This window comes from Ktedonospora formicarum (genome assembly GCF_016587355.1).
Taxonomy (GTDB): Bacteria; Chloroflexota; Ktedonobacteria; order Ktedonobacterales; family Ktedonobacteraceae; genus Ktedonobacter; species Ktedonobacter formicarum.
This window is the reverse complement of record NZ_BNJF01000002.1, coordinates 115,343-230,685: the sequence shown is the minus strand read 5'-3', so window position 1 is coordinate 230,685 and position 115,343 is coordinate 115,343. Positions and strand designations below refer to the sequence as shown.

At 50.8% G+C, this 115,343-nt stretch carries 106 protein-coding genes and 1 pseudogene (2 of these 107 running past the window's edge); 54 read left to right on the top strand and 53 right to left on the bottom strand.

Annotated features, from left to right (window positions below):
- Nucleotides 1-411, bottom strand: partial view of a hypothetical protein gene (locus tag K3T82_RS20085; protein WP_220195333.1) — the 5' portion only. It extends 369 nt beyond the left edge of the window; only the first 411 of its 780 coding nucleotides appear in the window; its start codon is at nt 409-411; the stop codon falls past the left edge of the window.
- A complete protein-coding gene (locus K3T82_RS20080) occupies nt 408-1,262 on the bottom strand; it encodes a hypothetical protein (protein WP_220195332.1) in 855 nt (284 codons plus the stop codon). Before K3T82_RS20080 ends, K3T82_RS20085 begins: the two co-directional genes overlap by 4 nt.
- A gap of 189 nt (nt 1,263-1,451) precedes the next feature.
- On the opposite strand from K3T82_RS20080, the gene K3T82_RS20075 reads away from it, so the two are divergent.
- From K3T82_RS20075 to K3T82_RS20065, 3 genes are all read left to right on the top strand, one after another.
- The gene (locus tag K3T82_RS20075) at nt 1,452-2,144 is read left to right on the top strand and encodes a response regulator transcription factor (protein ID WP_236031417.1); all 693 of its coding nucleotides are present in this window, start codon (nt 1,452-1,454) and stop codon (nt 2,142-2,144) included.
- Nucleotides 2,141-3,244: a sensor histidine kinase gene (locus K3T82_RS20070; RefSeq protein ID WP_220195331.1), complete on the top strand. Its 1,104-nt coding sequence runs from the start codon at nt 2,141-2,143 to the stop codon at nt 3,242-3,244. Before K3T82_RS20075 ends, K3T82_RS20070 begins: the two co-directional genes overlap by 4 nt.
- A 298-nt stretch (nt 3,245-3,542) precedes the next feature.
- A complete protein-coding gene (locus K3T82_RS20065; RefSeq protein ID WP_220195330.1) occupies nt 3,543-4,070 on the top strand; it encodes a hypothetical protein in 528 nt (175 codons plus the stop codon).
- A 440-nt stretch (nt 4,071-4,510) separates the two neighbouring features.
- Here the strand turns inward: K3T82_RS20065 and K3T82_RS49695 are convergent.
- A pseudogene (locus K3T82_RS49695) lies at nt 4,511-5,031 on the bottom strand (DUF488 domain-containing protein).
- Nucleotides 5,032-5,633: 602 nt separating this feature from the next.
- Between K3T82_RS49695 and K3T82_RS20050 the strand changes: the two are divergent.
- The 4 genes from K3T82_RS20050 to K3T82_RS20035 all read left to right on the top strand — a co-directional run bounded on the left by K3T82_RS20050 (nt 5,634) and on the right by K3T82_RS20035 (nt 9,620).
- Nucleotides 5,634-6,212, top strand: coding sequence for a hypothetical protein (locus K3T82_RS20050; RefSeq protein ID WP_220195328.1), 579 nt, complete (start codon nt 5,634-5,636; stop codon nt 6,210-6,212).
- Nucleotides 6,213-6,246: 34 nt separating this feature from the next.
- Nucleotides 6,247-6,387, top strand: coding sequence for a hypothetical protein (locus K3T82_RS20045; protein ID WP_220195327.1), 141 nt, complete (start codon nt 6,247-6,249; stop codon nt 6,385-6,387).
- Between the two features lie 61 nt (nt 6,388-6,448).
- Nucleotides 6,449-7,015 (top strand): hypothetical protein, encoded by a 567-nt coding sequence (locus K3T82_RS20040; protein WP_220195326.1) that lies wholly within the window; start codon nt 6,449-6,451, stop codon nt 7,013-7,015.
- Between the two features lie 712 nt (nt 7,016-7,727).
- Nucleotides 7,728-9,620 carry an ATP-binding protein gene (locus K3T82_RS20035; protein ID WP_220195325.1) on the top strand — a complete coding sequence of 631 codons (1,893 nt, stop codon included), beginning with the start codon at nt 7,728-7,730 and terminating at the stop codon, nt 9,618-9,620.
- A gap of 101 nt (nt 9,621-9,721) precedes the next feature.
- Here the strand turns inward: K3T82_RS20035 and K3T82_RS20030 are convergent, their stop codons facing one another.
- The gene (locus tag K3T82_RS20030; RefSeq protein ID WP_220195324.1) at nt 9,722-10,513 is read right to left on the bottom strand and encodes an SDR family NAD(P)-dependent oxidoreductase; all 792 of its coding nucleotides are present in this window, start codon (nt 10,511-10,513) and stop codon (nt 9,722-9,724) included.
- Between the two features lie 243 nt (nt 10,514-10,756).
- On the opposite strand from K3T82_RS20030, the gene K3T82_RS20025 reads away from it, so the two are divergent.
- From K3T82_RS20025 to K3T82_RS20010, 4 genes are all read left to right on the top strand, one after another.
- Nucleotides 10,757-11,887 carry an RNA polymerase subunit sigma-70 gene (locus K3T82_RS20025; protein WP_236031415.1) on the top strand — a complete coding sequence of 377 codons (1,131 nt, stop codon included), beginning with the start codon at nt 10,757-10,759 and terminating at the stop codon, nt 11,885-11,887.
- A 316-nt stretch (nt 11,888-12,203) separates the two neighbouring features.
- Nucleotides 12,204-12,446, top strand: a complete 243-nt coding sequence (locus K3T82_RS20020) for a hypothetical protein (RefSeq protein ID WP_220195323.1) — start codon at nt 12,204-12,206, stop codon at nt 12,444-12,446.
- Between the two features lie 457 nt (nt 12,447-12,903).
- Nucleotides 12,904-13,494 (top strand): hypothetical protein, encoded by a 591-nt coding sequence (locus K3T82_RS20015; RefSeq protein WP_220195322.1) that lies wholly within the window; start codon nt 12,904-12,906, stop codon nt 13,492-13,494.
- 592 nt (nt 13,495-14,086) lie between these two features.
- Nucleotides 14,087-14,713 (top strand): hypothetical protein, encoded by a 627-nt coding sequence (locus tag K3T82_RS20010; RefSeq protein ID WP_220195321.1) that lies wholly within the window; start codon nt 14,087-14,089, stop codon nt 14,711-14,713.
- 52 nt (nt 14,714-14,765) lie between these two features.
- Here K3T82_RS20010 and K3T82_RS49155 read toward each other — a convergent pair whose 3' ends face one another.
- Nucleotides 14,766-15,074: a pentapeptide repeat-containing protein gene (locus K3T82_RS49155; protein ID WP_220196491.1), complete on the bottom strand. Its 309-nt coding sequence runs from the start codon at nt 15,072-15,074 to the stop codon at nt 14,766-14,768.
- 6 nt (nt 15,075-15,080) lie between these two features.
- Nucleotides 15,081-15,734 carry a pentapeptide repeat-containing protein gene (locus K3T82_RS20000; RefSeq protein ID WP_220195320.1) on the bottom strand — a complete coding sequence of 218 codons (654 nt, stop codon included), beginning with the start codon at nt 15,732-15,734 and terminating at the stop codon, nt 15,081-15,083.
- 314 nt (nt 15,735-16,048) lie between these two features.
- Between K3T82_RS20000 and K3T82_RS19995 the strand changes: the two genes are divergently transcribed.
- Nucleotides 16,049-16,354 carry an antibiotic biosynthesis monooxygenase family protein gene (locus K3T82_RS19995; RefSeq protein ID WP_220195319.1) on the top strand — a complete coding sequence of 102 codons (306 nt, stop codon included), beginning with the start codon at nt 16,049-16,051 and terminating at the stop codon, nt 16,352-16,354.
- Nucleotides 16,355-16,826: 472 nt separating this feature from the next.
- On the opposite strand, the gene K3T82_RS19990 is transcribed toward K3T82_RS19995, so the two are convergent.
- Nucleotides 16,827-17,555: a ClbS/DfsB family four-helix bundle protein gene (locus K3T82_RS19990; protein WP_220195318.1), complete on the bottom strand. Its 729-nt coding sequence runs from the start codon at nt 17,553-17,555 to the stop codon at nt 16,827-16,829.
- A 218-nt stretch (nt 17,556-17,773) separates the two neighbouring features.
- On the opposite strand from K3T82_RS19990, the gene K3T82_RS19985 reads away from it, so the two are divergent.
- Nucleotides 17,774-20,989: a winged helix-turn-helix domain-containing protein gene (locus K3T82_RS19985; protein WP_220195317.1), complete on the top strand. Its 3,216-nt coding sequence runs from the start codon at nt 17,774-17,776 to the stop codon at nt 20,987-20,989.
- A gap of 129 nt (nt 20,990-21,118) precedes the next feature.
- Nucleotides 21,119-22,402, top strand: a complete 1,284-nt coding sequence (locus K3T82_RS19980; protein WP_220195316.1) for an MFS transporter — start codon at nt 21,119-21,121, stop codon at nt 22,400-22,402.
- A gap of 441 nt (nt 22,403-22,843) precedes the next feature.
- On the opposite strand, the gene K3T82_RS19975 is transcribed toward K3T82_RS19980, so the two are convergent.
- Nucleotides 22,844-23,827, bottom strand: coding sequence for a 2-deoxy-5-keto-D-gluconate 6-phosphate aldolase domain-containing protein (locus K3T82_RS19975; RefSeq protein WP_236031409.1), 984 nt, complete (start codon nt 23,825-23,827; stop codon nt 22,844-22,846).
- Between the two features lie 938 nt (nt 23,828-24,765).
- Here K3T82_RS19975 and K3T82_RS19970 point away from each other — a divergent pair.
- Genes K3T82_RS19970 through K3T82_RS19960 form a run of 3 tightly spaced genes read left to right on the top strand, consistent with a single transcriptional unit; the run spans nt 24,766 to nt 27,510 of the window.
- On the top strand, nt 24,766-26,019 hold the full coding sequence (locus K3T82_RS19970; protein ID WP_220195315.1) for an RNA-guided endonuclease InsQ/TnpB family protein: 1,254 nt from the start codon (nt 24,766-24,768) through the stop codon (nt 26,017-26,019).
- A gap of 39 nt (nt 26,020-26,058) precedes the next feature.
- Complete coding sequence (locus K3T82_RS19965) at nt 26,059-26,676, top strand: ECF transporter S component (RefSeq protein WP_220195314.1); 618 nt, start codon at nt 26,059-26,061, stop codon at nt 26,674-26,676.
- 15 nt (nt 26,677-26,691) lie between these two features.
- Nucleotides 26,692-27,510 carry an energy-coupling factor transporter transmembrane component T family protein gene (locus K3T82_RS19960; protein ID WP_220195313.1) on the top strand — a complete coding sequence of 273 codons (819 nt, stop codon included), beginning with the start codon at nt 26,692-26,694 and terminating at the stop codon, nt 27,508-27,510.
- A 264-nt stretch (nt 27,511-27,774) separates the two neighbouring features.
- On the opposite strand, the gene K3T82_RS19955 is transcribed toward K3T82_RS19960, so the two are convergent.
- Entirely contained in the window at nt 27,775-28,983 is a 1,209-nt protein-coding gene (locus K3T82_RS19955) for a serine hydrolase domain-containing protein (RefSeq protein ID WP_220195312.1), read from the bottom strand.
- Nucleotides 28,984-29,245: 262 nt separating this feature from the next.
- Here K3T82_RS19955 and K3T82_RS19950 point away from each other — a divergent pair, with 262 nt between their 5' ends.
- Complete coding sequence (locus K3T82_RS19950) at nt 29,246-30,133, top strand: sigma-70 family RNA polymerase sigma factor (protein WP_220195311.1); 888 nt, start codon at nt 29,246-29,248, stop codon at nt 30,131-30,133.
- A 284-nt stretch (nt 30,134-30,417) separates the two neighbouring features.
- Here the strand turns inward: K3T82_RS19950 and K3T82_RS19945 are convergent, their stop codons facing one another.
- The 3 genes from K3T82_RS19945 to K3T82_RS19935 all read right to left on the bottom strand — a co-directional run bounded on the left by K3T82_RS19945 (nt 30,418) and on the right by K3T82_RS19935 (nt 32,657).
- Complete coding sequence (locus K3T82_RS19945; RefSeq protein WP_220195310.1) at nt 30,418-30,654, bottom strand: hypothetical protein; 237 nt, start codon at nt 30,652-30,654, stop codon at nt 30,418-30,420.
- A gap of 58 nt (nt 30,655-30,712) precedes the next feature.
- Nucleotides 30,713-31,306 carry a TetR/AcrR family transcriptional regulator gene (locus K3T82_RS19940; protein ID WP_220195309.1) on the bottom strand — a complete coding sequence of 198 codons (594 nt, stop codon included), beginning with the start codon at nt 31,304-31,306 and terminating at the stop codon, nt 30,713-30,715.
- A gap of 454 nt (nt 31,307-31,760) precedes the next feature.
- Entirely contained in the window at nt 31,761-32,657 is an 897-nt protein-coding gene (locus tag K3T82_RS19935) for an aldo/keto reductase family oxidoreductase (protein ID WP_220195308.1), read from the bottom strand.
- Between the two features lie 138 nt (nt 32,658-32,795).
- Between K3T82_RS19935 and K3T82_RS19930 the strand changes: the two genes are divergently transcribed.
- A complete protein-coding gene (locus tag K3T82_RS19930) occupies nt 32,796-33,653 on the top strand; it encodes a helix-turn-helix transcriptional regulator (RefSeq protein ID WP_220195307.1) in 858 nt (285 codons plus the stop codon).
- An 83-nt stretch (nt 33,654-33,736) separates the two neighbouring features.
- Here the strand turns inward: K3T82_RS19930 and pabB are convergent, their stop codons facing one another.
- Both pabB and K3T82_RS19920 read right to left on the bottom strand, forming a co-directional pair.
- Nucleotides 33,737-35,617 carry an aminodeoxychorismate synthase component I gene (gene pabB, locus K3T82_RS19925; protein ID WP_220195306.1) on the bottom strand — a complete coding sequence of 627 codons (1,881 nt, stop codon included), beginning with the start codon at nt 35,615-35,617 and terminating at the stop codon, nt 33,737-33,739.
- A 306-nt stretch (nt 35,618-35,923) separates the two neighbouring features.
- On the bottom strand, nt 35,924-36,628 hold the full coding sequence (locus K3T82_RS19920) for a hypothetical protein (protein WP_220195305.1): 705 nt from the start codon (nt 36,626-36,628) through the stop codon (nt 35,924-35,926).
- A gap of 557 nt (nt 36,629-37,185) precedes the next feature.
- On the opposite strand from K3T82_RS19920, the gene K3T82_RS19915 reads away from it, so the two are divergent.
- The 5 genes from K3T82_RS19915 (at nt 37,186) to K3T82_RS19895 (ending at nt 43,618) form a co-directional block, all read left to right on the top strand.
- Nucleotides 37,186-38,178 carry an AAA family ATPase gene (locus K3T82_RS19915; protein ID WP_220195304.1) on the top strand — a complete coding sequence of 331 codons (993 nt, stop codon included), beginning with the start codon at nt 37,186-37,188 and terminating at the stop codon, nt 38,176-38,178.
- A 7-nt stretch (nt 38,179-38,185) separates the two neighbouring features.
- A complete protein-coding gene (locus tag K3T82_RS19910; RefSeq protein ID WP_220195303.1) occupies nt 38,186-39,556 on the top strand; it encodes a DUF58 domain-containing protein in 1,371 nt (456 codons plus the stop codon).
- Complete coding sequence (locus K3T82_RS19905) at nt 39,525-40,967, top strand: DUF4129 domain-containing protein (protein ID WP_220195302.1); 1,443 nt, start codon at nt 39,525-39,527, stop codon at nt 40,965-40,967. The genes K3T82_RS19910 and K3T82_RS19905 overlap by 32 nt, the downstream gene beginning before the upstream one ends.
- A 515-nt stretch (nt 40,968-41,482) precedes the next feature.
- Nucleotides 41,483-42,058, top strand: a complete 576-nt coding sequence (locus K3T82_RS19900) for a hypothetical protein (protein WP_220195301.1) — start codon at nt 41,483-41,485, stop codon at nt 42,056-42,058.
- A 516-nt stretch (nt 42,059-42,574) separates the two neighbouring features.
- The gene (locus K3T82_RS19895) at nt 42,575-43,618 is read left to right on the top strand and encodes an aldo/keto reductase (RefSeq protein WP_220195300.1); all 1,044 of its coding nucleotides are present in this window, start codon (nt 42,575-42,577) and stop codon (nt 43,616-43,618) included.
- A gap of 547 nt (nt 43,619-44,165) precedes the next feature.
- Here the strand turns inward: K3T82_RS19895 and K3T82_RS19890 are convergent.
- Nucleotides 44,166-44,675 carry a mycothiol transferase gene (locus K3T82_RS19890; RefSeq protein ID WP_220195299.1) on the bottom strand — a complete coding sequence of 170 codons (510 nt, stop codon included), beginning with the start codon at nt 44,673-44,675 and terminating at the stop codon, nt 44,166-44,168.
- Nucleotides 44,676-45,104: 429 nt separating this feature from the next.
- Between K3T82_RS19890 and gabT the strand changes: the two genes are divergently transcribed.
- Nucleotides 45,105-46,397, top strand: a complete 1,293-nt coding sequence (gene gabT / locus K3T82_RS19885; RefSeq protein WP_220195298.1) for a 4-aminobutyrate--2-oxoglutarate transaminase — start codon at nt 45,105-45,107, stop codon at nt 46,395-46,397.
- Nucleotides 46,398-46,880: 483 nt separating this feature from the next.
- On the opposite strand, the gene K3T82_RS19880 is transcribed toward gabT, so the two are convergent.
- From K3T82_RS19880 to K3T82_RS19850, 7 genes are all read right to left on the bottom strand, one after another.
- Nucleotides 46,881-48,083 (bottom strand): cytochrome P450, encoded by a 1,203-nt coding sequence (locus K3T82_RS19880; RefSeq protein ID WP_220195297.1) that lies wholly within the window; start codon nt 48,081-48,083, stop codon nt 46,881-46,883.
- Nucleotides 48,084-48,127: 44 nt separating this feature from the next.
- The gene (locus K3T82_RS19875) at nt 48,128-49,594 is read right to left on the bottom strand and encodes an NAD(P)/FAD-dependent oxidoreductase (RefSeq protein ID WP_236031406.1); all 1,467 of its coding nucleotides are present in this window, start codon (nt 49,592-49,594) and stop codon (nt 48,128-48,130) included.
- Nucleotides 49,591-49,836 carry a ferredoxin gene (locus tag K3T82_RS19870; protein WP_220195296.1) on the bottom strand — a complete coding sequence of 82 codons (246 nt, stop codon included), beginning with the start codon at nt 49,834-49,836 and terminating at the stop codon, nt 49,591-49,593. The genes K3T82_RS19875 and K3T82_RS19870 overlap by 4 nt, the downstream gene beginning before the upstream one ends.
- A gap of 728 nt (nt 49,837-50,564) precedes the next feature.
- Nucleotides 50,565-51,320, bottom strand: a complete 756-nt coding sequence (locus K3T82_RS19865; protein WP_220195295.1) for a hypothetical protein — start codon at nt 51,318-51,320, stop codon at nt 50,565-50,567.
- Between the two features lie 17 nt (nt 51,321-51,337).
- Nucleotides 51,338-51,820, bottom strand: a complete 483-nt coding sequence (locus K3T82_RS19860) for a hypothetical protein (protein WP_220195294.1) — start codon at nt 51,818-51,820, stop codon at nt 51,338-51,340.
- Nucleotides 51,807-52,394: an RNA polymerase sigma factor gene (locus K3T82_RS19855; RefSeq protein WP_236031404.1), complete on the bottom strand. Its 588-nt coding sequence runs from the start codon at nt 52,392-52,394 to the stop codon at nt 51,807-51,809. Before K3T82_RS19855 ends, K3T82_RS19860 begins: the two co-directional genes overlap by 14 nt.
- Nucleotides 52,395-52,902: 508 nt before the next feature.
- On the bottom strand, nt 52,903-54,435 hold the full coding sequence (locus tag K3T82_RS19850) for a serine/threonine protein kinase (protein WP_220195292.1): 1,533 nt from the start codon (nt 54,433-54,435) through the stop codon (nt 52,903-52,905).
- A gap of 479 nt (nt 54,436-54,914) precedes the next feature.
- Between K3T82_RS19850 and K3T82_RS19845 the strand changes: the two genes are divergently transcribed.
- Nucleotides 54,915-55,151, top strand: coding sequence for a hypothetical protein (locus tag K3T82_RS19845; RefSeq protein ID WP_220195291.1), 237 nt, complete (start codon nt 54,915-54,917; stop codon nt 55,149-55,151).
- A gap of 532 nt (nt 55,152-55,683) precedes the next feature.
- Here K3T82_RS19845 and K3T82_RS19840 read toward each other — a convergent pair.
- Both K3T82_RS19840 and K3T82_RS19835 read right to left on the bottom strand, forming a co-directional pair.
- On the bottom strand, nt 55,684-56,412 hold the full coding sequence (locus tag K3T82_RS19840) for a DinB family protein (protein WP_236031402.1): 729 nt from the start codon (nt 56,410-56,412) through the stop codon (nt 55,684-55,686).
- Nucleotides 56,413-56,665: 253 nt separating this feature from the next.
- Entirely contained in the window at nt 56,666-57,253 is a 588-nt protein-coding gene (locus K3T82_RS19835; protein ID WP_220195290.1) for a TetR/AcrR family transcriptional regulator, read from the bottom strand.
- A gap of 262 nt (nt 57,254-57,515) precedes the next feature.
- Here K3T82_RS19835 and K3T82_RS19830 point away from each other — a divergent pair, with 262 nt between their 5' ends.
- Nucleotides 57,516-57,956: a response regulator gene (locus tag K3T82_RS19830; protein ID WP_220195289.1), complete on the top strand. Its 441-nt coding sequence runs from the start codon at nt 57,516-57,518 to the stop codon at nt 57,954-57,956.
- Between the two features lie 440 nt (nt 57,957-58,396).
- On the opposite strand, the gene K3T82_RS19825 is transcribed toward K3T82_RS19830, so the two are convergent.
- The 6 genes from K3T82_RS19825 to K3T82_RS19800 all read right to left on the bottom strand — a co-directional run bounded on the left by K3T82_RS19825 (nt 58,397) and on the right by K3T82_RS19800 (nt 64,637).
- Complete coding sequence (locus K3T82_RS19825; RefSeq protein ID WP_220195288.1) at nt 58,397-59,158, bottom strand: type 1 glutamine amidotransferase domain-containing protein; 762 nt, start codon at nt 59,156-59,158, stop codon at nt 58,397-58,399.
- Between the two features lie 592 nt (nt 59,159-59,750).
- Nucleotides 59,751-60,146: a transposase gene (locus tag K3T82_RS19820; RefSeq protein WP_220195287.1), complete on the bottom strand. Its 396-nt coding sequence runs from the start codon at nt 60,144-60,146 to the stop codon at nt 59,751-59,753.
- A gap of 67 nt (nt 60,147-60,213) precedes the next feature.
- Complete coding sequence (locus K3T82_RS19815) at nt 60,214-61,227, bottom strand: hydroxyacid dehydrogenase (protein WP_220195286.1); 1,014 nt, start codon at nt 61,225-61,227, stop codon at nt 60,214-60,216.
- Between the two features lie 39 nt (nt 61,228-61,266).
- Entirely contained in the window at nt 61,267-61,896 is a 630-nt protein-coding gene (locus K3T82_RS19810; RefSeq protein WP_236031560.1) for a carbohydrate ABC transporter permease, read from the bottom strand.
- Nucleotides 61,897-62,162: 266 nt separating this feature from the next.
- The gene (locus K3T82_RS19805; RefSeq protein WP_220195284.1) at nt 62,163-63,131 is read right to left on the bottom strand and encodes a carbohydrate ABC transporter permease; all 969 of its coding nucleotides are present in this window, start codon (nt 63,129-63,131) and stop codon (nt 62,163-62,165) included.
- A gap of 207 nt (nt 63,132-63,338) precedes the next feature.
- Nucleotides 63,339-64,637, bottom strand: coding sequence for an ABC transporter substrate-binding protein (locus tag K3T82_RS19800; protein WP_220195283.1), 1,299 nt, complete (start codon nt 64,635-64,637; stop codon nt 63,339-63,341).
- 315 nt (nt 64,638-64,952) lie between these two features.
- Between K3T82_RS19800 and K3T82_RS19795 the strand changes: the two genes are divergently transcribed.
- Nucleotides 64,953-66,014 carry a LacI family DNA-binding transcriptional regulator gene (locus K3T82_RS19795; protein WP_220195282.1) on the top strand — a complete coding sequence of 354 codons (1,062 nt, stop codon included), beginning with the start codon at nt 64,953-64,955 and terminating at the stop codon, nt 66,012-66,014.
- Nucleotides 66,015-66,523: 509 nt separating this feature from the next.
- Here K3T82_RS19795 and K3T82_RS19790 read toward each other — a convergent pair.
- From K3T82_RS19790 to K3T82_RS19770, 5 genes are all read right to left on the bottom strand, one after another.
- Complete coding sequence (locus tag K3T82_RS19790) at nt 66,524-67,261, bottom strand: hypothetical protein (RefSeq protein ID WP_220195281.1); 738 nt, start codon at nt 67,259-67,261, stop codon at nt 66,524-66,526.
- Between the two features lie 344 nt (nt 67,262-67,605).
- Nucleotides 67,606-69,084 carry a sensor histidine kinase gene (locus K3T82_RS19785; RefSeq protein ID WP_220195280.1) on the bottom strand — a complete coding sequence of 493 codons (1,479 nt, stop codon included), beginning with the start codon at nt 69,082-69,084 and terminating at the stop codon, nt 67,606-67,608.
- A complete protein-coding gene (locus K3T82_RS19780) occupies nt 69,081-69,758 on the bottom strand; it encodes a response regulator transcription factor (RefSeq protein WP_220195279.1) in 678 nt (225 codons plus the stop codon). Before K3T82_RS19780 ends, K3T82_RS19785 begins: the two co-directional genes overlap by 4 nt.
- Before the next feature lie 133 nt (nt 69,759-69,891).
- Nucleotides 69,892-70,773: an undecaprenyl-diphosphate phosphatase gene (locus tag K3T82_RS19775; protein WP_220195278.1), complete on the bottom strand. Its 882-nt coding sequence runs from the start codon at nt 70,771-70,773 to the stop codon at nt 69,892-69,894.
- Nucleotides 70,774-70,790: 17 nt separating this feature from the next.
- Nucleotides 70,791-71,021, bottom strand: coding sequence for a hypothetical protein (locus K3T82_RS19770; protein ID WP_220195277.1), 231 nt, complete (start codon nt 71,019-71,021; stop codon nt 70,791-70,793).
- A gap of 689 nt (nt 71,022-71,710) precedes the next feature.
- Between K3T82_RS19770 and K3T82_RS49955 the strand changes: the two genes are divergently transcribed.
- The 6 genes from K3T82_RS49955 (at nt 71,711) to K3T82_RS19740 (ending at nt 76,135) form a co-directional block, all read left to right on the top strand.
- Nucleotides 71,711-71,890, top strand: a complete 180-nt coding sequence (locus tag K3T82_RS49955; protein WP_420799327.1) for a TetR family transcriptional regulator — start codon at nt 71,711-71,713, stop codon at nt 71,888-71,890.
- 120 nt (nt 71,891-72,010) lie between these two features.
- The gene (locus tag K3T82_RS19760; RefSeq protein WP_220195275.1) at nt 72,011-72,889 is read left to right on the top strand and encodes a haloalkane dehalogenase; all 879 of its coding nucleotides are present in this window, start codon (nt 72,011-72,013) and stop codon (nt 72,887-72,889) included.
- Nucleotides 72,890-72,987: 98 nt separating this feature from the next.
- Nucleotides 72,988-73,470: a DUF6022 family protein gene (locus K3T82_RS19755; protein WP_220195274.1), complete on the top strand. Its 483-nt coding sequence runs from the start codon at nt 72,988-72,990 to the stop codon at nt 73,468-73,470.
- Between the two features lie 139 nt (nt 73,471-73,609).
- Complete coding sequence (locus K3T82_RS19750) at nt 73,610-74,542, top strand: NADP-dependent oxidoreductase (protein WP_220195273.1); 933 nt, start codon at nt 73,610-73,612, stop codon at nt 74,540-74,542.
- Nucleotides 74,543-74,810: 268 nt separating this feature from the next.
- Nucleotides 74,811-75,269 (top strand): nuclear transport factor 2 family protein, encoded by a 459-nt coding sequence (locus tag K3T82_RS19745; RefSeq protein WP_220195272.1) that lies wholly within the window; start codon nt 74,811-74,813, stop codon nt 75,267-75,269.
- Nucleotides 75,270-75,505: 236 nt separating this feature from the next.
- A complete protein-coding gene (locus K3T82_RS19740; protein ID WP_220195271.1) occupies nt 75,506-76,135 on the top strand; it encodes a lactate utilization protein in 630 nt (209 codons plus the stop codon).
- A gap of 502 nt (nt 76,136-76,637) precedes the next feature.
- Here the strand turns inward: K3T82_RS19740 and K3T82_RS19735 are convergent.
- Complete coding sequence (locus K3T82_RS19735; RefSeq protein ID WP_220195270.1) at nt 76,638-77,255, bottom strand: hypothetical protein; 618 nt, start codon at nt 77,253-77,255, stop codon at nt 76,638-76,640.
- A 366-nt stretch (nt 77,256-77,621) separates the two neighbouring features.
- Complete coding sequence (locus K3T82_RS19730; protein WP_220195269.1) at nt 77,622-78,809, bottom strand: cytochrome P450; 1,188 nt, start codon at nt 78,807-78,809, stop codon at nt 77,622-77,624.
- Nucleotides 78,810-78,922: 113 nt separating this feature from the next.
- Here K3T82_RS19730 and K3T82_RS19725 point away from each other — a divergent pair, with 113 nt between their 5' ends.
- The 3 genes from K3T82_RS19725 (at nt 78,923) to K3T82_RS19715 (ending at nt 81,572) form a co-directional block, all read left to right on the top strand.
- Nucleotides 78,923-79,414, top strand: a complete 492-nt coding sequence (locus tag K3T82_RS19725; RefSeq protein ID WP_220195268.1) for a MarR family winged helix-turn-helix transcriptional regulator — start codon at nt 78,923-78,925, stop codon at nt 79,412-79,414.
- 305 nt (nt 79,415-79,719) lie between these two features.
- Nucleotides 79,720-80,361, top strand: a complete 642-nt coding sequence (locus K3T82_RS19720; RefSeq protein WP_220195267.1) for a TetR/AcrR family transcriptional regulator — start codon at nt 79,720-79,722, stop codon at nt 80,359-80,361.
- A gap of 89 nt (nt 80,362-80,450) precedes the next feature.
- Nucleotides 80,451-81,572 carry an acyltransferase family protein gene (locus K3T82_RS19715; RefSeq protein WP_220195266.1) on the top strand — a complete coding sequence of 374 codons (1,122 nt, stop codon included), beginning with the start codon at nt 80,451-80,453 and terminating at the stop codon, nt 81,570-81,572.
- Between the two features lie 433 nt (nt 81,573-82,005).
- On the opposite strand, the gene K3T82_RS19710 is transcribed toward K3T82_RS19715, so the two are convergent.
- Nucleotides 82,006-82,557, bottom strand: coding sequence for a helix-turn-helix domain-containing protein (locus tag K3T82_RS19710; RefSeq protein WP_220195265.1), 552 nt, complete (start codon nt 82,555-82,557; stop codon nt 82,006-82,008).
- A 139-nt stretch (nt 82,558-82,696) separates the two neighbouring features.
- Between K3T82_RS19710 and K3T82_RS19705 the strand changes: the two genes are divergently transcribed.
- A complete protein-coding gene (locus K3T82_RS19705) occupies nt 82,697-84,019 on the top strand; it encodes an alpha/beta hydrolase family protein (RefSeq protein WP_220195264.1) in 1,323 nt (440 codons plus the stop codon).
- A 272-nt stretch (nt 84,020-84,291) separates the two neighbouring features.
- Here the strand turns inward: K3T82_RS19705 and K3T82_RS19700 are convergent, their stop codons facing one another.
- The 3 genes from K3T82_RS19700 to K3T82_RS19690 all read right to left on the bottom strand — a co-directional run bounded on the left by K3T82_RS19700 (nt 84,292) and on the right by K3T82_RS19690 (nt 86,874).
- Nucleotides 84,292-84,687, bottom strand: a complete 396-nt coding sequence (locus K3T82_RS19700; RefSeq protein ID WP_420799326.1) for a GlcG/HbpS family heme-binding protein — start codon at nt 84,685-84,687, stop codon at nt 84,292-84,294.
- A gap of 286 nt (nt 84,688-84,973) precedes the next feature.
- Complete coding sequence (locus tag K3T82_RS19695) at nt 84,974-86,107, bottom strand: glutathione-independent formaldehyde dehydrogenase (RefSeq protein ID WP_220195263.1); 1,134 nt, start codon at nt 86,105-86,107, stop codon at nt 84,974-84,976.
- Nucleotides 86,108-86,547: 440 nt separating this feature from the next.
- Nucleotides 86,548-86,874, bottom strand: a complete 327-nt coding sequence (locus tag K3T82_RS19690) for a hypothetical protein (RefSeq protein WP_220195262.1) — start codon at nt 86,872-86,874, stop codon at nt 86,548-86,550.
- A gap of 115 nt (nt 86,875-86,989) precedes the next feature.
- On the opposite strand from K3T82_RS19690, the gene K3T82_RS19685 reads away from it, so the two are divergent.
- On the top strand, nt 86,990-87,817 hold the full coding sequence (locus tag K3T82_RS19685; RefSeq protein WP_220195261.1) for a hypothetical protein: 828 nt from the start codon (nt 86,990-86,992) through the stop codon (nt 87,815-87,817).
- Between the two features lie 102 nt (nt 87,818-87,919).
- On the opposite strand, the gene K3T82_RS19680 is transcribed toward K3T82_RS19685, so the two are convergent.
- Nucleotides 87,920-88,972, bottom strand: coding sequence for a MarR family winged helix-turn-helix transcriptional regulator (locus K3T82_RS19680; RefSeq protein WP_236031397.1), 1,053 nt, complete (start codon nt 88,970-88,972; stop codon nt 87,920-87,922).
- A 333-nt stretch (nt 88,973-89,305) separates the two neighbouring features.
- Between K3T82_RS19680 and K3T82_RS19675 the strand changes: the two genes are divergently transcribed.
- Together K3T82_RS19675 and K3T82_RS19670 are read left to right on the top strand one after the other, a co-directional pair.
- Complete coding sequence (locus tag K3T82_RS19675; RefSeq protein ID WP_220195260.1) at nt 89,306-89,494, top strand: hypothetical protein; 189 nt, start codon at nt 89,306-89,308, stop codon at nt 89,492-89,494.
- A gap of 62 nt (nt 89,495-89,556) precedes the next feature.
- Nucleotides 89,557-89,880 (top strand): hypothetical protein, encoded by a 324-nt coding sequence (locus K3T82_RS19670; protein WP_220195259.1) that lies wholly within the window; start codon nt 89,557-89,559, stop codon nt 89,878-89,880.
- Between the two features lie 300 nt (nt 89,881-90,180).
- Here K3T82_RS19670 and K3T82_RS19665 read toward each other — a convergent pair whose 3' ends face one another.
- Nucleotides 90,181-91,389 carry a cytochrome P450 gene (locus K3T82_RS19665; RefSeq protein ID WP_236031395.1) on the bottom strand — a complete coding sequence of 403 codons (1,209 nt, stop codon included), beginning with the start codon at nt 91,387-91,389 and terminating at the stop codon, nt 90,181-90,183.
- Nucleotides 91,390-91,822: 433 nt separating this feature from the next.
- Here K3T82_RS19665 and K3T82_RS19660 point away from each other — a divergent pair, with 433 nt between their 5' ends.
- The gene (locus tag K3T82_RS19660; protein ID WP_220196485.1) at nt 91,823-92,125 is read left to right on the top strand and encodes a GIY-YIG nuclease family protein; all 303 of its coding nucleotides are present in this window, start codon (nt 91,823-91,825) and stop codon (nt 92,123-92,125) included.
- A 10-nt stretch (nt 92,126-92,135) separates the two neighbouring features.
- On the opposite strand, the gene K3T82_RS19655 is transcribed toward K3T82_RS19660, so the two are convergent.
- Complete coding sequence (locus K3T82_RS19655) at nt 92,136-93,026, bottom strand: LysR family transcriptional regulator (protein WP_220195258.1); 891 nt, start codon at nt 93,024-93,026, stop codon at nt 92,136-92,138.
- A gap of 225 nt (nt 93,027-93,251) precedes the next feature.
- On the opposite strand from K3T82_RS19655, the gene K3T82_RS19650 reads away from it, so the two are divergent.
- The 3 genes from K3T82_RS19650 (at nt 93,252) to K3T82_RS19640 (ending at nt 97,413) form a co-directional block, all read left to right on the top strand.
- A complete protein-coding gene (locus K3T82_RS19650; protein WP_220195257.1) occupies nt 93,252-94,733 on the top strand; it encodes an MFS transporter in 1,482 nt (493 codons plus the stop codon).
- 492 nt (nt 94,734-95,225) lie between these two features.
- Nucleotides 95,226-95,765, top strand: a complete 540-nt coding sequence (locus tag K3T82_RS19645; RefSeq protein ID WP_220195256.1) for a hypothetical protein — start codon at nt 95,226-95,228, stop codon at nt 95,763-95,765.
- Between the two features lie 88 nt (nt 95,766-95,853).
- Nucleotides 95,854-97,413, top strand: a complete 1,560-nt coding sequence (locus K3T82_RS19640) for a serine/threonine protein kinase (protein WP_220195255.1) — start codon at nt 95,854-95,856, stop codon at nt 97,411-97,413.
- Between the two features lie 60 nt (nt 97,414-97,473).
- Here K3T82_RS19640 and K3T82_RS19635 read toward each other — a convergent pair whose 3' ends face one another.
- Together K3T82_RS19635 and K3T82_RS19630 are read right to left on the bottom strand one after the other, a co-directional pair.
- Nucleotides 97,474-98,052 (bottom strand): hypothetical protein, encoded by a 579-nt coding sequence (locus K3T82_RS19635; protein ID WP_220195254.1) that lies wholly within the window; start codon nt 98,050-98,052, stop codon nt 97,474-97,476.
- 3 nt (nt 98,053-98,055) lie between these two features.
- On the bottom strand, nt 98,056-98,643 hold the full coding sequence (locus K3T82_RS19630; RefSeq protein WP_220195253.1) for a GNAT family N-acetyltransferase: 588 nt from the start codon (nt 98,641-98,643) through the stop codon (nt 98,056-98,058).
- Nucleotides 98,644-99,070: 427 nt separating this feature from the next.
- On the opposite strand from K3T82_RS19630, the gene K3T82_RS19625 reads away from it, so the two are divergent.
- Nucleotides 99,071-101,641, top strand: coding sequence for a sensor histidine kinase (locus K3T82_RS19625; protein WP_220195252.1), 2,571 nt, complete (start codon nt 99,071-99,073; stop codon nt 101,639-101,641).
- 439 nt (nt 101,642-102,080) lie between these two features.
- Here K3T82_RS19625 and K3T82_RS19620 read toward each other — a convergent pair whose 3' ends face one another.
- Nucleotides 102,081-102,230: a hypothetical protein gene (locus K3T82_RS19620; RefSeq protein WP_220195251.1), complete on the bottom strand. Its 150-nt coding sequence runs from the start codon at nt 102,228-102,230 to the stop codon at nt 102,081-102,083.
- 39 nt (nt 102,231-102,269) lie between these two features.
- On the opposite strand from K3T82_RS19620, the gene K3T82_RS19615 reads away from it, so the two are divergent.
- Nucleotides 102,270-102,641 (top strand): DoxX family protein, encoded by a 372-nt coding sequence (locus tag K3T82_RS19615; RefSeq protein ID WP_220195250.1) that lies wholly within the window; start codon nt 102,270-102,272, stop codon nt 102,639-102,641.
- A 157-nt stretch (nt 102,642-102,798) separates the two neighbouring features.
- Nucleotides 102,799-105,024, top strand: coding sequence for a TIR domain-containing protein (locus K3T82_RS19610; protein ID WP_220195249.1), 2,226 nt, complete (start codon nt 102,799-102,801; stop codon nt 105,022-105,024).
- A gap of 104 nt (nt 105,025-105,128) precedes the next feature.
- Here K3T82_RS19610 and K3T82_RS19605 read toward each other — a convergent pair whose 3' ends face one another.
- The 3 genes from K3T82_RS19605 to K3T82_RS19595 form a co-directional block, all read right to left on the bottom strand.
- Nucleotides 105,129-105,305, bottom strand: coding sequence for a hypothetical protein (locus tag K3T82_RS19605; protein WP_220195248.1), 177 nt, complete (start codon nt 105,303-105,305; stop codon nt 105,129-105,131).
- Nucleotides 105,306-105,524: 219 nt separating this feature from the next.
- Nucleotides 105,525-106,274 carry an SDR family NAD(P)-dependent oxidoreductase gene (locus tag K3T82_RS19600; protein WP_236031391.1) on the bottom strand — a complete coding sequence of 250 codons (750 nt, stop codon included), beginning with the start codon at nt 106,272-106,274 and terminating at the stop codon, nt 105,525-105,527.
- A gap of 163 nt (nt 106,275-106,437) precedes the next feature.
- Nucleotides 106,438-106,872 (bottom strand): GNAT family N-acetyltransferase, encoded by a 435-nt coding sequence (locus K3T82_RS19595; protein ID WP_220195247.1) that lies wholly within the window; start codon nt 106,870-106,872, stop codon nt 106,438-106,440.
- A 489-nt stretch (nt 106,873-107,361) separates the two neighbouring features.
- Between K3T82_RS19595 and K3T82_RS19590 the strand changes: the two genes are divergently transcribed.
- A complete protein-coding gene (locus K3T82_RS19590) occupies nt 107,362-108,027 on the top strand; it encodes a class I SAM-dependent methyltransferase (protein WP_220195246.1) in 666 nt (221 codons plus the stop codon).
- A gap of 77 nt (nt 108,028-108,104) precedes the next feature.
- Here the strand turns inward: K3T82_RS19590 and K3T82_RS19585 are convergent, their stop codons facing one another.
- Both K3T82_RS19585 and murA read right to left on the bottom strand, forming a co-directional pair.
- Nucleotides 108,105-108,785 carry an O-methyltransferase gene (locus K3T82_RS19585; RefSeq protein ID WP_220195245.1) on the bottom strand — a complete coding sequence of 227 codons (681 nt, stop codon included), beginning with the start codon at nt 108,783-108,785 and terminating at the stop codon, nt 108,105-108,107.
- An 89-nt stretch (nt 108,786-108,874) separates the two neighbouring features.
- Entirely contained in the window at nt 108,875-110,380 is a 1,506-nt protein-coding gene (gene murA, locus K3T82_RS19580; RefSeq protein ID WP_220195244.1) for a UDP-N-acetylglucosamine 1-carboxyvinyltransferase, read from the bottom strand.
- 151 nt (nt 110,381-110,531) lie between these two features.
- Between murA and K3T82_RS19575 the strand changes: the two genes are divergently transcribed.
- The 4 genes from K3T82_RS19575 (at nt 110,532) to K3T82_RS19560 (ending at nt 113,643) form a co-directional block, all read left to right on the top strand.
- The gene (locus K3T82_RS19575) at nt 110,532-110,876 is read left to right on the top strand and encodes a metalloregulator ArsR/SmtB family transcription factor (RefSeq protein ID WP_236031389.1); all 345 of its coding nucleotides are present in this window, start codon (nt 110,532-110,534) and stop codon (nt 110,874-110,876) included.
- Nucleotides 110,873-111,367, top strand: coding sequence for an SRPBCC family protein (locus tag K3T82_RS19570; protein WP_220195242.1), 495 nt, complete (start codon nt 110,873-110,875; stop codon nt 111,365-111,367). Before K3T82_RS19575 ends, K3T82_RS19570 begins: the two co-directional genes overlap by 4 nt.
- The gene (locus tag K3T82_RS19565; protein WP_220195241.1) at nt 111,364-112,152 is read left to right on the top strand and encodes an alpha/beta fold hydrolase; all 789 of its coding nucleotides are present in this window, start codon (nt 111,364-111,366) and stop codon (nt 112,150-112,152) included. The genes K3T82_RS19570 and K3T82_RS19565 overlap by 4 nt, the downstream gene beginning before the upstream one ends.
- 300 nt (nt 112,153-112,452) lie before the next feature.
- Nucleotides 112,453-113,643, top strand: a complete 1,191-nt coding sequence (locus K3T82_RS19560) for a PQQ-dependent sugar dehydrogenase (protein WP_220195240.1) — start codon at nt 112,453-112,455, stop codon at nt 113,641-113,643.
- A gap of 191 nt (nt 113,644-113,834) precedes the next feature.
- Here K3T82_RS19560 and K3T82_RS19555 read toward each other — a convergent pair whose 3' ends face one another.
- Nucleotides 113,835-114,593 carry an LLM class flavin-dependent oxidoreductase gene (locus K3T82_RS19555; protein ID WP_220195239.1) on the bottom strand — a complete coding sequence of 253 codons (759 nt, stop codon included), beginning with the start codon at nt 114,591-114,593 and terminating at the stop codon, nt 113,835-113,837.
- A gap of 657 nt (nt 114,594-115,250) precedes the next feature.
- On the opposite strand from K3T82_RS19555, the gene K3T82_RS19550 reads away from it, so the two are divergent.
- A protein-coding gene (locus K3T82_RS19550; RefSeq protein WP_220195238.1) for a hypothetical protein crosses the window boundary here: on the top strand, nt 115,251-115,343 show its 5' portion. Its footprint extends 63 nt past the window's final position; the window shows 93 of its 156 coding nt (coding positions 1-93); its start codon is at nt 115,251-115,253; its stop codon lies beyond the right edge, outside the window.

Sequence of the window (115,343 nt, the reverse complement as noted above, 5' to 3'; positions counted from 1 at the left end):
AAAGACAGCGGAAGGGAGTAGGAGCATAAAAAGGCTTAGGACCGCGCGCCAGCATATAATTTTGTATAGCCCTGAGCGCGTAACTATCATTATTTCTAGCAGTGGATCACCTACTATAAGAGCACTGGCAAACATTCCTGCGAAGAAACCAGCAACAGATTCCATCACAAAGCGGCTGAGCGCCGTCGCACTACTTATTGCTTGTGTATCGTTTAAATGTAGTTGATACCAGAGTAGAGCACCCAAGCCGAGAAAGCTCAGGAACATAAGTAGAAAAGGCCACCACTTGAGCAGGCGGAGATGATAGTACATCAGTAAAGCGATCTCTCGCAAAGGGGGACGCCGCCCCCAGAGGGATCGATACTCTAATGTTGAGATGGCGCGCGTGAGCGTGGAATCGCGACTATTCATGCTCTCGCATTCTCCTCTCGTTGTCGTTGCCAGGTCAGACTGACATATGTCAGGCCAAATGCTATGCAACCTATCAAGACCAATAGTGTAATATTGAGGAGGGCCTTTGTGAGCGAGGTCTCTTTTGAGGCAAAGAGAGGTGTGGGAAAGAACAATGGATAGATGTAATATCCATTTGGATTGAAGATGATTGTGAAGAGGGCTCTCCAGGCCGGAATATTAAAGAGCAGCCAGAGCACAGAGAAGCCAACCTGTACAACCCGAACTGGAAGGATACTGGCGAGCATGAGAACAAGCCCCATTGAGGCAAGAGAGGCAGGAGCAAAGATGAGCAGAAATGCCAGGAGAAACAACAGAATGATACTTGCTTGCATCCCCAAAATGATGGGAGCCATGGTGCAAAGCAAGTACATAAGCAGGATCGGTATTGATACTGCAAGGTAATTCCCAAGAAACTTACCCATAGTATAAGGAATCTCTCCAAGTGGTGTAGCTCGCTGTAATTCAATTATCCCCACTTGTGTATCACGGCGCAGACGATCGACAGTGAGCAGGGCAACTACCAAACCAAAGACGATGCCAGCATAGTATGTTACCCCATACGTCAGAACATTATTTATTTCTGCCGATGTGTAATGTTTGTATGCTTGCTCCATCATAGGGGAAGGATGAAGCAGCGAGAAGGCTGTCACCACAGAAACGAGCAGAAGGAATGCGCCTACGATGCCAAAAGTGAGCCAAAAACCCAAGCGCCTCCATTGCATTGTGATTTCGGCTCGCAAGATTGCCCACATTTGCCAGACCCCAGCAAGAAAACCTCTACCAGGCGTAACGCGTGGAACATGTAACATTAAACAATAGTATCCTTTCTGTTTTGATGAAGTTGATAATAGTCAGTGTACAGGAGGCACATTACAAATAAAGGTGAAGAAATGTGAACAACACATTAACGCTGACTCAACATCTTATAATCTTGCCCTTTTGTGCTAGTGGTTCGGCTTGAGATAGGACATAATGAGGAAGGAGAAAGGAGCAAAGAGATGATGAATCAGCCAGCAACAATTCTCATAGTGGATGATGATAGTGCCATTGCTTATTTGCTTAGAGATTTCTTTAAAGCAGAAGGATTCCAAGTGTTGATCGCACCAGACGCAGAGAAAGCGCATAGTATCATTCAGCAGCAGACAGTAGATTGTATGATACTTGATGTTATGATGCCTGGGCGCTCAGGCTTTGACCTTTGCCGCCAGATTCGCGAAACCAGCGATCTGCCAATCCTCTTTCTTAGTGCTTACGATAGCGATAGAGAGAGGTTACGGGGTTTTGGTTTACAGGGTGACGATTATATCGCAAAGTCTGCTTCACCTAGCGAGATCGTAGCTCGTGTCAAGGCTGTTCTTCGACGTTCCCAGAAAGAAACACAGACGAAGAGAATCTACCAATTTAGTCGCCTGATTATTGACCCGATAGCGCACGAGGTACTGGTAGATGGGCAAACAGTACCTTTCACAACAAGGGAGTTCGCGTTATTGTGCCTGCTAGCTGCCCACCCGCGGCAGGTGTTTACGCGTGAACAACTTTTTGAGCGCTTCTGGGGTGAGATTGGGGATCGCCAGACTGTGACTGTGCATATTCGACGAATCCGAGAAAAGATTGAGGAAGACCCTGCCAATCCGCGCTATATTCTTACCGTGCGTGGTGTCGGCTATCGTTTTGAAGGAGGAAACTCGTGAAGAAGCGTCCCACGCACAGATGGTTATCCATTGTCTGGTTATTATATGCCGTGCTGATGCTCATTGCAGTTGGACTTATCATTATCACATTCATGATAGCTGGGGTAGGAAATGTGGAAGGACAACCCCTTCCTTTTATTCCCAGGCTGTCTCTTGTGGCTGGGCTGATTTTGGTGATTCTCCTTGCCATGCAGGCACTTCTGGTAACAACGACAGCACGTTTTCTCCAACAATCCATCTTGATACCTTTGGATGCAATAGGAAAGGCGAGCAGGCAAATCGAACAAGGAAACCTCTCGTTTATGCTACCATCATCTTCTGTTGTGGAGATGACCGAAGTGGTAGCAGCCTTTAACGCTATGGGAGAAGCCTTACGAGAGGCGTTGGCGCAACAGAAAAAGCTAGAAGAAGAGCGACGCTTTTTTATTAGCGCTGTAGTGCATGACCTTCGTACGCCGCTGTTCTCCTTACGTGGCTATCTGGAGGGTATAGAGAAGGGCGTAGCCGATACGCCTGAGATGATAGCGCATTATATACATATTTGCCGTCAGAAGGCTAACGACCTGGAACATCTTATCACTGACCTCTTTAGCTATACTCAGCTTGAGTATCTAGAGTTGTTACCACAACGCGAAAGTATTGATATGGATATCTTGTTACAAGGAATTGCGGAAGATATGCAACCCATAGCACAGAACGCAGGGATTTCATTGACCGTTGGGCGCGAGGGACTACGTGAGATAGGTATCATGGCTATCGATAGACGACTCATCACACGCGCCCTGACGAACTTGTTGGATAACGCGGTCCGTTACACTCCGCACAACGGAGCTATTTCATTTTCTTGGACTAGAAACGAAGAAGGTCTGGTGCTCTCAGTAGCTGATACCGGCCCCGGCATAGCTCATAAGGACCTGCAACATGTGTTTAAACCGTTGTACCGTGGTGAGACATCGCGTAATCGCCAAACCGGAGGGGCAGGTCTAGGTTTGAGTATCGCACAACAGGTCTTTCAAGCTCATGGCGGAACACTTTCGGCAGCGAATCAGAACAGCGGAGGGGCTCTGTTCCTTGGCACCCTACCTTTAACCGTCTCCTAACTGTGGAAGACAATCTGCAATTGCTTTCTGTTCAGAATCACGACATGTGTCATCCTGAAGCTGGTACCTTTGGGGAGCTATAAGGTTGCCAGAATATGTTTGGCTTCATGCATCTTCCACACATATGGATGGAACGCCCGAAACTGAGTGTTGCCTTTACCTCCAATTCAACTACCTCCGCTGTTCCTCCTAATTGAGTTGCACTTTTTCCAGAACCGCTGCTATCAGGAACAATTCTGACCTGATGAGCCCGTATACTGAGCAAACAGTCTCATTCTGAGTAGAAAGGAAGTGTCACATGTCAACGACAGCATCAGATCAGGATGCCCCATACTTGCGTCTCTTTGAGCAGGTCGCGCCGGAGTACCAGCATCGTCAGAAGTTCGTCAGGTCAGGGGAGGCCCTCGCAACCTCTGATGTTTATCTTAAGTGGTACGATATCTCTCGCCAAGAGACGCCCATTCCTCCTGAGTTGGTGGCTGAGGCACATTCGTTCCTCCTCTCCGAACTGGAAACGGGAAGCTTGCCACTAAAACAGGAGGTTGGCTTTGCGATCCATCACCAGTGTGCCTCGGTCCACATTCTTTATATCTGCACTTGGCGCAATGAAAACGAGGTGTGGGAAACTCTCTATCACAAACATCTCGCTGAAGGTGGTCCCTTTCAACAATTTGAGCGCAGCACAACAACGCCAACCTTTTGCGTCTGGGTCCTTGGCATTGTCAGCCATGAGCAACAAGCCTGGACACGCTACCTCACCTCTCAACGCGACAATGCTGCGAAACACGCCTATGTGCAGGACCAGTATACAGGTCCAGTGGAATAAGAAACTTGTGCATGAAAATGAAGCAATATTATATTTTCATGCACAACCCCAAAACGCGCACAGTATGCTAGTGAGATAGCCATTCACTTCAGAAGTGCCATTACAACTGCTTTACCTACTTGACCCGCTATATGCTACTAGACATTACTAACCTGACCCCACTGGGAGGCAATCCCCAACTGGTAAAACCTGCTTGGTTGCCTCCCTCGTTCCTTGCCACATCACCCTGCACTCCCTCTCCCTCTTACACCACACCTGGCTCCATGTCCGCTGGGCAATTTGCGGAAGAGAGCACAAAAGCAGCACGAGCAAGGCAGAAGAAGGTGAGCTGCTTGCTGGAAACGTTAACTACTTCTTGTTGTAGTGAACGAAAATGCTATGGGCGAAGGGCTCCAATAAAATAGAAATGGCTTTCAATATTTCATAAGGAATTCCATTAGTTAAAGAGTGCCAGGATAGAGCAACAGCCCATCGTGCACCTGAAGAAAAGGAGTCAATCTATGCAATTTCGCTGTTTTTTGGCTCTGAATATCATAGACCTGCCAGCCCTGGACGGTCAAGGCATCCGCGATCAGCGAACGATGACAGCGCCAGGGCACGGCCTCAGCGCACATAATGGCTGCTGTGCATTTCGTCGCATATTCTTGTAATTTTTGCAGGCCCGCCCGAAATGTCTCTGTTGCCATGTAGTCGGCGTAGCCCGAAAGGATGTATTGTGCCAGCCTTGATTAGGTGAATCTTTCGTGGGGCGCCGATGGCCTCCTAATACGCCCAGGTGGACGTAACCAATATGAGTTACCTTTAATGCCTCAGCAAGTGTCTCACTATTGAACTGAGGAGAGTGAGCAGAAGAAGGAGCGACCCGTATATCCACGACGAGGTTGATCGCATACGCGCTCAGCAATGCTAAAAACTGCTCAAATGTTCTTGTTGAATGGCCAATAGTATATAGTGTTCGCATAGTATATTTAGTATATCGCCACTATTAGTCCACACACCTGATATCTGGAAATGGTTGGAACGTGTGCTAAAGGGTCCAGGCTGGCATCGTCTACTGCAACGAATGCAGTCATTGCTGTCGAGCGGTGGCTTGATTCTCCTAAAGGCCCTCAGCAACAGGAGGGTCGCTTGAGCCCACAAAATATATCTGAATCTCTCCTTTTCTTCTCCATGAGCTGATAGGGATTCGGGAAAACCAACATCAATTTCCCGAAGACTTAGCTGACACACATATACATGTGTGTCAGCTAAGTCTTCGAAGCCCGACTCCCAGTATGCGTCTGGTCAAGAATCTCTCTCAACATAGAGCACGATGAGGATAAATGAGTGTGGCAAGGTTTTTTGCACATCGATGCATAGGTACATTGTGCTTCCCATTCATTAGACTAAAAGCCTATCGAATTGTGTCTCCTGCTACGAGTTATTCGGGTGACTATCTGCTCATCCATCAAGGCGACTTGCCTAAAAAATAGAGAACCTGCCAAGGTGAACAACGCCCCTACTCTGCCTCTCGTAGCAGTTTATGTAGCGAGACTCCATTTTTGACCGAAAGAAAGCTGAACTATGGAACGCTTTAAGATTGATTTCAGACAGAAACGCTGGTTATTTCTTCTCCTTGGAGTGCTTACTGTGGCGGCTATAGTGGTCGCGACCTTTTTTACGGGCCTGATCTCTTTGCCAACTGCGGCTACCGTGTCAGGCAGTACCGCTAGCTCCGTGCCAAAATCAAAGAGTACACCGCCTCCCCTTAACCCTGCTGGCACAAATAGTAGTCATTGTAGCTCTGTGGGCAAACTGGTTGATTCGTATCCTATCAAGTCAGGTAGCACAAAGATCGCGGAATTGGATCTCTATTATAATAGCTCAACTGGATATAACTGTGTCTATACTCGCTCAGTGGGTTCTGCTTATGGGAAGACAAAATTTATGCGGGTCTCTATTAGTGTTTGTTCCGAGACAAAACCCGGTAGTAAATGTCATGCACGTAGCGGTAGTCAATACTTTGCTGAAGATGCGGGCAATTTTAAATACTATGCAGGCCCTGTTGGGGTAAATGGGAGAGGGCACTGCATCTTGGCCTATGGCTATGTAAATCCAAGCCACTCTATCTTCTCTACTCCGAATGCGAGCCATTGCGGCTAGAGACCTGTTGCAAGGGGATGAAGGAGGGGTCCGTTTGAGTAAACCCTGGTACTTCTCACATGCAGTGCTCAAAGATGAGGCAATACCAGGGCAACAGGGGCGATCGTCAATGCAAATTGCAGGCCTCAACGCGCGCAGGAGCCCCAACAAGAGATTGTTAGAAGCCCATGCCTAGAAGGGGCTGGGGGAAGATGTTAAGATATGAAGAGACCTAACCAAGGAGGAGAGATGTCGCATTGAAAACACTCCCTAGATTGCTTGCTTATAATTGGGGAACGACCGCTGCCGAGAGAACGATGTCGTTTCCCTGTGATCACTATCTAACCACATACGATGCAGCCTATTTTCGTGCTGTGTCGGTGCAGGCACCGGCACCCATTGTCTTTCGTTGGCTTTGTCAATTGCGTGTCGCACCCTATAGTTACGACTGGATTGATAATGGGGGGCGGCGCAGTCCTCGCGTACTTATTCCCGGGCTAGAGCAGCTTCAGGTTGGGCAAAGTATGTGCTCCATTTTTAAACTGGTGGACTTTGAGCTTGGCCTGCATCTTACGCTGCTTCTCAAGGATGAGCGGGCCAAAGTTTTCTTTGGGGGAGTCGCCATCAGTTATGTGATTTTGCCTCAGGATGACGCGTCGTGTCGTCTTGTCGCCAAACTGCTCGTGCGTTATCCTATCGGACTTATCGGAGCAGTGATGCGCCCAACTTTATCGTGGGGAGATTTGGTCATGATGCGCAAGCAATTGTTGACACTCAAACACTTGGCCGAACGCCAGTCCAAGGCGGTTTCGAAGGAGAGCTAAAACAGCATAACGAATCATTCGTGTGCCTCGACACTGTGATGACATAAAGAGCCAAGCCGTGATGAGTAATATACAAAGCAGAGCTTCACTCTATTTTTCCCCCGCAAGGACATTTCCACCATTTCTCATCTTCTGAGCGTTGCAGGGTCCAGACGCATTCATAACAATACATCCTGTAGCAGCCCTTGCACACGTGCAAATTTGCAAATTGCCAGGTCCAATCACACTTTCCGTTGCAACCAAAACGGGTATGGTTCGTTCTTTTTACGAATTCGCGGAAGAATTCTTCGTTATCCATGGTCTTATCCCCGCTCTTTTTCCATTATTGTATCATGGATTCTTCAAAACTTCCCTGCAGTAGAGACGTTTGTGCCTACACCCACAAGCGCGTCAAGTAGAGAATCAGGTCAGTTGCTTTCCAAAAGAGCTGCGGGCTGGTTATGGGGAAGGACACAGGGAGATTGATGAGCGTGGTTAAGCATCTCTCAAGCTCTTGAATGATTAGAGATTCAATTGCGGCGTTCATGAGTGACATTCATTAAGCTTGAACCACCTCATTCTTTCGCCTGTCTTTAAAACTAGCTCGTCTTCCTAGCTCATCTTCCTGTGATGAGATTGCCACCATTCTCTACGACGCATACAATACCCTTAGTCGAATGCTCTTTTTATTAGCTTGTAAAGCATTGGAGCATTTCTATAAGGAGTTTTGAGAGTGGGGAAAAGATCGCACCATGTTGTACAACGCAAACAAAAACAAGGTAGAATTCCTAGAGGAAAACCCATTTCCCATGCTCGTCATTTGCGGGCCACACACAGGTTATTCAACCAAGTGGGAGCCATCTGCGAGTCTTTCCCGGAAGGTCTCATTGTGTGTGATCGCAACCAAAAAATTGTACAGATCAATGCTGCTGCCCGCAGACTCTTTGAAGTTGATTCCGAAGCCCAATGTCAAGGAAGAGACTACCAGCAATTTCTCACATCCTACCTCAGTGTTGATGAGCAATCACCATTCATATCCTCAGAGCAATGGCTAATGAACCTTGTTCTTGCTGGGAAACCAGCTCCTGGTTTCCCAGAACAGACACTTTTGTTGGTGCTCCCTTCTGGGCACAAGATCTCAGCCACTGTCCGTTCCTTTCCTATAGTTGATCAAGAGCACGGTATGCAAGAAATCGTCTTTGTCTTCCAAGAGCTTACTTATTATTCGCAGGCAGCCTCCCATCTTCAACGTGTCCACGAGTCGATGTTGGATCTGCTCAACGTGATCGCGCGGATTCCTGAGCAGATGGAAGCACACTTGCCAGAAGAGACCTTCCTCCTCTCGCCTCCTGTGATTTATGTGGCACAGCAGGTAGTGGATATTATCCTGTCTGTTCTGGATTGCCACCGGGTGAATATGCTCGCGTTCGGTCATCGAACGAGCCGTCTGTATTTTGTTGCAGGCAGTGGCAATACGACTGAACAAGAACAGTACTATAGAGACATTGGAGGGTACTTCCATGGATCTGAGATGCTTGACCGCGCGGCATGGGCACGCCTGGAGGCCAAACAGGAGATCGTGCTTGCGATGAATCAGGTGCATACTATTGAGCGTCTCGGGAAACAGCTACCTTTTCCGGCGTCTCTTTACCCTATGCTTCCTGGTTCCGAGACTATATTGCTTCTTCCACTGCATCTGGAGCAGCAATGGGTTGGTGTGCCGTATGTCATCAAAGCGAGTTCAGAAGGAGAGTATACACCAGAGGAGATCGCGCTCGTAAAAGTGGTTACTGCGCAGGCTATGTTGTTGATTGAGGGCATTTATTGTTTTTACACGCAGGGAGAGAAACAGCAGAAAACATTCGCCCAGCGTGAAATGAGACGCCTGGCGAGCGAATTTCTGACCCTGGCAACACATGAGCTGCGCACCCCACTAACGGGGATCATGGGCAATCTGCAACTAGCCCAGCGACGATTGGAGACCTTCAAAAAACAGCTTGCTTCTCCATTCGCTCAGATACAAGAACCTCTTACTCACGCTCAGCGCCCTTTAGAGGCTGCCTCTCAGTGTGCCCAACTTCAGCAGCGTATCATCAATGATTTGATCGATGATGCACGCATCCAGACCCATACACTCACGTTATCCTTGAAGCATGAGGATCTGGGTACCCTGCTCAGAGAAGTAGTAGATAGGCAGCAAAAAGCTGTGCTAGAGCATTCTATTATGTTGGATATTCCGACTTTGGAGCAATGCGTCCCCATCCTTGCTGATGCAGGGCGGATCAAGTATGTGCTCACTACCTATCTGACAAATGCGGACACCTATTCGCCACCAGGATTGCCTGTTACGGTACAGCTACGCATTACTAACGCGTTCGCCAATATCTCTGTCCATAATGAGGGGTCAGGCATTGCAAGAGAAGAGCTTGACCATCTCTGGGAGCGTTTTTTTCGCACCAAAGGTTGTGCCGTCCAGCATGAACTGGATCTGAGCTTCGGATTGTCCCTCTATTTGTGCCGAGTGTTTATTGAACGGCATGAGGGGAGTGTTGGGGTACAGAGTGCTCCTGGCGAGGGTGCCACGTTCTGGTTGACCTTGCCCATCACACCACCACCAGGAAAATAAGATATGTTCCCTTGCCTTTCACTGAGGGAAGGCCAAGAGCAAATGGCACGCATTCTCCACTTGCTCCTGACCGGGCGGTGCTTGCGAAAAACGCGTCTATCCTAGTCGGCGAGCAATCCACCAGATAGGTTCGCCACGGTTGCTGTCATCGCCCTTGCCTGATCGGAAGCTATGAATGTCGCCACATTCGCCAGGTCCGCAAGGGTCGGCAGCCGTTTGAGCAAGGTTGTCGCTTCCGCTGCAGCCTGTATTTGCTCTGGGGTCTGACCTGTGGCCCTGGCGCGAACGTTATACCCCTCGCGAATCACAGTCGTCTCTGGGATCGCGTTCGACCGTAAGCAGATAGCTCGGATGCCCTGAGGCCCCAGTTCTGCTGCTAACCCTCGGGTGAGCGCTTCGATACCTGCCCATGCGACGCCCACTCCTCCAGCTCCTGGTGTGGCTGCGCGGGCGGGCATCCCGGTGATGGTGATGATTATCCCTGACTTTTTTTCAACCATGCGTCGTGCAGCCACTCGTGTTGTCAAGAAATGGGATCTCATATAGGCAGTAATCGGGAGGGCGAAGTTCTCCAACGACAGATTTACTATGGGGATGCCGTAAATGCCAGGCTCTGCAACCCTGATGGCGTTGATGTAGATATCAATGCTTCCCGCTTCTCTAACTACGTTGTCGGCATGCTGTTCGACCGCTTGCTCATCGAGTGCATCCACTTGAGCCGTTTCGACCAGGAAGCCCTCTGCCACAATTGCCTGGGCGACAGCGTCGAGGGGCGCTTGTGTACGACCAGTCAGAAAGACTCTGGCACCTTCACGGGCAAAGGCTCGCGCAATAGTGCTCCCAACGGCTCCTCCCGCCCCGTAAATGACAGCATTTTTCTTTTCAAGCAGCATTGTAAATCTCCTTAATATGTGGTGATATGTTTCTCAAAAATGTCCGCAGTGCTTTCGGCTTCGCAGACCTTTCATCTATCTCGTCGCGTCCCTTTTCGGTTGGATAGACATTTAGTAAACTGTTGGAAAAAGCAAAACTGTTCGCTTTGCGTCGACATTTTTCGGACCATTTGCTACCTGCTCGCGAGCGGTCGTTGCGTGCTGGACCTGTAGCAGAGAGTCTGGCCGTATGATAGAATGCGTGTGAGATCATCAAGCAGCACCAGTGGAGCGGGTGCGACTTTTGAAAAGAAGGGTCTGGCAGAAAGCAACATGGCGCGCAAGGAGGAAGCGAATCGGGAAAAAACGGATCGGATGAATGAGGTTCTAATCCCCGATCAAGCTGAGTATAGCCGTGTGATCGAGCCCTATCGCCGTGAATTGCTGCTACACTGTTATCGTCTTCTGGGGTCACTCCATGATGCTGAGGATGCTGTACAGGATGCGCTGCTACGAGCCTGGCGGCATTTTGATACGTTCACGGAGAAAGGCCCAGGATCATTGCGCCGCTGGCTGTATACCATAGCCACCAACACAAGCCTGGATCTGCTTAAGAAAGGCGCGCCACGGACTCTGCCAACGGTGGCATCTGCTGCCTGGGACCCAATGAGACCGGTTGCACCCAGGAGTACGGAAGCGCTCTGGCTTGAGCCGTTCCCTGATAGTTGGCTGGCTGAGGCGACGGAGAACCCGGAAGCCCGCTATACCAGGCACGAGAGCGTTTCGCTGGCCTTCCTCATTGCGCTTCAGTTGCTCCCGCCTCGTGGGCGAGCTATCTTGATCCTCTCGGACGTGCTGGACTGGCGAGCCGGCGAGATCGCGCAGTGGCTTGAAATCTCGGTAGCGGCGGTGAACAGCGCTCTGCACCGCGCCAGGGTCATACTCGAAAAACACTATCAACGTGAGCAGCCGGAGATCGTGCCGTTTGGTGACACGAATGCCGCTCTTGACACCTTGCTCTCCCGCTATGTGCAAGCCTGGGAAACCGATGATGTGGATGGACTCGTGGCGTTGTTGAAAGAAGATGCGACGCTCTCTATGCCACCGGTTCCTTCGTGGTACCAGGGACGAAACGCGATTCGACGTGTGCTCTCTACGGTGTTATTTCCTCCCGATGTCCACAAGCAGTGGCGGCTCTCTCCGACGCGTGCGAATGGATACCCGGCCTTTGTGGTGTATCGGGCTGATGAAGCCACCCGCTCCTATCGAGCGTTTGCCATTCAAGTGCTCACACTAGCTGGTTCGCCGTTTCCCAAGCAGGTTGCCTCTTTGACGGCTTTTCTTGGTCCAGAACTGGTTACCTCCTTTGGATTCCCACTTCAGATTCCTCAATAACAACGCCATTTTACACTTGCCTCTCGTTTGTTCCTCTCTCAGAAATCACGGTTTTCTCCGTTTTCTAAGAAAGGAGCATAACAACAACAATGAAACAAATCTAGGCAATATAGTAACACATCCAGGCATACAATACATCAAACAAGCAGTAAAGCTTAAAATAAGTCAAAGAGAATGCCAAGAGTGAAATTCTTGCTTGAGCTGCCGTGAATAAGCTATAATATGTAGGAGTGATAATTTCCTTTCTGCTGCGCCGTCCTGGCCCGATTGGTCGTCTTGACAGGACGGCATTTCTTTTGAGAAGGAAGAGGGCGTTATGGAAAAAGAAGCGGCTTTGGCGATTTTGGAGGCGTTGGTGGATGGGCTTAATCCCTATACCAATGAGAGGTTGCCACAGGAGAGCCCTTTTGTCCATTCTTCCACAAAACGTGCGCTTCAAATGGCGGTTGTAGCGCTTGAGGCGACTGGCGTTCCTTCCCAGAAGGAGCTTGCAGAAGATCGTTGGGCGATTCCCTTGTTGTGTTATTCTTCGCCATTTTTTCCCTACCACACATTTTAGCGTCTATCATTCCATCACATTTTCCCTTTGAGTTAGGATCCTTCCATCAAAGGGTGAGACCCCTAATCCCATCACATTCTCATGATATTACCTTTTGATCCTCTGTGAAAAGGATGACATAAGTAATCAGTGCCCCACTAAAGGGTGGGTATGTGCCTGTTGTGTACGCGTACAGGCTCAGTGATGAGAAGATCTAATGGAGGAAGTAAGAGTTAAGAAGTAGAGAGGAACCCACAGAGCTAAAGGACCGATGTATGTGGTTGAGATTGGTATTGACAATGATTATTTAAATAATTTATAATCATTTTGCCTGAATGAGCGAGATCTGGATAAAGAGAAAAAAGGGAAAGTTCGGCCCGATCAAAGTGCCCACAAAATCCAATACATTGATTGAGTTTTTCACGCTTCTGGTCGTGGGGGCAAGAGTGCCTCCTAGAAATGATGATAGAGGAAGTCAATGAGCCGTCCACGTCTTGCATCTGAGCAAAAAAAGAAGAGTTTCTCGCTTGCTTTTTCTCCCAATCTCATTGCCGCGTTGGAAAAAGTGCGTGGAGCGAAAAGCCAGTCAGTCTTTGTCGAAGAATGGCTCCGCCAACAGCCTCAGATTGCCGCTGAGTTAGTTGCTATGAATGATCCTGGTTTTGTGCCGCCTATTGCGCATTATGAGCAACTAATGCAGTATCTTCTGAAGTTTTATTCGCCTGGCGATGGCGGACAGCCAAGTCTTGCACGCACTCTCTTCATCGCGCTCAAGGTTATTAAACGCAATTCGATCAGCCAGGATCAAGACATTGAGGGACAAATTGTCACTGCTATGGAGGCATTCTGGTTGCAGGAGCGTCGCAAGCAAGGAACCTCTCATGCTCGCGGCGAGAATATGGAAGCTGTAAAACCAGCTATCCAAGATTATGCTCGCTACTACTATCAAGAAATCTTTCAGAACATGGCCCAGGGAGATTATAAGCTTTTACAACACCGTTTTCGCAGCCTCTTACATGGCTGTGAGGCAGTCTATCAAGAGCGCTTAAAGCGCACATTTGAGCACTAAGATGAAGCCCAAAACGAGAGGCAATATGAAAGAATGCATCAATAAAAGATTCAAGGAAAGATGAATAATGAAGCATTCAAACACGAGGAAAAGAATATTTTCTCCCCCCTCTCCCTCATTTTCTCCAACTGACTTTTCTGTCTCTCAACAGAGCAATATGATTCATCGCACCACCAAAATCCTGTTTCTATGTGGCTTGATCGCTGGACCGCTATTTGTTATTACCAGGGTTAACTATAATCCGTGGCGGCATCCAGGGAGTTCACTCGCTTTGGATGACTCTGGGTGGATACAAGATCTCAGCTTTCTTGTTGGGGGTCTTTTGACACGCGCTTTTATCATCAGCCTATAGCGTTTGCTTCGTTCCTCCAAAGCCTTGAAGAGGCGATGCCAGCCTCACTCTAAGCTTGAAATGGTTATCCACAACATTCCCACACCCCCTTGGAAAAGTTCGTGGATAACTGGCTTGTCTCCTTTCCTCTAGGTCAGGTATGCTATTCCATAGACCACACATCTCAACGTTGTCCGCATCCAGGTCCCCTTTATTTCTTGCTTACTCTTATTGTGCTCAAAAAATCGAAGGAGGACTGTCATGCCCATCACCATCGAAGAGGAAACTCGCCTCGCTCCTCGAAGCCTGGTCATTCGTCGTCACCCCGTGAGCGAGACACAGACATCAGGGAAGGTACAGGTAGCACGTGCTTCTCAAATGACCAAGACCAGGCCACAGCTATCGTCAGCCATCGACGTTCCCCCCTGGCAACATCGAATCTCTTTCTCTTCGCACGCGAACGTGCGAAAGCAAAGCCGCTCCTGGTCGTTATTGATCGGAATAGGGATGCTCTGCGCGCTCCTTATCACCATAGGCACGCAATTCCTGATAGAGTGGGGAACAACGCTCAAAGATGATCTACAGTATGGTCGGCCTCGCACCACCCAGGTAGATCACTTTGTGGGGCATGAGCACAACCAGTCGATTCCAACCCACTTCACAGCGATTAATCTCAACGGGCAGGTGTATATCTTTGAGATGCCAGGAGGAGACGCTGAGCACACACATCTGCTCATTGGGCCACGTCTCATCGGTCCTGGATCTGATCTTGCCCCTATAACACTGACTTTTGCAGGAGATACGCATCATCCTAATCTGGTAGTAAGCGTCAATGGCCTGCAAGTTTTGTTTCGCAACACAGGAAATTTCTATGAACCGATGACATGAGCGAGAGGTTTGGGAAAGCAATCGTCATAATGGCCGATGTACTCTCGTATTATCAATCCTTCGAGAGCATGGCATCGTCAATGGGATTATCCCATTGGATACTTGTAAAGTTAGCTTCCGGTTGCACCATGAGATCCTTAACGATCAACCAGGGGATCCCACGCAGGTTGGCTCCCTGAAAGTTTGCACCATTCACCTGTACTTGTTCCAGATTGGCTCCCTGCAAGAGCGTCTGAACAAGCGTCGCCTTGTTGAGTTTCGCCTCGCGTAGGTCCGCTCGACTCAGATTAGTCCCGTTCAGGTTAGCCTGAGTCAGGTTTATTCCGATGAGATGAGCTCCGCAAAGGTGAGCAGCACTCAGATCAGCTCATTCCAACTTGGCCCCACAAAGGTTCGCTCTGTCCAGGTTGGCGTTGCTCAACCTGGCCCTCTTCAGGTCTGCACAATTGAGGTTAGCACCACTGAGATCGACCTCGATCAACTTAGTACATCTTAGGAGAGCCATACAGAACTTTGCCCGTTTCAGGTTGGCGTGGTTGAGGGAAGCATCTTCGAGGTCAGCCTGAGTCAGGTTGGCGTCACAGAGGGTGGCGTTGCTGAGATCGGCCCATCTCAGACTGGCTTTGTCCAGTTTGGCTCTGTTCAATCTGGCATTGTTCAGGCAAGCACCAGCCAGGTTCGCCTGAGTCAGAACGGCTTTGTGCAACCTGGCCCCATTCAATCGAGCATCGTGCATACGGGCTCCGTAGAGGAGAGTCCTATGCAATTTGGCCTCGCTGAGATCGGCATCACTGAGATCGGCCAGGCCCAGGCAGGTCTCATACAAATTCGCCTGATTCAACCTGGCCTTGCTCAAATTGGCCCCGGTGAGATCGGCTTTGTTCAGGTTTATGCCACGGAGGTCGGCCCCACTCAGGTTTACCTCTCTGAGATCAGGCCGCACATCTGGAGCGTTCCATCGCCATTGGTTCCACACTGCTGTTCCCTGGTTCAATTGAGCCAGATGCTCCTGGTTTGCCATTGGTGCTTCTTCTCCTTGTTTCCTTCTCTGCAGAGAGTATACTGCTACATTTGCCGCAAGACAAGTGAGAAGAGATACAACTCCTGCACGGGCGTAGTCGAATGAGATACAACTTGAGAGGCTTTTCATAGAAGGAAACGATGACAATGGCAAATGCTAGCCATGAGCAATAATTCTTGCCACATCCCAGCTCACGATTTTTTAACAGATCTCACCGGTTTCAAAAGGTGTAGATTTGATGAATAGTTTGTTTCTTGAATGTGTAGCCTCACTTTTGGGGAGCAATACACGAATAAAGAAAGGTACAGATGATCATGGCTATTGAAGTGGTCATTTTTCAGATCCGTCCGACAGTGGCTCGTGCCGACTTTCTGCAGGCGGTTGAGGAAACGACAACCTTGCTCAAAACACAGGAGGGGTTTCTCAGCCGAACTGTGAGCCAGGCCGAGAGCGGGGAATGGCTCGATATCCTTTACTGGGAATCGATTGATGCTGCAAAAGCTGCTATTACTGTGTTTCAGACAGATCAGGCAGGAAAGCGCTTTTCAGACTATCTGGATGGGGAACATTTCCAAGTTTTTTACACAGACGTGGTTTCGGAGAGCACCGAGCGAGCATGATTTCAACGAATTCTAACCCGGAGCCATGTTGGTGAACAGAGACGCATGACTCCGCTCTAGGCTCTGGAACTGATGGGTGCAACGGGACAAGAGTATCGTTGAAGCTTTCCTGGTGCCATGTTGTCGTATCAGCCCAGAAGAGCCAGTGCCTGTCTGAGGGGGGCTGGGCTGAGGATGAGGAGGTCTTCACCCAGGAAGCCTCCCTTAGCGACGGACAAGGCGAGAGGGAAGACTGCTTTGTTGGAATGCCCTCATATATAATGGCGACGGCTTTTGAAGGGAAAACCCATTAGCCCCTTGCCTCCGAAGCGGTCCTCGTGTCGAGCACGCTCCTATGACTTTACCGCGCTAGGCTGGTCGCATGTTCTCTTTCTTATCTGTGCGTTGGTTTCATGAACCTGTGAACTCCCTAGTTTTTTCGTGTTATACCAATGAGAATGTGAAGGACCTCCTCGCGCAAAATCTAAAGCACCTACTTCTTTGTGTTGCTCTGCTTTGTAAGCCAGTCTCGAATAAATTGCTCGTGCTCTTGGTAGTGTCCATTTGGTTCGCTAAGCCATGTTATGATCGTATAACCTTCTAACCATTTGTAGGGCGTCTTCAATTCCTCTTCGCCCAGCTTTTCGAGATACTCTATGACCTGCTGATGCGTTACCTGAAATTCGGACAGCACCTCTGCGAGCGAACGGTCCTTGTTTTGTAGATATATCTGCTGGTTGGTTTTGTCTCTCACTTCTTCAGTACTCTCAAGTCCTGAATCAATCCAGTTTGTCCCCTGGTCGATAGATTTCAACATTTCAAGCAGGTTCAGGCGCTCCCAGAACGTAAGATGGGCGATGTGGTCCTTGACTGACCAATCGCCACTAACCCCTGGCATTTGTAATTGCTGCTCACTCAAGCCTGCGATCAGCGCGTCGAAATTAGCATAGAGTGCACGTCTCATTTCCAAAAGTTCTGCTTTGCTTTTCTGATCCGTCATAGTTTTGCTCCTTCCATAATCTTCCAACTTTGCCTTTAAGTATAACAGCGAATACGGGTATTCTATGTCCTGTTTTGCGACCGTATCCCTCCTATGTATGAACAATAGGGACTCCTGCGTCAGTCCGTTGATCCGCCTGGAGAAGATTATTTTGTCGCGATCAACATAGCCTCCCATACCTGAGAACGTACCTGTAAGGAGAGAGAGCACCTGTTCGCCCAAGTGATTTTCTCCTGGTTTGTTGGAAATGTCATTTAGAGCAGCGAATAACAATGGTTCATGCCTGATTCTCGTAACAAGCAATGGTCTTTACTGTTCGCTTCGCTGCAAAAATGCGATGGTCCTCTTGATTTGTTGGGGAGCACTTGTCTCTTCTTTATGCTTTGTGTATAATCATCCATATATCCGTTGGGGAGCAAAAAAGGAGACATTGCCCTGTCATGCCAAAAAGCGCACAGTACAGCCTTGATTGGTCGCCAGAACAGGAAAGCTATCTTTTAACTGAGGCAAAGACAGGTATCTCACTTCTATTGGATGAAGCTGGTGAAGCCTGGCTGGTGTGGCTGGAAGAACATCGCTCATTCGCTTTTCACGGACGGAGTGGTCAACTTAATCTGCTTAAGGAGCTGCGCCGCAATGGTGAGGGTTATTGGTATGCCTACCAGCGTCAGGCCAGCGGAATGGTCAAGCGCTACCTTGGACGTAGTCATCAGGTTCGTGTTGAACGTTTGGAGGAGATTGCTATCCAACTGGCTGAGTCTGCTCAACCAGTTCTAACTTCCCCAGATCCACTGCGAAACTCAACGAAATCTGTCGCTTCTCAGACCTCCCAAACGCGTAAGCGCAAACAGGATTTACCTTCCTCAACCAGTGTCGTTCCCGTATTGATGGAGAGCAAGCCTGTTTTTGAGCAGACCACACCCATGCCAGCTCATTATTTTGACCCGCTGCTTGTGCCTAAGCTTGAGTTTCCTCGATCCAATTCAACGCTCCTGCCCCGTCCGCATCTCTGGGAATTTCTCGATAAGTGCCAGGAATATAAACTTACCTTACTGAGTGGTCCTGCTGGTTATGGCAAAACAACACTAGTCGGGCAATGGATCACTGCCAGAAAAGAGCAGACCGGTTTTCATGATGTGGCCTATCTGACCCTTGACGAAGATGATAACGACCCCATTCGCTTCTGGCGTTATGTCATTGCTGCCTGTCAGGCTTTCCGTGAACACTTTGGGCGGGAGGCTCTGGAACTTCTGTATGCCCATCGTTTGCCACCCTTTAAGCCGCTAGAAACTATGCTGGTGACATTGCTTAATGAATTAAGCCACCTGGACAGGCCGGCTCTCCTGGTGCTTGATGATGTTCAGGTTATTGACTCACCCCAGGTAATTGCCAGTCTGACCTTTTTTCTGGAGCACCTGCCCTCTTCTTTTCATTTGATGCTACTCACACGTGGGGAGCCTCCTTTTTCCCTGGTACGCTTTTATGCCCGTAATGAGGTGCTGGATCTCTATCCCCCTGCTCTCCGTTTTACTTTGGATGAGACGCGGGCCTTTTTTGCTCAGGAATTGTCCTTCCCTCTTTCTCAAAAGGTTCTGCGCCAGATCGATGAGCGCCTGGACGGCTGGCTTGCTGGCTTGCGTTTGCTCACCCGAGAAATAGATGAGTTTTCTAGTGAAGAGGATATGAAACCTGTGCTTGCTCGTTTTACTGGCAGCCACTGGAGTGTGCGTGAGTATTTTCTCAGCGAGGTTGTGCATACATTACCTGCGGATCAGCGCATGTTTCTTTTTCAAACCTGTCATCTCCCACGTTTGCAGGCCTCGCTTTGCCAGGCTATTACCGGGAGAGAGGATTGTGATCGCATGCTAACTGCCCTGCATGCCGGGGACCGTTTTCTGATTCGGATGGACCGAGAGGGAAAATGGGCTCGTTACCATACCCTCTTTGCCCGTTCTATGCAAGAGGAGGCTCGCAAACATCTGGGTGATGAACAGATACGCCAGCTTACCTATCGTGCCAGTATCTGGTATGAGGAGCACGATTTTCTCGATGATGCCATCGACACCACTTTGGATGCTGAAGTTTTCTCGCGCGCGGCTAGCTTAATAGAACGCTTTATTCTGGCCAGGGAACAGAGCAATGTGTTGCAGATTCCAGAACTCTATAGCATGCAGCGCTGGTTAGGACGTCTCCCTCAGGAGGAACTGGAGAGCCTGCCAATTTTGTGTTTACACTACGCTATGGTACGTCTTTTTTGGCTGCTGGAGAGTCCGCGTATTCCTGACGGTGATCCCTACATTCAACACCTATTACAGATCGCTGAGGAGCACTGGCGAGATACCAATAATACTACGCGTCTTGCTTCTGTTTTTGCTTTTCGTGCCCTGCTGGCTCGCCAGGAGGGGAAACTGCTCCAGGCTATTACCTGGGCCAGGCAATCGCTGGTCTGGCTCCCTCCAGAGGAGCGCGTCTGGAGGAATATTGGTTTGACTGTGGTTGGTCATGGGGAACTGCTTGAAGGCAATCTGGATCAGGCGCGTAGCCTGTTTCATGAGGCCCTGGCTTTGAGTAATCAGCTAGGGAACGTGACCTATGCTCGTGCTACCAGGGGGATGCTTGCCGGAGTCAATATGGAGTATGGAGAGATGAACCATGCGTTTGAACAATTAAGTCAGCTCCAGGCCGAGGCCCGAGAGCAGGAAGATTATGATGATATTGCTCATTCACAGTTAGGTCTGGCCAAGATTGCCTATCAACGCAATAAACTGGATGAGGCAGAATACTATGCTCAAGAGGTTATGGACTTTGGGGAGCAACTGAATCAGGATGAATTTCTGGCCTATGCCTCGATTTATCTGGCTTTGATTGAGCAAGCCCGTGGTCAAGCACCCCAGGCGCGTCAGCGACTTACTTCCTGGCTGGCTAGGAATCCTACTCCTGTCTCTCATCTCATGTTGCAACTTTCGCGTGAAATTCAGACGACCCTGGCGTCTCTACAACTGATGAGTGGCTTACATACGCCGGTTGAGCACTGGTTCGCCTCTCTTTCAAAGGGCGCGTCGAAGTTACCCCTGCTTCAACAGAGATGTGAGCAATTGTTGTCTGCCCGTTGGCTGTTGACCCAGGGGGATCTGGTCCAAGCTACCCAGATGCTTGAGGAGCTTGAATGCTGGGCCGTTCAGACAAAACATTTTGCCTTGAGCCATGAAGTCCGGGTGTTACTTGTTCTGGCCTGTGCTCGCCAGTCCAGAATAGAACAGGCTCGTGTCTACCTGTGTGACCTGCTGGCGGCAAGCCTCAATGAGGGATATGTACGCCTGTTTCTAGATGCAGGTGAGGAATTAACTCTGGTCATTCGTGACTTATTACCCTCACTGCGGGAGAAGAATCTGGCAGCACGTGCTCGCTATCTGTTGGAAGCTGCGGGCCTCTCATCCAATCACCCCGCCAGGAGCCTTCTCAACGACCCCCTCAGTTCACAGGAGCGCAAAGTTTTGCGTTTGTTGGCTGCGGGATGTACGAATGCAGAGATTGCTCGTGAACTTGTGGTCTCGGTGAATACTGTACGTACCCAGCTGCAAAGTATTTATCGTAAACTCAATGTTAGCAATCGCGTCGAGGCCAGTACCATAGCTAATCAGTTAGAACTCCTTTAGGGGAGTGGGATGGTACCTCAAAATCATCCGCTTAATCATGCACATGGACGATGCTGGCTCGCCCGTCTGGTCTGTATGCTAGGGACATATTCAATTCTTAACACAGAAGACCAGATTGGAGTTGTATGCATGAGTGCATCTTTATCAGATCAGCCTGGCAGTAACAAGAAGCCAGGCAACAAGGCGATGATTTTTCTTATAACTTTAGCCTTTTTGAATACGATGGGCGTGGGAATTGCTAACCCTGTTGTCCCTTTTATGACTCAGCAACATTTGAGTAATCCCAATGACCTGGCGTTGACTGTGGCCTGGATGACTTCGATTTATGGCATCTGTCAGTTGCTGGCCTCACCTGGCCTGGGTCTGTTGAGTGACCGCTTTGGCCGTCGCCCGGTCCTATTCGTCTGCCTCATCGGTTCTGCTCTTGGCTATCTGCTCTTTGGCCTGGGAGGGGCGCTCTGGCTGCTCTTTGCTGGTCGTATTATTGATGGCCTGACAGGTGGAAATTTCAGCGTGCTATTCGCCTATATTGCGGATATCACCAAGCCGCAGGAGCGTGGTAAGTACTTTGGCATCATTGGAGGGGTTTCGGGACTGGGCTTTATTATTGGCCCTAGCGTAGGTGGCTTACTGGCTGGTATGAACTATAGCGCTCCCTTTATTGCTGCTGCTGTGGTCTGTACACTTTCGCTGCTCTGGGGCATGTTCTTCCTCCCTGAGAGCTTGCCCAGAAGCCAGCGTGTGACCTCAATCAATGTCAGCGATCTAAATCCCTTGAAACAGCTTGGCTCGTTGTTCCGTGTGGCTCATTTGCGTTGGCTTCTCCTGGCCTTTTTCTTCTACTTTCTGCCTTTCTCACATCTGATTGCCAACCTGACTATCCTTTTAAAGGATGGTTTGGGCTGGAATGCCACCGAAGCGGGCCTGGCGTCATCACTTATAGGTGTGATTGATATCCTGGTACAGGGAGTGCTGGTAGGCCTGCTCTTGACGATCTTTGGGAATGTGAAGTTGGGTAACTGGTCGCTGGTCCTGGTGGGTATCAGCTATATTCTCCTTGGTATCATGGCCTGGACGAACTCACCTATCCTGTTGATTGTCGGCGGGGTTCTTTTTGCTGGAGCAGGCGGTCTTGTCGAGAACTCTCTGCGAGGTTTGACTTCAAGCATGGCCAGCGCCAGCCAGCAAGGATTGATAAACGGTGCCAGCGAGTCTATGCAATCGCTGGCTATGATTGTGGGTCCTTTGCTTGGTGGCTGGCTGTATAGTGTGGCTGGTCATGCTGTGCCCTACCTGGGCGGAACGGTGATTATTGCCCTGGCTATAGTCTCGGTCCTCCTGGCTGTAGCGGCTCGCCCTGCCTCCACTGCTCCTGCCGAGGTTGAAGCGGCGGAAGTTGAGGTCGGAGCGTAAATTTGTTGTTGTTGTCTGACCAGGCTGGATCACACTTCTGTGGTCTGGCCGTTCTGAATTGTCTACGACTCTGTGAGCATTCTGTAAATTCAGAAAAACTCATGCTTTGAGACACCTCAAGGCTTAAAAAGTGATCACAGTTCCGACATTTGACCAAAGGACACCTGTGCCCCCCTGATTGCATCTGCATGGGTAATGAATAGCTCTGACTAACTGCTTTAGCGTCTCCATCAGTTTTCAGGCAGCCATTGAGGAACACTGGCAGAAACTAGAAGAGTTGCGCCAGTATTCCTCAATGGCTGTACGGCCCGTTGCAATAATACGTATACGTGTACGAGACATCTTGTCAAGAAAGACTTTTTCGATGGAGAGGAAGCGGGTTCCCTCTAGTTTGGCGAGATGCCCGACAGGTTACCCAGAATTAAACTCTCGTTGATTACCTCATCCCCTATTTTCTTTTCGAGTTATCTTGTCTGCATGTGATCTAGCTGCGCTGGTCTCATTAGGCTCCATACCTGACTGGCGTCCTGCTTCAAAGCTCGAGTTCCACTCCTCGAAGTTCCGCGCGATTAGTGTCGCAGCGTCATCTGGAGAGAGGCGTTTTGCCTCAAAGTCAACGATAGCATTCCAGAAGCTGGTACGACCAACAGCAAAACCAATAAAACCTGGTACGCTTGCGGCTGTCTGGAGCCAATGAAGAACCCGTTTCTGGTTTGCTCCACGCCCTAGTACAATGAAACCAACATTGTGGTCGCCATTGTGATGTGCCACTTCGACGATATGCTCGCAATCAGTGCGTTTGTCCAACCCTTCAATTTTCCAAACATCTGGCTTGACCCCAGCCTGCTGTAACTCTTCAATTGCCTCTCCCATAAGGCGAGGTCGAAGCTGGGAGTCATAGGCATCTTTATTCTGATCGACGAGTTCAAGTTGGTGAACCTCTGCCGGGACAAGGAGCTCAAATAGGAACAGTCGTTGCGTTTGGTGCAGGTAGTCGGAGAGACGTTTCAGGCGCTGGATTTGCCGCTGGTTTAAGGTACGATCCCCCTCAGGATTATAGCGAACCAACACCTTAGCAAAAGTTGGTTGCATAGCCTCGATATGCTGCGCGAAGTCGTCTCCATAAGCAAAATCAAACTCCTTCTGTCCGCTTTTTTCCACGGAGACTGCGGTGATGGTGCCCTGTTGCCTGGCATCACGGAGGATGCCAACCCCGTATTGTTCATCAACGAGGATACCTGCCTCCTCTTTAGGGATTCGAGCTTTCTTAAAACCCTCGTAGATGATTTGCTTACTCTCTGCTACCTTCAGTACTTGCTCAACATTCAGCGGTTCCTTCCAGTCAAACAAACCACTGATATACGAGGCTCGATGATCAAATGGCAAAATGGCGAGCTTTTTGGTGTATCCTGTAACCATTGTCATATGCTCCCTTCTTCATACCAGTGCAATTCTACAGAGGCAAGGTTGTGTTCGGTGGATAGCTCTCTGAGTGCCGAAACGTTTCCTGTGTTGAAAAAGTTTCTCTACGTTGTTCAAGAATATGGACTTCCGCGTTTCTCATTGAAGCAGACAGAAGAGAAGATAGGGCTCTCAATCATGCTGCAAAGTGTGCATGCAAAAGGAGTTTATCGGGTATTATGGCGTGTGCTCTCGGAGGGAACTTGTAGGCAAGAACCATTTCCGAAGTGAAGTGACGTAATTGAAAACCTGAAAAGGATAAGAAAAATACCCCCAAGCCCGTTTCTTCAGGGAACGAGAGTATGGGCTAAGGACTTCTCCGAATGATCTACTTGCATTCTCTTGACGTAGCACATTAGTAGATGCTAATATCTGACTGAAGAGGTAGGATATTCGTGTGCATTCATACCCAATACCCCATTTACCCGCAAGGTATGAAGAAGGTAACAGACTAGGACGAGTATTGTCAGGAGGACAAATATGACAATATCGTATAAGCAGTCCCCTGAACAGGTGGAAGTCTTGGTAGGTTTCCGTTCCAGTTTTCGGCGCTGGCACGAGATCTTTTAATTATTAGTGTATAGCATCGTTGCCGGTTATCTTGCTAAATTTGTGAACGTACCAGCGTTCTTTCTCATACAGCTCTAGATATGGCAAATCAGGAAGAGATATAAAAACAACGAGGATAATGGAGGAATTGAACAGTAATCAAATAGATGTGCAATCATGATCAAATGTGTGCTTGTTGCGCACATTTCTCCGTATTGACATGCAAACGCTACCATGGTATGATACACGCACAAATTAAGAAAAAATGTTCTAACGCAAAACAGTTCACGTCTCTAGCGAAAGGGGATCTCTCCTCATCAGGAGAGATGGGGGTGAAAGGAAAGGAGGTCTTCATGCTTCTCTGCAAAAAGATCAAATTGGACCTCAGCGAGCAAGATGCGGCGACCCTTGAGTTCATGCAAGGAAAATGCAGAGGCCTCTACAATTGGTGGGTGATGCGACTCAGAGACGGAGAGAAGTGGCGCTTCAACGCCTGCAAGAAAACCCTGGCCGAAAGTCGTGCCCATGATCCTGAACTCAATCAGGTGTATGGCAAGTTGCTTGCGGAAGTGTATTATCGCCTGGATGGGGCCATGCAAGCCTTCTTTCGTCGCCTCGCCAATGGGGAAACCCCAGGCTTTCCTCGCGTGCGACCTCGCCATGGCTTCTTCACCCTCTGTTATCCAGCAATGTATCTCACGCTCGAGGGAAACACCCTCATCTTGCCCACAGGGGGCAAGGGCAAGCACAAACAGTATCCCGCTATCCGTGCCGCACTCACGGAACTGCCTCCCGAAGGCTTTCGAGAGGTGGCCATCAGTCGCGATGGCAGGGGCAACTACTACGCCTCCTTCAGCTACCGAAAGCCCGAGGAAGCCAAACGCAACGGTGACACTGTGGCCTTCGATCTGGGCATCAAGACGCTGGCAACTGGGGTCACGGAAGAGGGCCGCTTCTATCACATTGGAGGGTTCAAAGGCTCGCGTTGGTACAACAAACAGCTTGATACACTTCGCTCCAAACGCAGCAAGTGCAAGAAGAAGTCCCGCCGCTTTCTTCTTCTGAGCAAGGTCTATAAGCGCGTGTCGCAGAAGAAGCGCAACAAGCAGCGCGATAGCCTGCACAAGGCGTCGCACCTGATTGCACGACGATTGGTTGAGAGAACTGTCGTCGTGGGGGATCTTTCCCAGCGGCAAATGGCCATGAAAGAGCATCAGGAGCGCAAGAAGGCGCTCAATCGGGCGGTCTACAACGACTGGGGCCTGTACGCCTTTGTTCAGATGCTCAGCTATAAATGCCAGTTGTATGGGAAAGAGCTTCACGTTCTAGATGAGCGCAACACGTCCAAGCAGTGTAGTGGCTGTGGCAATCTGCAAGCCATGCCACTGCGCAAGAGGACGTATCGGTGCGCGGAATGCGGACTCAGCATGGATCGAGACGACAATAGCGCCGTCAACATCTTGATGAGGTTCCTTGCCCGGCGAGGGCCACACACTCAGGCGCGTCCTGAGTGCGGTGTGCTGCAGGCGACCCAAAGCGGCGTAGAAGTCATGGGGACTTCCCGTGAGGGGCACGTGCAGCAATTGAACCTGTTCGATTGTGTATAAACACATTTGAGTAGGTTTAGAATGGCAGGAATTGAACCGATGTCAACAGAGCATTCATCTCCACCTCATGTACCACGCAGCCAAGCACATGTGCTGACGTGGCGTACACGAGATATTTTGGTTCTGGCAGCCCTCTCACTGGTCTTTGGCCTTGTCATAATCTTCGTATCCGGGCTCTATGGGCTCCTCTCAATGGCCTTCTCACATGCCTTGGCCGGAGCGATTTTTTCCAGCTTTTTCCTGATACCAGGTCTGGCTACCCCATACATCCTGAGACGCCCAGGCGCGGCATTTCTGGGTCAAGTGCTGATTGGTTTTGTCCAATTCCCATTCGACCCAGGTGGTTGGACCTCTCTCACGATATACATTATGCTTGGTATACTCTACGAGCTGCCATTTCTTGTCACGCGCTACCGAAACTATCATCTGCTTACTTTAATTAGTGGCGGGATTATTTCAAATTTGCTGGTCCTTACCATTGCAGGACTAGCCGCAGGTGGATTTCATATTGCGCCGAGCATCATTATCGCCGCATACGTGCTGATTTTTGTGAGTGGCACTATTGGCCCCTGGCTCGCAAAGTTGCTTGCTGATACCATTGTGAAAACAGGGGTGCTGTCGAGCTATGCCATAAGTGACCACACAGAGCAGATATAATCAGGAAATGGTTTTATGCAGACCTTTTACCATCAAACGAGCTCATTATTACATCGATTGAATCCTCTTAGCAAAATACTGGCAACCGTTCCGGCATTGCTTTTCGTTGCTCTGACAACTGATCCTTGGGTTCCACTCGCTTTTTTGGGGCTCACGACTATCACTATTCTGATTGCTGGACAGATCCCTCTCACGCGCTTTATCCGCATTGTTGGTCCGCTACTACTGCTCACGCTTAGTTTCCTCTTGCTGTCCCCACTCATGGTTCGTGAAGAGCTGATGTCGCACTCGCCGGTATTTTTTCAGCTCGGCCCGCTTACAGTCTATCAGGCAGGAGTGCTCTATGGCCTTTCATTAGCGCTGCGGATAGCAGCGATTCTTCTTCTCTCAGTACTATTTACCTTTACTACCGATCCCGCAGATTTTATCCGCGCCCTAGTACAGCAATGGAAAGTTCCCTATAAGATTGGCTATAGTGCGTTGGCGGCATTTCGTTTTGTCCCTATGCTACAAAACAATCTACGTATCATCCAGGCTGCTCATAAGATTCGTGGTATCTCTCACAAAAGGGGGCCCCGTGCTTGGTATGATCAGGTTCGTCGTTATCTGATTCCCCTCCTATCGATCGCGATCCGTCAGGCCGAACGAACTGCTCTGGCAATGGACGGACGAGCCTTTGGTTCAATGAGCACACGCACCTATTACAAACAATATTGCTTTGCTAGCCGTGATTATCTGTTCATTGCTAGCTACTGGCTCATCTGCCTGCTTCTCGTGCTGATCATTTGGCGTGTCGGTTTACTTGGGCAACTTGTGTTCTTACAGACGATGTAGCACTGAGAGCCTTTTCCGAAAGTCGAAAGCAGCCTGAGGAAGCCTTAACCATTTCGAGTTTTCCTCGGATTTGGTCAGGACCCAAGAAATAGGGCTATAGATCAGCATGTACAGATTCTTTTGGCTACACAGATCTTCAAGGCTAGTTATTTACCCAGGTTGCGATGATATATGAGGGTATACGTATAGTTCGACATACAATAAGCCTGCTGATACTGTCAGTAGGTCTATTGTATGTCGAATGTCAAAGACGAAATTGCGTTTTCAATCGTCGATGGCCTGGTAGGCCAGGGTCCAGAAATCGCGGTAGAGATCGGGTTCCATGAGGCGCTGCGTGAGCAGAATGCCTACCAGATCTTCTTTGGGATCACAAAACCAGGAGGTGCCCAGGCCACCATCCCAGCCGTAGCGACCTGGAACCGAGGCAATATCATCCCGTCTGGTAATCATTGAGACTCCAAATCCCCAGCCATGCGTCTCAAAGAAACCAGGAAGCAGAGGCAGGCTGGACGCCGCTTTCTGTGTGGACGTCAACTGGTCTGTAGTCATCGCTTCGACCGAGAACCGTGATAGGATGCGCTCGTTGCGATGCCTGCCTTCTGAGAGCATCATCTGCCCAAAGGCCAGGTAGTCATCGAGCGTCGATACAAGCCCATTGGCCCCAGACTGGAAGGTGGGAGGGCGGCCCCACTGGCTCTCCTTAGCGCTGTCAAAGAGTTCGAGGGCCCCAGTCGCCGGATTGGGGAAGTAGCAGTTTGCCAGCCGGTCGAGCTTGTCAGCAGGAACGCTGAAGCCAGTGTCCTTCATCCCAAGAGGCTCGAAGATTCGTTGGCGAAGGAATATCTCAAACGGCTGACCAGAGACGCGCGCGATCAGCACACTCAATACGTTGGAACCGATGCCATAGAGCCACCTCTCGCCGGGTTGGTACATAAGTGGCAGCGTACCTAGACGGCGTATCCACTCATCGGGATTGGGCGTTGCCTGGGGGTGGTAGGCTGGCCTCATCCCGATCTGTAGCTCATTGGCGGCCTTGAGAATTGGGTATTCACCTGTCGGAGAAAAAAGCAGCCCGAAGCCCATAGTAAAGGTGAGCAGGTCATGTACCGTGATTGGGCGGTGTGCGGGTACCGTCTCGTTGAGTGGCGCGTCGATGCGCTTGAGCACCTTGCGGTCGGCCAGTTCAGGTAACCACTTCTCCACCGAATCTGAGAGGCGTAGTTTTCCTTCTTCTGCCAGAATCATCGTCGCCGCTGCTGTGATGGGTTTGCTCATTGAGGCAATGCGGAAAATCGTGTCGCGCCGCACTGGGTCAGGGCCATCGAGTGATTTATCGCCTACAGTTTCGATGTGGACCTCTCCGTGCCGGCTAATGCCTATGACGATGCCAGGCACTTCACCGCGCTCAACATAGCCTGCCATGTTCGTGCGCAGACGGCCTAGCCGCTCCCTAGACAAACCTCCAGTTTTCATAGTTTTTTCTCCTTTTACTATGAGGCCCCTATCCTGGCAAACTGTCTTGTCCACACAAAGATTCGAAAAAAATTGGCATAGAAACCTTCTTTTACTACTCTTCTCGAAAAGTCTTGTTCCAGAATTCCCTAGCTAGGTGAGTTGCGGTTCATCTTGACATGGTCATCCAGACGATGGTGATGGTAGGAGAGTGTCTCCTTGTCACATTCGTCTGGTTTACTGTGTCATTACTATGACACAACGAAATGAGGAAACGTGACCGATGAAGAATACACACAACTGGTTAGTTACACAATTCGAGGCAGAGCGTCCTCGCCTGCGAGCGATAGCTTACCGTATGCTCGGCTCGCTCACTGAGGCGGAGGATGCTGTCCAGGAATCCTGGCTGAATTTGAGCAGTTCCGACACGAGTACCGTTTCGAACCTGAGTGGATGGCTGACAACAGTCGTAGCACGAGTGTGTCTCAACATGCTGCGTACGCGCAAGTCGCGACGTGAGGATTCCTTAGAAGCTTCGGAGCCTGAAGCTGTAACGGGTGACAAAAGAGAAGTTAACCCGGAACAAGAGATGGAGCTTGCCGATTCAGTTGGCCTGGCTCTGCTGGTAGTGCTCGATCAGCTTGCTCCCGCCGAGCGCCTTGCCTTTGTCCTGCATGATATCTTCGCCGTGTCTTTTGATGAGATCGCCCCTATTGTAGAGCGCTCAGAGGCCGCGACCAGGCAGCTCGCCAGCCGTGCCCGCCGTCGGGTGCGAGGAAAAGCATCCATGCAGGATGCGGACATTGCCACAAGCCGAGATGTGGTTGAAGCCTTTCTTGCTGCCGCGCGCGAAGGATCTTTTGAAGCGTTGCTGGCAGTGCTCGACCCGAATATCGTAGTCCGATTCGATTCCCAGGATGTGCCTGTGGGCGCACCAAGAGAAATGCATGGCGCGGCGGTTGTAGCAAAAATGCTTGTGGAACATTCTCAGATTTTCCGGGCTTGTCAGGTTGCGCTTGTGAATGGTTTTGTGGGAATCGTTGTGGCACCCTATGCTCGACTGATTGCTGTTGGCGATCTCCTCATCAAAGATGGCAAGATTACCATATTCACTGCGATTTTAGATCCTGTACGCCTGCGCCAGCTTCACCTTGCAGTCCTTAACGACTGATAAACCGCTTGTCGCCTGCGCGATATAGCTGCCATGCGACTCTTGAACGGTCTCCGGGGCCCCTGGCATAATCAATCCTTTTCTCGATCATGGAAGACGACAATCAGTTCTGTGGAGATGGTGGAGGTATCCCGATTTCAACTGATGCGCTACTTCCCCAATCTGCTTGGGCGATATAATTACCAGAGGCATGGTGATGAGAAGAGGAAGAGGATGCCGGGAGTGCCTGAGCCGCTTGAAGGAGTCCAGCATCCTGATCCGCCTGCCCGCAGTAATCTCTTCGTTTAAAGATGCTTTCCAAGCATCAGATGATGGTTTGGCTTCCAGGCGATTAACGGCCTGAGTGACCTCGCTCCCAGGGCCGATTTGCCAACTTCTGCAATTCCTTCTACGGCACCAGCTGAAAGTGCTGCCACAATTGCTGTGGTAATCGGGCCTATTGAGGCGCCCTTTCTCAAGGGCAGTTTTACAAAAAGAGTAATAACTAATAATAACATATACCTCTTGGCTGCTACTTGCAAGAGATATCCCTTTCCTGAGAACTTATGCCTGGCTGGATTGCTGCTTTTTACCTGAGGCTCACTTCGAGGAATTACCACTTTCTCCCAGAAGCGTCTGCACAGTACCTCTGATAAATTGATCTTCTGAGACGGGGAAGGGATCATGCCCCTGGAAGTATTGGACAAAGACATACTGATGGCAGGCACCCAACAGTAGCGCTGCGAATGAGAATGGCTCAATCTCTGACTTGAGACGCCCAAGTCGCTGTTCTGCTGCGACATAGTTCGCGACTCTCTCATAGATGTTTAATGGTCCACCTTTGTGTTCCTGCATCCAGAGACGAAAATGGTTCAACAGATCAATGTCAGCGAATAAAGCTGTAGATAATGGGAGTAATTTGCGGTAATACCGGATAGAGGCCCGTGCTATGTCGCGTACGTTCTCCTCGATGGCTCCCTGCCCAACCCGCTCTTGTTGAACCACGGTGAGAAAATCTGGCACATTCTCTTCAATAGCGGCTAGAATGAGAGCTTCCTTGGTCTCAAAGTGTTTGTACAGCGTTCCTTCAGCACATCCAGCGGCATCTGCAATCTCTTTATTGGTCAGGCGAGCCAGGCCCTTCGTTTGCAACATCTGTTCTGCTGCCTCCAAAATGTACTTGCGTGTTCTCATCTGAAACCATTTCTTCCTTCAATATCTAACGAATGAAAGTGATCAATCACTTTAAAAGTATAGTACTCAACCACTTTTGTGTCAAGAGAAAACGGCGCAAACATGGGGATGCGGTGATTCACGGCAACTGAAAGTTCCGATTGCGCCAAAGCGACCTCGTTTTTGAGCGACCCACCATACCCTCACACCGCGACCGGGGCATGAGGCCGGTTCTTCTCCCCGTAAAGCTTCCAATATGGGAAACGCAGAAATATATTTCTATCTTTCGTTACCTACATTAATGCGGTTTAGGCAGACCTCACATAGCGAGTTGCCCTCCATCCTGTGATGGAGGGCAACTCGCTATGTGAGGTCTTCTTGTTCAATGGTCTCGTTCATACAAGGGTGTATTCACGCTGGCAATGGTGGTTGGTACAGACCAATGAATTCGATTTTGATTGAGCGACGGCATTACTTACGAGACGACGCTGTTCAGTTCGTTTAAATCCTCTTCGGAAAGAGTTAGCGCCGCCGCAGTGACATTGTCGCGTAAATGTGCAACCGATGAGGTCCCTGGTATCAGCAAAATGTTTGGCGAGCGTTGTAGTAGCCATGCCAGCGCAACGACCATTGGGGTGACGCTCAGACGGGAAGCGACGGATGCAAGCTTATGGGACTGAAGAGGGGAGAAGCCGCCCAGAGGGAAGTAAGGAACATAGGCAATGCCCTGTGCGGCTAGTGCATCGATTAGATCATCGTCAACTCGGTGGGCAAGATTGTAGAAGTTCTGCACACATACAATCAGCGCGATGGACCGGGCTTCAGCAATCTGCTCAGCAGTTACGGTGCTGAGGCCGAGATGCTTAATCAGCCCTTCTTTTTGAAGTTGGGCTAGTGCCGTGAATGGTTCGGCAATTGAACCTGGCGTTGGGCTGTCAAACCCTCCGACACGTAGGTTGACGACGTCGAGTGTATCTAGTCCGAGATTCTCCAGATTGTCGAAGACGGCCTGGCGTAACTGCTCAGGTGCTAGTGCCTGTGGCCAGCCACCTTCTGCATCTCGAAATGCTCCAACCTTTGTGACAATGTGCAACGAGTCCGGGTACGGGTACAGAGCTTCTTTAATAATCTGATTGGTGAAATGTGGACCATAGAAGTCGCTGGTATCGATATGAGTGATACCTAATTTCACCACTTCATGCAGGACTGCTATTGCTGCGTCTCGGTCGGCGGGTGGACCGAACACATGTGGACCAGCTAATTGCATTGCGCCATATCCCATGCGCGTGACCGTCAGATCCTTGGTCATGGTGAATGTTCCTGCGGCTGCGGCTGGTTGATTGATATGTTTATTTGTTGAATGCGATCCCATAGAATATTTGCTCTTTCTCTTGATGAAGCGACGTCAATCATGATGTGTGATACACTTTTGAGTATGGCACAAGGGTTATCGTATAACCAGAGTCCCTTTATCGTATGATTGAGACAAGTAGGATAAGGCGCAAAGAGGATGATAAGTGACGATCAACGCAGGCAGGATCTTGCTGATTTTCTCCGTACGCGACGGATGCGTCTCTCGCCTGAGCAGGTTGGGTTGATACGTGGAGGAAGGCGGCGGACTCCAGGTTTGAGGCGTGAAGAAGTCGCGCAGCTAGCGAACATAGGTGTGTCCTGGTATACCTTATTAGAGCAAGGGCGTGATATTCGTCCTTCAAGTGAGGTTCTCCATAGTATTGCTGATGCGTTACAGTTGACATATGCTGAACGGAGCCATCTTTTTTTGCTTGCTAACCAACAACATGTCATAGATGCATATGCATCGGATGAAGAGGTGAGTCCTGCTTTGCGTCGTGTGCTTGACTCACTTAGCCCAGTTCCAGCCTTTGTCGTTGGTCGCCGTTGGGATTTTCTGGCCTGGAATATTACGGCTGAAAAGGTGTTTGGGCTCTCAAAGCCAGTGCCACCATATGAATATAATGCTGTCTGGCGTATGTTTACCGATCCGACGAGTCGTAATATATATAATCCAAAGTGGGAGCAAGTAGCGCAGAAAGTAATCGCAGAATTCCGTGCTGAGAGTGTGCGTTATGCCAACGAAGAATGGTTCCAACGCTTGATAACTGATTTACAGCGCGTAAGTCCTGAGTTTCGAGCGTGGTGGCCTCGTCACGATGTCCGAGTAAGAAGCGATGCGTTCAAAGACATCGAGCATCCGTTGGTGGGGTGGCTAAAGTTCGAGCATACAACTCTACAGGTGCCAACTATGCCCGAACTTAAAATTATGATTTATACACCTCTTCCTGGAACTGATACCCTGGAGAAGTTACAGCGTTTGATGGACCAAGAGGCAATTATGCATACAGTGTAGAGAGCAAGCAACGCTTGCCGCATCCACTGATACGTACAAACAATAAAATCGCAATACTGTCACTCTTTGTGTTCCCCTTGCCTCTATAGTTGTAACGCTTGATCATATTGCTGATCTGTGACCACTTGAACACGACGCAAGCCACGAATGGCATTGCAAATGTATACCTCTTTGGCTCTCAAGAGATCATCCAGAGTGAGAATGGCTTCCTGCGCATTGGGGTGCGCCTCAAGCAGGTATTGGCGTGCTATTCCGGGAAGTAAACCGCATGTGATCGGTGGCGTGAGCATTTTTCCATCGCGTTCAAGAAAGATGTTGCTTATTGCCCCCTCTGTGACTTCCCCTTGCTCGTTGAGAAACAAGACATCGACGTATCCATGTTGTTGTGCGATTTGGAAGGCATGTTCATAAAGGGGGCGATACGTGGTCTTATGGAAATACATGCGGTCATGCGAATTTGTCCGTTGTGGGCTCACAACGACTTTCAACAATCCTTCCTGCTGTGGTTGAATCTCTAAGCTCTCGCAGGTCACCATGCCACTGCGCTCTAACTGGAGGCGCACTTTGTAGGCATGACCTGTCTTCATTGTATCGCACTGCTTTTGGAGGAGTGCCCGAACATTGTTTATGTCCCAGGGATAGCCAAAATAATGGGCTGAGGTTTGCATACGCTTGAGATGTTTTGCCAGATGATAATAGTGACCATCCCAAAGAATGGCCTCCAAAATGGCGAACGTTGGTATGTCTGCGGTCAAGAAGCGGGCCTTGACTGCGCATTCGGCTGCTTCTTCAGCAGCTTGAGAGTCATAAACGATTCCGCTGCCAATGCCCATGAGCCCCTGTCCTCGCTCAAGCTCAATGGTACGAATCGCCACATTAAAGAGAGCTTGCTGTGGTCTCTTATCTGTTGGTGGTGCAATATAGCCAATCGATCCTGTATAGATGCCCCGCCGTGTTTCTTCCAATTGACCAATTATCTCCATCGCTTTAAGTTTAGGCGCACCAGTTACCGAACCACATGGGAAAAGACTGGAGAGTATCTGTGCTAAATTGGCTCCGCGCCTAAGCTTTCCTGTCACGGTCGAGGTCATTTGTAAAACGGTCTCATAGGGTTCAACCTGGAGCAGATGTGGAACGGTGACCGAACCGATCTCGCACACCTGCCCTAAATCGTTGCGCAAGAGATCCGTAATCATAATGTTTTCTGCTCGATTTTTGCTATCGTTGTGAAGCCAGGATGCTTGCTGAGCATCCTCCTGGAGCGTACGCCCTCGAGGAGCAGTCCCTTTCATGGGGCGGGTGATGATCCGTTGTCCATCCAATTGAAAAAAGAGCTCTGGCGAAAAGCTTAAGACAGATCGCTCGCCAATGCGTATGTAGGAGCTGTAGTGTGTTCGCTGAGCCTGGCGTAGACGCGCATAAAGTGCGAGTGGGGAGCCCTCAAAGCGAAAATGTGTCCGTCCAGTCAAATTGATCTGGTAGACATCTCCGGCACGAATATGTTCACGAACCTGCTCAACTTTGCGGCGATAGGCTTCTTCGTCGAGATTAAAATGTACATCCTGGACTTCACATCCCATCTCATTTTGGTGAGCTAAGGCATAAGCCTGCCAGCTTGCCTCTCGGAGATCAGAGGCAAGACGATAAGGCTGGTTGTAGACTCCAAACCAGGCGAGAGGCGAGTGCTCATCTCGATAATCTTGCTTCCTCAGTTTCTCTAAAAAATAGCCGCATTCATAGGCAAAATATCCGGCAAGGTAATAACCCTTCTGAAGATAGCCCTGCATTGTCTCAAGCAATGGAAGAAATTCGCTTGCCTGGTGAATTGCGAGTGTGTGTACTGGGTCAACAAAGAGGGTGTCCCATCCATCCTCTTGCCCTCCCAGGGTATTTTCTAGCAGGACCAGGTGGTCGCGTGTTTGTAGTAGTTGAATAATGTCAGTTGCTGATAGGATAGAAAGCATAGAGCCGCCTTCACTTGCTTGTGGAGTTGGATTGAGAATTCGAACGTGCATAAGGTATAGCAAATAGCACAAGATCCGTCAAGAAGGCGTGTATCTGTAACTGTCCATCCTTACCTCACTTGCGACTTGGCGTAGCACGATATTAACGGAACAGGCTTACCCTTCACTGGATAAGCTCATCGCGGGTTTTCAATGAGCATTTTCATTGTGTATGCTTCGATCAAATTTTCTTGAAGACATGAGTAGGCCCCGGAGCCACCGCGCAGTTGCGCGCAGCAGGCGGCTCCGGGGCCTCCACAGTCGTTCTCAGCACCCATCGTTGAGGGCGCCGGTCTTGATGGAGATGTAGCCCGAATTATGGCGCCAGTCCGTGAACCAGGCAGAGAAGGTGCTCCCCGTCTCTTCCGGACCACTCCAGCTCGGGTATGAGCCTTCGTTGTCCGCGTGAAGCTCCTTTCCTCCCTTGTAGAGGAGAAGGTTGTAGGGGTACCACACCTTGCTCGCTTCTACGCGCACGGTCCCCTTCGGACCGCGAGTGAGGGCGATGCCCGCTCCCACGCGGTCCTGGAGATTCCGCGAGTACTTGTTCTCCTCCACTACCTTCTCGTGGGAGGCGAGCGGCAGCTTGCCGCTTGCCACTTCCTTGCCACCGACCTGGGCCGTGAACTCCACCCACTTGGTCCCCTGCGGGACAAAGGTGGAGAAACTACCTGCGTGGATCGATTCGACCCTGTGCTTGTCGGTGGTGACCGACAGAGAGGCCTTGGAGCAGTCGACCTTGGTGTCCACCGTGTAGCCGGCGCCATTCCACATGGCGTTCATCGACGCCGAAACCTGCTGCGTCGGAGCAGATTTTGAGGCTGCCGGAGCCTTTGGAATCTGACTTGAGTCGGAGAATTCACATCCCGTCAAGCCTGCCAGAAGTGCCGCGACCAATGCCGCGACCAACCAGTGCCAACGACGCACTGGGATCACCCCTTTGATGTGTTGGTTGTCTGAGAGCGTATCCAACGTTGACCTCCACCAGAACCTTGTGATGAAGAGGTCATGTCGGATGTTCATTTACATCATTAAATATACCATGGCTCTATTGATACTGCAACTGTAATCTAACTAGTCTTGTATAAACTCATCTTGTTACTACACTATTGTTATTGATAAATGGAAGGGGGCACAATGAGGAATAGGGTAGGTATTTCCTTTCCTTATGCTTGTTCTTTCAATTTATGCTCTGTTATCTGAATATGTGAACGAAATGGAAAGAAGGTGGCATCATAGCATGTCCCAGGCATATCTCGGATAAATTCCCACCCCAACTTTAGAACTGCTCTTGCCCAAGTGCCTGACCTGTAGCAACGCCGCTCATGTTGCCTATCATATTCAACACACTGTTACCGCTCTCGCCGGGCGACATCGTTTGCACTTGGCTGTGTGCCGATGCGTTTTCCAGATGTGCATCCCAGTTTACCAATGATTCCAGGCACATTCATAAGAAAAATAGAGCGATGTATGGTGCTACTGCCAAAATGATATAGTTGAATGAGAGTTCTATCTGGAGGTACCCGTTGATGGCGAATGAATCGCTGACTCCTTCCTTGATTTCCACCCGGCAGTATGCGACGTTGATCCGCGAGAACATTGCACGGGTTATTATTGGCAAATCTGAGATTGTTGACCTGTTGCTTGTTGCGTTACTCAGTAACGGCCATGTGCTGCTTGAGGACGTGCCTGGTACGGGGAAAACTGTTTTGGCAAAATCGTTGGCACGTTCGCTCAACGCGACCTTCCAGCGCATCCAGGGGACGCCTGATATGTTGCCATCCGATATAATCGGGGTGAGCTATTTTGATCAGAAGCTGAATGAGTTTACGTTTCGTGCTGGCCCGATTTTCTCGCATATCCTACTGGTGGACGAGATTAACCGTACGACTCCTCGTACGCAGGCCGCTCTTCTAGAGGCCATGGCCGAACGCCAGGTAACGGTTGAGCGCGAAAGCAGACGCCTCCCCCAGCCGTTCCTGGTCATTGCAACGCAGAATCCAATCGAACTTGAAGGAACATTTCCGTTGCCAGAAGCGCAGCTCGACCGTTTCTTTATGAGGGTTCAAATGGGATATCCCACCGAGGAGGAAGAGCAGGCCATCCTTCATCGGTTCAAGCGGGAGGAGCCTTTGGATGCGCTGCAGGCCGTTGTGAGTGGAGAGGAGTTTCTGGCATTGCAGCAGGCCATTCGCCAGGTACAGTGGCAACCAGCCGTTGAGCGCTATCTGCTAATGTTGGTGCGTGGCACGCGTGAGTATAAGGATATTCTACTGGGTGTGAGTCCACGCGGCACATTGGCGCTTTCCCGTGCCTGTGAAGCCTATGCCGCGATACAGGGGCGTGATTTTGTTCTGCCAGACGATGTGAAGTACCTGGCTCCTTTTGTTCTGAGCCATCGCCTCCTGACTACGCATCGCAATCGCATGCGAGGTAAACGCAGCGCAGAGATTATTACGGAGATCATCCAGAAGACTCCTGTTCCGACCGAGGACATCTCTTCGGTGCCTACGTCGAGGTAGTCAGGCCATGAACGCACATCGAGCTGACGAGATCAGTTTTTCTCGACATATCTTCAAGCAGCGCCGCTCCTGGTATATTTTGGCCTGCTTGCTTTTTGTTTTGAGCGGACTCAGCCGCCAGCCGCTCCCTCTGCTGGCGGGCGCTTTCACGCTGGTAATCGCGTTTGTTCCAGATCTCTACTTTCTCTACGCATTGAAGCATTTGCGTGTTCGTCAGCAGGTCGATCAGAAGAAGTTGTTTCTGGGTGAAGAGGTGACTCTGACAATAAGCATCGAGAATCGCAAATGGCTGCCCCTTCCCTGGGTGCAAATGGATAATGTAATTTCCCCTCCGCTTGCAGTCCAGAAGTTGGACGAGAGCAGGTTCCAGGCACCATCGCGCGAAATGTTGACCACATCGTGGCTTTTGTGGTCTTACCAGCGAGTAACCCAGCGGTATACCATGACCGGTCATGTGCGTGGTCGCCATGCCTTTGGGCCACTTAAATTGCGTTGTAGTGATCCTTTGGGGTGGCTGGAGCGTGAGATATTGCTCTCTGCTCATGATGAGCTGGTGGTTTATCCGCGGATTACATCGCTTGAAAGCTTGGGTCTTCCCTCCAGATTTCTGATGGGCGACCATATTGGGTCACGTCAACTTCTTGAAGACCCGCTCTGGTTTGCCGGGATTCGGGCTTATCAGCCAGGTGATGATTTGCGCCGCATTGATTGGAAGGCATCAGCGCGTACTGGCGAACTCTGTAGCAGAATTTATGAGTCGACTACCCGGCGCCACCTCCTACTCTTGCTGGATACCCGCGCCTATCTTTCCCAACGGCAGGGACCTGATAGCGCCCTTCAGGAGTTTTGTATTGCGGTAGCTGCCTCGCTGGCGATGTGGGGACTTGAGGAGGGCTATACGGTTGGGCTACTTACTAACTGTTCAATGTCAATCTCCAGTCATATGCTCAGCCCTATAGCCGACACTGAACAGCATAGTAGCATTGAGCAAGCAAATCAATCCAAGAAGATGAATTACTCGGTGCCAGGGGTAAGCGTTCCCTTTGGTTTGGATGCTGAGCAGTCAGAGGATCTCCTGACTACGCTTGCATGCCTGGCCCCTGATAGTCACACGCCTATAGAATATGTGATTGAAAACGAGCACGAGATGTTTGTGCAGGGTACCACCATCCTGTTGATCAGTGCTACACAAACGCTGAGTGCTGACACGTTAGAGCTCCTTCAGCAGCAAAAGAGACGCGAATGTGCAGTTCATATTGTGTTGGCTGGAGAGCCAGAAGAGCGGCAAGAATTGCCAGACATAGAGGACTTTCACTGCTACTATATTGGCGGAAAGGAGAAGTGGAATGTCATCACCAACACGCTCAACGACGCGTAGGGCACGCTCGTCCCGACGAGTGCTGTTTACCTCCAGCTGGATTGAGGTATGTATTATTCCTGTTGCGTCGGCTATTATGGAGGCATTGCCCATTACCCTGGCACTTCAGGCTTTGTTCCATCGATCTTCCGTGTCTGCTGGAGATCAACAGATGCTCAACGCTGCCAGTGTGACTTTCGCCTTGCTTGGTCTGCACTGGTGGATGATGTGGAGTCGAGCCAAAGGTATACTGGCTGGAGTCGTGAAAATGCGCACCCTACTTCTGCAACTACTGAGCTTTCTGCTTGCTTTTGCGTTTCTGCTGTGGACAAATCCAGTCTTTCTCGTTGACGTAAGCGGCTGGACTCTCATCCTTTTTCTGACCGGCTTACTTTGGGGGCGTAGTTATTTCCGTATGCGGGCGCGACCCGACGAGGAGACTGATCAGCTGCTTATCTCCTTGAAGATTGGCTTCCTGGTTATGCTCGGCGTAGTGGTTTTTGCCCTCATTGAGCAGTCTCAGGGTTTTCCAGACCTGAATCAGACCTTGTTGGCTGATTTTCCCATTTTCTTTCTTTCGGCTCTGTTGGCCCTCTCATTCAAACGTCTGAGCATCCTCAAACAAGAGCAGTCCCAGAAAGGAAGAGGTTCGCACAGTCTTGAGACTGGAAGATGGCTCGTCATCCTGGCGCTTGTCTGGGTGGCTGTGATCATCGGTAGTATTCTCCTTGAAGCTCTTCCTCCCGATGTTCTCTCCGGCGCCGTCAATGTATTGTTGGGTATCCTTTTCGGCATTCTGGGCCTGTTTGCCTCTCTTTTAAGCCTACTGCCTTTTCCAGATGCTTCACAGCTTTCATCGCTGCATGGCCAATCAAGACAAGATCATCAAATGCCACCGCAGTTTCAAATAAAGCAACCGCCGCATCCAACACTTTTCTCCCTGCCAATCTCTCTGCTCATCTTTGGAGGCGGAGTTCTCCTGGCAGTGCTAATTTTGACTGTTCTGCTCAGAAAGCGCGCATACTTGGTTGAAGAGGGCAATGAAGACGAGATGCGCGAGCAACTTGATAAGGAGAAGATTCGTCAGGAGCGACGTATAGAGCGCAAGCAGAGCCTCAAGCTTGAAATACTTGACCCCTCGTCCGCGCGTGCACGTTATCGAGAATTTCTCACAGCTACGGCTACACAAGGGTTGCCACGCCGTCCCGAAGAAACTCCCATTGAATATCAGACTCGTCTTTTATCTCTCACTCAGGGTGAATCCGAAGTGAAGGAGCCGCAAGGGCCTTCGGATCAGGAGATTCTTGCCACGTTAACTCAAGCGTATACCCGTGAGCGCTATGGAGCGAAGCCATTGACACCTGAACGCCGAGATTACCTACGCCAATGGGTGCCCTCTCTGTTCCGCCATTTTGGGCGAAAGAGCCCCTAGGTGGCCCTGCACATGGCGATCACGCGTCGCGCTCTCAAGGCCAGAACTCTTGCATCACTGTGATCGAGGCTCGACGTACATCAGCGACACCTACCAACATCTCTTGTTACAACTGAGCATCCAGGTGAGCATAAATCGGGTGGGCAGTTGCTACGACAATGCGGTTATGGAGCCCGTTCTCGCCAACCTTAAAGATGCATGTGCCCTGCATCACGTTCCGTACTTGCTCATAAGTGCAGCAGGTTATTTTTGAGTACATCGAGTATTACCCCAAGTGGCTTCGACACCATTCTTATTTGGGCTACCCCAGTCCATGTATGTTTGAACTATTGACCATGTAGTCTGCAACTTTCGCACCTCTTACAAGTCGGAACACTATCACACACAGCAATGCCGGACCAATGGCTGCTTTTCTTGCCAGAATCCTTATTTTTCTATATAAATAGGAAGCTCCGTGTAACCTCTACTGTAACATGGAGGAAAATATATTATTGCTTTTTGATAGAGGGGTATCTATGAAAAAAGTATCTATTTTACTTGCGAGTTTTGCTTTATTTGCTACTTTATTTGTTTCTGCCTGTGACACATCCAGTGATACAGACACAGTCCAAACACAGCCAACAGCTACGCCCACGGCAACCACGCAAACATTTCAGAAAGATGGTTTTCAGGTAGATTACTCGCAACAATGGACAGAATCAGCACCAGCGACGGATATTTATTCCTTTGCAGGTCCTAACGGCATCACTCAGTTTACTATTCATATGAAAGCATTATATTTTGACGTGGACTCGATGCTACAAGATCTCACTCCCGGTCAGAAGCTCACCTGCACGAAAGATAGCCAGCCAGAGGAAAGCATCGTCATTGACAAAAAAACGTTTCTGAGTGATACATCAGATTGCACTAACGATAAGAAGGAGAAAATCAAGGTTGCTACACTGGTCTACACACCAGCATCAGCCGACAATTCTCAGCCAACAACCGAAAAAAATCAAATTGTTATTCTCCTAGAATCGTCGGCAAGTACCTACGATCAAGATCATGGCACCTATTTCCAGCCTATGATCGATTCTTTGACCTTCTCCTAATCTCCTTTGGTCGTTTACAGAGACGCAAATGGAAGATATGAATCTCCCGAAAAAGGAAAAAGCGGGACAGGAGGAGGAAAGCACAGCCATAAAAGCTGAGCACTTCACAACGTAGATACGGCGGTACTTCAAGAAGAGGTACCGCTTTCCCGTAAAATGAGCACCAGCGCTGCAAGAGGACTTCGTGTTGGCTCTGGAAGGGCACAGGTAGCAAAGAAAGCAAAAAGCGAAGGCTTTTCGTTGAGTTCTTCTTTTGTTACTATATCATAGCACCCCTCAGCCTGTGGTTTGGCATCTCGGCTTCCCTCTACTTTGTGATATCGTATTTATATGAAGTGCGAGCAGGCCCCTATCTTAGAGGCTTCAATGCTCTGTTCACGAAAAGCGTCCTCTTCATTGAAAGATGACAAGAGGCGTTCTCAGCTTTTGGTCTCATAGGAGCGACCCTGATAGTGGACATGTGTCTTCAAATGCGTAAATAGAATGCTGAAAGCAGTAGAAGAGAGGAGTTCTCCGATGGAATATAGGCAGCTTGGTGGCTCTGGTTTGAAAGTATCTGCTCTTAGTTTTGGGACGGCTACCTTTGGCGGAGGGGGCGCGTTCTTTAGTGCCTGGGGCAATACCGACGTATCTGCCGCCAGTCGCCTCATCGATATCTGCCTGGATGCCGGAGTAAATCTGTTTGACACGGCGGATGTCTATTCGAAAGGATTATCAGAGGAGCATCTTGGTAAGGCTATTGCTGGACGACGAGAGAGGTTACTTCTTTCGACGAAGGCAACCTTTCGGATGGACGACGGACCAAACGAGGTAGGTTCATCACGCTATCACCTGATCCGGGCTTGTGAGGACAGCCTGCGCAGGCTGAAGACGGACTATATAGATATTTACACTTTACATGGATTTGACGCGACTACCCCGGTTGAAGAGACGCTGCGTACGCTCGATACACTGGTCCAGAGTGGAAAGGTCCGCTATATAGCCTGCTCCAATTTCTCCGGCTGGCATCTAATGAAATCGCTCGGTATTGCGGAAAAGCATGGCTGGACGCGTTATGTTGCTCACCAGGCCTTTTACTCCCTGGTTGGGCGCGAGTATGAATGGGAACTCATGCCGCTTGCCCTTGACCAGAAGATAGGGACAATTGTCTGGAGTCCTTTAGCCTCGGGAGTTCTTTCGGGAAAGATCCGTCGCAATCAGCCTGCACCCCAGGGTAGTAGGGTCCAGCAGATTGGTTCAGAGGGGTCACGTGTTCCTGACGCGAAGGTCTATGAGATTGTAGACGTCCTTGATGCCCTTGCTGAAGAGACGGGTAAGTCTGTTTCTCAGATTGCCTTGAACTGGTTATTACAGCGCCCTACGGTAGCAAGCGTCATTGTTGGTGCTCGTAATGAGGAGCAACTGAAAGAGAATCTTGGGGCGGTGGACTGGAACCTCACTGACGAGCAGATCACAAAGCTTGATAAAGCCAGTGAGATTCCTACCATATATCCTTACTGGCATCAGCGATCTTTTACAGAGCGCAATCCTCTGCCAGTTCCTTCCTATCTGGAAGGTTAATCTGAGAAGAACGCTAGTGCCTGCTTGCATCAGAGCTATATTATGCTCTGCTGAAGGCTGTTCCAGGCCTCCAAGCATTCTCGTTATCGGGAATTGGTGGATCCAGCTGCCTGTGTGGGCCGCGATCATCCTGAAACAATGCAAGAGGATTGGAAGGTAGTAGCCGCTGATGCAATAGAGGTTGTGGTGCCAGAGACCGAGCGCGACCTGCTAGCGTTTCCATATTTGGCAGTGTTCTTCCAGGGTTGCAGCTCGAAGCCAATCGAACTGGTTCCACAACCCACGTCATAAGGCACCTCCTTTGATGCTGGATGACTGAGAATTGGTTATGGAGCCAGCTCGACTCTTTCTCGCTGTTATTTCACATTGCGTTTGATCATGGTACACACCACCCCGAATAGATGGATGATTTCTTCTCGTGGGCGGCACTTATCGACCGCGCACTACTCGTTCTCTCAGGTCTGTTGTAGAGGTTTTCCCCTTTGGCCTGGGCTTAAAAAGCATGCGTACCGCTTTAGATGCTTAATAAAGCATGTGGTCTGGTGCTTCATTTCTTCCGAGTGTTCAGTAATCCTCGCACATAGGCGGCCTGACCAGCATGTTGAAGATCGTCAGCAATGACGCTGATAAGCCGTACAGCCAACGTCACAGGAGGATTCCAGCGTGTATCGACAATTTTTTCGTAGTCTTCATCTTGTAAGCTCTGAATATAGGCGATTGTAGCAGCGTGGACTGCATCGTAGTAGTCAAGCAGTAAATCAGCTTGAACCTGTACAGCAGCAACTTGTTTGCTGCTGTGCCCATACCCTGTCTCATCATCTGCAAAAGGTAAAGCGAATTTTTTTGACCATTCTGAGTGCCAGGCTTGTTGTGTATGTGCGATGTTTGCCACATGATCATCTTGAATACGTGTTAAGTGCCATACAAGCCATCCGATGGAATTTGCTGTTTCGGTTGGACGGAATGCTAAATCTTCTTGATTGAGCCCCTTGATAGTTTGGTGGACGACTTCTTGTATGCGTCCGAAAGCATCAATAAGTAGTTCATTCGATATCATGATTCTCCCCTTTCTCATTAGTATTTCTTTCCATACGATTTGAATAACTGGTTCCAATCCATGGAAGCTCAATATCCTCCCATCAGTCAATCTCTCCTTCAGCAGCTCTCACTCTTGAGCGGAAGTGGTAGTTCCTCGTATTATAGTTGTAACACCCCTTGCATATTTACACAATTTAAAAAAACTCGTCATTGAACACAAAAAGTTGGTGGAATGTCAAAGGCATTGGATCAAGGCATCCAGCTGGGAAAACCATACAACAGGCAGGACATATGTACTTTGAAAGAGATCGTTAAGAATATGAGAGGAGCGAGTATTTCTCGCAATTGATCGCCACATTGTAGCTTTTTGAGACTTTCTCGTTGCAGCGTTGACATCATTGATTTCAAGGAGATCTCTGCACAGGCTGATTAAAAAGAGGAGGACAGCATGCGCGATACTTCGTCTCGTACAGCAGACTTGCTTGCTCTGCGTGAAAAACACATTCCACGTGGCATCGCAAGCACTCATCCAATCTTTCTTGAGCGGGCTCAAGGTGCCCAGTTGTGGGATATTGACGAGCGAGAATACATCGACTTTGCAACAGGCATCGGGGTTCTCAATGTTGGTCACAACCATCCCAAAGTCATCCATGCGGTCCAGGAGCAACTTGAGCGCTTGACCCACACCTGTTTTCAAGTTGCCATGTATGAGCCCTATCTGCGCTTAGCGGAACGGCTGAACCAGATTGCACCAGGAGAGACTCCCAAAAAGACCATCTTTTTGACGACAGGAGCTGAGGCGGTAGAGAACGCTATCAAGATTGCGCGGGAAGCGACACGGAGGTCTGCTGTTATTGCTTTTTCCATGAGCTTTCACGGTCGTACCTTCATGGGCCTCAGTCTTACTGGGAAGGCCACAGCCTATCGACAGCATTTTGGGCCGTTTGCGCCTGAAATCTACCATACGCCATATCCCTATACCTATCGAGGCTGGAGTAGTGCACGAGCGTTGGATGCACTCCAGGAGCTATTTCACACGCAAGTGACCCCAGATCAAGTGGCTGCCATCATCATTGAACCCGTAGTTGGTGAAGGAGGCTTTATCCCGGCACCTCCCGAATTTTTGCAGGAACTCAGACGTGTCACCGAGCAACATGGTATTGTGCTGATTGCCGATGAGATTCAAACGGGTTTCGGCCGAACAGGGAAATTGTTTGCCGTCGAGCATGCTGGTATTGTTCCAGACCTTATCACCACCGCGAAAAGTCTTGCAGGTGGGTTGCCACTCTCTGGAGTCATTGGACGTGCGGATATAATGGATGCCCCCTCTGCAGGAGGACTTGGTGGCACATATGGAGGAAACCCCCTTGCCTGTGCCGCAGGCTTAGCGGTGCTCGACATTTTTGAGCAAGAGCATCTGCTCACTCAAGCCGAACGGCTTGGTAATCAACTGATGGAGCATTGCCGTGCACTCCAAAGCGAAGTTGAAGCCATCGGCGATGTACGTGGCCTTGGTGCCATGATTGGCATAGAGTTGGTCCGAAATAGGCAGACAAAGGAACCTGCTCCAGAACTGGTAGACCAGATACTTGTAGAAGCGCGAAATCAGGGGGTATTGTTCATCAAGGCTGGACTCTACGGAAATGTGATCCGGCTTCTTGCGCCCTTAATGATCGAAGAGCAGCTTGCTCTTCGCGCGCTTGATACGCTTGGTACAGTAATCAAGCAGGTTGTACAGTGATACAATAATGCTTGAGAGGAGAAGAACCATCGATACCTTGCTGAAAGCTATTCCCTATACAGAAATTTGAAGCTTTGATCTGATCAGAGCCGGAGCGCGTCTGCCAAAAAGTTCAGGGGAACCACTACTAGAGCCCGTTCCTCTCCTTGAGGGTGTAGAACGGAAAGCGTGGTACGAACCTCTGGAATCCCGTTGCTTTCGCACGGAGAGCCCTCAGCAGCGTTTGGTATTTTGGCGCAATCTTCCCATTCCCTCGTTTTTCCCAGACAACCATCGCGAATTGGCATAGCTTGCACGCTCACTCAAACCGATATCTCTCGGTCGCATGGAAAAACGAGGGAATCGATCCTATTCAGAACCATTTGATGGAACGCTGGTCAGGAAACCATGTTCAAAAGAACATACCATCTGCACAACCAACACGAGCAGAAACAGATTCACCACCCTATCTCTTATAATGGAGCGATTTCATGATCCCTTTTGTCAGTCGATCAGGTGATCGAATGCGATCAGCAGGTGCTCCGGGCCGCGTAATACGGCATTGGTTCGATATGGAGGGGGATCGACGACTAAGCGTGGATGGACCAATCGACGAGCAAGTTCGGTGAGTGCGATCTGAGCCTCCAGGCGGGCTAATGGCGCCCCAACGCAGTAATGATCGCCCCCTCCGAAGCCGAAGTGCTCGTTGTCGGGGCGATCTGGGTTGAACTCATTGGGATGTGCAAAGCGATTTGGATCACGATCGCCAGCCGCAAGTATCATTCGGATGCCTGACCCCTGCGGAATCTTTATTCCTCGCAGGCTGATATCGGTCAGAGCAAAGCGCTGGGCCGATTGAACTGGTGGATCGTAGCGTAAGATCTCTTCGACTACGAGATAGGCACGCTCGGAATGATCGCGGAGCTTCTGTAACTCCTGGGGATGGCGCAACAGCGTAAGCATGCTGTTGCTAATCAGATTGACGGTGGTCTCGTGTCCAGCTAACAACAGCAGAATCATGGTACTGCTGAGGGTCTCGTCATCCATGCGTCCCGCTGGGTCATTACCTATGGCTAACCCTGAAACGAGATCGTCTCTGGGATGGACCCGCCGTTCAGCAATTAGCTGGCTCATATACTGCGAGATCTCGCCGAATGCCTGGGAGATGTGGGGGTTCATTGCCAGCGCCGGGTCAAGACCCTCTGTTAACGTGTCTGCCCAGGTATGGAAGCGCTTCTCATCCTCTCGCGGTACACCCAGTAATTCGCAGATGACAGTCACAGGTAATGGGTACGAAACGCTCTCTACCAGATCAAATTGCTGCTGGCCTTTTTTTGCGTTGAGCAGTTCGGTCACTGTTTCGACGATCCGTCCTCGCAAACTCCTGATCCGTTCCGGCGTGAACTGATGCATGACCAGTCGTCGCAGGTAGGTATGGGAAGGCGGATCGAGAAAGAGCAACCATTTTTTTGCTACATCACGTAATCCTTCAACAGGGATTTTGCTTTTGCGCTGCTCTTTGCTGATACTTGGATCGTGGAGTAGTAAGTTGATCTCCTGGTAGGTACTGACAATGTAGTTCTCCTCATCCACTTGTGCCACGGGAGTTTGGCGCATCTGCTCGTACAGTGGATAGGGATTGGGGCGACTGGCATGATCAAGCATCTGTTCGTACAGCCGCTTCGGGCTTACAGGTGTCTGGGTCATGATCGCGCTTTTCTTTCCTGTTCTTCTTTCCTGGGGTGTCCTTTTCATATGCTTATCCTATTCAGGTGCGGCGTCAAAAGGGGTGGCGCACCAAGTGGGACACGTGGGTCCAACAGTGTCAAGGCATCCCCCTCAACCGGCTGTTCAGGAGTGTTAGGACCGGCTCCCGTGGGCACCGCGCCAGGATCGTGAGTAGGCTGCCCACGCTTCGGGAAGCCTGCCGGCATGGAATGTAGTTCGGCTGGCTCGTCGGAGGCGTGCAGCTCTGGTGGAAACGGCGCGCGGGCTTCGATCAGCGTCTGATAGGCTGGTAAGTATCTCGCCGCGTTGACGGCAACCGCAGCGATGATACGTCCCTGATGGCCATAGGCAGCGACTAGACGGCCTTCCTCAAGCGACCCTTGGGTGAGAACGATCGTATCAGCAATAACAGGTAAACCAATGGCCTTAATATTGACTTCAAACTGATTGGACCAGAAGGAGGGCAAGTGCTTGTGTGCACGGCGCGTCGCTGAACTAGCCAGCATATTATGGGCTGCTGTTTCTGCCTGGGTAACAGCATTACTCCAGTGCTCAACCACCAGGAGTTCACCGTCATAGAGTGGATGTGGCCAGCGAGCCACATCCCCCGCCACGAAGATGTCATCCGTGACAATCCCATCCGCATCGAAGACGCGACAGGACGCATCACACACCACGCCGCGTCCGTCAGCAGCCAGCCCCGCATTCCGCAACCACTCGGTGTTGCGCACAGCCCCCAAAGCGACCACTGCCACCTCTACGTCCAGTTCATCACCATCGGAAAGCCGAGCACGACACAATTTCTTCTGTGCATCGCCCTCCAGAGCCATAACGGTGGTGTTGCAGCGCAGATCCACCCCATGCTGGCGCTGTAAATGCGCGGCATACGCCCCAGCCGCCTGGCCGAGGGCACCCGCGAGAGGAGTTGCGCTACGCTCGGTGACCGTGACCTCCAAGCCGAGTTCGCGGCAAACCGAAGCTACCTCTGAGCCGGTAAATCCAGCCCCTATGACGAGCACACGTTTAGGTTTGGAAGCCAGACGGGCATGAAGTCGAGCAGCATCTTCACGGGTGCGCACAGTGAAGACTCCATCGAGAGCTGCTTGTTTCGGCTCCGGCCAGGGACGCGCGCGCGTACCAGTAGTGATCAATAAACGATCGAATCCGATCCGACGTCTATCTGCGAGCTGCACCTCTCGGTTCGGTACATCAAGCGCCATCGCCGGAACACCCAACAGCCATTTTGCCGCGATATTGCGCTGCCGGGGTAAGGTGGTATGCTCTGCCGAGATCCACCCGGTCAGAACCGATTTGGAAAGAGGTGGGCGATCATAAGGTTCTTCAGATTCATCTCCAATCAGAGTCAGAGGGCCCGTAAAGCCCTCTGCACGCAGGGCCTCTGCTGCGCGCAACCCAGCCAATGAGGCACCAACGATTACCACGTGCCCATTGGTAAAGCCAGGCATTATGGGAGGATGGCTGCTCGTCATGCCTTTCCTCCCATAATGTTCTCTTTATGAGAAATATGCTTCGGTTGTTCATCCTGGTCATCCAGTATAATGGCGTGAACTGGACACGCCGCCGCTGCCCACCGAACCTGTTCACGGAACTGGTCATCGGGAGTATAATCATATTCTAGAGCTTCTTCGCCATGAAACCGAAAGACACTCGGCGCGGCAAAGACACACTGTCCATAGCTCTGACAGCGGGTTAGATCCACGACAATTCTCATATGAACGCTCCTTCATACGCGACACTTTCTGGTGGTTTCATTCTGGGAGCGAGAAGTATCCCTTGACAGTATGAACCCAGGGGAAAAGACCAACCAAAGTGTGATGGCCTGATTGAGAGGAAGCACCAGAAGACGGACCCAAGCATTTTTGAATTTGATTTTGTGCGTTTGAGACTTACAAGAGCCGAGAACACAAGCTATATCGTCCCTTGATCAGCTGCACATATAGCTTAGAGATGACTTTTACCGGTTTCGGCGTGTCTGAGCGGAATGTTTAGCCCGATCTTTTCATCTGCTCCTTCCTCTCTTGAAAAAGAGGAGAAGGAGCAGGCATACACTCGTATTGTGGTAAATGCACTTCAAATTCTGGTTTGCAGAAATGAGAACACACGTAATTTCAGACAAAGCAAGAGGAGCAGAAGGTTCAAACAGACTATAAGGTGAGGTGGCTTCTTGCCAGAAATATGCGCAAATCTTCTTACACATGTGTTGTGTATCAATAAGGGGAAACCAACAATAATAAAATGTCCTTGTGGCACCTGATACTCTTGATAAGAGTGTGCTTAAGAGTTGGCGTTTGTCAATATTTTATGCGCTATTACTTTGGGGCTCGTTTTTCATATGGTGCTCTCGCCTTGGAACATCTCTTTTAGATATTGGTATGTTTCCCATGTCCACCCATTCATCACCGAGCAGCGCTCATCTCCACAATTCAGGCTCAGCGCTGCTCAGTGATGTATAGGTGGCGTTGGGGTCACAGACGGTTTCCCCCTACCGTTCCCATTGCCATTATTTTCTGCGTTCCCCTTTTCGGTATTTTTGTTTCCTCCAGAGGTATTGTTGCTATTCCCATCTTCTTGTCCATTGTTGTGGTTGCGGTTGTCTTGTGAGGTGGTGCTAGATCCATGCTGGTTCTCTTCGAGAGAAGTGGTCTGCACGACGGTCCCATCACGACTCAACAAACCGACGCTTTGCACTTGTGGACCATTCCAGATCAGGGCAAAGACATACACACCCCGCCGCAAAGTTCCGGGTATGGACATCACACGATTGTTGATGAGAAGTTGTGCCCCTGGCTGGAAATGATCGCCAGTTAGGGTGATGGTCAGCTCAGCCTTTCCAGGCGGCATCCCCTTTGGAGGGAAGGCAATGCGGACCCTGGTGAGGTGCGGAACCTGTGCCCCCAGATGTCCCAGAATCACCGTGGTTTGCTGGCGATCTCCCATAGTGAGACGCCCTAAGAGGTTATAGAATGCTTTCTGTGCCTGAACAGTTTGCTCCAGGCGTTGGTGTTCCAGATGTTGGCGCTCTTTTCCCTGGGGGAGTTGATCAATATCGTGTGTCAATGTCTGTATTGCCTGGTCAAAAGCGACCAGCGCCTTCCGATAGGCAGCAGACGGTGGTGATTGTCCATCGCGAGCGAACGTCGTCAAGACGCTCAATTGATCCTGAGAAAATTGAGCATCCCATTGTGCCTGTGCCACAGGTGCAGAGGTACTCGTCAGGGGGCCTTTGCCTGATATTCCCATCGCTTCAGACTATAGAGTGGGCTCGTAGGGTTAGTGGTATGGGCAGCAGCAATCAGCACTCCTGTCCCGAGAGACAGCAACAAGAGTAACATTACCGCAACACCTACCAATGGATGTACTCGTAGCGAGGGACGAGAAAACAAAGGCCACCAGGAAGAGCGAGGAGGCACCTGTTTCAAGCGTGCCTGGCGTGCCAGGAGATGTTGCTCCAGTTGTTTGGCAAACTCCGTGTCTACTTGTAGTTGTGGGGCTGTTTGTAATGCATGTATCACCTCCAGAAGTTCCGAAGGAATATCCTCTGCGTCAGCAGAAGAGCCTTTGGTTGCTGGAGGCAGCGCTTCCTCTTGCTTGTTAAAAGAGAGGGTAGTTCTTTTACAAGCATTCTGGGAGGCTGAGGACTCATGTTGCTGCGTTTCGCCTTCCAATTGTTCCTCTGAATCGTTACTTGATGACATCGTTGCATCCCCCCTTAAGGCGCTCCCCATGCTCTTCAGAAGCCGGAGATGGCGCAGATGGCACCAGGAATCGTTGTAAGCTCCTGAGCGCACGAAATTGGAGCGCTTTGACCGCATTTGCCTTCTTTCCCACGATTTTCGCAACTGTTGCTACATCATAATCAAGGAGGAATCGGCCAACCACGACCAGGCGCTGTTCTTCGGTGAGTTGATTGATGGCTTGCACGACATGTCCCCATTCATCTCGTGCTTCAGCCCACTCAACCGGATCAGCGACCTGATCAGTGGAAAGACCGTCCCCATCGAGTGGTGTTTTAGCATGTGCAATAGCTGTAAATGGAACAATGGAGGGGCGCTTTGCATGTTTGCGATAATAGGAAGCCACCGTTGTCCGAGCAATACGAAATAACCAGGCGGTAAAGCGGGCCTCCTCATCATAGCGTTGTTGAGCAATACCCTCAACCATAGCCAGAAAGACATCAGAGGTGAGATCTTCTGCAGTTGCCCGATCAGGAACACGACTGGCAATATACCCGAAAACGCCTGGCAAGAAACGGCGATACAGCAGACTCATGTCTTCGCTCTCGCCTTGTCGTGCTCGTTTGAGAATCCCCTGAAACGCTTGAGGCGAATCTTCCTGATCTGCGGATTCCTTTCCTCCATGAGATCGCCTTAAAAACATTCAAATCCTCTTACGCTTTCCGATGGTTAAAGTATGAAAGCCCTCTGGATAATGGCAGCAGGGATGGCCCTTCCCAGCAACCAGGAGGTGAAGAAGCTACCAGAAACACGCTTTCTGTATATACAGTTGTTGTAACGTTCGCTTTGGTTACGGCCTGAGACACTCAGGCAAGAAATTCGTTTTCCTCTTCCATTTTGGCCATCATACATAATTCCCATAACCATGCAGCCATCATGACAATTTCCTTCAGCGATGCAGATCAAAAGCATCTGGCATTGGCGAAGCAAGATACCACAACCTTTCTGCTCGTGCTGACCATCTGAAAAATGCAGAAAGGCACAGGCGCGCGAAGAAGATCTTTTACCATCTCAAGCACCTATCCGCCAAGTGCACTCTACCCTCAACAGTCAGGGCCTTGCTTGCTGGCGGTAGCGCTTCCTCCATCAAGATTCCAGGTCACAATCCCATTCTTAAATGGGATGCGGAAGACACGGTATTGTCGACCGGGATTAAATACGCCTGGTTGCATGCCGTTATATGTAGTCGGCTTCAAATAGTTGTTTGTGCCTTGGGGAATACTGACCGTAAACGAGTTCGTGTTGGCATACCCAAAGTAGGCTGCATAGGCGCCACCTTCTCGTTGCACACAATCAAGAAAGGGTGAGATCGTAACTCGCTTCTGGCCTGGTGTTGTTGTCGGGGATGGATGCAAAATGGGTAGGAGAGTTGGTGGTGGTGTTCCGGTCGCATTTCTAGTAGGTACATGTGTTGGGGTAGAGAGTGGGGTTGGGGTCATTGCCAGAGGGTCCTTCATTTGGGATGTTTGGAGCAAAGGACGCTGCCAGACGACGATGGTCCCAATAATAACGAGTAACGTCATCACTACGAGCATCAGGGCAGGAAATATGTTCTTCTTGCCTTTCCCATCATCATTCCCACTGATTTTACTCGTCGTGCCAGAGGGTGGAATGCTCTTCTTCTTCTCCTCACTATCTCGCACATTTGCCACCTTCTGATCACTCGATATACGATCCAACGCGAAGAATGCTTGTGTCTCTTCTGTTGGGAGGGACGAGAAAGCCGATGGCAAGACCATTGGCAACTGCTCCCCCGCATCCCTAAGAGCCTGCAGAAACGCCTCTATGTCCGGGAAACGCTGTGACGGATCTTTCGACAACGCGCGCAAGATAACGCTGTCGACATGTGGCGACAGCGCAGTATTCACGTGTGAGGGCAATGTTGGTGTTTCGTTGCTATGTTTCTGTGAGAGCGTTCCACGAGCGGTGCCAAAAAACGGCACACGGCCTGTCAGTGCCACGTATGCCAGACAACCAAGCGCATATTGATCGGAGGAGGCATCAGTGTATCCCTGGAATTGTTCTGGAGCCATATACCAGCAGCGCGGCACCCCTTCTTCAATATACCCCTGATATTCTCTGATTGTTCCTACGACACTCTGTAAATGAAAGTCCGTTAGGGCGGCTTGCCCTTCTTGACGGAAAACAACGCTCTGCGAACTCAGATTGGCATGGATAATTCCTTGCGCATGGGCGGCAGAGAGAATGCTCCCTATTTGCTCGATAAGAGTGAACGCTTCCTCATGTGGGAATGGCTTGGATGCCCTACGCGTGAGGCGAGCTTGTAGGGTACCAAGTGGTGCGGCATCAGTAATAATGGCAAATCCGAAATCACCTATGCGCGCCTCTTGAATTTCGAGCATATGAGGATGCTCATTGAGCAACCTCAGACGTTCAATCTCTCGCTGGATATACTCACGCTCAGGCTCTGAAGAAGGATAGGCAGTCGGCCAGACTTTGAGCAAAACGTCCCTGGAGTCTTCATACCTCTTTCCTTCGTAAAGAAGGATATATGGGCCTCGTAAGAGAAGTGCCGAAGTATCATATCCATCTATGTGTATTTTTTCTTGCATCATACCCACTACTCGAAAAGATAAGATAGGCGCATGTGGCTATATATACATAGCTGAGTTTTATTATAGTGATCCCACGCCAAATAGCAAGAAAGTATGCGCTTCTTCTCAATGTGTTTACGAACCTCTTCCCGAATTGCCAAAACAGGTGAATTGAGTTTGTATCCGGAAGTCATGGGTAGCGTAACTCATATGATCATGTGGACTACTTTTCTAATAGAGAACAGAATCAACAGGAGGCGATGAGCGCGAAAGAATGCAAGAACAGAAGCAAGTATCAGAGCTGGTGATAGCGTTCAGGGGATGGATGCCTTGCTGCGTGGAGGGAAAGGTACATTCTGCGTTATTATCTGCGGGCATACGTCAATGACTGACGCACGCTGATTTCGACGACGTCCGTAGTCTTAAAGGGTATAGATTAGCTGCTTGTGAGACCATTCAGCAGAGTTGAGGCCTATAGAAACTCAGGAGGAGAGAATCGCATGATGACCCAACCAGCGGCACATAACCAGAGCGGTCAGTGGCCAGATCCAGTGTTAGAGTATGTCCTTGCCATCGAAAACGAGGACCCGAAAGCGCTTCAGAGCGTTTTGCAGAAATATGGATATCGGGATGATATTATGGCTGCGTTTCTGGCTCTCCATATCGTCTTCAATCCTGAATTGAACTTTGTTGGTCAACTCGTGCAGTTCCGCGCGACCGGGAAGATAGGTATGTAAACAAACATTAGTAGATGGCAATGAAGTATTCATGTGTCTTGTAATCGAAACATACCACTCTCGCTTCTTTTGGAAGGCAAACAGCTATAGTTTCCTTCTCATTAGAAACAATGGTGACGTGTGAAGTGAGCTAGGATGTAGCGGACCTGTCTGGCATACATCGACAACGCCCCTCCTTTTATTGGAGGAGAAACATCCTTAAGAAGAGATCACTGACAGCATTTCATGGCATTGGCGACGACGAGACGCTCAATCAACGGGATGAATGGAGAGAGTGTGTGCCTACCACGTCAAGCACCGATTGACAGTAGAGGTGCAGTAGTTGGTGGGGAAATTGCTCGATATTCTCCAGCTGCTACAGGAGAATGGGCTCCGAAAAGCACTGCAATGTTAGCTATTAGCAGGAATGCAAGATTGGAGAGAATACTGTTGGACTATAAAGCCATTGGAGCACAGGTGAAAGAAACGCGCGAGAAGGCACGTCTGCCCCTGGATCAGGTAGCGCGGGAGTTATCTGTCCATCCGCAGGACCTCATAAACTTTGAAGACAATGGCACACCCATTGCAACCTCATCGCTTGCCAAATTGTATCACGAGGTTTTGCACTATCAGAACCACGAACTCCTCCATGTTCTCTATCCTTACCAATCTCCCATCGAATGGATTCAAGCGTATATGAAAGGCGATATCGATGAAACGGCGCTCGCATATGGATTAGAGATTGACGGGTTAGAGGCAAGTCGTCGGGTGCAAGAGATTCAATCACAATCCAGCTAATTGTTCCTATGGCGTTGAGTTCACCAACACGGGGATGCATAAAGGTGACATCCAGATGCGGCTCGTTGGGCCATGCGTCGAGCATGGATTTGCACATGTGCCGACTTTCCTCCAGACGCTGGCGAATCTGTGCTACGTTCGTGATAGTTTTCCAATAGACCTCGTAGCGCGAGCGACCTTCGACTGGCAGATCTCGAGCCAGCACCAGGGCGAGCGACGCAGCTTCCTCCGAGGAAGCCGTGGTGTGAACGATGACGTGACCGAGCGTCCAAGCTAGATGAACCTCTTCAGGCTTGCCAAAGGCATCATTGGCCTGTGGGTCATCAGGCACAAATACTACATCCGCGTCCACTGCGTCGGCGATAATTTCTTGTATGGTGTCAACTATTTCGTCGGCCAGATGGTAGAGATCAGCTTTGGTAAGGCCTGCCGCTAGTTCCGCAAATGTTTTAGAGCCATTCTTCACCGAGCTAAAATCGAGCATAGGATTTCTCTCCATTTTCTTGTTGCCAAAGAAGCACTGGCTACACAATGTGTATCCCTTTTAAAGAGCCGTTGTGAAACAGCGCTGTTGCTCATACTATAGTGGGAATAGAGCGGGATCTTCACTCAGATTCTTGCGCGAGGTCAACAGATTCTTGCGCAGTTAGCGGGTTTGGTCACCTTCATGATCAGTCAACAGAGAGATTCAGTAAGAAAGATAGCAGGAAGGCATCTCAGGCCGTCTTGCTGCATGGTTAGGTTGGCCAGGCTTGCAACGCCATCTCAATGATCTGCAGCAATTGCTCTCGACTCATCCCACCTGCAGCCTGAACAGCCATGCCCTGCGAAAGCGTGATGACATAACGTGCTAGGCTCGCTGGATCAGCAGAGGCTGGTAGGTCCCCCTGTGCTTGCGCTTGCTCAAGGCGCTGACAGAGGGCCAGTTCGGCTACTGTCCGCCGAGCAATTAACGCTTCCTTGATAGGAACAGCGTCGTCCCCACACGCAAGCGCCCCTTGGACTAGAAGGCAGCCTGCTGGCGTATGTGGATCGGTCTGAGCATCAAGCGCTGAGCAGAGAAATCGATGGACGACGCCTCGGGCAGTTGGTTCCCCAAGAACCTCATGCAGATAGGCAGCAGGTCCCTGCACATAGCGATCAAGGATGAGGCGGAATAAGGCTTCTTTATTGCCAAAGGCAGCATAGAGGCTGGGTTTGGTGATGCCCATGGCATTGGTGAGATCCGACAGCGACGTTCCCTCATAGCCATTGCGCCAGAAGAGGCGAAGGGCCTGGTCGAGGGCGTAATCAGTATCAAACTCTCGTATCCGTCCTGATGGCATAACTCCTCGCTTTTCTCGCATCCAATACCGTTTTCTATACCGATAGGTATCGTATCCTCTTGACGACAATCTGTCAATGTTGCTATCATTATCTATACCAATTGGTATAGATATAAAGGAATGGGGAAATATCTGACAAAGATATTACCGACAAAGGTATTACCAAGAAAGGCGTGAAGCGGTCATAGACGATCCCGTGTTCATAGAACTGAAAGAGCGTTCGTTAAGAATGAATGACTTGAGTGCTAGAAAGAGAGTGGAAATGAGGAAACGCATTTTAGTCGTCGATGATGACCAGATGATGCGATCTGCCTTACAAGAACTGTTGGAAGACGAAGCATATGAGGTCGACACTGCCTTCGATGGTGTAGACGCCTTAGACCACCTGAACTCTCAATGGAATGCGTACGATGTGATCTTGCTCGATTTAACAATGCCACGCCTCAATGGATTGCAATTCTTGCACAAGATCCAACAGCAAGACCCAACCTTATTGCGTGCGATTATTGCCTTTAGTGCGGATGAAGAAGCTCTTGAGCAAGTTGCTTGTATAGAAATTTTTAACACTCTTGATAAACCGTTTGATCTAGAAGTATTGCTTGAATTGATTGAGCGAGCGGTGTGCGATAACCAGGAACTATACTTCACAGACTCGCAGAAAGTAACTGGTGCTCCAGAGGTATCTCGTTACCCAGTGTATTGAACATAGTATTGCCTGGATAGTCCAAAAACTCAAACTGACATTCGTTGAGGATTCGCACAAAGCCGGGCATACTTCTGCATGCACACCTATCTTTTCACCTTATTCTTCCATATGCCCATTGATGTGTATCTTGTGCCATGTTGCAAAGTCAATAGCTAGGAGACCAATATGAGCACCTGAGCGGATAGTACTTGCTAGTGGATCGCCAGTTGTTGCCTGCGCATTGATCTCAATTGTTTGTTCGTCAATAGCATGTACAAATCCCGTATAAGAATGTAGGAACGATAGAAGAAGGAAGCAGCAGCCACAATAAAGGCTGCTGCTTAAAGAGACTGACAGATCACTGTGCTTGGCAGATCGAGCATGGCTCATATGGTTTGAAGGAGGTTTCGTTATTAGCAATCAAGCTGCAAACGTAGAGTAACGACACCTTCTTTGGCTCAGGCACCTCTTGATGACTTCGATTGGCTCTTCCCATGATGCACATGAGATGCTCCAGCTTTCACCGTCGCTTCGGATCGATCTGATCGAAGTAACTGCAATAGCGCTTTTGCAGCGGGACCCGAAGATGCTGGGTTCTGACCCGTTATCAGTTTGCCATCAACCTGCACATAAGGCACAAAAGCTTTGTTGCTGCTATAGATTCCCCCTCTCTCCTTGAGCTTGTCCTCTAGGAGAAATGGTACGACTGTAGTCAGGCCCACAGCTGCTTCTTCCTCATTGGAGAAACCTGCCACGTGCTTACCTTTGACAAGGGGCTGACCTTGAGCATCATGTGCATTGATAAATGCGACAGGTGCGTGACAGACGGCTGAAACCGGCTTATCGGCTTTCACGAGTGCCTCAATGAGCGCGATGGAATGCGGGTTGTCTGGCATATCCCACATCGGACCATGACCGCCGGGATAGAAAACAGCATCAAAATCGCTTGCTGAAATATCAGCGAGCTTCTTAGTATGGGCGAGTTCTTTCATCGCCACCGAATCTGAGCGGAAGCGTTTTGTCATTTCCGTCTGGTTTTCGGGTTGGTCACTTTTCGGATCAAGTGGTGGTTGCCCACCCTTTGGTGAAGCCAGTGTTATCGTGACACCGGCATCTTTCAGGACGTAATAAGGTGCGGCAAATTCTTCCAGCCAGAAACCGGTTTTCTTGCCAGTATTGCCGAGTTGCTCATGAGAGGTAAGGACCATCAAAACTTTCATTGCTATCCTCCTTAACGCGAAAAGGCTATCAATCTTTGTGTTTGTGTCCATTATCACAATGGATAGTTATCCTATGTGACACCGTCGTATGCTGACCCGCTTGCCCATGAAATGGAAGCAGGACTATGGTGTTCTGAGCAGGACGTCTTGTTGAATAGTCTAGATACAGGAGGACAAGAGTGGAGGAGTGGGCTCACTCCTTCCGGCGCCTCAAGGACGGGTTGGCCTTTTGTGGACTCAACCTGGTACCCACATTCGCGTCCCGGTACATCCGTTTGCAGCGTTATTCTTGTGAAAGCTATCAAGTGTGGGATACTGTGGCAATTCTGTTCTCTCAATCTTGCGCAATCTGTTCTTGAGTGCAGAGGAGATGTACTTCCTCCTATGGCTATTTTCCCAACATTAGTGGACTCATATCCAGGAGACGCATAACCCCTATGCCCCCTTTGGTTCACGGATAGTAAGTTTGTGAAAAGATCCTTTGTTGATCTGTATATCTGACATTGTAAATACAGTATTGCATTCAACACTGTTCTCCCTCCAAGTATGAAACGTTTGTTATGAACGGAATGTAGCTCTACCACATCTGAGACTATTGCTCTCGAAATGTGAGTCGACAACTAAGGCGGTAGCGCGGAGAGGTCGTCAGGGGATAGTCTGAAGGGAAAAGAGGGGCGCGAGTCTGCATTGGGACAGAAATGAACGCGCAGATGGGCAAGAGGGGGGCATGGTTCTTCCGATTGACTAAAAACCACTCATTAATCGGATTGAACCAGGGACTATAGGTGGGCAAATACAGCAGCACCAATCGCCCCTGAGTTGCCTGAACGATTGCATCAATGTCCTCATCCTCATGGGCGTTCGCATTGTCCCAGGTCACATAAATAGCTCCAGTCGGGTGTTTTTCAACCAGGGTTTCCAGCAACTGTGCAATCTCTTGCCGCCGTTTTTGAGGATCTTGATCTGATTGAGCAACATCACTTGGCAAACGCAAATATCTCTTTCTCCAACTGCTGCCAAGCGCTTGGTAGCAGTTGGAGAAAGAGATATGTCAGTTATGCCGTAATAGATAGCTTCTGCGGCAGAATCTCATAGATAAGTGGTTCGCCAGCCAGGAAACGAATGACCTCATCAATCATCATCTCTCCTTGTTTTAAAAGCGTTTCGGTTGTCATTGCCGCGATATGGGGAGAGAGCAGGACGTTCGGCAAAGTGAGAAAGGGGTGGTTGTCTGGGAGTGGCTCGGTCGCAAATACATCCAGAGCGGCGCTAATTCTTCCTGACGTGAGTTCCTCCAAGAGCGCGGCGTCATCCACTAACCCGGCACGCGCGGTGTTTATCAGGATTCCTCCATCGCGCAGTGACGCGAGGTGCCTGGCTGAAATCATCCCACGTGTTGCTGGCAAGAGGGGAGCGTGTAGGGAGACGATATCCGAACGAGCAAAGAGTCCGTCGAGATCGATGAGTTCCACTCCAAGGTCTGTTGCCTCTGCAAGCGAAAGATAGGGATCATACATCAGTATATGGCAACCAAACGGACGCAAGCGCTCAATAACGCCTCGTCCAATAAGACTGGCTCCAACAAGCCCCACAGTTTGAGCCTGTAACAAGCGCCCAGGAAGATGTGTAAGCGTATGCCATGGTTCTCCAGAGCGCAGGCGCTGCTCAAAGCGATCTAGTCGGCGCAAGCATTGTAACATTTGCAGAATTGTAAACTCTGAGACTCCCTCTGCCAGGGCAGCTGCCGAATGCGTAACGCGCACACCACGCTGGAAGAAAGTTGAGGGCACCAGGTGGTGAACAGTTCCTGCTGTATGGGCTACGAGGCGAAGTGAGGGACAACGCTCCAGAAGCTCGTTGGTAAGAGGGGGAGTCTCCCATCCCGTCAAGCAAGCAATTGCTCCATCAAGCAGATCAGCGAGATTTGCATCGCTAAAGCTTAGTCTGGGGGCCTGCACCACATTCGCAACCGCTGCTAGTTTCTCCAGACTTGCTGGAGAAAAGATACGCCTTTGCCATTTGGAATCAACTAATATTGAAACCACGGGGCGCTTCTCGTCAAATACCATTGATAGATACTCCATTACTGATGTGAATGATATGAAAGGTTACCCAATAAGGCTGCCAAAGGTGAGACCCTGGCGCCAGTATCGTTGTAGAAACGTGAAGCTCAGGACAATTGGGAGGGCGGAGAGCAGGGAACCCATAATAACCAGATTCGTATTATTTTCACCGGTCCCAGCACCGGCACTCAAGACACCTAATCCAACCATCACCGGATAGAGATGTTGATTATTGAGCATCAGTAGGGGAAGAAAAAAGCCATTCCACACCCCGACGAAGTGAAACAAGAACATCGTGGCCAGTGCCGGTGACATAAGGGGTAAGGCTATAGTAAGAAAAATATGCAATTCTCCGGCTCCATCAATGCGCGCAGCATCCAGCAATTCGTTGGGAACAGAGGCATTTGCATAGATGCAGGCGAACCAGATGCCAAAGGCACTAAAAATCGTTGGGAGCAGAATAGACCAATAGGTATTAGTAAGATGCATTCCGCTCATCAACAAGTAAAATGGGAGCATCAACGCTGTTCCTGGCACCAATACAGTCCCCAGAAGGATATTAAATATCAACTGCTTGCCAGGGAAAGAATATTTTGCCAAGGCGTACCCGCTCAACGCGATGATGAACGTACTGACGCACGAGCTCCCTGTGGCATATAGGAAAGAATTCCCCATCCACTGCATAAAGATCCCGTTGTCAAATGTCAGTAATTGTTGCAGATTGGCAATAAAATTGAAATTGTTGGAGGACCAGAATCCAGATGTACTGATCAGATCTGGATTATTTTTTGTTGAGGCAAAAACGAGCCAACATAGGGGATACACAAAATAAAAGGCTGCGCAGAGCATGATTATGTACATCACGATACGAAAAGGTCTCAGAGCAGCGTGTCGTTGAGGCGAGGAAGCCCGGCTGGAAAGAGAAAGGGATGCCATAGGTCTTACACTCCTGTCCGTTTGCGTGAAAACCGTAAAACGCTAAACGAGAAGAAAGAAGTCAACAACGCCCACACTATTGAGAGTGCGGCAGCATAGGAATAGTTCCCCCCATCAAGAGCCGTCTTATAGAGATACATGTTGGGGGTAAAGCTCGAAGTAATGCTGCTTGAGAGGCTCCCTAAAAGCATAGGCTCCGCAAACAACTGTAGTGCGCCGATAACAGAGAACATGCTGATTAGAGCCACTGCTGGGAGAATCATCCGGAGCTTGATAAACCAGGCAATTTGCCACTCGGAACAGCCATCAATGCGTGCAGCCTCGTACAGATTGGGGGATATTGCCTGAAGTGTTGAGAAAATGACCAGCACTTGGTAACCCGTACCTCCCCAGATAGCGATGTTGCCGATTGACCAGAGAACTGACGAGGGTCCGAGGAAATCTGGTCCCCCCAGATGAAGGAGAGTCAACACTTGCGTAATCGGGCTTAGCTGAGGAGTGTAGAGATAGCCCCAGATATATACAGCGATGACTCCTGGAATAGCGTAGGGCAGGAAAAATGTGATCCGAAAGAACGCACGCGCACGCGCGTGCGTTGCTGCACTATCGAGCAAGAGCGCAAAGAACACGGCCAGAACCAGCATAGTAGGCACCTCAATCAGGCCGTAGAGCAGGACACGTCCAAAACCCTGGTACAGATCTGGATCAGTGATGGCTCTCTGATAATTAGCCAGGCCTGCGAATACCTGCGTGGGCGCGCTCAAGCCCAGGGCATCGCGGTGAATCTGAAATAAGCTCTGCCAGACTGCGTATCCCACAGGCACCGCAAAAAACAGGATGAAAAGCAGGATAGCAGGAGTGAGAAAGAAGTAAGGGATGAAGGTACGCATCCGCAGTGAGCGGAGCTTCAAGCGGCGTTGGTGTGGTAACGTTGAAGCCTGAGTAGCAAGATCGTCAGCGATTTCGGCTTCCATGACAAACTCCCTTCTAAGGTCTTATTCGAAAACCAACGCCGCTAGCGCGGCTAGCGCTGACGCGCTCAGGTTTCCGGATAAGGAGTAAATGATCGCGATGATGAAAAAGGAAGGGGCAGCATTTGTTTCTGCCCCTCCAGGAGGAGAGTGATCAGTTGTCCAAAGTGTCAGAATTACGACTCTGTACTTAATCCTGAGCAAGCAGGATTAATGTTGTACATTAAAACCTTGTTGCTGCATAGAGGATATCGTTTTCGTCTGTAAAGTGTCTAGGACTGCCGGCATCGTTGTTTTTCCGGTAATAATCTGCTTGGTCAAATCGCTGTAATCCGAGGATACCGTGAGCATGGTTGGACCCCATACAAAGGTGGTATCAATATGCTGCGAGGCAGGCATGAAGACGTCAACAACATGTTGATTGTAGTACGCATCCAGTTGTTTTAGCGGCGAGAGGGATAAACCTGCGGTGGTAGAAGGAAAGATCTTCTGCGTAACCACCTGGTTGGTCAATGCCTGAGAATTGGTACTGATCCATTTCACAAACTCAGCCGCCTGCTCTGGATATTTGGAGCTGGTCGTGACTGCATTAGTCGAGCCGCCGATGTTCGCAGAAAGCTGTTGCCCGGCAACCCACTGGGGCAACGGTGCGATTTTCCACTTCCCGGCATTCTGGGGCTGACCGCTCGCAATATACTTTGTATTCCAGGCTGCAGTGATCACAGTTGCCATATTTCCTGCCGCCTCATTCTGGGCGAAGAGCGGGTTTGCTTCAGGGATGTTTGACACCAGATGGCTGTTGATCAAATTTTGCCAGTAGTTTGCAACCTGTTTTGTTCCTGCATCATTGATCGAAACTTTCCAGGAATCGCTTGTGGTGCTAAACCAACGTCCACCGCCTTGCCAGGCAAGGGCTGTAAACCAGTACATATTATCTGCTGGGAAGTCGGTGATGTAGAGCTTGGGGTTAGCGGCATGCAAGATTGCAGCGTCTTTCGCATATTCCTCCCAGGTCGTCGGGGGCGAGAGATGGTATTTCTGAAAAATATCGGTGCGATAGGCCATCGCTACGGGTCCTGTATCCATCGGGAGAGCATAAATGGCGTCGCCGCGCTTGACCTGGGCCCAGGTCCATGGAACAAATTGACTTTGCAAAGACCCTGCGTCATATTTCGAAAGGTCAACCAGCCCACCTGTCGCTTCGATAGTGGGGAGATAGTTGTATTCAACGCGGGTGATGTCTGGCGCGGTGTTTGCCTTAATGGCTGCTTCCAGCTTCGTATAGAGTTGCCCCCCAGGAACAATGCTCATCGTCACATGAATATTGGGATGACTCTTGTTAAAGGCATCGACGGTCGATTGTTGCAGATTATTAAAGTTCCAGAAGGTCAGATTAACCTTCTGATTTGAGGGGGGAGACCCAAAGCCTCCACAGGCAACCAGCATAAATGCGACACAGAGGAGCATCGCGAAGCTAGCATAGAACGGACGCGATGGATGGGGTGTCATGAAATATTACCCTCCTTTGGGTGAATGATTATTTTGCAACTTCTTCGTAAATATCAAGTTATGTTTTCAAGTATACAGAAATATATATTCGATTTTCAATATTGTTTTTGCGATATATTTGCGAAATTTGTGTGATATTTTCTTGATTGTGCATTTTTTAGCTTTCTTAATCTTATTAAAATAGGTATAAAACCTTTGAAATGCAAAGTATTGGAGAAAGGGTTTTGCAATTTTGCAAATATGAGATATAATAGATTTCCATCAGCCATAATATAGGTTGCTCAACAGCCAATGGAGAACAATCAGGAGGGGAAGATGAAAGAGCGCACACTCCCAGATAGCCTACCAATGCGGCGCGTTCATCTGCGCGATATAGCAAAACGAGCGGGTGTCTCAATTAGCACCGTCTCTCGTGTACTGAATAATGTCTATGGGATCAGCGATGACTTGAGACGTCAGGTTATAGCTGTTGCCACTGAGATGGGATACTACGATTCATTTGCACCAACGAAATTGCGACATATCGGTCTTTTTACGGCGACATTCAGCGACGGCCCTGGCCTTGGCCTTGATAACTTTCATACGGCTATCTTACATGGCATAGAAGCTGAATGTCGCCAGCACGATATTCAGCTCAGCTACTCCATTGTTGAGCAAGGTGAACAAGGTTCTGCCTTTATTTCTAGGAAGATCAAAGAGCGCCAGATTGAGGGTGTACTATTGGCAAGCATACAGGAGCGCGAAGTGATTGAGCAACTGTGTGGCCTCAACATGCCGATAGCTGTGATCAACGCAGATCATCGCGAATTGTTGGTCGATACTTTTCTTCCTGCTAACTTCACTGGAGCACTCCAGGCAACGCAGCATTTGCTTGCACACGGACATCGGCGCATTCTGCATATTACTACTCCCATCTACACCTCCAGGCGCACCCTTCACCAGCGTTATGAGGGATATCGCACCGCAATGCAAGAAGTTGGAATTCCCTTTGATCCCAGGCTGGTTCTCGAAAGCCATTTGCGCGTAGACGACGTTCGCGATGCTGTGTATGATCTGCTTATAGCTAATAAATGTCAGTTTACCGCCATCTTTGCCGTGAACGATGAGGCTGCTATTGGCGCAATGCATGCAATACATGAAGCAGGTAAACGCGTCCCTGAGGACATTTCGGTGATTGGCTTTGACGATATACCAACGTCAGCTCTGCTCACTCCAGCGTTAACGTCTATGTACGTTGATTGCAAAGAAATGGGTATGCTGGCTGCACGCCGCCTAATGGATCGCTTCCAACATCCAGATGCAACCACCATTTGCGTCGAACTTGCCTGTAAGCTTAAAAGCCGCCAATCGGTTGGGGTCATTTCAACATCAAGCTGATTTTCCCATTTTCTTTCGGCTCTGTTGACCATCTTATTCAAGCGTCTGAGTATCACCAAACAAGAGCTGGCTCAGAAAGGGGAGGGGGCACATAGTCTTGAGGCTAAAAGATGGCTCGTCGTCCTGGGGCTTACCTCTTTGACCGTGATCATTGGCAATATTCCCCTTCCTGGGAGCTTTTCAGTATAATCAATATATTGCTAGACATCCTTTTCTGAACTGAAACATCCCTGTATGGCTATGGCTTGAGGGAGAGCATTGCGCGCCCTGTCTCCAAATCGATCGGTACTGAGACCACTATAGAATATGCCACGCTACTAAGAGCTTAGTGCCAATTGTCTCTTTTGCATAATCTAGTATGACAAAATTTTTTGTATTGAGTCATTCATAGCTCATATGTTTGGTCGTCTTTTCGAACCTGCGTCAAGATATTTGAGGGAAAGGCCATGTTCCGTTTTTTGTAACCTTGTTGATAAAAAACTCTTCTGTATGCCAAACCCCTTGTTCTCTTAGGACTTATTCCCAACCACCTCTTGTTGGTTTGCAGCAGAATCAGGTACTGGAAGCGCAAATCCAGCTGCAATAATCCAGACGAAGTTTGGGAACCTTGTGAGCGGAATAAGGAATGGTATGGGGGGAGTAACGGGCATGATGAGGTTGAGACTGCTTAATATGCCCACAATCCCAATAAAAATGCCAGGCCAGATGATCCACTTTGGTAGGAGCTTCATCTTCATAGCAGCGATGGCAATACTGCCTGCAAACAGCCCCACCGGCACAGAGAAGCCGGGACCACCGAAGGTAAATTGCAGGTAATAGAGCGCTACTGTGAGCGGAACGTTTTGCGCGATGCCGGGCCACGTCATGACCCATGTGATATGAGACGCAGTCGCTATGTCTAGCCCCGTCATGATGCCGCTAAAGAGCGCGATATTAAGCCAGGCGGGATGCGCGCCCAGCAGCCGTAGCCTGCTGAAGACGGCTATGGCGAAAGTGCCGAATGCAATGCCAGCCCCAAATTGGAAGATGGTATAGAGGCGAACGAGGTCAGGAGTTTGCTGAAAAAATGATGCGATGGCAGATGCCGTTGCATTTGCTCCAGGAAAGGTGGAACTTAAAAAAGGATTTAATGTGCTCACTGCAAAGATATTTGCCAGGTGGAAAGCGCTATAGACCACTGCCACTATTCCGAGATATGGGCCTGCGCGCCGTATGGTGGCTGTTACTGTGTATGTTTGAATGTGCATGATGGGGCACCTCCTACTGGTTCGACAAATGTGATGCTTGCACGTAGACACTCCGTCATATGAGTATTTCCGTCTTTGGGCTGATCCTGTGACAGAAACACTCTGGTTCCTGAGAAAAGACGTAGACTGTAGGGCCACATAGGATGAAATACATCTTCCTCTTTTCATCATTTTGACTGCTTAGAGCCGTAATAGTTTGAGAGATGAGCATCTGCATCTGTAGTTCTAGTGTATGCCACCAACATGACAGGAGTGTGAACAATCCCATCGCTTTTCGTAATGGATCTGTCATCTTATTGCAAGAGGGATCAATCCAGATATGAATGCCTCGAGGAGATATCTAGTTACGAGGCTGGCTGAAGAGGGAGAGAGAGCGTAAACGTTGACCCTTGATCCAGGTGACTCTCGACAGTGACGCGACCACCATGTGCTTGAACAATCCAATCGACGATAGCCAGCCCAAGCCCACTACCACGTCCGGTGGACATGTCGCGACTGCGAGCGCTATCTACACGGTAGAAGCGCTCAAAGATGTGAGGAAGATGCTCAGGCGCAATGCCCTTTCCTGTATCCTGAACGATAACTAGGCCTTGTGTACCCTCGTACCTGACACTTAGTGTTACATGTCCATGAGGGGGAGTGTAGGTGAGTGCGTTATCGACCAGATTGATGATGACCTGCATCAGGCGTGCCTCGTCCCCACTCACCTCGACGGGCATGACATGCTCCATCTGGAACGTAATCTGGCGCGCTTCTGCTAGCTCTGTTGCGGTGGCAAGAACTGCTTCAACAAGGAGATCGAGGCGTACTGGTTCATAGATGAGGTGGAGCCGCCCCTCATCTGCTCGTGCAAGTGTAAGCAGGTCCTTGATCAGATCGCCCAGGCGTAACGATTCTGTATTTATTTGTTGAATGATATCGATATAGTCTTGCGTGCCCAGCGTCTGGAGGAGGGCAACATCAGTCTTACTTACGATGGCAGCGATAGGTGTGCGTAGCTCATGCGAGGCATCAGCAACAAATCGCCTCTGTCTGGTGAAGGCATCTTCTAGACGAGCAATCATCGCGTTTACCGTCGTCGCGAGAAAGTAGACCTCATCATGTGCCCGTGGGAGGGGAACTCGTTGATGCAGATCACGTGAATGAATATCGCGGGCTGTGGTCGTCAACTGATGAATGGGAGCAAACGCACGCGCGGCGAGCCAGTAGCTTCCCACAGCACTAAGAGCCAGCAGTATTGGGGTCAGGAGAAGGAGGACAAACGCTGTGTTGCGCAACACACTATGCATTTGTGCCAGCGATTCTCCTACTTGTATGATCGCATAGGGCTTTCCCTGGCTGGTGAGCACCTGACTATACACGCGTATTTCCAGGCCTGAGCTTTTGATAGTGAGCGTCTGCCTGTTGATCGTCTTCTGAGAGAGAGGAACCAGGATACTGGTAGGAAGCGGGTAGAAGCGGAACCCCGGTGACTCGCGAACAACATGGCCTTGCATATCGAGGACTCGAACAAGCAGGCCATTGGTGACATCTGCGGGTATAGAGCGCGGGTCAGCTCTGGTCGCTGCAAGGCTGGGTATGTCGCCTGTACGGTCGCTGATCATCAATTGATGATCGGTGAAGCTGATCTCGCTACTAATTAAATGTGCTTGCAAGGACAGGGTCGTATCAAAACTGCTTTCAAGTGAGCTTTCCAGATATTTGTAGACAACAGTGCCTGCGCACACGATGATCAGTGCAAGAATACAGGTGTACCAGCAGGTCAGTTGGAGGCGTGTGCCCATGGGCCAGATGCGTGTCCATAGTTTGTGTAAGCGCTTCATGGCGTCTCCTCCTTCAGTTGATAGCCCACGCCCCGAATGGTCGCAATGACATCTGGCTCGCCCGATGCGCAGAGCTTGTTGCGGAGATAACGAACATAGACATCGATGATATTGGATTGATAGGGAGCTTCCCCATCCCACACGTGATCAGCGATCATGGTACGGCTCAAGACTTGACGAGGATGATGCAAAAAGAACTCTAACAGAGCATACTCGCGATGAGACAGAGTAAGGAGGCGTGAACCTCGCCGTACCTCGTGTGTCTGGGTATCCAGCACAAGATCGTTGAATGTAAGAATAGCTGATGAAACGGTGTGCTCACGGCGTAAGAGTGCACGTACTCTTGCCTCCAACTCTCGGAAGGCGAAAGGTTTGACAAGATAGTCGTCCCCTCCCAGATCCAAGCCACGTACACGATCATCGATTTCGCCACGAGCGGTCAGGAAGAGAATTGGATACATACGATGGGCATTGCGAACACGGCGGCAAACCTCGAAGCCATCCAGAGAGGGCAACATCACATCAAGAATGAGTAAATCATAGGGGTTCACTAGGGCCAGAGCGAGGGCATCCTCACCATCAACAGCGAGGTCCGTCACGTAGTGAAAGCGTTCGAGACCGCGCTGTATGTCCATCCCCAACCCAGGATGATCTTCTGCAACCAGGATTCTCATCGATGCATTTCCCTTCCGGAGAAGTAAATAGTGAAGAGAGGCAGGCATCTCACACAAAGGTATTGTACTGCTCACGTATTCCTCTGAAAAGGCGTGTCACAGACATACCTGCCCCCAAATTGCCATCACACCCCTACTTCGGTAGGAAAATGAACAGGAGGAGCGAAAGAGCGCCCGCACCGATGCAGTAGTAGGCAAATGGGTCGAGGCGGCCCGTCTCAAAGTAGCGCATTAAGAACTTCGTACTCAGAAAAGCCATGATTCCTGAAAGGACCATGCCTAAGCAAATAAGACCAAGAGTGGGAGCTGGCACATGAAAGAGTTGTGGAACCTCAAGCAGGGCGGCTGCACCAATGAGAGGTGTTCCCAACAGGAAGGAGAAACGGGCTGCATCTTCATGACTCAGTCTGGCACCAAGGCCTGCAACCATCGTTGCGCCAGAGCGTGAGATGCCAGGAATGAGAGCCAGTGCTTGTGCGCACCCGATGAGAAGCGCCTCCCACCACTTAAGCGATGAGAGTGGACGGGTCCGAATCTCTCGCTCTTTAGGGGGCAGTCCTTTCGCTCCATGCATGTGCTTGCGACGCCACCATTCGCCGAGCAAGAGCAAGAGCCCATTGACTATCAAAAAGGTCGCCGCAAGGAAAGGAGAGGCAAAGAGCGCCTTGAGCGGCTTCTCCAAGAAGACTCCAAGTATGCCGGCCGGAATACAGCCAAGAATGATAAGCCAGTTGACCCATCCTTCCGTGCCGGTCTGCACATTGGCCTCTTTCACGCTGATAACAAGCGTTTGACAGACTTGCAACCAGTCACGCCAGAAGTAGATGACCAGCGCGATACTTGTACCAAGATGCAGCGCGGTAATGAGCGGGAGGAACCGTTCATCATGTACGAGGTCGCCCCAGTTGAGCAATCCCGGCACGATGACAGTATGTCCCAAACTACTAATAGGAAAAAGTTCGGTCAGACCTTGCAAAAGCGACAGAAGAATGGTCTGCCAGAGTGTCAAGTTCATGGGGTGGGGATGCCTTTCTACTGTTGTTGAGCCTGCCGCTTCGTCGTTTGAGGGCGCGAAACCAGAGCGACGAGGAACGCCACAATCGCGATGGCAAAGAAGGCAATGGCATGCGTTGGATGCATCGCCTTGGCGTCATGAGTTACCAAAAGATGCTCATATCCTGGAATGAGATAGTACAAACTACAGAGGAGGGCAACAAACATGACGATTAAGCCCCCAAGGAAGCGAACAGAACGAGCATTCATGGGCTTTTTTCTTTCTTGCTGCCATGAAGACAGCTTCTTTTACACATATCACAACAATGTCGTATGTCTATTTGACAACGGAAGAGAGTATGTTCTTTGGCGAGTCTAAGCGCTCAAAATGAGAGATTCATGAGAAGCCACCTCTTCTTCTTAGTGAGAACAGGTCTATGTTGCAGAGGCTATGTGCCTGCCTGCCCATGGGGTCGCAGGGCAATCGAAGCAAATGTGGGAGCCTTCCCTTTCAACGCTGGCATGCCTATCATTGCACAGCTAGAGAGGAGTGTATGGAAACAGCGGTGCTACGCGCTACGGTAGCGAAAATGGTCGCTGCTGTACGTTCGTTTCGATGAAACAAGAGCAGCCATAAATATCTGGCGAACTGAGGCATCACTTTTTAGAGAGAGATTGACACAAGAGCAGACAGAGGGCTGTGAGCGCAATGGTTGGCATCCATGCGACCGATAGAAATGATTTGAGAGAATGTGTGGCTCAAGTTATCATGATTGGTCTCCTTGAATGGGTCTTCTGCTTTCATTTCGATTTTCCATCTAAGTGAGACTATTCACAGCGTTAGTCAAGAAATGGGAGTGTCAAATTTGCTCATTGTGTGCACAGATATTTATGTTGCTCTCCCCTCTTGACAAAAAGGTGATTGCATACTATATTTTTAGAGTGATTGATCACTCTAAATTAGAGCAGTTGGAAGGAAAAACACGCCGCTCTATTTTGGAGGCAGCAGAACATTTGCTTCAAGCAAAGGGCTGGCTTGTTTGACCAATAAGGAAGTTTCCGAGACCGCCGGTTGTGCCGAAGGCACCCTGTATAAACACTTTGAGACCAAGGATGCGTTGAGGAGGATTTCCACTTAAGGGAGCCATCCAGGCATTATTCCTGGTCGATTCCCTTCTTCTAAGCATTCTAAATCTGACAACTTGTCAACCGGTCTGCGAGATGATTTTCTTTTCAACAAGGAAGGAACAGAAAATACCATGAGTAACGCAGCATTTCCATATCAAAAAAAGCGCCGAGAGATTCTGGGACTGGAGATGGCCTATGTCGAGGTAGGGAGTGGTGATCCGATCGTCTTTCTGCATGGCAATCCCACCTCCTCCTACCTCTGGCGCAATATTATGCCATACATGGAAGGATTCGGGCGCTGCATCGCGCCTGATCTCATTGGGATGGGCGGTTCAGAGAAACTGCCCGAGAGCGGTCCTGACTCCTACACTTTTGTCGAACATCGCCGTTACCTGGATGCATTGCTCGAAGCGCTTGACATACGGGAACGAGTCATCTTTGTTGTGCACGATTGGGGATCGGTTCTGGGCTTCGACTGGGCCTATCGTCATCCAGATGCTGTGCGAGGGATTGCCTATATGGAAGCGATCATCAAGCCATATACCTGGAGCGAGTTTCCGGAACCAGCCCGTAAGATCTTTCAGGCGTTGCGGTCTCCAGCAGGAGAACAGATCATCCTGGAACGAAACACCTTCATCGAAGGCAATCTTCCCAATACCATTCAGCGTCGTTTGACGGAAGAAGAGATGGACCAGTATCGTCGCCCGTTTGCTGAGCCGGGCGAAGCGCGTCGTCCTATGCTTACCTGGGCACGTCAGCTCCCTTTTGATGGAGAACCAGTTGATGTGACTGAAATCGTCACAACCTATGGAGCATGGCTTACTAGGAGTACTCTTCCAAAATTCTTTATTCAGTGCGAGCCGGGCACGATGCAGCCAGATGCACGAGCGTTCTGTCGAGCCTGGCCTGCGCAAAGTGAGATAACTGTGCAAGGACTCCATTATCCACAGGAAGACGCTCCCGATGAAGTGGGACAAGGGATTGCAAACTGGCTACAGCAACTGACATAGTTTTTGGGGCGTTGGCAATCGGTGGATGACAAGATCGGGCAAGTGCCCACCAGTACCAACACTTCAGCAAGAGAATCGAGAAAGAAGGGAATGAGCAGATGACAACGCTTACCGAAGCGTTTTCCCTCAAAGGGAGAACGATAGAAACGACAGTCGCTTATATTCAGCAGTTCATTGACGAACACTACCAGCAGGTTTTGCAAGAGTATCGGCAAGAATTAGAAGAGATTTTTGCACGAGTAAGCGAGCCAGCGTATGCCAGATATAGCCAGCTACTTTTCCAGCCCGTTTATGACGAGTTGAAGCAGGCAGGTCTGATCTGCGACCCGGCTTTCCCAGGAACATTTCCCCTCTCACGAGAACAATGGGGACCACAACAGGAGCGCGAACGTCGCTTTTGGTGTGTACTGCACCAGGAGCAGACAGAGGATCTAGGTGCACTGGTTACATGCCTCTTCCATGACCATTCTAGCTTTCGCATCCCTCGTCGACCAGTCGTACTGTCGTCCATATTAATCAATCAATCAGTCATCGCGCAGATGATCGAGAAATCCGCAATACCTGGTTTGCAACAATACTAACGACCCATTGGAGTTGAGACAAATTTCTAATGAAGCCAGGCTTGAAGGGGTTTGAGCTATTCATGTGTCAAATCGCACGAAGACAATTCTTGGCAATGTTATCTCAATTCCAATACGAAAGAAAAGAGAAAAGTCGAAGATGACAACACAGACCATGCGAGTGATTCATATCCATAGCCATGGTGGACCTGAAGTGCTCAAGCTTGAAGAGAAGGCACGTCCAGAGCCGCAGATGGGCGAAGTGTTGCTGCGTGTCTACGCGGCTGGCGTGAATCCAATCGACTGGCGAATCTGCCAGGGGTTGATGAAAGCATCGATGCCGATCACATTTCCCTATACCCCTGGTCTTGAGATGGCGGGTGTGGTTGAAGAGGTTGGTCCAGGTGTGACGGCATTTAAGAGAGGGCAGGCCGTTATTGCGCAGACCAGCGCAGGAGCCTATGCCGAGTACATCACGATATCTGTAGAAGCTCTTGCGCTCAAGCCGCAGACGGTTAGTTTTGCTGAAGCTGCTACTATCCCGGTCGGCGCGACAACTGCCTGGCGAGTGCTCTTTGATCACGGAGGCCTGACCGCTGGTCAGCGGGTGTTGATTCAAGGGGCTGCGGGTGGAGTGGGCCTGTTCGCGATCCAACTGGCGAAATGGAAGGGCGCTCATGTGATCGGCACGGCATCCACAGCAAATCTTGATTTTGTGCGTAGTCTTGGTGCGGATGAGGTCGTGGATTACACGACAACCTCCGTTGAGGGTATAGCCCAGGATGTGGATCTGGTGTTGGATGGAGTCGGAGGAAAGACCCTCAGCAGTTTGCTGGCTGCACTCCGACAAGGGGGAACACTGATCTCTATTGCCGGGCCCCCGCCGCAGGAAGAAGCGCAGGCACGTGGAGTTCGTGCGATGATGAGCCGGGGAGCAGCAAGCGTTCCTTTACAGGTGTTGACACAATTGATCAGTGAAGGCCATCTCAATGTGACGGCTGGGAAGGCGTTTCCCCTCAGTGATGTGCAACAGGCTCATGAGTACAGCCGGAACGGTCATGGGCGTGGCAGGATTGTGCTGCAAATCTATTGATGGCACAGGTATCTCTGGCTCTCGTTGATCGGAATTGAGACAAGCTGCCACCAGGGGCAATGAAGCCGCCTGATATCTTTTATGAGCGCAAGCGGTGCGGCAGCTGAGGCTTTCATCAATGCGACGCCTGCACTTATCCACTGGTCACATTCTTTCGTTTCGTTTCGTCACAGAAGTGATGCACAAGATGTGAGAGCGCATGACCAGAATGGCGTGCGTGTGACCCCGGGGCATGGTTTTTGAACTATACATATAAGAGAGGAAATCAATGAGTACCTTAGAGAGTATTGTTGATCGCTTCGAGATCGAGGCGCTGCGTGGCGAGTTCACCGACGCAGCGATGATGTACGACTATGGCCGCCTTGCATCGCTGTTCACTGAGGATGGTGTGTATCGGATTCCCGATGCCAACGTCGAACAAATAGGTCGGGAACAAATCCGCTCCGGAAGTGAGTGGCTGAAGAGTCAGTGGGTCTACTTTGTGCAAACCACGCACCCAGGTATGATCCAACTGCTTGGCGACACTGCGGTAGGCCGGGCCTACCTCTCAGAACTCATCTGTCTGCGCAATGGCAACTCGTATCTGAACTACGCTGTATTCCACGACCGCTATCGGCGCACAGAGGACGGCTGGAAGTTCTCCGAGCGCGTATTCGAGGTCAGATACCTTGACACTACGCCGCTTGCGGGTTCGGCGCCCCAGGCAGCGGAGGCGGAAGAAAGGTAAATTACAAGTTGAGCTGGCATTCCCGCAATCATGTAAAAATGCTAGCTGAGTGAATAGACATTGTGGGATGAACCTGGTCTACTATGGGCCTTTCTTCTGCCAATGAATAATTCTCGCATCACTGAGAGGGCCTACCCTCCCCTCAAGAGAAGGAAGCTCATCAACAGTGCCATCAGCACCATTTCACTAGTTGTATATCAAGATTTACAAAAGACAAGAAAGTGAAAACAATCTCAATGGCTACTAATCTCTCACATTCCGAATTTACGCAACTGGCATCAGAGCAGCAGATCGAAAAGACGGCACAGGCTCTGCAAGCGCATGGCATACAAGCGGTTGTCATGGATACCGGAGAAGAAGCAAGAACATACGTGCTTGACCTGATCCCCGATGGCGCAGAGGTCTTTGATTCTCCTTCGCGTACCCTTGAGGCGATTGGTCTGGCAGAGCAGATTGAACACGCAAACCGCTTTCAATCGATGCGCGCTCGGTTATCTACATTTGATCATGTGACACAGCGCAACGAGATGCGCAAGTTGATAGCCGGCCCTGATGTGCTGGTAGGAAGCGTCCACGCGATAACCGAACAAGGTGAGGTGCTTATCGCATCAGCAGTTGGCAGCCAGTTAGGCCCCGCTGCATTTGGTGCGGGCCAAGTGATCTGGGTGGTTGGCACACATAAGCTTGTTCCCACGCTGGAAGACGGACTTCGTCGCATCCGTGAACATAGCCTTCCTTTAGAAAACGAACGATCACAGCAGGTATACGGCCAACCCAGCGCCATCAATAAAATTCTGATCATCAACGGAGAGGCATATCCCAATCGCATCACGATTGTCCTGGTCAAGCAGCAGCTTGGCTTCTAGGAGATGTGAAAAGCAAAAGAAGCTTCCTTCTGGGAAAAACTTCATCTGTGCTGCGGTTTGCGATCATACCATTCGTTTGATGCCATCCCGCTGGCCTGTTTTCAACGTGGAGCATGGTTTGTTTCAGGGAGCGAGAACGTTATCATGCTCCTCATCATGCTGCGAGCAAACAGGAAGTTTGCTCGCAGCATTCCAGAAAGTGTCTCCATTTGATTTTGCTTCTATGATGGCTTGATGTGTAACTGACCCGCTTTTGTGGAAGATATAAATTGGAAAGAAACATCGCTAGAAGAGCTCAGAAATGATAAGCGCCAGGTGAAATAGAAGTGCCCGGCTGGATCAAGTGCTCCAGTCCGAGCAGTATTCATCTCATCCAGACTCATCTAACCAGGATGGAAGGTTTTATAAAAGGGGATAGAGGCTTAGAATGGGACAATAGATTGTTCATCGAAGCTCACGTTTATTATCCCATTTACCGTCGAAAACAGGTGAAAATCACAGCTTACTGGAAAGTGAAAGATTGGAGCATGGGATGAAAAACCTTTGCTTCAGAATCAGCAAAAAAAGCATTTTTAGCGCCACACTGTATCATTATTGCTCGGTTAGGATTGTGCAACTGTTTTGTTGCCAGAACCAGGAGGGTCACGGGGTCTCCCGTAGGGGAAACAGCAGAGACTTTTTTTTGGTTCCAGATCACCCCATTAATGGTCGTGGTTGCTGGAACTGGTAGAACCTGATAGTCGCTTCCAAACCCGGATACAGTGGATAGAGCATACTGTATCAAGGTTTCGGGGGTGGATTCCTCATGGGATGAAGTAATATATACTCTTGCCTGATCTACGCTTTCTGCAAACTCTACATCTTCTTCTTGACTATCAATATGTGGTGTTGCGGTCCAATCATCAGGATACCCGATAGAAAAATCAGTCCCTCGATAAACATGTTTGAAGGTTGGCGTCGGCTGTGGAAGTGATGTGGGACTTTTGACTGTGGTAGGCGTTGACGATACGGATTGAGTATTTGTCGCTGTAGCAGTTGTGCCAGTGTTGGCAGTGTTGCTACATGATAGGAGTAACAGACAGAAAAAAGGTAAAAAGAGAAAGCGAGTATTATGTTTCATCCAACAAGGGCTTCCTTTCATTAGTGTTTTCTCTGGTCGATGTATCCCTATTTTAGAATTAAGCAGCCTATATTGCAGTGTGTTACTTCACAGTATCAAAGCTCGCAAGGCAGCAAAAAACGAAGCCTCATCTTAAGATGAGGCTTTATGGAGACCTCTGCGCTTCACCGAGTAGGGAGGAAGCAAAGCCACTTCTTTTCTTGTGGTGTTGCTGTTCCACTGCGCCATCTTGAGAAAGCATTTCTCAACTTCTTTGAAGGTCGTGTTACCGCTCTCATCCTATTGATATCCTGCTCGGAGGAGGTTCATCTCTTTCTCTCTCGAAAGTAGGTTGTTGCTTTTCTCATGGTGCGTGGATATTGGAGGTCACGCTTCCCAGGTCAATGGCAGATGTTTTACCCCCATGATCCCGGCAGTACTGGGGCCAGGTCCTTTGAGGGCATCTAAAAAGACATCTGGGATAGACCATTGCCCGGCAAAGCGCTCAAACATGGCCTGAAGTGCCACCCTTGCTTCTAAACGTGCAAGATGTGACCCAAGGCAGGCATGAATACCAAAGCCAAATGAGAGATGATGATTTGGTGTGCGCTCAATCATAAACTGCTCAGGAGAGTCAAAATGGTTTTCGTCGTGATTGGCTGACTCAATCCAGGCAACGATTTCCTGATCTTTTGCCAGTTGGCGCCCTCCAACCAGCGTTTTTTCTCTCGTACGTCGAACAGTGGCTTTCAACGGGGCAAGAAAACGCAAAACTTCTTCAATTGCTCCTGGGAGGACTTCAGGACGAGCGCGTACGTGCGCGAGGGCCTCTGGATATCGGTCAAAGCAGAGCACAATGGCATTCATCAGATGAAAAGTCGATTTGTTGCCATTGATCAGAAGGAGCTCGCAAAAACTAAGCAGCTCCCAGCCAGTTAAGCGCTGCCCCTCAATTTCGGCCGTGATCAGGTGGCTGATGAGATCATCGCGCGGCTCTACCCGTCGCTCCTCGATTATTTGCGTCATATATTCTGCCATTTCCATCTTTGCTCTCTGGTATGCAGTCGCGATTTCCTGAGGGGCACCCGGACCCGGAGCCGCAAGCGCGACATCAGCCCACCGTCGAAAATCGTTCTGCCGATGGGGAGATACTCCTAATAGAGATGCTATGACAAGTGCCGGCAGCGGTGATGCAATCTGTGTCGCAAAATCGATTAGCCGATCCGAAGAATGGAGACTATCCAGGAGTTCAGAAACAACGCTTGTTATATGAGCTACCAGCTGTTCGACGACACGTGGTGTAAAGGCCTGGCTAACCAGACGACGGAGTTGATGATGACGAGGTGGGTCGAGAAACTGAAGGCTACTGCGCAAAGAATCTCCAGTGTTTGCTCCACTCCCAGAAATATCTGAGGAAAATAACGTATGCTCCGACAAAACAAATTTTACATCTTCGTATCGAAAAATATGCCAGTGGTGCGTCTGTTCGTCATAAAAAAGTGGTTGAGTGCGACGCATCTCATGATACCAGTGAAATGGCGCAAAGACATTCTCTTTCCTGATCAAAAATGACATAACAATCCTTTCTTGCCTAGAGCAAAAAGAGAAAGTATAATGAAGAGAAATTGTATAATGAGCAATGTGATAGTGAGCTTGCTCACTATCACTATACACTGAGGAAGAAGAGAATGTCAAGGAATTCGATGGAGCCTTCTCCCAATGATGTCCATGTTCTGGGAACACTTGTTGCAACCGCTCATATCTTGCGTCGCTATTTTGATGCGCGCCTGGCCGATCAAAAGCTTTCGACAAAACTTTCTGACTCCCGTCTGCGTCTTTTACTCGCGGTTGAAGATGCAGGGCAGATTCGCATGAGTGATCTGGCAACGTCCCTTGGAATCAGAGCGCGCACAGTGACTGCCTTAGTTGATGCACTGGAACAGGAGGATATGCTTTCTCGGCTTCCTGATCCAACTGATCGTCGTGCAACGCTTCTTGTGTTAACGAAAGCTGCGCAGGCGCACTTTCAGCAAGTGCGTCTTCTTCAGCAACAACTCAGTGAAGATGTTCTGGCTTCGCTCACTGCTGATGAACGTGTGCAACTCGATCTACTCCTCAAGCGACTACAACATGTATTGACGAGAAAGATGAGAGCAGAGCGAGATGAAGATAAGAAGTGACGCGAGGAATGGCTTTCAATTTCACCGGACGTATAGCGCCTTCCTGTCGTGCTGATCTTGTTCCTATATTTGCGTCGAGAGCGCCGTCTTCGCAATTGGAGTTCGGAGGATCTAGCCCAGCCCTCTCTGGGCATACCCCCTTTCCATCTTACCTATGAAGGACCATTGCAAGAATCCCTTGTCATTCACATATGGGGATTCCCACGGCGGTTTGTTGAATATGTTCATCTTCCTCTTGACAGATACCAGTTGATGGGGTACTATCCATTTCTGAAAGTGATTTCAGTTTCAGAAATGGATAGAGTATGGATCAGGAAAGTCAGCAAGTGAAACAGCCCAGAGGGGCAAGAAGACGGGCTCGCACCCGTGCCAACCTGCTAGTGGCGGCCCGCAAAGTGTTTGCGATCCGTGGCTATCATGACGCCACGATCACTGAAATTACCGAAACCGCTGCAGTTGGTGTTGGTACCTTTTACCTGCATTTCCGCGATAAAGAGGCAATCTTCAATACTGTTCTGACAGAAGGGCTCGAAGCCATGCGACAGCAAGTGGGGGAGGAGATTGCGCACGAGGACAACCCTTCCCTGCCTGTGGTCGTTCGTGCCATTTTTCATCAGGTGTACGCGCAACGCGACATTCTTCGTATTGAGAGGACAGGAGAAGGAGTCGCGGCACGATCTGGTGGGCCAGGAATGCTTGTGGAGATGTTCTTGCGTTTCCTTGAGCAGGTCGTCGATCTTTCTCCGTTCTCTGAAGAGGAGATTCCCTTGCTCGCTGCCCTCCTTGAAGGCTTGATGGACCGGGCCTTCCACTGCTGGTGGGATGAGCAGGACGAGCCAAGCCCAGATCTCATGGCAGATCGCGTGTTGCACGTCATGAAGCATGGCTTCCCTGACTCCTTGTTTGAGGAACCACAAAAACCATTCTTCGCTCCCTCAACTCTTTGAGTAAAAAGGATCAAACATGTCATCACAAGTTGAACGAGCTACTTCTCACGGTGAGCATGCGGTAACTCAGGCCCTCAATGCGTCTTTGAATGCCCCAAGGGGGGCGTGTCTTTTTCGTTGACAACCTGCGTGTGTCGCTTACTGCCCTGGTCATTGTGCATCATCTTGCGATCACCTATGGTGCTCTTGGGGCGTGGTATTATCAAGGTCCGAACAAGGACATGCTGGCAACAGTCGTCCTGAGTATCCTGATCGCCATCGATCAAGCATTTTTCATGGGTTTCTTCTTTCTGATCTCTGGTTACTTTACCCCTGGATCTTATGACCGCAAAGGCGGGCGCACCTTTCTGTGGGAGAGATGCTTATGTCTGGGCGTCCCGTTGTTGATCTATGATCTGGTGCTTGATCCTCTTGTCCTCTATATGGCCGGTGGCATACACCAATCCTATTGGAGTTTTTACAGTGCCTTCCTGCTCAAGGGGCAGATGATAGGTGATGGGCCTTCCTGGTTTATCTTAGCACTCATCTATTTTGCTGTGCTGTATGCTCTGGGGCGCTGGCTCACCAGGCAGCGGGGAAGCCGGACCATGACCGAGAGCCATACATTGACCTTCCGAAGTATTCTCCTGTTTGTACTGGCCTTGACGGTTGTGACCTTTGTGGTGCGTTTCTGGTGCCCACTCAATTCCTACACGATATTCGGCTTCCAATTGGCTGAATTTGCACAATATATCAGCCTGTTTGTCATTGGCCTTATGGCCTATCGTCGCAACTTGTTCCTACGTCTTCCCGATGTGCTGGGAAGGGTTTGGCTGAGGATAGCCATTGGAGCGATGCTCGCGTTTCCTATCATGATCATTGCGCTGGGAGCAATAGGCCATGCGGACCTCTTCGAGGGAGGATGGCATTGGCAGGCATTGATATACGCACTGTGGGAGTCGGTTGCCTGTGTGGGGTTGTGCATCGGGCTCTTGACGTTGTTTCGCAAGCATCTGAATACCCAGGGCATGGTAGGAAAGGTGCTGGCTGAGAGCGCCTACACAGTCTACCTAATCCATCCTCTGATCATTGTTCCACTGGCGTATGTTGCTCGCACTCTCGTGCTGTATCCCTTGCTCAAATGGGCGCTGGTGGTTCTCATCGCTGTCCCATTATGCTTCTTCACTGGTTACGTTCTTCGTAAAATTCCCTTGCTGCATAAAATAGTATAAAAAAAGTTCTAAAAGGGCAAATGACCTCCTTTATGAGTGTAGCGATCGGAGTCGATTTTTCCATTGCCAAGTCAGCCTTTCGTGGCTTATTCGGCAATGGGAGATGCATAACCTACCTCTTTCTGCTGCAGTCTGATGCATTCTGCAGGCACCTATAGCTGCTTCCTCATTTGTCTGCCATTCGTACTGCCAACTGCCTATTGAAACGCCCAAGTAACGCATGAGAACTGCCAGATTCTGCTTTGTTTTGCCTCCTGAAATGCGTTGGTCACTCTGGAAAGCTCCCCTTGCAAAGGATCTTGCCCTTTCACACGATGATGGCTTGGCTAGGGCTAGTGTGAACTGTTGGCCCACGTGATGCGCAACGCGTCTCTCTAGCCTGAGCAATAAAAGACAACCCAAGCAATCCTGGTGTCCGCGGGCAGGGGGAGATTTACTGGCTGGGGGTCTGTGGGGGCTCATCCTCAATTGGGAACAAGATTGGACTGAGCAGGTGCTGTCTGCGATCTGGTGCAGGCTTGTTGTTCAGCTGTGGCACAATGGCCTTACGTAGTTCTCCAATCAGTTCGTCGCGCTCAGGCGGGCTGAGCCACAGCGCATGCTGTCGGAACCCAACTGCATCAGCAGGAGGGTCAGCGTGGCCTCGGTCGAGGTAGGCGTTGAACTCACCAAGCAAGGCGGCCATCGCGGCAGCAAAGGCACGACGATAATCGTCCAGCGACGCAGCTGCAGCTGCCTCGGACGTTATCACTGCGCTCGACTGATGCAGCCGATACCAGCGTTCGATAGTGCCGCCCACCTGCTGTTCATGGTCGACCTCAAGGATGCCTCCCTCAACAAGCAGGCTGACCTGCCGGTACATGGTGGCCTTCGAGACATTGGGCATCCGAGCACGCAAATGGGCCGTGGTGAGGGTTCGATCCCCAGACAGGGTATGCACAATGCGCAGCCGTACGGGATGTAAGAGGAGTTCGATAGTATCCATATTTCCATTATCTCACATATGAGACTATTGTCAATATTGAGACTATGTGGTATCATTCTCAATATTGAGAATGATACAAAGCGCTACCAAAGAAGAATGACCTCATGATGAGCTCTCGTTCGCAACAAGGAGAGATGAGATGGCTGATTTGACTACCATCGATGCAAGACCGATCGCCAGAACCGTCGTTGAGAAGGCTAGAGCCGGGTGCTTTGTAGAGATGGAGCCGTTGTTTGCGCCTCCGCTCCGGGCGGTTGTTTCTTCTGAGACGGTGCGTGATGCCTGGGGAGTTGAGATCAGCAAACGTGGCCCGATTTCCACGATCGGAGAGCCAGTGGTCGAGCACGCGAAAGAGGGGCTGGTCCGTGTGAGCGTCCCAGTCATCTGTGAACATGGGGAACTCATGGTGATCATGTCGATTGACAGCAAGGGCAAACTTCACGGTTTTCGGCTTGCTGCCCCTGAATCAGTCACGGTGTGGACGCCGCCATCCTATGCAAATCCAAAGAAGTTTGAAGAGCACGACGTGATGGTTGGTTCTGGCCCACTGGCTGTTCCAGGGACGTTGAGTCTGCCCCACGGGCACGGCCCAAAGCCTGGCGTGGTATTGCTCAGCGGAGGTGGGCCATTTGATCGTGACGAGACTAGCGGGCTGAATAAACCGCTCAAGGATCTCGCGTGGGGTTTAGCCAGCCGTGGTGTGGCAGTCCTGCGCTTTGACAAGGTGACCTATACGCACAGCCAACAGGTGGCAACGCTACGCGATTTTACGATGGCGGATGAGTATGTACCATCCGCCGTCGCCGCCGCCCGCCTCCTTCAACAGCAGCCGACTGTGGACCCTACGCGGATCTTCATCCTTGGTCACAGCATGGGTGGCAAAGTCGCCCCGCGTGTCGTGGCTGCTGAGCCGTCCATCGCCGGATTGGTAATCATGGCTGGTGATACGCAACCCATGCAGCGCTCCGCCATCCGTGTTACCCACTATCTCGCCCAACTCTCTCCCGGCCCAGTTGCGGAGACAGCCGTGGAGACGATGATTCGGCAAGCCGCGCTGGTCGACAGTCCTGATCTGTCCCCATCGACACCAGCCAGGGAGTTACCATTCGGCTTCTCAGGTTCGTATTGGTTAGACCTGCGAAGCTATGATCCGGTCTCGACGGCTTCGGCATTGGACAAACCGATGTTTATTCTCCAAGGCGGCCGTGACTATCAAGTGACAGTCGAGGATGATCTCTCACGGTGGAAGGAGGGCCTCTCTCACCGGCCTGATGTGACGATTCGGATCTATGAGGTGGATAACCATCTGTTCTTCCCCGGCATAGGCCCGTCCACGCCGGTAGAATACGAGTCGGCTCAACACGTTGATCCAGCCGTGGTTGCCGACATCGCCACATGGCTAAGACCACATCCAGGGGTGTTCGCTCGCTTCGTTTCCGGAGTCCTTCGCTTCAAACGGTGACGATACTACATGAGCTCTCCCTCGGCCACGAGTCCAGATCACACCAGACTCGAAGCCTGCCATGCCCTCCTGGATGGGTGAAGTGGCGGCGTTTGCGCACGTGTTCACGTATATAGGTATGCTCAAAAACATCCAGGAGCACAGGCGAAGCGCCTCTGCACCGCCACCGTATTCACACCAAAAAAGGAGGGTCTCTTTCCTCTCCATGTCTAAAGACAGGAGTTACCAGAGGCCGATGTCGATGAGGATCTTTGCTCTCAGTTCTGATGAAGCTAGAATGCTTCCGCTCCTGCCATTGCCACCGCGTGGTCTTGCACGCCCGAACCGCCGCTAACACCTACAGCGCCAATGACTTTTCCATCCAGTTTGAGCGGAACCCCACCCGCAAAGATCATGATCCGACCATCATTGGATGCGTGAATGCCGAAAAATTGTCCGCCGGGCTGGGACTGTGTTGCCAGATCTTCCGTGGTAATGTCGAAAGCTCGTGCCGTAAAAGCTTTCTTAATAGAGATATCAATACTACCAATCCAGGCTTCATCCATACGGATATGAGCAACCAGATTCCCTCCCGCATCGGCCACCGCTATATTCATAGGCTGACCAATTTCCTGAGCCTTTTTTTCGGCAGCATCAATAACTCTTCTCGCATCATTAAGCGTGACCATCAAAATCACCTTCTTCCATTTATTCTGCCAAATTGCTTCAATTACTATGCTATACATGCTTCTATCCCCGCACGGACGACGCACCTTAGCACCTCCTATCAACTTCTTGATAGGGTTTGCTGGAAGATCACTTGACGCCTATTGTTCTGCCAAACTTCGATTGACGGATTCGGCGAAGAGTAAATGCCATATTGGCTGATGATTCTGTTTCAAATGAAGTTTGGCAGTGCAATACGAAGTGCTTTTTGCCTCTCTTTTTACTATTTGGCGCAATTGCTGGGTGATCCTAGGGCTTGAGGATGACTTTCGTGTATCCTTCGATACGCTTGTCGAATTTGTCGTACGCTAGAGGTGCGTCATTGAGCGGGACCACATTGGAAACGACAAAGCTGGGCTTCGCGCGACCGGCAATAATCAGGTCACGCAGGTGGCGGATATAGTGCTTCACATTGCACTGACCTGTACCCACCTGGAGCCCTTTCTCCCAGAGTTTGCCAAAGGGAAGAAGTAAGCGACCCTCTTTCGCGTGGGGATCTACTCCCCCCGGATCAGACGGTACATACAGGCCAGGAATCCCCAGCATCCCGGTTGCATTAACAATCTGGATTAACGAATCCAGCACGATGTTAGGAGCCTCTTTGTTCTGACCTGGCGCAACTCCTTGATATCCAACCGCGTCGATTCCCTTGTCAACACCATCTCCATGACGCATATCACGAATCTGCTGCACTGGGTCGTTCTGGCTGAAATCAATGGGAATGGCTCCGATTCCTTTGGCTTTTTGCAGGCGCTCAGGTACGCGATCAACAATATAGACTTCGGCAGCGCCACGAATGAGCGAGCTATACGCGGCCATGAGGCCTACTGGCCCCGCTCCAAAGACCACAACAGATTCTCCCGGCGCTACCTTGGCAAGTTCTGCCCCATGGTAACCCGTTGGAAAGATATCGGGAAGCATAGCAAAATCTTCTTCGTGCTCCGTCCCAGCGGGTAGTTGAAGCGCATTAAAGTCCGCGAAAGGTACACGCAGGTACTCGGCTTGACCACCAGAATAGGGACCCATTGCCACATATCCATATGCACCACCTGCAAAGCCAGGATTGACGGTCAGACAAAAAGCAGTATAGCCCCTTTCACAGTTTTTACAAAAACCACAGGCGACATTAAAAGGCAGAACCACTCGATCACCTTTGTGCAATGTAACGACGCCTGACCCAACTTCTTCTACAATACCCATGTTTTCATGGCCGAAGACAATCCCTGGCCGTGCAGCGGTTCGTCCCTCATACATATGCAGATCTGAACCACAAATACAGGTAGAAGTGATGCGTACAATGACATCATTGGGATGCTGGATCTTTGGGTCTTCTACCTGTTTGACTGCGACCTTGAATGGTCCTTCATACACTAAAGCGCGCATAGGAACCTCCCTTCTGTAATTCTTGAATCTGCAACCACAGATATTTCACTTCCTGCTCACCGTCAAATACCAGTGCAATCAACCTACTCTCAGCCATTTCTGTGCTCTTCAACAGAGAAAATTTTCTTCATCATTTCTTTACATTGGTCCTTCACCACCAGGCTCAACGTTTATAATTATCGATGCATCAGCCACCATGAGCAGCATTGCCTTCTGAACCGTGAAGACAGCTCTTTCATAATTTTTCGTTTACCGCTCTTCCCTTATATAACTGCTGTTCTTCTCCTGAACTTCGCGCCTGATTTTGTACTTGATAGCATGAGTCTCCTGCTTTTTATCACTATATAGACCCATCTCAAACAGAGCGGTGAAACGACAAAAAGCTACCTTTCTTCAGTAATCTACAGCAGCTTGCGGAAGAGTTGAGCTAGCTGATACACTCAAGAAAGGAGCAGAGTCACAGCGTTTGGGTGAGCACGGCGACGATGAGCCGTGCCATCAAGCGCGCGAGCTGGGCCCGAAAAAGACGTTGGGTGCCAGGGAACATAGGGAAGAAGAGTGAGACCGTTGGCCTGAGCAGATGAGGAAGGTGGATGCCCATTGCCTAGTCGTGGTCGATGAATGTAGTAGAATATTGCGTTGACTTCCTGTGTGCCAGGTTTCTCAAAGGAGAGCGAGCCCATGGCAGGGGGCCACGCAACCGGGGAAAAATGCCGCCCTGCTGGCCTCGTTGCCACTCTTAGGGATTGGGGCCAGTTGCTCATCATAACTCTTCTTATCCCCTTTGCAAAAACGCTTGCGCTAGCAAACAGAACGAGGGAATATTCCTGGCGAACTGGTTTGCATTTGGGCACAAAAAGGCCAGCAGCAAGGGAGCATGTCATGAGTGAACCACTCGAGGTGTTTGAGTATAGTTCCGATCACGCCCTGCCCATGTCATTAGGGCCATTTGAGGCGGCGATAAAGAGCAATGCACGCGTACTGGGGATGCTCTATACCGGCTCCCTTGGCCGAGGCAGCGCCGATCGCTTTTCTGATCTGGATATTGACCTGTGGGTTACTGATGTCGCGTTTACCCAAACGGAGAGTACGTTACACGAGATCCTGAGTTCCTTGGGAACAGTTCACTTCTCCTACCCGCGAGGAGCTGGATGTACGGCTTTCGTGGGAGAGGAGTGGCAACGAGTCGATCTGTGGTTGCATCAACGCTCGGAAGAGAACCTGCCTTCAGAATATGCGCAGGCACGCATTCTCAAGGATACCGATCAGTTCTTAGCGCATGCACTCGCAGCGGTCAAGGAAGAGGCCGTGGCCGTCTCCTGGAAGCAAGCCAGAACCTCGATCGAGGAAGCGACTGACAGCCAAATATATCTCAGTTTACATAATGCCCGTGGGGCAATCTGGTCAGCACTCGGAGAGGTGAGTTCCCGCGCTATGGAATTATATGTGTTGCTGGCCGCCTTGCGTGGCTCTCGTTCCTATGGATATCGGTATGTGGAACACCTCCTCTTGCCAGAGGAGCAAGTCTTGTTAACGCAGTCCTGGCCGACGTCTCCCTCACAGCAGGAAGTGCGACGAGCGGCACATGCACTCTGGCATTGGACACGCTACGTCTGGCAAGAGGCCGAACGGTGTCTGGGTCGTTCGTTGCTCATTGAGATTGATGAAGCAGAGTTGCTCTTGGCAGTGGATCGCATCTACCATCGATGAGTAACAAGAGCCGTTTCGCGTGGCCAATCCTCGACTGTGCTGCTCTTTCCTTGAACCTGAAAAGGAGACGCGACGATATAGATGTGCTGACCCCTCAAAGCCTTAATCAGAGGTGATGGTGACCATGCTTCCGGAGCTTGTAACTTCGATGTTGTAATAGGGGGCAGTCGGCTCAAAACCAGAGCTTTGCAACCATACATTGTTACCCATATGGGTTTGATCATCGAAGACAAATGCGGAGCCCCAGCCTTTGAGAAGCGCTCGTGCTGCGATGCCAGCAGGCCGTTGAACATTGATCCCTGATCCTCCCCCACTGATCCGTATGGGAACCACGCCAGAGGGCGAGGGAAGCTCCAGGTGGATCCTGCTTCCTTCTCCCTTGATCTCGAAAGAGGAGAGATCAAGACCACCCAGTTCGGCAGTGATATCTGATCCCCCGCTCTGGATCACAATCTGCCACGGGATGGCGCGACTCAGCGTGACCACGGCCTGACGTTGCTCTCCACTGGTACCTGTTAGCCGTCGTGGATAGCGGATAGTGACCACCCCGTCTTTGGTTGCAACGTTCGGTACCGATCCCTCGAAGCGGGCCTGGTAGAGTTCTGCCATCCCTTCGCTCGTACACAAGGTCAGCCGGGCGCAGGAGGAGACAACAAGCCGGCCACGAGAGAGATCTTCAAGCGGAGCAGAGAAGATTTTCCCCTCGTCTGGTGACACCTCTTGCAACAGGCCAAGTTCCTTTCTCGACAACGCGTTGCTGTGCTGGAGAAACTCCAGGAGGAAGACGAGTTGCTCCTCATCATAACGCGATACCACCTCATCCCACGTCTTCTCAAGAGAACCCAGGATCGAGTGAACCTTGTGCATTTCATCCTTGCCTCTTTCGAGCCGGACAATAACTCTGCGGCCATCGTTGGGGTCACGCTCCCGATGGATGAGCCCTGCCTCCTCCAACCGGTTGAGGATCCTGGCGATTGCTCCAGTAGTCATCCCCATAAGATCGGCGAGTTGACCAGCAGAAACTTCACCGGCAAGATCCAGAATATCCATCACCTGTATATCTGTGTCAGCCGCCATCCTGGTTTGAGTCGCTGCTACTCGGAAGAAGGAAGCGCCGAAACCGTTGATCTTCCTCAATTCCCGCTTAAGTGCCACGAGAATCTCCCCTCGGTTTCTCTGAGAACCTCTTGACAAATGTCTGTTCCTCCGTGTACCCTCTATTTAGGTGATTAAGTCACTAAAATATTCAATACTTTTTGGTGACTTAATCATGATATTAATCATGTCAATTCACTGATCAAATCAGTGAATTGAGTATACCATAGAAATGCCTCATGTGTCATGTTGATGGTGATTGAAATGCAGAAATTACACAAAACGTTTGGCGACCATGTGATGTTTGAGGACTCGACCTGGCTGCAACCATTAGGGAAATGAAACGATTATCAAACTTCTCAAATTCAGATCCTCTCGGAAAGGCGGTGCATCATGACAAGCGGAACACTCGTGCGAGGATACGTCGAGGATGGTTGGGGGAAGGTTGCCGATACCTTCCGTGCGAACTTTGAAGGGAACCCCGGTGAGGATCGAGAGCATGTTCGCGTTTGGGATCATGGTACTGCCCTTGACCTGAGAGAAATAACAGAACGTGAGTACTGGCCGAGTTCTCTTCTCTGATGAGCGAGGACTATGTGCAAATTCGTTATGTTATAGCAAGCTGAAGCAGGAGGAAATATATTATGATGCGACAAGAGGAAACACATGAACAAACAAGCCCAACCTACTACAGTTATGAAGGCAACCAGGCATACGCTCACTCACACAACGAGGCATCCTATGAACAAATGGTGGGAGAAACGCCAGTAGCGAAAGTGTATTCTGAACCGCATAACAATCAAAACATGTTCCGTCTCATAGGGCTCACCATTACATTGGTAAGCTTGCTCGCGTTCGCTGTTATCTGCCTGATTCTTGTCGGTGGCGTAGGAGGATTGATTAGTTTCTGTGCTGCATGTATAGCCACTTTTATCGTGGCCTCTGTAGCAATCGACAGAATTAAGTGACGACGCTCACTGTCATTTATACGCACATACGCGATCTTGAGACAAAGCAGGGAAGCAATGCGTTACGGGTGCCTCGTTTTTCCCCACGAGAGAGGTGATATGCGTTGGATGAAAACGTTGCTTGTCTCGTCACGCTAAAAACACATTAGTGTGCATCGAGGGGCGTTTTTTTCACCACCTTTCTCCCGCATTTTATGGCTTGCTCATATACGTCACATCCAGATATAGGGAGAATGCTTTTTAAAATCGGCCAGGGACATCAAGCTTGTCGCGCAAGTCTGATGCCCCTGACTTTTGTTGCTAGCTGGGGGTAAAGGTGATGGGTAGATTCTTGACGCCAAAGACGACGCCACTACGAACCTGCTCAAGGGTCGCGTCCGAGTCAACGCGCAGATCTGACAATTGTTGCAGCATGGCATTGAGCGCGATCCTCGCCTCTAGACGCGAGAGTGGAGCGCCCAGGCAGAAATGAACCCCATGCCCGAACGAGAGGTGGCGGTTAGGGTCGCGTGTAATGTCGAAGCGCTCAGGATTGGGGAACTGGCGGCGGTCGAAGTTGGCGGATGCTAGCCCCACCATGACTGTCTCTCCCTTGCGCAGCGTCTTCTCTCCGAGCATGGTCTCGGTGGTCACTGTGCGCCCGATGATAACGCTATCGCTCTCACCGGGTTTGCGGATAGGTGGCAGGTAGCGCAGCACTTCCTCAATAGCACGTGGCATCAATTCAGGCTCAGCGCGCAAGTGCTCCATAGCTTCTGGAAAGTTATTGAAGCAGAGAATGGCGTTGCCGATCAGGTTGGTTGTGGTCACATTGCCCGCAACCAGAAGTGTGATACAGAAGCTGAAGAGTTCCTGGTCATCAAGGCTCTGACCATCGACCTCGGATTGCAAGAGCTGAGTCATCAGGTCGTCGCGTGGCTCGATGCGCCGCGCCTGGAGCGCCTGGAAGAAGTATGTATACATTTCTTGCATAATTTCCTGTGGCACCCACTTCTCATCGGCGAGTTCAGCGTTGCCCTGTTCCTGGGTGAAATCCCCAAGGATTAGGTCGGACCAGGCTTTGAGCTTGGGCCAGTCCTCTCTCGGTAGACCAAGCATCTCGGCAATTACGATGACGGGTAGCGGATAGGCCAGGTCTTCCATGACATCCATCTTGCCTGCTGGCTTGACCTGTGCCAGCAGATCATTCACGATCCGCGTGATACGTGGTTCCATGGCGGCGATGGCACGTGCTGAGAAGGCTTGGGTTACCAGGGTGCGGAGTTGGCGATGACGTGGAGGATCAAGGGTAATGATTGATTCGCTCTGAGCGCCATTCATTAGACGCGCCGATGAGAAGGTTTCATAATCCTTCAAAACGTGCGCCACGTCATCGTAGCGAAAGACCCACCAGCACTTGTTTGTTTCGTCGAAATACACGGGCTGATCTTCTAACATCTCTAAATACCAGGCACGCGCCTGTCGGTGCCATTCCAGTGGGGGAAGCGTATACTCAGTCAGTGATTTCAAAACTATTTCGCCCTTTCCTTTGCGACACGATGCCTGAGCAGCGTGCCAATATAAAGCAAACAGAGGTTCCGTCCTTAGGCCTATTGGGCATACATATCCTACAAGTCGCACGATTTTACGCGCCAAACTCGTAGCCATATATGCCACTGGTATTGTACCACTTTATTGCTTATAACTGTGTCCATCTAATTTCCATCAGCAATACTTCGTTTACCCTTACATGAGCGCAATGCTGTCGTTCTTCATAAAAAGAGTGTCAGAAATGTGTGGCGCGCCACACATTTCGAAGATCCGTGAAGCAGCTGATTTTGCTTTTTATGGAGAATTTGGAAGGCCCTGGGTTGTATGGCAGGATGCTTGCACGTTGGACGTCAATGCCGTATAGTGAATGCCAGCAGATACGGCAAGCAGAGGGAGCGAGATGTTTATGGCAATGTCTGAGGATGAGACAGTGCTTGGTGAGGAGCAAACGGGCACGGGACATTTCGTCTATATCGTGCGCTGCGCCGATGGCTCTCTGTATACTGGTTATGCGCGAGATGTCACCCGGCGCATCAAAGCTCACAATCAGGGAAGAGGTGGGCACTATACGCGTTCGCATCGGCCCGTGACGCTGGCGGCCCACTGGCGTTTCTCCACGAAGCGCGAGGCACTGCAGACGGAATATCGTATCAAGCGCCTCTCTCGCCCCCAGAAATTGCTCTTGATCGAACAACGCGCACCCCTTCCTTTATAGATGTAGCAAGTCATGGCATATTGAAGGCAGTCTCGCGTGCGACCGCCAGGAAGTTCTTAACAACTGCGGAATGGGGATCGCGCAACCAGCCTAGAGCCATCTCAGTCATCAGAACATCACCTTCAAGTTCGCGATACACTACTCCCCGCGAGCGAATATTCTTCGTCGATAGCGGGACTAGAGAGACCCCCATTCCTGCCGCTACCAGCCCTACGATGGCGTGCATCTCGGTGACCTCCTGTACGACATTGGGGCTGAAGCCAGCGGCCAGGCAGAGCTTCATGATCTGGATGTAGTAGCCAGCGGCGCGCTGGTTTGACTGCAAGACAAATGGTTCATGTTCAAGGGAGGCGACAGAGACTCGTTCGTGAGCAGCCAGGGGATGGGCCTCTGGTAAAACGCAGACGACTGGCTCGCGGCGGACAACCTCAACCTTGACCATGGGGGCGCTGATGGGCAGGCGCATCAGACCAATATGGATGCGCTCTTCCTCCAGGGCGCGAATCTGGTCAGGAGTTGTCAGTTCGCGCAGCACAACTTCGACATGTGGATAGCGTTCACGGTAGGCATGGAGCATTCTGGGTAGCAGATCGTAGGTGCTAGAGCTGATATACCCAACAACCAGTTGCCCAACGTCTCCGCGATAGGCTCGCAGAGCCACTCGCTTCGCCTCCTGTACCTCAGCGAGAATCTTGCGCGCCTCCTCTAGAAAGGCGCTCCCCGCCTCGGTCAATTCCACCGAGCGCCGCGTCCGCCGTAAGAGGGGAAAGCCCATCTCATCCTCTAATTGCTTTATCTGCTGGCTTAGCGATGGCTGGGCGAGCATTAATCTTGCTGCCGCCCGACCGAAGTGTAGCTCTTCCGCCAGGGCTATAAAATATTGTAAGTGTCGTAATTCCATTGCTCCTCCAATTCAGTTATAGGCCATACCTATTAATATACCAGTAATTATGTATTGGACATACAAGTCATTAGGAATTAAACTAAAGAGTAGGAATAATATATTAAACCATTCTATAAAAAAGGGGATCTTATGGCGCATGCGCATGCACATCCTGATGACAGAAAGACTATATCATCTCATTCAAAAATTGTAACTCGGACAGACTCAGCTTCTAAATATGAAATGTATAGGACTGAAGAACAGGTCAATATCGCGCGGAACGCGACCAACAAGTGGGTCATCTGGGCTCTGGCGGCTTCCGCAAGCTTCATGACGACGCTGGATGGTTCAATTGTGAATATTGGATTGCCTAATATCGCGCGTACTTTTCAGGTGCAGTTGGGAGGGGCTACGGAGTGGATTATAATCGGCTATCTGGTCGTGATCGCGGCAACACTTCTTACCTTTGGGAGGCTTGCCGATCTTATTGGGCGTAAGCGCATATTTATCGCGGGGTTGATCGTCTTTGTCCTGGGCTCTGCGCTCTGTGGACTCTCAAACACCCTGCTCTTTCTGATTCTGGCGCGGCTCTTTCAGGGTCTTGGCGGGGCATTGATTTTTGCCGTCAATGTCGCGATGATAACCAGCACTTTCGGACCCAGGGAGCGTGGGCTGGCCCTTGGCCTGAACGCCGTTGTTGTCTCTCTGGGCGTCGCGGCAGGGCCTACCATTGGAGGCATCATTACCCAATACCTGACCTGGCGTTGGATCTTCTACGTCAACGTCCCTATTAGTATTGTCGTCCTGCTAGCGGGTTGGTATTTTTACCATGAGACAATCCAGACTGGAAAGAAGCTTGAGCGTTTCGATCCGGTGGGTGCGATCCTACTCGCCATAGGCATGGCTGCGCTGACGCTTGGATTATCCTTCGGGCAGGAGTGGGGCTGGCTCTCGGCAGAGACTCTGAGTTCACTCGTGGTGGCAGTGGTGGTGCTGACGGTGGCAGTCTATGTCGAGCTACATATTGAAAGCCCCATCCTGAGTATGAAACTGATTACGAACCGGGTCTTCGCCTTCGCTAACATAAGCTTTATGCTCTGCATGATGGCTCTCTTCGCCCCCGGTTTTCTGCTGCCATTCTACCTGGAAGAGTTGCGGGGCTTCTCGACCATTCAGACCGGCCTGCTGCTAACACCCTTACCATTAATGCTGGCTATTGCGGCTCCGTTGAGTGGCTCAATTGCTGACCGCCTGGGCTCACGCTGGCTCTCCCCTATTGGACTGTCTATTGCCTGTGTGGGGCTGGTCCTGGTCAGCCAGGTGGATACGCATAGTACAGTCTGGGATATCGCCTGGCGACTCGCTATCACCGGCTTTGGGCAAGGGATGTTCCAATCGCCTAATACGCGCACTATGATGGGTGCGGCTCCACTTCACGCGCAGGGTGAGGCCTCAGGTTTGCTGGCGACCGGGCGCGTAGTCGGGCAATGCTTGAGCGTAGCCCTGACGGGAACGGTCTTCGCGGCCCTGGGTGGTTCATTCGCTGGTTCGCTGCTCTCCTCACCCCAGGCTCACCAGTTCTCGGCAGCTCGCATTGGCGAACTACAAAGCACATTTGTTGGAGCCTTCCATGTGGCACTGCTCGTTTGCGCGCTCTTTGCGGCCCTGGGCATCTTCACTGCTCTGGCACGCGGTAATGGAGCAGGAGCACAGAGAAGCACGTAGATTAATAATCTGGAATATGAAACGGCTCAGTGGATCGCCTACCATTAGGCGATCCACTGAGCCGTTTTTGCATGAATGAGTGTGATGAGCGGCTGTGAATTAAAATTGCATTTAATATAAATTTATAATAAGCTATATCAGGCCGAGATTAATGTATATAGCACTATTGGCGCATTTATGCGAATTTCCTCTCTTTCTCATTTTCACTTTACCTTTCACCTTTGGGGGAATTTGGCTGACAACACGTACCCATCCATACTATCGCCGTGCTAAATAGCACAATGCCACCGCTGATAAATTCCGAGTTTCCCTTTTTGTGAGATACATCATATCCAGCATCATTGATGTAATGCTACGTTACGATCTCAGGTAAATTCGATGATATCAGAGATCTCTTTCTCATATTCCCGCGTGAGATCATGTGTCATCGGGCAAACATTTATAACTTAAAAATCTTCTATATGTCTCTTTGCATTGAAAGAGAGAAGCGATTTGGCTCAGTCTCAGAGACCAAGTGCCTGGCGTCTGACCAGTAAGCAATTCATCATCTTGATCATCGGTGTGCTCCTCACTGGGGCGCTCGAATATTTCGGAACTCATGTCCATTATGGTTTGGTATTAGCCGTAGTTTCTTTAGTTTTGAGCCTCTTCCTCGCGACAAAGTTTGGCCCCTGGGTCGGGATCGCAACATCACTCACTTTGCTACTCGCAGATATGCTCTACTTCCCTTTCCGGTTGCAGCTATATGTGCTAGTGGTCAAGTGCATTATTGCTCTACTCGGTGGTGGTATTGCTGGACTCGCATTTGTGTTCACACATGGTAATTATCGTAGTGTCAAAGCCATAGGGATAGCCCTTGGATTGAGCTTGCTTAGCCTACTGATCTTATTTGTTGGCGCTGGTATTCTGCCTATGTTTGCTACCTCTAGTCGACTAATAGGTGGTATTTGTAGCCTTGTACTGCTTGTCATCATGCTCCTGATTGCCAATCTCTTTGGCAAGAAAAGTAACCAGCAGGCGCCCTTCTCGTAACCCCGCAAGAGATCATGTGTCATCAAGCCATATTTGCGCATATAAAAAACCTTCTACATGCCTTTTTGTATTGAAAGAGAGTTGAGATTTGGTAGATCGTACTGGACAGCAGTTAGGGAATTATATCCTCACCCAGCTATTGGGAGAGGGCGGCTTCGCGGAAGTCTACCATGGCGAGCATATTTACCTTAAGACCCCCGCCGCCATTAAAGTTCTCCATACCAAGCTCTCGGGACAGGATGATACTGAGAGCTTTTTACACGAGGCGCAGTTCATTGCTCGCCTGACGCATCCCAACATTGTGCGCGTGCTCGACTTCGGTCTCGCCGAGAAAGTGCCTTTTCTGGTAATGGATTACGCGCCGCAGGGAACCCTGCGCCAGCGCTATCCACGTGGCACGCGCCTTCCCCTGGCGACCATGGCTCCCTATGTCAAGCAGGTTGCCTCTGCCTTGCAGTACGCGCATGACGAGCGTTTAGTGCACCGGGACATCAAACCGGAGAATATGTTGCTGGGGCGTCAGAACGAGGTGCTGCTCAGTGACTTTGGGATCGCGCTGGTGGCGCAGAGTTCGCGCTATCAGAGTACACAGGACGTCATCGGTACGGTGGCATACATGTCGCCGGAGCAGATTCAGGGCAAACCGCGTCCCGCAAGCGATCAGTACTCGCTCGGCATCGTGGTCTACGAATGGCTGACGGGCGAGCGTCCCTTCCATGGCTCCTTTACCGAGCTGTGTACTCAGCATATGTTCGCCACTGTCCCGCCCATCCGCGAGAAGTTGCCAGACATTCCACCTCATGTCGAGCAGGTCATCACAACCGCCCTGGCCAAAGATCCGAAGCAGCGCTTTGGCAGCGTCAAAGCCTTCGCCACGGCCCTTGAGCAGGCTAGCCAGAGTCAGGCACCTGCCATCTCGGTAACCTCCAGTCCTGGTGCGCCACCCGTACAGCCAACCCTACCCGCACAGGCAGGGCAACAGCAGCCAGTAACCCTTGCACAATCCACGCCAGCGATGACGCCTCCATCAGTCTTGACCCCCGCCGCCAACTTCCCCCACCTCACTCCATCGGCGCAGGTCTCCGCAACGAGCCTTGCAACGCCGCAAGGACCTGCCAGCATCCCCGCTCAACCGAGTGCCTGGGTTCTGACCGGTAAACAATTTATCGCCTTGATCATCGGTATTCTCCTCACTGGTGTATTCGAAGTTTTCGGCTATCAGGTTAGTTATTTCTTGGGATTAGCAGTGGCGTTGGCTCTGAGCCTCTTCTTCGCAACCAAGTTTGGCCCCTGGGTTGGAATAGCAACATCATTCGCTCCGGTGCTCGTAGATATGCTCCTCTATCAATTTAGTTCGGTTCCGTCAAATATGCTCGTGATAAATTGCATTGCTGCTATACTTGCGGGTTTTATTGCCGGACTGGCATTCGTGAGTACACGTGGCAACTATCGTAGTGCCAAAGCCATAGGGATAGCTATTGTCTGGAGCCTTCTTAGCTTACTGGTCACTGAGGTTGGCGATTTGTTGACTTATGGGGGGTATCTCCGAGGCAACATCGACGGTAAGGTTCTTAGTCTGGTATTACTTGTTATCATACTCCTGATTGCCAATCTCTTTGGGAAGCAACGCAACCAGCAGGTGCGCTAATTAGTATCTTGGGAGCGGAGATCATACGCCGCGATTTGCCGCAGTGTATGATCTCTTTCATTACTGGGCCTCTGGAGTATAGATGGGGCGTGCCTCGATGTGGACAATTTCTAGCTCGGCGGGGAGTGCGGCTACCTCAGTTGAGTGCAGGCAATATTCGCGGGCTGGACCCATCGTCATCTGGCGCTGCCAGAGGATGCCCTGGCTCTCGACATTGCTCTGGTCTAAGAGGGCATATAGCTGCTCGTAGCTCATGCCGGGCTGTTTCTTGAAATAGCTTGCGTGACGAATGGCGCTCGCTTGCTGGCGGTCGAATGTACCACTCTTCAAGCGGTAGAGCCCGCCTGTACCGTCACCTGCCAACCTTGCCACGGCGTTATGGGGTTCGCGGCAAATGCCTGATACCGCTGCCTCATCCAGTGGATCGAGAGCCGCCGAGTTCTCGACAACATACCAATCCTCGTAGACCTCGGGTCCCTCTAGCATCCAGGGCAGATGTGACATCTCCAATACGAATGAGCCCTGAAAACCTTCTGGCTGGCGCTCTTGTAGAATCTGGTGATAGGCTATTAGCCGTTGCTGATACTCATCGCGTGAAACTTCTTCGGCTCGCTGATGCCAGAAAACATATGCTAACATATGTTACCCCTTTCCTGTGGCTCTATCGCGTGCGTTCCACTCCTCCTTGAGGAGACCGAAGAAGTGCTCATCCTCGAAACCACCCTGGAAGTAAAAGCGCTGGCGCAAATTCCCCTCGTAGGTGAAGCCCAACTTGAGGAGTAGGCCCTTCGAGCGTCCATTGACGATATCAATGATAGCCTCAACGCGATGGAAGCCAAGCTCATTGAAACCATATTCCAGTACCGCTGCCTCAGCCTCGGCCATGATGCCTTGGCCCCAATGGGAGCGCTTGAGTTCGTAGCCTGTCTCGGCTAGCTTAAAGTCAGCTCTGAGATGGTGAAAGCCACATGAACCGAGAATTGTATTATCATCCTTAAGTGTGATGCCCCACCGCAGGGCTTCGCGCTGCTCATATTGCTCCCCAATGCGTTGTATCCGCGCGCGCGTCTCCTCAATCGACGTATGAGGCTCATGTCCGTAGTAGCGCATGGCTTCCTCATCCGAAAATATCTCAAAGAACGACTCCGCATCATTGGGTCGTATCTGGCGTAATCTTAGACGCTCCGTAGTAAGCGTAGGAAACTGGCTAAAAGCCGATTCTATAGACATATTTTGCTAATCCTTCCCAGTAGATAGACCTTCATATGGTATCACAACTGAGCAGGAGATAGGGTGAGGGTAGCAGCGGAGAAGTGCTGACGTAGAGGGAAATGCCCGGCGCAGGTTAAAGCACTGCGCCTACTTAAGATGAGCGTCTAAGTGGGGAGTACAGTATTGTCGCTGGGGTGCTGCGTTGGCTAAAGCTCAATGCCTACATATTCTGGTACTAAGGTTCATCCTACTGTTTAGATAAGGATACTATTGACATATCACATGGGCACCTAGACGAACGAGCGATTTCCCCGACAAAAGTATGGTACAGCTTGCTTGTTTCTCAAATATAGCACATCATATGCAATATATTTCTTGAGTTTAGAGCAGGAATGCGTCTTCGTTCTCAGGGATGGGGGTATGTGAAAGGGAGAGCTACCGCACGATGTCGAATACCAAACAAACCCAACATGTCATTCCTGCATCGAGTGATATGCCCCTCACACTTCTTGAGACGCTTCCAGGTGCGCTATTTTTCGTCGATGACGCCGCCACAATTGTCTATGCCAATGCGAGCGCGCAGGCCCTGCTCGGCGTCACACGAGAGAACATAGTGGGCAAGCCCTTTTGGCGGGGTGCTCACCAACTGGTGAGCGCTGCACTCTACCACGCCGTCCAGCAGACCAGACATACCCGAGCACCAAGCGAAGTGGAGTATGTGTCTCCCATGACCCGAACCTGGCTGCACGTGCATCTCTCTCCCACGGTTGGGGGGCTGATGGTGCACGTCCACCAGGGCAGAGCCGCAGCCCGACGAGAGGCGCCAGTTCCCCAGGGCAAGCGTCTCTCTATCGAGGACCTGGATGGCTTGTATAGCAGGGTCGGCGTTCTGACCCCCGAGGGGATCGTCCTGGAGATCAATGAGGCTCCCCTGGTGGAGGCGCGCGTCCGACGCGAGGAGGTCATTGGTTACCCGCTCACCGAAACCCGGTGGTGGTCCTTTTCTCCGACCAGTCAAGAGCAACTGCGTGCCGCCATCGCGCGAGCCAGCAGAGGTGAAACCGTGCGGTTCGAGGCGATCATTCACCCCAGGGAAGGCCTGGACCGTCACCTGGATGTCGCGGTCACTCCCCACAGGGATGCAGATCACCACATCGCGTACCTCGTCATCGCCGGCATCGACATCACTGAGCGCAAGCGAGCCGAAGCTGAAATCCATGCCCTCATCGATGCCATACCTCAGCTGGTCTGGACCACGCAACCAGACGGATTTCATGACTTGTTTAATCAACGCTGGCACGACTATAGCGGTCAGAGCACCGCAGAGGCCCAGGGGGAGGGATGGATGCAGACACTGCATCCGGAAGACCGGCACCGCGCACGTACCGCGTGGCAGCACGCTGTCCAGACCGGCGGGGTGTATGAAACGGAAGTGCGCCTGCATCAGGGCACGACTGGGGAGTATCGCTGGTTCTTAGCCCGCGCCATGCCTGTGCGTGATGAAAGAGGCCAGATTCTCAAGTGGTTTGGCACCAGTACCGACATCGATGAGAAGAAGCAGGCGGAGCAGCAGCTCAAAGAAAGCCGAGAGAGCTTGCGCGTGCTGGCCGAAACGGTGCCGCAGATGGTATGGGTGGCACGACCCGATGGCCAGCACGACTATACAAACCAGCGCTGGCAAGACTATACCGGGTTCACGCTTGAACACGTGCAAAACGACCGCATGGCTCATCTCCAGTTCATCCATCCTGCTGATCAGGAAGGCACCCGAGCCCACTGGCAGCATGCCCTGGATATGGGAACCATGTTTGAGCACGAAGAGCGTCTCAAAAATGGCCAGAATGGAGAGTATCGCTGGTTCTTAACGCGCGCCATGCCGATGCGCGATGAAGGAGGTCAAATCGTCAACTGGTTTGGTACCAGCACTGACATTGAGGAGCAGAAACGAACGGAGGAAGCTTTACGCCAGAGTCAGGAGTGTATTCGCGCCCTCATAGACTCCAATATTATCGGCATTACTTCTGTCGAGATGGAAGGAGAAGTGATCGTGGACGCCAATGAGGCGTTTCTTCGCATGACTGGTTATACCCGAGAAGAGGTGCAGAGCCGAACGTTGAGCCGTATGAACATCGCATCTCCAGAACAAGCGCCGCTCTTCGAGCACTCGATCCAGGAGCTTACTGCACGCGGGCAGACCACCCCCTTTGAAACCGAATTGGTGTGTAAAGATGGCAGCCGCCTTCCCGTGTTGGTGGGTGGCGTGATCTTCCAGGACCAACCGTGGCAGATGGTCTCCTTTGTACTGGATAATTCGGCGCGTAAGGAGTTGGAACAACGCAAAGATGCCTTTATCAGCATGGCCAGCCATGAACTGAGAAACCCGCTCACCACCATGAAGATGCAGACCCAACTGGTGCGCAAACGACTGGAAAAGCAATCCCAGCACGAGGCCGCCACCGCGCTTTCCCGGGTGGAGGGTCCCGTCAAACAACTCGAACGTCTGATTAGAGAGTTACTGGATGTCTCCAAGATCCAGGCTGGTAGGCTGGAGTATGTCCGGGAGCAGGTGGACCTCAACGAGTTGTTGCGGGAGGTCACCGCCACCATCCATCACCTCCATCCAAGCTATACCATCCTGGAGCGTGGCGCAGTGGAGGTCAGCCTCCTAGCGGATCGTGATCGGCTGGGACAGGTCTTTACCAACCTGCTGAGCAATGCCATCAAGTATTCGCCAGATGTCAGGACCGTTGAGATGGATCTCTCCGCCTCCGACGATGCGGTCACGATCTGTGTCCACGATCATGGCCTGGGCATCCCGCGAGAGCTGCACGACAAAATTTTTGAGCGGTTCTATCGGGTCGCTGATTCCAAGCGGAAAGCGATTCCGGGCCTGGGCATGGGGCTCTATATTGTGGCTGAGATCGTCAAACATCATGGAGGAACCATCACAGTGGACAGCGCTGTTGGAAAAGGCTCGACCTTTACGGTGACCCTTCCTCTCATGAAGGATGACTGAACAGTTTGACGCTCATGCCACGCGCGCCAACTGAGACGATGATGACCGAAACAGCTGCTGCCGCCATCACAGACCAGATTCTTGCGGATCAATTCGGCGTTGAATGCCCTGCCTGAATCTGGCGGCCTTGCTGCACATCACTGCATCTCTGTTTTGCATCTCCACCTGGCTTGGGTCATACTGATGACGCGTCAGCCAGCGAAAAATACTCGTTGTCTACCTTTTTAATTTTTTGGATGTGGTTAAGATACCCAAAGAAACGACCAAAGCGGAGTTTGCCGTAGATGATGAGAACCCCTTCAAAAGATTATTTATCCTACCATTTCTAACAAACCTAAAAACATCGGATGCCGATGCCATTTGGGGCCTCTAACGCGTACATGTTCCCCTCTATATGTAGGCGCAGAGCTTTCGCCTGCGCCGAGTCCATCGAGACGACTTATGCTCCTCGGCATGCTCCATAAGTAGCGTAGTATTGATAAATCGTGCTACTATTATAGAGTTGGGAAGTCACCCGTTGTTGACGAGAGATGAACGAAGAGTGGAGGCGGCTCACGTGGCTACTGATCGCGCCTGGTGCAGCATTCATGTCCCAGCCTCATTACCCCTTGAGAAAGAAGTAGAAAAAATGAATATAGCACTCTGGATATTACAAGCCCTGCTCGCATTGTTCTTTATTTGGGTTGGCGGTATGAAGCTTTTTTCGCCGATAAGCTCGCTCGAAAAGAGTTTCACCTGGATCAAGGAGACGCGCCCGTTCGTTGTCCGTTACATTGGGGCATGCGAGGCGCTGGGCTCTCTTGGTCTGATCCTCCCCGGAGTTACTCATATCTTGACTGACCTGACCATTGTTGCCGCTCTTGGCCTGTGCCTTGTCATGATCTATGCCAGTATCTTCCATGCTAAGCGCAAGGAGTTCTCAAACATCATCTTCAATTCCGTCATTTTCCTGCTGGCTTTTTTTGTCGCTTTTGGACGCTTCGCTCTTGTTCGTTTCTAAGATCCCTGGGATAACCGCTTCGCATCTGGTATACTACTGTTGAACCTTATTAATTGAATACTTTGTATCAAGTTGGCTAATGGGTAAGACCTATTTGCTGCTCTTGCAGGTTTACTGTTTGAGAGTACATTGACAGCAATGAGAGAGAAACAGAAACGTGAGCAGTACTGTGCTTCAGCAGCATCAGAGAGAGGCTCGCCCTTTCTCTCTCATGTGTGTGGCTGCTTTATCTGATGGGCCTTTGCTCTCCCAGTGGGAAGCTCATCTGTTACCTCTTCAACAAGCTGGACTCCTCACCTGTTGGTCTGAACGTCAGATTTCGGCTGGAGCCGAGCGTATGTCCGAGTTAGCCAGCCATCTAGAACGGGCAGATGGTGTGATCTTGCTGTTGAGCGCGGATTTCTTTGCCGACGATACCTGTCGTGCTCTTATGCATGAGGCTGTCGAGCGGAAGTTGAGGAATGGCACGCATATTATTCCCCTTATAGTGCGCCCAGTCGCCTGGGAGGAGTCAGAATTAGGGACATTCACATCATTACCCGCCAATGGAATTGCAATTACGACATGGGCTTCGCCAGATGAAGGCTGGCAGCAAGCCGTTCGAGGATTACAACGCCTGCTCGGCCTGCCGGCTCGTAGGAATACCCCTGTTGTGGGAGCCTCTGAACGGGAGCGTATACTCCGACTCCTACGCCGAACCTATCAGACATTGCTCGATGGATTATTGCAAGGCATCACCTGGATTGAATTGGGGCTCTCTGAGCGACCGGAGAGTGTATTTAACGCATCCCATCTCCTGCATCAACTTCCTGACCGCGCCGAACGCCCGCTTCCTGAAGGAACTTCAATTCTCTCCGTTTTTGATCAGGCTGAAGGAGAATTGCTCATCCTTGGTGTGCCGGGTGTGGGCAAATCGACGCTTTTACTCCATCTAGCGATGGATCTTATTGCGCGAGCGGAGGCAGATACTGCGTACCCCCTACCGATAATTGTGCCATTATCCTCGTGGGGAGGAAGTAGCTTATCCCTTAATATGTGGCTGGCAGAGCAACTTGCTCGAATCTACAATGTGCCTCGCAAGTTAGGAGAGCGCTGGATTGAAGAGGGGCAGGTGCTTCCACTGTTCGATGGTCTAGATGAGATGGAAGAACTTGCACGTCCCCAGTGTATTGCCGCGATCAATATCTTTCGCCGTTCCAGGTTTGGCATGCCTTTAGTTGTATGTAGCCGCAAGGCCGAGTATGATGTTGCTTCTATGAAAGAGCAACTGTTGCTCCAGAACGCAGTGATTGTACAGCCTCTCACGACAGTCCAGGCCGAAAATGTGATCCGAAAATGTGGACCAACACTTTCGGGTTTACATGATGCACTTATCACAAATCCTGCCTTACAAGATCTCATTACCACGCCTTTAATGCTCAATGTGATGATATTAGTGTATCGTGGAGTGACTCCTCACAACCTACCATTTGAACAGATCCGACTTGTAGAGAGTATCTGGACCGACTATGTTGAGCGTATGGTGCGTGAAAAAGGAGCGGTACGACAGAGCAAACAGGATAGGCCAGTCAAACGCTATACGCTGGATCAGACACGTTCCTGGTTAAGCTATCTCGCCGAACAGATGAGTAAACACAACTTGACAGCATTTGAGTTAGAAATTCTGCAATCTGACTGGCTTGACCAATGGCCTCGCCTCTACAAGTGGTATGAATGGAGCCTGGGACTAGTCGTTGGACTACTAGGGACGCTGATCTTTGCCCTGGCCTTCGCTTTGTTCCTCAATCCTACAGGCATACTCATAATTGTGCTTGTTGAGGTGCTGATCTTTGTATTAGCTGGAGGGTTTGTTGGAGGAGTGATAGAAGCACCAGATACTACAGTAATTATTGAGCGTGACCTGGATGTAGTTCCGAAACAATATGTCGAAGTCCATCTCCTTCCTGCGACGACCAATATTCGCTTTTCTTTCGCTCATGGCCTCTTCCATATAGGGGACGATCCAATCATAACGCTAGCAATCGTGGGAATCTGCGCGGCAATTTTCACTATGGCCGGAGGCCTTGCAACTTTTGTGGCTAGAGGGCTCACATTTGTGCTCGCCGGAACGCTCATAGGAGCACTGACTGGCATATTGATGGGCTTGATGATTTACCTCTTTTGCCCACTTGTTCGGCATTACCTGATCCGTTTCTGGCTGTGGCGTGCGGGCATTTTTCCCTTACATGCTACAGCCTTCCTCGAAGATGCTCGCGCCCGCCACCTGCTCAGTCATTTAGGTGGAAACTACCAGTTTATTCATCAATTGCTGCTAGAGTATTTTGCCGCGCAAAATGAATCTGCCCCTACTGAACGCATATCAGGAGAAGGACAAGGTGAATAATTGGCAGGAGTCAGTTCATAATGTAGTAGAGATGCCAAAACGGCTGGCGTGCCTGGGGAAGCTCCCCAGGCACGCTCATTGGTGCTGCTGGCGTTGACGGTCAGCTACACCCGTTCGGAGATGCCGAGGTTCTCAGCTCGATCGTTGAAGGCCTTCTTCTGGTGGGCCTGCAAGTCCACAGAGACTGTGGGCAGCGCCTTGAGATCGCGGAGTTGTTCGGGCCGCATCCGCCCGATCTCGCCAATCGTGAGATTCCTTGCCTCCCGGGATGTGTACGCCATTGCCAGGACCTCCAATTTAGCCGGGGAAGGGGTTACAGGCTCAACCTCTTCCAGCGTGAATGTTTCCTTCGCGTGCTCGCCCTCCGCGCGAACTGCTGCGATGAGATTATGAGCTTGCGATATCGGTCACTCGTCCACCACTTGAAGCGATGTAGAGGCGAGTAACCTGAGTGTTGTATATTGAGTATAACATGCGTTTCGAGCCTATACAAGGGAATGCTAGCGACCGAAGAGCCAGCCTCCGTTGACGTTCAGGACCTCTCCTGTGACGAATGAAGAGGAGGGCGAGGCCAGATAACTTACTGAGGCCGCGATATCCTTGGCGCTACCACCGCGACCTACAGGGGTTTGCGCGATGATGCCCTGGATCTTCTCGTCGGTCCAGTTACAGGTGAATTCGGTATTGGCGATGAAGCCGGGGGCGATGGCGTTGACTGTGATACCCCGCTCACTTAGTTCGCGCGCGAATCCATAGGTCAGGCCCAGCACACCCGCTTTCGCGGCTGCATAGGCTGTTGAGCCCGCCCGACTCCCTCCAGTAAAGGCTGCGATAGAGCTGATATAGATAATCCTACCACCGGGGCGCGGCATGTGGGGAGCGGCAGCGACGGTCATCAAGAAACTACCCTTGAGATTGGTTTCCTGTACGGCATCCCAGTTCGCCTCAGCCTCGGCGAGCGGCATATCTGTGGTCGCGCCAAGTACGAAGCCTGCCGCATTCACCAGGACATCGATGCGCCCATATTCTCTGACAATCTCATTGATTACCCGCTCAACCTGTTCGCGCTGGCTAACGTCTGCCTGCTTCCACGCGATGTCGTATCCCTCCTCCTGAGCACAGCGCTGAAGTTTCTCCGCGCTCCGCCCCAGGATGACAACCTGCTCGTCCTTTTGCGCGAACTCTCGTGCGCAAGCCCGCCCGATGCCGCTCCCGCCCCCTGTGATAATGATGATTCGTCGTTCTGTCATGATGATGAACTCCATTTCTCCGCTAGCTTCCGGTTTCTCTGGCCTCTACTCTAGCTCAGTTAGAAGGATATGTCCAATATATAAATCAGGTGCTATTGATATGTTTAACATATCAATAGCACCTGATGATGTTACTAGGGAAGATTCTCGCCGAGCACTAGTGCTATAGGTCCATCCGATACTGGATAAAGCCACGGTTTTTGGCTACCTTATCGTAGAGGTGCCGGGCTGTGCTGTTAGACGCCTGAGTATGCCAGTATACACGGATACACCCGCGAGCTTGTGCCCAGTCCGCCACGGCGGCAATCAATGCGCGAGCCACTCCCTTGCCGCGCGCCTCCGGAGCGGTGAAGAGATCCTGGAGATAACATACGTCGAGACTCGTCGTACTAGGATGGACGAGGAAATGCGTAATCCCGACAAGTCTGCCATTCAACTTCGCCCCAAAGGCATGAAAGTGTACATCTTTCTGGAATTCGTGCCACGCCCTCTCGTACATCTCGGGTGGCTCGACGCGCTGATAAAAGTCAATGTACGCACGGAACAGCGCTTCCCAGGCCAACCTATCAGACGGATCGAGGTTGCTGATACTAATCATATAGCATTCCTCCTGATTAGATATGTGAGAAGAATAGAGCGAACTGCACCACAAATGAATCATTCATTTGGTAAATAAGCCACCCAGGGCATCGAGTACCCCGCCTTTCCACTGGGCAATGACGGTTTTGTCTATCGGCTTCGATAATCTCCAGTGTAGTGCTTTTCCCTTGGAACGAAAACAGCCAAATACGAGGTTGCTCCTGAGCCAATGGTAGAGCAATAGGTTGTTCAACAGTGGCCTCTCATTTGGCTATGGACCGTTGGAGACGCTTGCACAACTACCTGCTAACCTGCACAAGTAAGGAAGCTCCTCTTTCAGAGATTGACCATACAGTATTATGCAGCACAAGTTTCATGAGTTCGGCTATGAGAGAGTTTGATGCGTTATTGGCATCACGTTCTTGCTGTGGAGATATTAGACATTTCACTGGTCAGGCTATATACTCATGTGGTTATGATTATCTATCTATCAAGGAGGAGAAGCGTAATGCAAGACCAGAGAAGGATGAGAGTACGCCAACTGGCTAGCGAATATAGGCAGCAGGGCAATGCCACCGGATGGTTCGAGGTGCTCTATAATGAGGCCCAGGGGGATGAGAGGGCCATCGTGTGGGCCGATATGGCTTGTAATCCTAACCTGCTCGCGTGGTTGGAGCGTGAGCAGGTGCGTGGAGAGGGTCGGCGCGCGCTGGTTGTTGGCTGTGGACTGGGCGATGATGCTGAAGAACTGGCTCGCCGTGGCTTTCAGGTGACCGCCTTTGATATTTCGCCAACAGCTATCGCCTGGTGTCAGCGGCGCTTTCCCACCTCTTCCGTAACCTATCTCGCCGCCGACTTGCTCAATGCTCCAGAGGACTGGACGCAAGGCTTTGACTTCGTTTTTGAAGCCTATACTCTTCAGGTTCTCCCACCCGATCTACGAGCACGTGCAGTTCCTGCTCTTGCGAAATTTGTAGTCAGCGACGGGAGATTACTAATTATCTGTCGCGGTCGCGAACCTGAAGAAGATCCCGGCGTGTTACCCTTGCCTCTGACAAGAGACGACTTCGTGACTTTCCCCGCTGCTGGTCTTCATCTCGTCAATTTCGAGGATTACTTTGAACAGGATGAATCGCCAACTCGCCGCTTCCGAGTTCTTTATCAAAGATCATAATCAGGCATAAGGAGCCGAACTGAACAGTGTTTGGAGTTCCAAACACTGTTCAGTTCGGCTCCTTATCTCTCTTCTGTCTATTCCCGCACGACCGAGATGGAGAAGCCATCGAGGCCGTTGCCGGAATCATCCCAGGGGAGAGCGACACTGACAAGCTTTGGATGCTCAAGGATGCGTTGTGTGTAAGCCGCGACCCCGGAAGAACTTTCGTCGGGAGGTGGAGTCTGGAACGCGCGACCAGCGCGGACGATATTGTCGGCGATGATGAGCGAACCGGGTCGAGTGAAGCGCAGCGACCAATCGAGATAGTGTGGATTATTCACCTTATCGGCATCGATGAAGACCATGTCAAAGGGCGCTTCGGATGCTAATGTCGGCAGTAGGTCGAGGGCCGCGCCAACACGCACCTCAGCTCGCTCGCTTAGTCCCGCGTCAGCCAGGGCCGCACATGCCATCTCAGCATATTTGGGATCAACCTCTAATGAAATAAGCTTTCCGTCATCTGGTAGTGCGCGTGCCAGCCAGATACCAGAATAGCCCGCCATACTACCAATCTCCAGAATCTTGTGCGCATCGCACGTCAGGGCTAGCACCTGGAAGAGCTTGCCTTGCAAGGGGGATATCTGCATGGTAGGCGCGTGCGCAGCCACTATTCTGTTGACCGCCGCCCGCAGGATATCATCCTCCGGCGCGAAACGAGCCTCAAGCTCGCGATTGATGTATGCTCGCCCCTCTTCATTCATCTGTACAACGTTCATGGTTTCCTTCCCTTCTTCGGACGTGTGGGGAAGGCGCTCGCTCAAGCTGAGCGCCTACATATGGCTTTAATGCGTAGTCGTAAGCTGGATTATAGGTTCCCACGCTCTTCAGAGATTGTCAGGCCAAGCTGAGAGAAGCGGCGCATGACCGCGCTACAGCCACGCTCAATCATGCTTGCGTTCTCGATGATGGTCTCACCCTCGGCGACCGCGCCCGCGAGGACCAGGGCCAGCCCGGCGCGCAGATCATGCGCCGTGACGGTGCTACCAGTGATGTGAGCGGGTCCCTTCACGACCGCCGCCTCTCCATCAAGTGTGATGTTCGCGCCCATTTTGACCAGCTCAGGGACGGCGGCGAAGCGCTTATCAAAGATGGTCTCACGGATATAGGAGGTGCCAGAGGCCAGGGCCGCGAGCGCCATTATCTGTGGTTGCAGGTCAGTCGCGAAGCCTGGATAAGGCCAAGTCGTCACGTTGATCGGGCGCAGTGTCTCATGGCTGCGCACATGGATGACTGGCCCGTCCTGCTCAAATTCCACGCCCATCTGTTCTAGCTTGGCGCGCGCTACCCCGAAGTGATGCAGTTGTGCTCCCACCAGCGAAATCTCGCCCCGTGTCGCAGCCGCCAGCATGGCGAACGTACCGGCATCAATCCGGTCAGGCATAATGGTATATTCCACACCAGAGAGCTCTGAGACTCCCTCAATGTGAAGAACACCAGTCCCAATGCCGCTAATACGCGCCCCCATCAGATTGAGGAAATTAGCGACATCCGCGATCTCAGGCTCCTGGGCGGCGTTCTCAATGGTCGTCGTGCCTTGTGCCAGGCAGGCTGCGACCATCAGATTCTCGGTCCCGGTATGGCTTGGGGTATCAAGGTAGAGGTAGTTCCCATGCAGGTTTCCCGCGCGGCTCATCTCAAGATGCCGCCCATTCTCGGTGAGGATCGCACCCAGGCGGGCGAAACCGCGATAATGGAAGTCAAGGCTCCGCTTACCCAGGCTACAACCGCCTACAGCCTCGATAGAAACCTTCTCCATGCGTTGGAGCAAGGGAGCCAGGAAGAGCACCGAAGCGCGGAACTGGCCTGTCAATTCCTGCGAGAGCTCGCTGGAGTGCAGGTTTGATGCGTCAATGACGAGCACCTGATCCTCTTCGTGTAGCGTAACCTTTGCTCCTAGCGAGCGCGCCAACTCGATAGCCGCGAAAACATCTCGGATGAGCGGCACGTTGCGCAGGATAGTCTGACCCCTTGCGACGAGCAGGGAAGCGGCAATAATTGGTAAGGCAGCATTCTTCGCGCCCTGCACTACGACCGAGCCCTCCAGGCGTTGCCCACCCTCGATACGATAGTGTAGGGCCTGACTGTTCAGTACCCCCTGTGGTGACTCCTTGATAAACTCTTGCGGATTGGCATCAAGCCAGTCGCAAACACGCAGGAAGGTCTCAACATCCAGCATTTTCCCGTTCTCGATGCGCGAAAGCGTCGCCGGGCTGACATTCCCGATCTCCTGTGCGATATCGCGTAAGCCGCGCTCACCACGCCGGGCGCGCAGCAGCGCCGCTAATTGTTGCGTATCTAACATGCTTCCCATTTGTCATTACCTCTTCTTCTTTGTTCAATACGTTAAACAGTGTACAATCAATAAAACAATCTGTCAATGTCTGGATTGAACTGGTCATTGCTATAGGTCGGCATGTTATTTAAGCATTGACTTAATTAAGTGAATGGTTTATAATATTGACATGGACACGTTCGTCGCTTTAGCGGACCCGACAAGAAGGACCATTCTGGAACTTCTTGCAAGCAATGGCGAGTTAACCGCCACCGCGATTTATGAGCATTTTTCGGTCAGCCCACAGGCGATTTCGCAGCACCTCAAGGTCCTACGCGAAGCCAAACTAGTGGAGATGGAGAAGCGCGCCCAAAAACACGTATACCGCCTCAATCCACAAACTCTCTCTCAATTTGAAGAGTGGGTTCAACGGACCAGGCAGAGGTGGAGCGAGCGCTTTGAGGCGCTGGATGAAGTTCTCGAAAAGGAAAAAGCGAAAGAAGCGCAAAGAAGAAGAGGAGAAGCAACACAATGACAGCGAATAAAACGACAGTCATCGCGGAACCAGGGAGACAAGAAATTCAGATTGTGCGCGAATTCGACGCGCCACGCGAGCTTGTCTTCCGAGCCTTCACCGATCCCGAATTATATGTTCAGTGGCTTGGACCACGGCAAGTAAATCTGACCCTGGAGTCCTTTGAGCCGGAGCCTAATGGTAAGTGGCGCTACCTGAATACAGACGAGAATGGTGGGGTGTATGCCTTTCATGGCGTGTATCATGAAGTGCTTGCACCTGAACTCATTATTAATACCTTTGAGTTTGAAGGGTTGCCTGAAAAGGGACATGTCTGCCTTGAGACCCTACGCTTTGAAGATCTACCCGATAACAGAACCAGGCTCACATCTCAATCCGTTTTTCAGTCAGTCACCGACCGCGATGGAATGCTTCAGAGTGGAATGGAAGATGGAACCCAGGACTCCTATGAGCGCCTTGATGACCTTTTGAAAAGGTTAGTAACGCAATGAAACATGTCCAGTCTGCTGACGGCACCAGTATAGCTTTCGATCAGTTGGGTCAGGGACCGGTAGTCATCCTCGTTCCCGGTATTTTCGAGCAACGAGCGATGGAATCTGAGACCTCGCAACTGGCACCGCAATTGGCTGAGCACTTCACGGTGTTTCACTATGATCGCCGGGGAAGGGGCGATAGCACGGATACACTGCCATACGCCGTTGAGCGCGAAATAGAAGATATTGCAGCCCTCATCGCATACGCGGGCGGGTCGGCATTTCTCTTCGGGATCTCTTCTGGCGCGGCTCTTGCCCTGGAGGCGGCCATCAAGCTTGCTGGCAAGGTACACAAACTGGGTATGTACGAGCCACCATACAATTCAGATGAAGACGCAAGGCAAGCCTGGAGAGGGTTCAGAGCGCAGCTTGCGGAGGCACTGGCGGCTGATCGGCGAGGTGACGCTGTGGGCCTTTTTATGACTCTATTAGGGGTGCCTGCCGAGCATCTTGGAGGGATGCATCAGTATCCTATGTGGCGAATGTGGGAAGCGGTGGCTCCTACTATGGCCTACGATGCTACTATCCTGGGTGAAGATGCTTCGGTTCCAGTTGAGAAGGCGGCCAGGGTAACTATCCCGACACTGATTATGGATGGTTCCGAGAGCTACCCTTTTATGCATATCACAGCTATGACGCTTGCAAGTAGTATTCCTAACGCCAAGCAGCGCACTCTGCAAGGTCAGAACCATGAGGTGAACGCGCAAGCGCTGGTACCTATGCTAAGAGCGTTTTTTACTTGATATTGATGCCTACTCTTCTTGTATAGCTCGCGTAGCTTAGAAGACCATGGCAGGTGCAAACGCACCTGCCATGGTCTTCTGATTCACATACCAAGCGCTTGAACGCGGAGATGTTGCTTCTTTTTGGGTACATGGGCAACGCTTGAGCTTCTCCTTGCTCCTTTCAGCATCTCAGGTGGTGAAGAATTCTTGTGGATCAATGAAATGGTATGAACCTTTTTGCTATATAGTTGGATACCTGACGCATCTCGCGTATGCTATAGTGAGGAGCAATCACAACTTGTAGCAAGGAGAGCGCTTATGCTAGTAGGAAAGACTATTAACCATTCTAGCGAAGTTGGACGCCATCGGGGCCGCCGCGACTCGCGCGCACCCTGGACACTCCTGATCATAGCTATTACCCTTCTTCTCTCGGCCTGTAGCTCTTCCAATACCACCGCGACTTCATCAACTCCGACCCCAACAACACAGACCACTGCCTCACCAACCTCTAAGGCCACGACCGCGCCTACCAGCGTCGACATCAAGACGAGCGTGCTGGTCAAGCATCTGGCGATTCCGTGGAGCCTCGCCTTCCTACCGGATGGACGCGCTCTGCTCGCTGAGCGTGGCGGGCGTTTGCTTACCGTCGATAAGAATGGGCAGACGCAGGAAGTGCAGCGTATCCCACAGGCGGGTGTGGGTGAGGGAGGGCTGCTTGGAATCGCTCTCTCTCCTAAATATCAGGATGATAAACTGATATATGCCTACTATTCGACGGCTACGGATAACCGTGTGGTTCGTTTCCGCCTGGGTGAGCAACCACAGGTCGTCTTGCAAGGGATACCCGTCGCTGGCAATCACGATGGCGGACGTATCGCCTTCGGACCAGATGGCATGCTGTACATCGGAACCGGAGACGCGACCAATCGCCCGAACTCGCAGAACAAACAATCGTTAGCCGGGAAGATCTTGCGGATAACCCCTGATGGCAAGATTCCCTCTGATAACCCCTTCTCGGGTAGCGCGGTCTACTCTTATGGGCATCGTAACGTTCAGGGTCTTGCCTGGGATAGCAAGGGCCAACTCTACGAAAGCGAATTCGGACAAAACGCGTTCGATGAGGTGAACAAGATCATGCCGGGCAAGAACTATGGCTGGCCCGAGGTAGAGGGCATGGGTAACGACCCGCGCTTCGTCAACCCGATTGTGACCTTCGCGACCAGCGAGGCTTCTCCAAGTGGCACGACCTTCCTCAAGCAGGGGGCTATCCCTCAGTGGGAGGGCGATCTCTTTGTGGCTAGCCTACGCGGGACGCGACTCTGGCGCATTCACTTCTCCCCCAATGGCGATGTTCTTGAGAAAGAACCTCTCCTGCAAGGGAAGTTTGGTCGTCTGCGTAATGTGGCCCAGGCACCCGACGGCTCGCTCTGGATCATTACTAGCAATCAGGATGGACGCGGCAACCCTACCGCTGATGACGACCGCCTGATTCGTCTTGGTCCCGCCTGAGTGCGTAACCATCACAATGAATCTTAGGTGTGTAAATGTTTTAGAAAAGCAGCCTGGTTGACGTTTATAAGCAGGCTGCTTTTATCACATAAACTATATAGCAGCATATACAATTATAGAAGTGGTGGACCTATGCGCACGCGGGAGCGAACCTCCTCGAATGTTTGCTTCTCGGTAGCGCCTTCCTGCCACTATGTTGCCCCGGCTTCGGCGAAGGGAAGGACGTTATCGCGATCCTGCTGGCGGTCCGTGCCCGTGGTGTTGCCCGAGGCAAGGATATCGAATGTCTGACCTCGGGTAAGATAAGGCTGCATATAGGCGCGCATATCATGGTAATCCTGGGGCGTCAAAGAGCGATTACTGGCGATAGGGCAAAGCCCGTCAAAGTGCGCGGCCCGACGGAAGGGCCTTTTGTTGGGCCAGACTCCTGCGACCCAGATAGGAATGCGTGGTTGTTGGAGCGGAGTCGGCTTGAAGCAAGCCTTTTTAAGCTGATAGTGCTTCCCTTCATAGCTAAACTCCTCGCCGCTCCAAAGGCGTGTGATGATTTCAAGCCCCTCGTCTAGCATCTCCCCATGTAAGCGGTCGTCGCCTAACTCACCGAAACAGCTAAACTCGCGAGCTAAGTCGCTACCAATGCCCACCCCTAGAATCAGGCGACCTTCCGAGAGGTGGTCGAGCGTGACTGCCTCGCGAGCGACTTTCCAGGGACGGCGGCGTGGCAGGGGCGTGACGATAGGCCCAAGCTTGATACGCTTTGTCGCCATCGCCATCGCGGCGAGCATGATCCAGGGGTCGGCAAAGTTCGCGGGCCAGTCAAGGCCAGATCCAATGTGGTCCCAGATGAAGAAGGCATCCCAACCGGCCTCCTCCGCCTCTCGGGCCAGTTCTACCATTTGGCGTACATCACCATAGATGCCCATATTTGGAGTGTTGAAGGCGAAACGCATGCGATAAATCCCCTTCTGCTCGCTAGAGTACGCTTCACGAAAATAAAGTGTACTCTAGCGAATATGACATCCTCTGTCATCTATCTGCACATGTATATGCACAGATAGGCATCATGTCGGAGTTGTGAGCACACACCACTTAGATGGGATGTTTATCCAGATCCCTAAGACTTGGAGGTCTTTCGAGATTTGCGGTTGTGCTCTCTTGTTGCTGGAGCGTTGCATTACACGAGGTCATCGCATTCACCATCACTAATCGAAGGATGATAGAAAAGAGGATGCCTGGAACTCACGAGTGAAGTGTGCTAATATAAGGAGCATCACATTCATCTCTCCAAGGCCTGATTTGGTCTGAGAGACGCTTCGCTGCTTTCTGTTCTGATCGCGCCTTGCGCGGAGTCCAAACTAGCGAAGCATTCGCTCTGGGCGATGTGGTAAGTCACCAACTTCTGGACTCTGCGGAGTCGGCTGAGGCATACTTTGTGCTCCTCAGACGAGTCCACAAAGTCTTGTATGTTGAGACATCCGTTTTCGGAAGCGGTCACAAGGATCCTTCCATAACCTCGCAGGAGGTCGATCATGCAGGGGTACTTCGAGGACAGCCAGATCCCGACGCTCTCGCTTGACGTGATCAGGGGGCTGGATGAAGATCGGCTCATGCGCATCGCTTCCACGAGCCAGAGGGACCTGCTCTCGGATGGGCAGGTCGTGGTCGTGAACGAGCGCCTGAAGGGGTACGGCGATTCTCAA

Excerpts from the sequence above, each read along its gene's own strand:
- K3T82_RS20080 (WP_220195332.1), bottom strand. The coding sequence starts at position 1,262 with ATGTTACATGTTCCACGCGTTACGCCTGGTAGAGGTTTTCTTGCTGGG.
- K3T82_RS20075 (WP_236031417.1), top strand. The coding sequence starts at position 1,452 with ATGATGAATCAGCCAGCAACAATTCTCATAGTGGATGATGATAGTGCC.
- K3T82_RS20065 (WP_220195330.1), top strand. The coding sequence starts at position 3,543 with ATGTCAACGACAGCATCAGATCAGGATGCCCCATACTTGCGTCTCTTT.
- K3T82_RS20050 (WP_220195328.1), top strand. The coding sequence starts at position 5,634 with ATGGAACGCTTTAAGATTGATTTCAGACAGAAACGCTGGTTATTTCTT.
- K3T82_RS20030 (WP_220195324.1), bottom strand. The coding sequence starts at position 10,513 with ATGCTGCTTGAAAAGAAAAATGCTGTCATTTACGGGGCGGGAGGAGCC.
- K3T82_RS20020 (WP_220195323.1), top strand. The coding sequence starts at position 12,204 with ATGGAAAAAGAAGCGGCTTTGGCGATTTTGGAGGCGTTGGTGGATGGG.
- K3T82_RS20015 (WP_220195322.1), top strand. The coding sequence starts at position 12,904 with ATGAGCCGTCCACGTCTTGCATCTGAGCAAAAAAAGAAGAGTTTCTCG.
- K3T82_RS20010 (WP_220195321.1), top strand. The coding sequence starts at position 14,087 with ATGCCCATCACCATCGAAGAGGAAACTCGCCTCGCTCCTCGAAGCCTG.
- K3T82_RS20000 (WP_220195320.1), bottom strand. The coding sequence starts at position 15,734 with ATGGCAAACCAGGAGCATCTGGCTCAATTGAACCAGGGAACAGCAGTG.
- K3T82_RS19995 (WP_220195319.1), top strand. The coding sequence starts at position 16,049 with ATGGCTATTGAAGTGGTCATTTTTCAGATCCGTCCGACAGTGGCTCGT.
- K3T82_RS19985 (WP_220195317.1), top strand. The coding sequence starts at position 17,774 with ATGCCAAAAAGCGCACAGTACAGCCTTGATTGGTCGCCAGAACAGGAA.
- K3T82_RS19980 (WP_220195316.1), top strand. The coding sequence starts at position 21,119 with ATGAGTGCATCTTTATCAGATCAGCCTGGCAGTAACAAGAAGCCAGGC.
- K3T82_RS19975 (WP_236031409.1), bottom strand. The coding sequence starts at position 23,827 with ATGACAATGGTTACAGGATACACCAAAAAGCTCGCCATTTTGCCATTT.
- K3T82_RS19970 (WP_220195315.1), top strand. The coding sequence starts at position 24,766 with ATGCTTCTCTGCAAAAAGATCAAATTGGACCTCAGCGAGCAAGATGCG.
- K3T82_RS19965 (WP_220195314.1), top strand. The coding sequence starts at position 26,059 with ATGTCAACAGAGCATTCATCTCCACCTCATGTACCACGCAGCCAAGCA.
- K3T82_RS19960 (WP_220195313.1), top strand. The coding sequence starts at position 26,692 with ATGCAGACCTTTTACCATCAAACGAGCTCATTATTACATCGATTGAAT.
- K3T82_RS19955 (WP_220195312.1), bottom strand. The coding sequence starts at position 28,983 with ATGAAAACTGGAGGTTTGTCTAGGGAGCGGCTAGGCCGTCTGCGCACG.
- K3T82_RS19950 (WP_220195311.1), top strand. The coding sequence starts at position 29,246 with ATGAAGAATACACACAACTGGTTAGTTACACAATTCGAGGCAGAGCGT.
- K3T82_RS19940 (WP_220195309.1), bottom strand. The coding sequence starts at position 31,306 with ATGAGAACACGCAAGTACATTTTGGAGGCAGCAGAACAGATGTTGCAA.
- K3T82_RS19935 (WP_220195308.1), bottom strand. The coding sequence starts at position 32,657 with ATGGGATCGCATTCAACAAATAAACATATCAATCAACCAGCCGCAGCC.
- K3T82_RS19930 (WP_220195307.1), top strand. The coding sequence starts at position 32,796 with ATGATAAGTGACGATCAACGCAGGCAGGATCTTGCTGATTTTCTCCGT.
- pabB (WP_220195306.1), bottom strand. The coding sequence starts at position 35,617 with ATGCTTTCTATCCTATCAGCAACTGACATTATTCAACTACTACAAACA.
- K3T82_RS19915 (WP_220195304.1), top strand. The coding sequence starts at position 37,186 with ATGGCGAATGAATCGCTGACTCCTTCCTTGATTTCCACCCGGCAGTAT.
- K3T82_RS19910 (WP_220195303.1), top strand. The coding sequence starts at position 38,186 with ATGAACGCACATCGAGCTGACGAGATCAGTTTTTCTCGACATATCTTC.
- K3T82_RS19905 (WP_220195302.1), top strand. The coding sequence starts at position 39,525 with ATGTCATCACCAACACGCTCAACGACGCGTAGGGCACGCTCGTCCCGA.
- K3T82_RS19900 (WP_220195301.1), top strand. The coding sequence starts at position 41,483 with ATGAAAAAAGTATCTATTTTACTTGCGAGTTTTGCTTTATTTGCTACT.
- K3T82_RS19895 (WP_220195300.1), top strand. The coding sequence starts at position 42,575 with ATGGAATATAGGCAGCTTGGTGGCTCTGGTTTGAAAGTATCTGCTCTT.
- K3T82_RS19890 (WP_220195299.1), bottom strand. The coding sequence starts at position 44,675 with ATGATATCGAATGAACTACTTATTGATGCTTTCGGACGCATACAAGAA.
- gabT (WP_220195298.1), top strand. The coding sequence starts at position 45,105 with ATGCGCGATACTTCGTCTCGTACAGCAGACTTGCTTGCTCTGCGTGAA.
- K3T82_RS19880 (WP_220195297.1), bottom strand. The coding sequence starts at position 48,083 with ATGACCCAGACACCTGTAAGCCCGAAGCGGCTGTACGAACAGATGCTT.
- K3T82_RS19875 (WP_236031406.1), bottom strand. The coding sequence starts at position 49,594 with ATGACGAGCAGCCATCCTCCCATAATGCCTGGCTTTACCAATGGGCAC.
- K3T82_RS19870 (WP_220195296.1), bottom strand. The coding sequence starts at position 49,836 with ATGAGAATTGTCGTGGATCTAACCCGCTGTCAGAGCTATGGACAGTGT.
- K3T82_RS19860 (WP_220195294.1), bottom strand. The coding sequence starts at position 51,820 with ATGTCATCAAGTAACGATTCAGAGGAACAATTGGAAGGCGAAACGCAG.
- K3T82_RS19855 (WP_236031404.1), bottom strand. The coding sequence starts at position 52,394 with ATGAGTCTGCTGTATCGCCGTTTCTTGCCAGGCGTTTTCGGGTATATT.
- K3T82_RS19850 (WP_220195292.1), bottom strand. The coding sequence starts at position 54,435 with ATGATGCAAGAAAAAATACACATAGATGGATATGATACTTCGGCACTT.
- K3T82_RS19845 (WP_220195291.1), top strand. The coding sequence starts at position 54,915 with ATGATGACCCAACCAGCGGCACATAACCAGAGCGGTCAGTGGCCAGAT.
- K3T82_RS19840 (WP_236031402.1), bottom strand. The coding sequence starts at position 56,412 with ATGCTCGATTTTAGCTCGGTGAAGAATGGCTCTAAAACATTTGCGGAA.
- K3T82_RS19835 (WP_220195290.1), bottom strand. The coding sequence starts at position 57,253 with ATGCCATCAGGACGGATACGAGAGTTTGATACTGATTACGCCCTCGAC.
- K3T82_RS19830 (WP_220195289.1), top strand. The coding sequence starts at position 57,516 with ATGAGGAAACGCATTTTAGTCGTCGATGATGACCAGATGATGCGATCT.
- K3T82_RS19825 (WP_220195288.1), bottom strand. The coding sequence starts at position 59,158 with ATGAAAGTTTTGATGGTCCTTACCTCTCATGAGCAACTCGGCAATACT.
- K3T82_RS19815 (WP_220195286.1), bottom strand. The coding sequence starts at position 61,227 with ATGGTATTTGACGAGAAGCGCCCCGTGGTTTCAATATTAGTTGATTCC.
- K3T82_RS19810 (WP_236031560.1), bottom strand. The coding sequence starts at position 61,896 with ATGGGGAATTCTTTCCTATATGCCACAGGGAGCTCGTGCGTCAGTACG.
- K3T82_RS19805 (WP_220195284.1), bottom strand. The coding sequence starts at position 63,131 with ATGGAAGCCGAAATCGCTGACGATCTTGCTACTCAGGCTTCAACGTTA.
- K3T82_RS19800 (WP_220195283.1), bottom strand. The coding sequence starts at position 64,637 with ATGACACCCCATCCATCGCGTCCGTTCTATGCTAGCTTCGCGATGCTC.
- K3T82_RS19795 (WP_220195282.1), top strand. The coding sequence starts at position 64,953 with ATGAAAGAGCGCACACTCCCAGATAGCCTACCAATGCGGCGCGTTCAT.
- K3T82_RS19790 (WP_220195281.1), bottom strand. The coding sequence starts at position 67,261 with ATGCACATTCAAACATACACAGTAACAGCCACCATACGGCGCGCAGGC.
- K3T82_RS19785 (WP_220195280.1), bottom strand. The coding sequence starts at position 69,084 with ATGAAGCGCTTACACAAACTATGGACACGCATCTGGCCCATGGGCACA.
- K3T82_RS19780 (WP_220195279.1), bottom strand. The coding sequence starts at position 69,758 with ATGAGAATCCTGGTTGCAGAAGATCATCCTGGGTTGGGGATGGACATA.
- K3T82_RS19775 (WP_220195278.1), bottom strand. The coding sequence starts at position 70,773 with ATGAACTTGACACTCTGGCAGACCATTCTTCTGTCGCTTTTGCAAGGT.
- K3T82_RS19770 (WP_220195277.1), bottom strand. The coding sequence starts at position 71,021 with ATGAATGCTCGTTCTGTTCGCTTCCTTGGGGGCTTAATCGTCATGTTT.
- K3T82_RS19760 (WP_220195275.1), top strand. The coding sequence starts at position 72,011 with ATGAGTAACGCAGCATTTCCATATCAAAAAAAGCGCCGAGAGATTCTG.
- K3T82_RS19755 (WP_220195274.1), top strand. The coding sequence starts at position 72,988 with ATGACAACGCTTACCGAAGCGTTTTCCCTCAAAGGGAGAACGATAGAA.
- K3T82_RS19750 (WP_220195273.1), top strand. The coding sequence starts at position 73,610 with ATGACAACACAGACCATGCGAGTGATTCATATCCATAGCCATGGTGGA.
- K3T82_RS19745 (WP_220195272.1), top strand. The coding sequence starts at position 74,811 with ATGAGTACCTTAGAGAGTATTGTTGATCGCTTCGAGATCGAGGCGCTG.
- K3T82_RS19740 (WP_220195271.1), top strand. The coding sequence starts at position 75,506 with ATGGCTACTAATCTCTCACATTCCGAATTTACGCAACTGGCATCAGAG.
- K3T82_RS19735 (WP_220195270.1), bottom strand. The coding sequence starts at position 77,255 with ATGAAACATAATACTCGCTTTCTCTTTTTACCTTTTTTCTGTCTGTTA.
- K3T82_RS19730 (WP_220195269.1), bottom strand. The coding sequence starts at position 78,809 with ATGTCATTTTTGATCAGGAAAGAGAATGTCTTTGCGCCATTTCACTGG.
- K3T82_RS19725 (WP_220195268.1), top strand. The coding sequence starts at position 78,923 with ATGTCAAGGAATTCGATGGAGCCTTCTCCCAATGATGTCCATGTTCTG.
- K3T82_RS19720 (WP_220195267.1), top strand. The coding sequence starts at position 79,720 with ATGGATCAGGAAAGTCAGCAAGTGAAACAGCCCAGAGGGGCAAGAAGA.
- K3T82_RS19715 (WP_220195266.1), top strand. The coding sequence starts at position 80,451 with ATGCCCCAAGGGGGGCGTGTCTTTTTCGTTGACAACCTGCGTGTGTCG.
- K3T82_RS19710 (WP_220195265.1), bottom strand. The coding sequence starts at position 82,557 with ATGGATACTATCGAACTCCTCTTACATCCCGTACGGCTGCGCATTGTG.
- K3T82_RS19705 (WP_220195264.1), top strand. The coding sequence starts at position 82,697 with ATGGCTGATTTGACTACCATCGATGCAAGACCGATCGCCAGAACCGTC.
- K3T82_RS19700 (WP_420799326.1), bottom strand. The coding sequence starts at position 84,687 with ATGGTCACGCTTAATGATGCGAGAAGAGTTATTGATGCTGCCGAAAAA.
- K3T82_RS19695 (WP_220195263.1), bottom strand. The coding sequence starts at position 86,107 with ATGCGCGCTTTAGTGTATGAAGGACCATTCAAGGTCGCAGTCAAACAG.
- K3T82_RS19690 (WP_220195262.1), bottom strand. The coding sequence starts at position 86,874 with ATGATGAGCAACTGGCCCCAATCCCTAAGAGTGGCAACGAGGCCAGCA.
- K3T82_RS19685 (WP_220195261.1), top strand. The coding sequence starts at position 86,990 with ATGAGTGAACCACTCGAGGTGTTTGAGTATAGTTCCGATCACGCCCTG.
- K3T82_RS19675 (WP_220195260.1), top strand. The coding sequence starts at position 89,306 with ATGACAAGCGGAACACTCGTGCGAGGATACGTCGAGGATGGTTGGGGG.
- K3T82_RS19670 (WP_220195259.1), top strand. The coding sequence starts at position 89,557 with ATGATGCGACAAGAGGAAACACATGAACAAACAAGCCCAACCTACTAC.
- K3T82_RS19660 (WP_220196485.1), top strand. The coding sequence starts at position 91,823 with ATGTCTGAGGATGAGACAGTGCTTGGTGAGGAGCAAACGGGCACGGGA.
- K3T82_RS19655 (WP_220195258.1), bottom strand. The coding sequence starts at position 93,026 with ATGGAATTACGACACTTACAATATTTTATAGCCCTGGCGGAAGAGCTA.
- K3T82_RS19650 (WP_220195257.1), top strand. The coding sequence starts at position 93,252 with ATGTATAGGACTGAAGAACAGGTCAATATCGCGCGGAACGCGACCAAC.
- K3T82_RS19635 (WP_220195254.1), bottom strand. The coding sequence starts at position 98,052 with ATGTTAGCATATGTTTTCTGGCATCAGCGAGCCGAAGAAGTTTCACGC.
- K3T82_RS19630 (WP_220195253.1), bottom strand. The coding sequence starts at position 98,643 with ATGTCTATAGAATCGGCTTTTAGCCAGTTTCCTACGCTTACTACGGAG.
- K3T82_RS19625 (WP_220195252.1), top strand. The coding sequence starts at position 99,071 with ATGTCGAATACCAAACAAACCCAACATGTCATTCCTGCATCGAGTGAT.
- K3T82_RS19620 (WP_220195251.1), bottom strand. The coding sequence starts at position 102,230 with ATGAATGCTGCACCAGGCGCGATCAGTAGCCACGTGAGCCGCCTCCAC.
- K3T82_RS19615 (WP_220195250.1), top strand. The coding sequence starts at position 102,270 with ATGAATATAGCACTCTGGATATTACAAGCCCTGCTCGCATTGTTCTTT.
- K3T82_RS19605 (WP_220195248.1), bottom strand. The coding sequence starts at position 105,305 with ATGGCGTACACATCCCGGGAGGCAAGGAATCTCACGATTGGCGAGATC.
- K3T82_RS19600 (WP_236031391.1), bottom strand. The coding sequence starts at position 106,274 with ATGACAGAACGACGAATCATCATTATCACAGGGGGCGGGAGCGGCATC.
- K3T82_RS19595 (WP_220195247.1), bottom strand. The coding sequence starts at position 106,872 with ATGATTAGTATCAGCAACCTCGATCCGTCTGATAGGTTGGCCTGGGAA.
- K3T82_RS19590 (WP_220195246.1), top strand. The coding sequence starts at position 107,362 with ATGCAAGACCAGAGAAGGATGAGAGTACGCCAACTGGCTAGCGAATAT.
- K3T82_RS19585 (WP_220195245.1), bottom strand. The coding sequence starts at position 108,785 with ATGAACGTTGTACAGATGAATGAAGAGGGGCGAGCATACATCAATCGC.
- murA (WP_220195244.1), bottom strand. The coding sequence starts at position 110,380 with ATGGGAAGCATGTTAGATACGCAACAATTAGCGGCGCTGCTGCGCGCC.
- K3T82_RS19575 (WP_236031389.1), top strand. The coding sequence starts at position 110,532 with ATGGACACGTTCGTCGCTTTAGCGGACCCGACAAGAAGGACCATTCTG.
- K3T82_RS19570 (WP_220195242.1), top strand. The coding sequence starts at position 110,873 with ATGACAGCGAATAAAACGACAGTCATCGCGGAACCAGGGAGACAAGAA.
- K3T82_RS19565 (WP_220195241.1), top strand. The coding sequence starts at position 111,364 with ATGAAACATGTCCAGTCTGCTGACGGCACCAGTATAGCTTTCGATCAG.
- K3T82_RS19560 (WP_220195240.1), top strand. The coding sequence starts at position 112,453 with ATGCTAGTAGGAAAGACTATTAACCATTCTAGCGAAGTTGGACGCCAT.
- K3T82_RS19555 (WP_220195239.1), bottom strand. The coding sequence starts at position 114,593 with ATGCGTTTCGCCTTCAACACTCCAAATATGGGCATCTATGGTGATGTA.